The sequence below is a fragment of the Nitrospina gracilis Nb-211 genome (genome assembly GCF_021845525.1).
GTDB classification, from domain to species: Bacteria; Nitrospinota; Nitrospinia; order Nitrospinales; family Nitrospinaceae; genus Nitrospina; species Nitrospina gracilis_A.
The window spans coordinates 2,758,017-2,868,901 of record NZ_JAKJKD010000001.1 but is presented as its reverse complement, the minus strand read 5'-3'; the positions used below and the strand labels follow the sequence as shown (position 1 = coordinate 2,868,901).

Below are 110,885 nucleotides of genomic sequence, written 5' to 3'. Positions count from 1 at the left end.
TAAAAAAGAATATCTCACCGACGAGGCGTTGTCGCTCGCGCCGGTGGACAGCGGCGAGGCGTGGAAACACTGGTTCGATGCAGTGATGACCGGACGGTTTTTCCAATGGACCGCACCCGGATCGGCGGACGCGCCCGCCGGGGGATGACGCCGCTTCCACGCGGCCGCCTTTTGTAATAAACGAAAAAACCCGGCCCCCGTTAACCGGGGGCCGGGCCATCTCAGGCATTGTTCCGCCCATCACTCCATGCAGTACATCCTGAGCGATCCTTTTTCACCAGTGTGGAGCACCGTGGCCCAGTCGTCCGCCATCACTTCCTTGCCCTGTGCCATTGCTTCGGTAAGGTTGTGGTGCAGGCCGTAGGCCTTCGCATCGTTCGGTTCGATGCGGTCTTGCATGAAGGGCTCGTTGCCCAGCATGAGTTGCAGTTCCACGGTTTCCTTATCCGCGTTTTCCAGAATGAAATCATGCGGACAGCTCGCGGCGGTGCCCGGCGTCAGGATCCATTCCTCGGTCGTCATCTCCTCTGTGGGCGGGGCGGCGGCGGTACCAACGGCCCAGCCCAAAAGCAGACAGACCGCCATCAGTATGAAACCCACTCGTTTGGTTTTCATGGCGACATCTCACCTGTAGTAAAGACCTGTGGTCGAAAGCGGAGCGGGACCCCGGCGGAATCCCATCACTCCGCGAGGCCCGGCGACCTGCAATCGTTCATACCTTAAACATAGGTCCCGTGGGGCGCGGCCACCATGTTATTTAGAGGAAATGTGGGGGAGGCGCGGGCGCGGCGGGTATGCGAATGGTTTCAATGGGTTGGAAAAGAGGCGTTGACGCAGGATCGGCGGCGGGCGGGCGGGGTGGAGCCGACCGGAGCGGAAAAGATGGGCGGTGCGGCGGCAGGTCGCAGGTCCTTCAGGAAATGGAAATCATGGCGACCAGCCGGAGCGCCGTGCCCTGGAGCGCGATGGAGACGGCGGACAGCGCCACCGGCCAGAACGAGTTCGGCCGGTTGATGGAAATCCCCAGCACGAAAAAGTTCAACACCATCGACCCCACGAGAACCAAAAAGAGTTTATCTTCCATGATGTCAATCACCCCTCAAAAGGCGCACCAGAACGGGCGCTGGATAAAGGACCTCTCACTTCAGTCTACCATTCTGGATTTTCTTATGTCGGGAGTAATGGAGGGGATCAATAGTTTGTTGGGCAAAGGTAAAATGAAATAATAAATTTTAAAGTTCTTAAATAAACATTTTTATAGATTGAGATTAATAATTATTGAGGGGATTAAGAATGGTTGAGGATGCAAAGGTTTATTGCCAATTAATGGAGGAGATAAAAATAAGAATTGCATTAATCAAATCTTTTCTCAAAAGTGAAATTCCTTTTGGGAAGGACTTTTATGGTTATGAAAATGTTTGTGTCCATTTAAGGAAAATTTTAGAAATAATTGCTTTCTCGTCACTGGCGGCAAATAAAGAGGAGTACTCAAAGGTCCATGCTGATTTCAGGGAAAAATGGAATGCAAAAAAGTTATTAAGATCTATAGAAAAAATAAATCCTGATTTTTACCCCAAGCCTGTGGGGCAAGCAATTATTGGTGAGAACGGTGTGAAGCACTTCCCCTTGGTGGAAAGTGGATTTTTAGAAAAAGAAGAGTGGTTAAAACTTTACGATTTATGTAGTAAGGTTTTGCATTTTTGGAATCCTTTTGAGGAAAGAGAGCGCCAACTAAATTTTGAGAGAGGCATTCACGAGTGGGTGAATAGGATACAAAAGTTGCTTGATATGCATTATGTGCAGCTACTTAATAATAATGGGCTTTGGTTAGTAGTAATGGTAAATGCGGAGGATGGGAAGGTTCATGCGTATCCATCGATTCCAATGGATTGATACAAAATAAAATTAAGGGCATTTTATAATTTCCACTCTACCCCCGGATCCGTATCCGTCAGAATGTCGAGGCAGTCGTGGGGGGTGTAGATGGCGTAATGGGTGATGGGACGATCCGCAAACATGCCGAAACTCTGCTCGTGCAACCACGCCACAAACTGCGAGTCCTCGACGATCAACAGGCTGGAGTGACCCTCCCAGCTTTCGTTCTCCTCCCAGGTTTTCAGCAGGCACTTCTCGTTCGCGTTGCGAAACGCCAGCACCTCTTTGAAATGGATGTGCAGACGCCGTCCCTCCACCGATCCATCCAGCAGGACCAGCCTTAAACCGTCGCCGTCTTTCACCATCGACTCCAGGTACAACGGCGCCGGGATGCCTTCAAACGGTTTCCACGCTTTATAGACGTTCATGAATAATCAAAGGAAGGCATCGTTCACCCTCACCTCAACCCGTCACTCAAGGAGTGCTTACCGTTCGGCGGGTTCGGCTTCTTCTGTGGGGACCGTGTGCTCGCGGCACAACAGGGTGACGTCGGTGGCCGAAAGCGGCTCCTGCGTGAGTTCGCAGAAGAATTTGGTATCGCTGATCTGCGAATTGAAGCGGCAGGTGCGGCACACGCCGAAGGCGTTCATGCCGTTGGCCTTCTGCATTTTGGCCAGCAGTTGGCTGAGATGGGCGATGAGCCGGTCGCGGTCTTCTTCCGGCAACTCCTCCCATGCGCCCGCCACCACCCTGGCGGGCATGGTCTTGTCCAGCAGTTTCTTCCCCGTGCGGGTGACGGCGAGGTGAACCTTCCTGCCGTCCTTCGCGTCCGGCGTTTTCGAAAGCAGGCCCTTGCTCTCCAGCGCCTTGATGGTTTGCGACACCGTGCCCTTGGTCAGGCCGAAGTAGTCCGTCACACCCTGCGGTGTGTTGGAATACCGGTTGGATCGCGTGAGGTAATGCAGGACATCGAGCTGGATGGGTTGCAGGTCGAAGTCGGTGCCGGCGATACGGGTTTCCGAGCGGATGAGGTGCGAGATCCGTTCTATGTAATCGTGGAGTAAGGACGCGCTCATGGTTGCATTGTAGCCAAGGTAAAAGGAATTGACAAAGCAATTTGTTCCCGCTATCTTTTATATAGTATCGAATCGATACTACATAAAAGACATGATTTCACTCACCAGATACCAGGGAGACGAGACGATGAACCGGTTGTTTGCGGGCCTGCTTGCAGGCGCAATGCTGTTTGTGGCTTCGCCGATGCAGGCGGGCGGCGAAAAAGTGAATTACCCGGAGGGTTACCGCGACTGGACGCATGTGAAGTCGATGGTCATTCAGCCCGGCCACCCGCTGGAGAACCCTTTTCAGGGAATCCATCATGTGTATGCCAACCCGAAGGCGGCGAAAGGATTGGAAACCGGCACGTTTGCGGATGGGGCGGTGCTGGTGTTCGACCTGCTCAATTACAAGGAAACAGGCAAGACCTTGCAGGAAGACGGCCGCAAGCTGATCGGCGTCATGCAGAAAAACGGATCGGCGTTTGGCGACACCGGCGGCTGGGGATTCGAGGCCTTCGCCGGCGACAGCCAGACGAAGCGCATCGTCACCGACGGCGGCGCGGGTTGCTACGCCTGCCACACGGCGGAAGAAGGTCACGATTTTGTCTTCTCCCGCTACCGCGACTGATCCGTGCGGAAACGAAGCATTTTCAGCAGAGGGGTTCCGGCAGGGGGGCGGAACCTTTTTGTTTTGTTGGAGCCAAGTAACTAATCCCATTTTTTCCATTTGCATGTTTCGGAACGAGCATATATCTTTTGCCGAAACGGGCGGTTTCTTTCCGGCGGCGTATTGAAGTTTGGCGCACACCCCGGCTGCCAGGAAGGAGGCTGTTCTCATTTCGAACACAACAAGAGCGGTGCCAGGCATGCCTTCTACCAAATCGAAACAGACCATGAACAAACTGAAGCGGGAGCTGACCGCGGCGAACAAGCCCCGCGTGGTGGAACCGTATCAGTACTGGGCGCGGGTCAAGCGCGTGGTGGATGGGGATACGATTGAGCTGGATGTGGATGTGGGTTTCAAAGTGATGTTCCGCGAACGGTTCCGCCTGCTGGGCGTGGACACGCCGGAGGTGTATGGTGTCAAACGCACCAGCGAGGAATACAAACGCGGCAAGGCGGCGTCCGATTTTGTAAAAAAACGGATTCCGGTGGGAAGCTGGGTGGAGGTGAAGGTGTACTCCGACAAGCGGGAAAAATACGGCCGCTGGCTGTGCGAAATTTTTGTCGATGGCAAGTCATTGAACGAGGTGTTGCTGGAAAAAGGCTTCGCGCAGGAATACATGGTCTGATCGAACGCAGGCCGGTGAGGTGAATTCCCCGGCCTCTTCGCGGATCCGGAAGAAATGAAAAAGCCCGGCGGGAAGGCCGGGCTTTTTTTTATACCGGGACAGATGGAAGGCGCATCAGGGCCGTGCTTCCAGCACCATGTTGAACGGCGTTTCGGAGGCGCGGCGGAACCGGGTGAATCCCCCGGCAGTCACCACCTCGCGCAGGCGTTTCTCCCCCGCCTGTGCGCCGAGCGCCAGCCCCACCTCCTGGCTCAGCGATGACGGCGTGCACACCGTGGTGGAAAACGCGTAGTACACGCGTCCGACCGGGTTCAGGTTTTCCTTCAGCGTGTCCTTGGCGATGGGTTCGACGATCATCAGCGTGCCGTCCGGATCGAGCTTGCCGTGCACACTGCGGCACGCGCCTTGTGGATCGCCCATGTCGTGCAGGCAGTCGAAGAAAGTGATCAGATCGTAGCCTTCACCGGGAAAACTTTTCGCCTTGGCGACTTCAAAGGTCACGTTGCCGAGTCCTTTCTCTTTGGCCAGCTGGGTGGCGTGTTCGATCGACGGCGCGTGAAAGTCGTATCCGTAAAACCGGCTGTTGGGAAAAGCTTCCGCCATCATCAACGTGGAGTGACCGTAGCCGCATCCGACGTCCGCCACCTTCGCACCCTTCTCCAGCTTGGCTTGCACGCCGTCGAGTGCCGGAATCCACGATGCCAGCAGGTTGGCCTTGTAGGTGGGCTTGAAAAATTTTGCCGTGCCGCAGAACAGGCAGGAGTCGTGGTCGCCCCAGGAAAGTCCTTTGCCGGTGCGGAACAGTTCGACCAGTTTCGGCTGGTCTGAGAACAGGGAGGCGATGGAGTAGAATCCGCCGCCCATGAAAAACGGACTTTCCTCGTCGGCAAACACCGCCGCCTGTTCCGGCGTCTGGGAAAAGCGGTGCGTGTCCGCATCGTATTCGATGTACCCCGAAGCCGCTTGGTTGGCCGCCCATTCCTGCAGGTAACGCGGCGCCGCGCCGGTTTTTTGCGCCAGTTCGTCCGCCGTCAACGGACCGTGCTCCGCGATAGCGCGGTAGAGCCCCAGTTCCTGCCCGAGGATCACCAGCACGCTGGTGGCGGCGGCGCCGAGATCGCCCACCATTTTTCCCATGAATTCATGCAGTCTGTTTTCATCGATCGTTGCATTTTGTGTTGGCATGATGCCTCCTCCCCCGAAGAGCCTCATTGTTTTTGAATTAAATGGAATGTTTTCCTTATAGAAACCGATTTGCTGATAAAACTTGGAAAAAATATCACCCGCTCAGGTTTTCCAGATGACTGCGGAAGTGGGCGAATCCCCGATTCACCACGCGCCAGTTTCGATGCGCCCGCGCCAGCACGATGGACCCTTCCAGCATCACCAGAAACTGCTCGGCCAGGTGTTTCGCTGACGGGTTGCCGTTTTTGGCGGAGCCGTTGGCGGCGGGTTCGAAAATGACCTCCAGCCGCTGACTGAGCTTTTTGAAAACCTGCGCCACCTCGGCGCGGATCCTGGGGCTGGTGTCCGCCAGTTCCAGTCCCAGGCTGGCCAGAAGACAGCCGTTGCCCCAGAATTCTTTCGACAGTTGCTCCACGTGGTCGAGGAAAGCGAACATGCGTTCTTCGGGATCCTCCAGATCGTTGAACGGGCCGTGAAAAATGTTGTTCTCGCCGCCCTGGTGGTACCACTTGAGCAGGCACAGGCCCATTTCCTCCTTGGAGCCGAAGGCGTGGTAAAAACTGCCCTTGCTCACCTGCGCCTTGTCGCAGATGGAATCGACGGTGGTGGCCGGGTAGCCCCTGGACAGGATGAGGGGCAGGGCGGTGCGTAAGAGCTTTTCCTGAGTTTTTGTGAAGTCCATGGAAGGAATATTAGACCGACTAGTCGGTTTAGTCAAGGGCAAAGTGAAAAATTCAGGTGGAGATCGGGGATTTCAGGCCTGGGCGTTTCGGATCAGGATTGCGGCGGCGGCTTTCGCCTGGTCCGCGCAATGCGGTGTGGCATTGACCTGCGCCAGGGTGATGGCGCCTTCCACCAGCAGGGTGATCTGCTCCGCCAATTGATCGGGTTTTTGCAATTGAGCCTCGGCCGCAAGGCCCCGGATGTATTTCCTCAACGCCTTCTTGGACTCCACGCAGGCCCGGCGGATGGGGGATTTTGGATCCGGAAACTCACCCAGAGCGGCGACCAGGATGCATCCATGAAAATTTTTCTGGCCGAACCAGTCCTTCATCACGTCAAACACCGCGAGGAGGCGGGCCGCCGGTTGCTGAGCCCGGGATTCCACCGCACGCATGAACGTGTTGCGAAACCGTTCGTCGTAATGGCGCAGGGCCGCCAGGATCAACTCCTCCTTGGATTTGAAATGATGATAGAGGGTTTTTTTGGTGGTGCGAGCCTGGCGGGAAATGGCGTCGATGCCCACCGCGTGAAACCCGTCCCGGGAAAACATCGCCACCGCTTCCTGCACCAACTGCTCCCGCTTGGATGCCTGTGCCATGGAACACTCCTGAAACGACAGTAAACCAATTAGTTTCCTTATTTATATCAAGATAAACCTAAAGCAATCAAATATAAACGTATTTTAGATAAAAAACGCCAATTTCAGCTATTTTTATGCAAAAAAAACAGGAAGGCAGGCATGTAAGGATTGAAAGTAAAAATATACCAATCGGTGTACTTTTTAATAAACCATTGTTTGTTTTTAAAACGAAAGGAATCGGTCATGAATTTAAAAATCCAGAAAGGCATTCGGTTTTTCGCAATTGCGGCGTTTCTTTTGGTATGGAGTGCAGGCGCGGTTCTGGCCCATCCCGGTGCATCGTCCATGACGAAGCATGCTTCCGGAGTGGAGATCGCCACGCCGGCGCTGGGTGGGTACGATCCGGTGGCCTATTTTGAAGTGGGCCGTCCCGTGCAGGGCAATGGATTCCACACGGCCAATTATCAGGGCGCCACCTACCTGTTTGCCAATAAAGACCACAAGGCAAAATTCGAAGCCAATCCGGAAATGTATGCGCCCCAGTATGGCGGTTACTGTGCGTACGGCGTGGCGGTGGGCAAAAAGTTTTTCTCCGACCCCCATCGCTGGAAGATCGTCGGTGGCAAGCTGTACCTGAACCTGGATGAAAACATTCAGGAAAAGTGGAATCAGGACGTTCCCGGCTACATCGCCAAAGCGGATTCGAACTGGACGGAAATCGAACACAAGAATCCGGCCGATTTGTAAACCGTTTGAGTTGAGCTATGGGAGACCTGGATCCTGTGCAAGATCCGGGTCTCCCTTCGTTTTCTACCAATCCCGATAATTTTTTTAATTTTTATTCAAGGAGCTCAAATTGATGGCCATCAAAACGAAAGTCATTGCGCGCGCGTTCCTGTTCCTGCTGGCTCTTGTTGCCGTGGGGATGTTGCTGGGCGCGGGCAACAAACCCTTTGCCCCGAATGTCGATATGAAAACCGGTGACTTGCGAGTGCCACAGGGGTACGAAAGCTGGCCCGTGTTGGGTACCTGGTCTCACGCCAATACGGAAGGCGATCCCGGCGCCAAGGAATACCATGTGGTGTACACGCAACCGGAAACCCTCGCCTATTACCGCAAGCACAAAAAATTTCCGGACGGTGCTGTTCTGGTGAAGGAACTCCTGGGCACCAAAACGATGGAGATGACCACCGGCCCGGCGGTGAGCCACGCCACGGACCTGAAGGGCTGGTTCGTGCTGGTGCGGGATACGCAAGGCCGGTTTCCGGACTCCAAATTGTGGGGCGACGGCTGGGCGTGGTCTTTGTTCATGGCGGACAATCCGTTGAAGACCGTGTCCACCGATTACAAGGAAGACTGCATGGCCTGTCACCTGCCCGCGCGCGAACTGGCCCCGGCCCACGCCGCGGACGCCGACAAATGGGTGTACACCTTCGGCTACCCCGTGTTCCAGAAATAATCCGGAAGAGGTTCAATGCCTTGAAGCAGGTGCACGTCAACCGGGCCACGTTCCGGTTGGCGTGCGTCTTTCATTTCCAGCATTTTGGGAGCTTCCCTTCGCCCGCTCAATGGACGGGAAAGCTCACCATAATCCCTCCCATGATGTCATTCATTTTGAAATCACGCTTCGGGCTTTCGGGGTGTGTGTTGTGGCAGGCCACGCACGCCTTGGAAACCGCCAGGTCTGGATAGACGATCTCGAAGAAATTTTTATTGTGGACGGTATACGTTCCATAAAAAGTTTCTTTCGGATTCCTCATGAAAACTTCCATCCCCTTTTTTTCGAACTCGGTCACCGCTCCGTTATAGGGATTGATGGGCCACGGACTCAGCAGTTTGTACATGAGGCCCAAACGCTCATGGGCCACCCGATCGGATGCGTACAGTAAGAATTGCGCCGGGAGCATCAGGGTTTTGTCCTTCCACCAGGTTTCCGACGCATTCAAGACGTTGTTGTCCTGAAGTCGGTTCACCACGAATTCCGTATAGATCAGCCGGTCCGATTCCAGCACGGCATGAATGTAATCGGCCACCTTCCTTGCGGGGATCGTGTCCTCTTTTCCCAGCGGGAGGGTGATGCTGATTCCGCCCATCACATCCCCGACTTTGAAATCCTTCTTCGGGCTGTTGGGATGCGCATTGTGACAGGCCACGCAGGATTTGGTCACCGCTTTGTCGGGATACACAGCCTTGAAGAACAATTGCCGGTTGGAGGAGACCGTGGTCATGAACGGTCTTCCCGGATTTTCATTAATGGCTTCCAGCGCCACCTTTTCGAAATGGTCTTCCGGCCCGTTTTGAGAGTTGATGGGCCACAGGCTCATGAGCTTGTAGGACATCCCAAGGTTTTGGGCATTGACGTTTTGCGATGCCATCAACAAAAACTGGGCGGGGAGCGGCAGAGTGTTTTCCTCCAACCATTTTTCCGTTGCCTTGAGGGAGGCGGCTTCTTCCAGACGCTCCACAGTCATTTTGGAATAAATGGTGCGGTCCGCCTCAATCACGGCATGGATGTAGTCGGCGGCGATTTCGGGAGACACTCCCAGCGTGATGAACCGGGGCTCGCCCCAGCTTTGTTGGTTGATGACTAAAAGGGAAAAGATCGAAACTATTGCAATCAGTAGGGATAACAGATATTTGGGCATGGCTTCCTCCCATCGGACTGACCCGACAGCCCCTTTTCCGACCATCCAGCATGAAAAGTCGGGCCATCGGAGGAGGGAGGAAGAGTGGAGGATGACCCGGGCAACAGGTCAATCTGATTTCAAAGTTCCTTAATAATAGGAAAGTGAATGCTTTGTAATTAATCTAGGGACCGCCGCCAACCCTGTCAATTGTTTCGGCTGAGGCAAACCGGCGGGCAGTTTGGTGGCTCGAGTTCCGCGAGATGGTTTCTTTGAGGCGGATGGGAACCCGATCTTGAAAAAGTAACGGAAGGTGTCCAGGTTCTCCAGACGGACGTGCGTTGACAAAAAATCGATGCCAAGTGAAAAAGGCCGGATCGCAAGATCCAGCCTTTTTCGTTCAGTGCGCTACACTGGTGGAGCTGGGGGGATTCGAACCCCCGACCTCTTGAGTGCGATTTGGGTCAGCTACATCCTACCAAGGTAGCAACTCCATTTTAAATCGCTTTCTAAATCACTCTAAAGAAACGATTTGGCGTCTTTTGGCCCACTATCAGCCGTGGCCGATAAAATTTAACTTTCCCCGATTTTCTGGTATTTATTCCCAAATTCCGAGTTCGCTGGCTACAGTTTGGCTACAGTGGAGCAACAATTTCGATTGTGTTAACTAGAAATAACACCTAGCGTTAAAAAGGAATATTATCATCTCCATCAAACTCTTTAGGACTCTCTTGATCCATACGTCTCTTTTCTATGGCTTCTATAAACCGAATGGAACTAGTTACATGCCCAAAAATTAAAAGGCTTTCATTGTAATTTAAAACTGGGTTGTCGTGGGCAAAGCTTTGATCATTGCGAACCTTATTCAAGGATTCCATTATAGAAATTGTAGATTTCAATATTCGCTCAGTAATTTCTGACTCAATCAAACCTTTTCTTCGAAGAGCTTTTATATATTTTCCTACCAAACTATGTAGCGGCGTTTCCTGTACTTCATCTATCCCATGTTTTTTACAAAGAACTCGAAAATATTTTACCAAGAATGTATGGAAGCGATCTAAGCCTTCCTCTGGTTGATTATTGTCTATAGATAGACGCACAGATTTTGCCAATTCCTCAAACCCTGCCTCATTTGCATTGGGAACGACAAAACCAATGTCAGGTACAGGAGCACTTTCTTTTAATCTACGAGCAATTTTACGGCATTCTTCTGGCGGCTCCTGGGGGGACCCATAACCTGACAAAACTTCCCATGCCTCACAAATATCTGTCAGTAATTTACCAACAATATAGTTGCTTTCAATAGACCAAAAAGCTCTTAAGCGATTGGCTTTTGATCCACTAGCATAATCATACTTGGATTCGTAAATGTCCAATCCCGTACTATCAAGGACAAACTCATGGAATGTTCTATTTGAGAAATTTAATACATACCCACTTTTCATTCCAAAAGCCTGTTCTAGTTTTCTTTTTTCTATAGCAGTTAGGTCAGACATAATATTCATCTATATTATGTAGGAGTTTATTTTTTTATATGCTTTTTGCACTTTCTTGGACGGTATTTATTCAAAAAATCACCAATCCCTTTGAATTGTTCATAAAGTTTAAGTTCCTGACAACGGGGACAATTGTGAAATCGACTTGATTTTACCTTTGGGTCAATTAAGTATTTTTTCCAACCTATAAATAATTCTAACGGGGGAGTTCTTTTACTATTACAAAATTCGTAAATTGCTTGCCCTCCCGAATGATGCCCAGTTCCTCCACCATAAAAACCAAATATGTCAGCAAACAAATCACCTATTCTTGTTGCAAATCTTTTACTTTTACCTGCATTTCCACCCACATAAATAACTTCACTAGAACGTTTTGGCTGCCCTCTCCATTTTTTAAGAGAAACAACATAAACTCCATTTGTATCTGGCGGCCATTCCTGCTCACAGTTATGGCAATTTTCCAATAATTGCTTAATTGTAAATGGCCCCACCCATTGCGGGCTTGACATATCGTTTGCCTAAATGAGGTTGTCCTTAACAATTATTTGCTCTGGTACTCCAAGTATCTCATTGCAACCTTAGAGTATTTAATTGGTTTCCTTTAACAGGTTATGCAAAATTTCAATTACCTCATTATTTGTAGGCTGTGTTTTTGAAGCCTCTTGCCAAATATTTTCAAATTCAAACAAGTAGGGAACCACTGCCTGCTCCCCCTTGAGCTCAATATAACGAATTAATTTAATATGTAATGGATAAAATTCAGCAGTAACAATTACCCTATTAAAACCCTTCATTCCATACTCAAAAAGCGGCAAATGTTCAACTAATCTCACTTGAAAGTGTTCAGGGTGCTCTTCCATTAAGTCAATTAAGTGCTGAATGTGAGCACGCCTTTCTTCCTTAGTAAGAGAAGGATAAGCCTTTCGTCCTGAGAGGTAGTCCCTTATCTCTTCAATCACATGAATACACCGATCTCCATATGTTTTTAATTGCTCATAATAGTTTTGAATTCTCTTCTCTCGAATTTCACAAAAACGCTTGATTCCTTTTAGAGAGCTAATTTTTTTTGGTATCCCTCTCTCTGCTCGGTGGATGGTTGGCGGGTAGGTAAGACTTGAAGGAATCCTTTTCATCAAAATACGTAATCCTGGTTCCTGCTCAATTTTCAGGAATTTTTGGTAAATATCTAGCTCCTCCTCCTCAGTTTCACTCATGATGGAAAGACATTGGGCCTCTTTATCCTTGTAGTAGCTCGTCGCCTGGTTAAGCAATTCTAAAATCGTAGCTGATAATTTTGACTGCTCCTCCATGGGCACCGATCTTTTGAGTTCAAATTCCTTCCTTTCCTTGGAAGTTAACCCCTGGCCATCGAACAAGTACACCAGCGCATTGATGCTCATCCCAGGCTTTTTGAGATTCAAGGCCTTTACCGCCTTGATAAGGTCAGTTCGTGAAATCTTTCTGGCCTTTTCTGCGGGAGGCAGAGTTTCGATGGCACTGACAACGGCTTGGTAGAGCCCAGCCTTATTCGCCAGAGGCCCTTGGTTCATCCCCTGCTTCTTCCGCAAGGCCTTGAAAATTAAACTCACAAGACGCAATCTATCAAAAAAATGTGGGAACACTTTTACTAACTACCTGTTTTTAAAGGAATTATGTTTATAATCGAATGAATATTGTATATTTTTTTTAAATATACTTGTCATTGGGCTTCCGCGATCTTATCATATCTCAGCTCCTTTGTGGGCCACCAAACACCATCCTCCATCGCCTTCCCGCCAAGGCCCTGTGACTGGCTGGTTTTGTCTGGGCTGGGTTTTTCTGCCCTCTTCACATTCATTCCGGAAAGGAACCCCTATTATGGCTGAACTACAGAAGTACTTCGAGCAGTTCCATAAAAAGATCCGTTTTGACAACGAGGATATCCTTCGCAAAAAGCGGGACTGCATCCTCAACCGTATCCGCAAGCACCTCTCTGACAACGACCGACCTGGCTTCAAAGAACTGCTCCAAGGCAGTTACAAGTACAAGGTCGGGATCAATCCCATTGCCAAACTGGAATTCGATATCGATGTAGGGCTACGGTTTGATTTTGCCGAAGACGATTATACTGCGGACGAGGTCCGTTCTTGGGTTTTGGAAGCGGTGGACGGGCACACCGACAATATTGAAGGAAAGGGCCCCTGTATCCGCGTTTCCTATTCGGGTGATTTTCACGTTGATCTCATCCTATATGCCAATTGGGAAGATGGAGCTGGGCAGGAACAGTTCCGGCTTGCCCACAAAAAGGACGGATGGGTCAAGGCCAATCCGGTGAAATTGGAGGAAATCATCAAGGAAGGCCGAAAGCCATTTGAATTTACCGAAGACAGCCAAACCGGCACCGATCAACTCCGTCGTGTCGTTCGCTACCTGAAGCGATGGAATGACAACCATATACCCAACGAGAGTGACGACAAGCCTATTGGCCTTGGGTTCCTTCTCCTCTGCATCAGGGATTTGGAGCCTACTGCTACGTGGGATGAGGATGCTGATGATTTGGGGGCGCTCAAAAAATTGGCGCGATCTTGTTCAGAAACTTATGGACGTATCGTGATTCCCAAGCCCGTCGAATTGTTTGAGGACGTGTTTGGTCGTATCAGCGATAAGGGTATGGATACACTGAAAAAACGATTTAAGAAGCTGGCTGGACATCTGGAGGAGGCTGAAAACATGGCTGATCCAGTAAAAGCTTGCAAACTGTTACGGGATGAGGAATTCGGGCCGGATTTCCCAGTTCCGGACTCTGAAGACACCGGAAAGAAAACCTCCGGGCCAGCTATTGTCACCTCCAGTTCGTCTGCCTGATGAAAATTCCAGATCAACTTGCTAATATCCAGTCACGGGCCCTCCGTCTTGCTCAGGAAACGCTGAAAGCGCGAGGGTTTACATCCCTTTCTAATCAGGAATGGGAGGGCTCCCTGGATATCCAAAATTTCGGATCAATACAGGTCACGGTAACCCTTCCCCCTGAATTTCCCGACAGCCTTCCTGACGTCCGGGTGGTGGACAACTTTCCGACTCCCTTACCACATCTGGAACCGTTGAAGAACGGAAAGCGAAAGGTTTGCATTGGAGATGGGGAAGGGTTGTTTTGGAATCCGGAGCGGCCCGGAGATTTCATCCAAGAAGCGTTGGACCGAGTCCGCGAGACCATTGAAGATGGACTTGCCAAAAAGAATCACGACGATTTTCCCCAGGAATTCCTAGCCTACTGGAACGCGGAAATTACCGTGGCCAGTATTTTGGATGTGAACGGCCTCCCCAGAGATGTGTGGATCAGTAAACTCTCGTCAGAAAAATCGTGGTTTCCCCGCCAACTGCTTTCGAACAATAAAAGGGAAGCTAAAGCATGGGCCACAAACCTGGGTTTCCCCGTAACCGACTTCCAGAAAGCCCTCTATTTGCCTCTTGAAAAACCCATAGCTGTCTCCCTGGAAAAGGTGGAAACCGTTCAGGATTTCCTGTCCCTGATAAAGGATCATGGGTCCTTGGCCCTAATAAACAAGATATTGAAACGCCCCCTACAGTTGCCCACGGTATTTGCAATCTCTTTCCCCCTTTCGGAATCCCTTAACCATGTACTTTTCGGCTTTTCTATCCCTGCACCTTCAACAAGGGAACTGAGGAATAAGTCCACCGCAGGTTTTAGACCTAATCGAGCACCCCTGAGGCACCAACTTCGGGTGATGCAAAAGGAGCCAGTTTTCAAAGTAAAATTCGAACGATTTGATATACACTACCTTCTAGGGAGAAGCGGGGGAATAATGGACATACAAGAAAAAAAAGTGTTGGTTATAGGGTGCGGATCCGTAGGATCCCGAATTGCCGAAAAACTCGCTTCTTCTGGAATCACTCGATTTTGCCTCGTCGACCCTGATGAGTACAAGAACGATAACGTGTATCGTCACCTCCTTCCTTTACAGTTTGTGGGAATGAACAAGGCGAAAGCCCTCGCCGTTTACCTCCAAGGGAGATTCCCCGGTATCCAGTGCCAGTTTCACCCAACAGGGATTTTAGAGGGCTTAAATAATGAGGTGGTATGCATCGACGATTTTGACCTCGCCATTGTGGCGACCGGAATCGAAACCCTTGAGCTCCGTCTTAACCAGCTCTTTTATGGTCGTTTCCCCAGTATTTTTGCAAGCGTAGAGCCTTTGGGCTTGGGAGGGCATATTCTTCTGGCTGGCGTGCCTGGGCAATCGGGATGCCTCAACTGCTTATATCAGAACGGCCAAGACCTTGTTCCAAATCGTGCTTTTTTCACGGCCCCAGGACAAGATGTGCGGAGGAACCATGCGGGATGCGGAGGTACCTTTTTACCCTTCTCGCCCTTGGATGCGGACCGAACAGCTCTGGAATCAGCTCAGCTGGCTGTCCGGCTCTTTTTAGGTGAGGAAGTTCAGAGCATATTGTTGAGTTGGTTCGGTGAATCCACCGCTTTTGAAAAAGAAGGATTTAAGTTGTCTAGCCGAGGAAGCAAAATCCCACCGAGGACACTCATCCGGGAAGAGCGACACATAAATTCAAATTGCAAAGTTTGTGCAGACCAATGAAGTTTTGCCTTCCGGATGAGGGAATTTTGGAGCTGAGTGCACCTGCGCTTGCCACCCTGAACCAGTTCAGACAACTCAAGCCTGAAGACAGAGAGGCAGGGGGTATGCTGCTGGGAAGAATGATTGAGGGAACCCAAGACGTTATTATTGACGAAGTGACATGCCCACATCCCTCAGACTCCAGAAACAGATTCACATTTTTTCGGAAGAAGAAACCCGCTCAAAGGATCGTGGAAAAAGCTTGGGAGGAATCGCGGGGGACAAACAATTACTTAGGAGAGTGGCATTCACATCCTGAGCAAGTTCCCTCACCTTCCCTTCATGACCTATCCAACTGGAAAGCCATTGGTAAAAGCGCTCATTTTGAGCAGGGTTTCCTTATATTTATTATTGTTGGCCAAGCAGTGATTAAAGCTTGGATATTGTGTGAGGATGAAGTAAAGACGCTCGTTCCCGTATGATCTTCCCGCTTGGTAACCTATGAGCTCTAAAAAAGAAAGTTTTCGTATTCTGTCTTTGGATGGTGGAGGCACTAGAGGCCTTCTCAGTGCTCAGATACTTACAAATATCGAGGACTATTTAAATAATAAGGAAGGCGAAAGAGTTCCTCTTGGTCAAAGATTCGACTTTATCGTGGGAACTTCTACGGGTGGGCTTATTGCCTTAGGGCTTGCTGCCGGAAAAAGGGCATCCCAGATACGTGATTTGTACCTGGAAATTATTCCAAAAGTTTTTTCAACCACCAATAGAGATATTCGTTACTTTTTGGGAATTGGGCCAAAATATAAAACTGGGCCACTTAAGGAAGCTCTTACACAGTTTTTTGAAGAGAAAACCCTTGAAAATGTCTCGACGGATGTTTGCATTACTTCTATTGCATTAAGTAATGCCAAGCCTAGGCTCTATAAAAGTGATTATTTAGCAAGAAACCGGGAACGGTTTGATGAAAAGCTGGCAGATATAGCCTTAGCAACTTCGGCGGCCCCTACCTATTTTTTGGCACACTCCCTAAAGCATTCTTCTAATTTAATTGATGGGGGGATTTGCGCAAACAATCCCGCTTTAATTGGACTAGTTGACACCTTTAATTTTGAAAGGCCCAGTAAAAGAGGAACTGAACCAAAAAAGGAATTTTCAGACATAAGCCGAAAAAATACCGTTCTATTGTCCATCGGAACGGGAGATCAAGGAGAGATGCCATACAGATACTCATGGCTAAAATATGGAAGCATCCTCTATTGGGGCAAAAATTTTCATGAAGTATCCATTGCGAGCCAATCACAATTAATCCATTTTCAAGCCAAATTCCTTTTAGGTGATAACTATTTACGGATTAACCCCCCTCTCAAATTTTCCATGAAACTTGATGACGCCAAACAAGCAAAAGAACTATTAAACTATGCTGACATAACGCACGAAATTGAAGATTTTTTAAAATCCCGCTTCTAACTCTCCTCCCAACAACCTCTTTAAAATTATTTCCCAGCTAAGCACATGGAGCTTTGTTTATTATTTTATTTGTTTTTTAAGGCCACATCGCAAACCAAACTTATATATCAATGGATTTAACCATCCCTTTGAATCATGAATGATAATATTAATTCCTCAAAAAAGGAGCTGATCTTATTTTTTAATCAATTTCTAAAGATAATTGATTTATTCGATTTAATTAACAACCTCTCCTTCGATTTCAATTCTGAATTATTTAAAGACTTTGAAAAATACAAGTTCCCGAATTGGGAGAAATATTATCCAATTCTTGGAAATTATAAAAACTCTCCGTTATTTGATTTAAATATCCCAGAAAATGAATTCAATTTAGATTTCTCGGACTACGAGGAATTTATAAACCAAAGTTCTGTGATTAAGAGGCTAAAGGAATTAGGAACGAAAGATAAGCATACGGTTAAAAAAGGAGAGGATCGCTTAACCAAAAGCCAGGTTGATTTTATTCTTTCCACTTATGCGGTTATGAATTTCTCCCTCTGCGCGGCCATTTTTGGAGAAAACCCCTTAGAGTTATTTAAGAAGGCTAAAAGTGGAGACAGGAAATCGATATTAAAGGTGATTCAATTGGATAAATCTCTAATTGGTTCCAATTGGTCCATGAAAGAAATCAAAAAGGCTCAATTGTCTGGGGATCAGGAATATTTCGATCAATTATCGAAAGCTATCAAAACAAAACCTTTTACCCCTAAAAAGAAGAATATTAAATTGACTCTGTTTTTAGTGTTTGGTTGGGAAATGGGTTTAAAGGAATTGACCAATGAGGAAATATTCGACCTGGTAAAAGAATTGGGTATTTATGGGAGTGATGATCCTGGGTCTTTGCATCGGGAAATGAACAGGCTGGGTTTGAGGAAAAGAGGAAGGAAGCGCAAGGCCAACTAATACCTCAATTGGACACGAAAAGACAATTTTGTGTCCTAATAAACAAATTACCTATTAGCCATAATTGAGGCCACTGGAATAACCAGTGGCCTTTTTTTATTGGAATGAAAGGTCAATAACAATTTCCCGCCGGCCTGGAGTATCTACCGGCAAAGTCGTACAGAGGAAGCTATGGGTATTGGACAAATCACCTTAACTACGAATTTGAAGCCTAATCTATTTACTATTCGAAATGGGGTCAGGATCAAACCCGATAACCTTGGAAATAAATTCTACAAGAATTTTGCCCAATTGGAATTGGCCCAAGTGTTTTGGGAGCCTCATAAGTTCGGGTTCTTTGGAAACCTGACTATTCCCCATACCAAGATCAATTTCAATGCTCAGCGTTTTAAAAATTTTTATTCTCTCCGGGAATACCTGTTTCCTCTGATTAAAGGATTTGCCAAGCCCGAATTGCAGGAATTCCATATTTCCCGAATAGAGATTCACTCCGATATTGAGGCTTTGCCTTTGGACACCGTTTTGGCTCGCTTGTGGGTTATGGGATACCGGCGGGAAAGTGTGAGTTTTTATAAGGGTAATTCTATTTATATTGGCTCCAATCCCAAAATCCGCATTTTCAACAAAACCCAACAAATTAAAAGGAAAGCATTAAAGGGAAAACAAATTTCTGAATTAGAAAAAGAAATACTCAATTCCAATAAATCCATCACTCGCTTTTCCATAGAGATCAGGAATTACAAAGGGACTCTTTACGATATTACGAAAAGTCCAAAACAACTGACTTCCTATTTTGATCGTTTCAAATTCTACAACTTTGAGGAAATAGAACCGATTAACCGCATGGGTGGATTCCAAATCCTGATGTCCAAAATCAGAAGAGAACATCGGAAATCTTTAGCGCAATTCAAAGATAAGGATTTGGAAAAGCTGATTCGCAAAAACTTTTTAGATTCCCTGTTGCCCTGGTTCAAAGAACCCAAGAAGGAGGACATTTTTTCCCAGATTGATAAAGAATTTAAAAAAGCAGTTAAGGAAATTGAGAAGATTATTGAGGATTGATCCGACCATGTCCAAGGAATATATGACAGTCAAGGAGGTTGCGGTTTACCTGCGGGCCAGGCCCAAGACCATCTATTCCTGGGCCAGTGAGGGCAAAATCCCGGCCTACAAGGTCAATGGCCTTCTATTATTTTATAAATCCGAAATCGATGAATTCATAAGGGCCAATAAAATAAGGGTTCCAAGCCCTTCCCATGAGGCAAAAAAAATCCTTGGAGGCCTCTACACTTCCAGTCATAATTTCCCTGATAGTGGCCAAAAGACGCCTCGTTTAGGAAGGAAGGATTAGCATGTATAAACGAGGGAACGTCTATTGGTGCAAAATTTCGAGGCCCGGTCAAAAGCCTGTTTGCAGAAGTCTGGGAACAGACAAAAAACGGGCCAAGGCCATTGAAGGCCAGCTTCGTGCGCAAATTCACGAAGGCACGTTCTTTGACAACACGTTGGGGAAAAGCATCACCGTTGCCCAATTGCTGGAAATGTACGCCGAACGATACGCCAGGCACAACAAATCCCCGAAGAGTCAAAAGACCGACGGGTACATGGGAAAACGCCTGAATGAACAGCTTGGCGAAATCTTCATTGCCGACCTGACTCCCCATCACCTTGAGTGGTACATGGATGAACGGAGAAAAGCGGGCAGGTCGGAGGTGACGATTCATCATGAATTGAATCTGCTCCGACATGCTTTTGTGTTGGCTTTGAAGCAATGGGACCTTATCAACAAAAATCCGTTTGATAAGGTCAAATTGCCCAGTGGAGTAAATAAGCGGGTGCGCTACCTCAAGCCCGATGAAGAAAAACGGCTGTTTGAGGCATTGGAGAGCCGCGAATGGCTCCGTTCCGTGGTAATTGTTGCCAGGGAGACGGGGTTGCGGCTTTCCAATATCTGCAATCTCACTTGGAGCCAGGTTGATCTTAATAACCGCTTTATTGAGATTGAAAAAACCAAAAACGGCAAGCCTGTTTGGATACCTCTTTCGGATGCCGTGTTTGGCGAACTCAAGCAACACCACAAAACCTGTGACCTGAAATCAGACCGGGTCTTTATAGTGGACGGCAAGCCGATTCATCGGTGTTGGGTAGGATTAGCCTTTCGGCGTTTGTGCAAACGGGCCAAGGTGGAGAATTTCAGGTTTCATGACCTGCGCCATGACTTCTGTTCCCGATTGGTTCAGGCAGGTTTGCCTTTAAACGTAGTGGCAGACCTGGCAGGACATGAAGACATTTCCACCACGCAACGGTATGCACACCTAAGCCCGGAGACCAAACGCAACGCCATTGCGGTGTTGAACGGCTACAAATCCAAAGCTACCGGGTAATTGGCTACAATTTAGCTACACTTCAAAAAGAAAAGGGTCTGACCAGATTGGCCAAACCCTTTTAAATCAAAGTGGAGCTGGGGGGATTCGAACCCCCGACCTCTTGAGTGCGATTCAAGCGCGCTCCCAACTGCGCCACAGCCCCATATTCGTGCGTCGTGGTGATCCTGCCATTATAATCCAAAATGACCGGCGTGGGAGAGGGAACCCCTCACCGCCACACATAAAAGCCCACAACTTTGTATCCCGATTTCAAAAACTTCTTGGCTTCGTCTTCTGAAAAGCAGTCGTTCACATCCTCCCGGCCCCACCCGCACAACAGCTTGTCCCATTTGCGCACGTTGGCGTCCGGCTTGCCGTAACCTTCCCCCGACTTCAAAATCTCAGGTTGAAAGTTGATGTTCTTCACGTGACCGGAGCGGCTGAACATTTGGAGAGCGATTTTGACGTCCTTCGGCAGGCAGTCGGGCGCGCTTTCCTTGTTTGCCTGCCACTGGAAAGCGGCGGAAACGTGTGGTGCGCCGCTTTCTTCCTTGATGTGGTATTTGAGCTTCAGCGTGTCCACCCGGCAATTTGGAAACTCCTGCAATGTGTGGATGAAGGTGCCTTCCTTTTCGATGGATTCTTCTTCCGCCAAAGCAGGCGTTGCAAATAATGAAAGGGCCGCCGTAAGAACAAGAGCGGTGCGGAACAGTGCAGTCATGAAGAAAACTCCTTTGAGGGTTGGGCTTCCGCCGAAGCGGAAAACGATTTGCGCCAATTAATACGAAAGACTAATGAAACCACCGATGAACACGGATGAAAACAATTCTGAACGGGTTCCGCGAGTCTATTATTTAACATGGGGGACCGACCCCAGTTCGCCCACGACTATGGATGGATTTCCCATTCATGCGGTGTTTCATTTTCGCGGCGCGCGGACGATGTCCGTTAGCAACGTGATTGACTTTTGGTTTGCGCCCGCCGGCCATCGAAATCACCACCGGGAAATAGCCATCTGCTCCTCCACGCAGTGGAGTTAGATGTGGTTGCGGATCATCAGTTCCTTCGGGTGCGGGTTCAGGTACATCTGGTTCTGCAGGTACTCCACGTTGTGCGTACGAACATGATGACGCACCAGCGTTACGGGAACGACCAGGGGCACGAGACCCTGCCGGTAATCCTCAATGGTTTCCAGAATGTCCTGTTTTTCTTCCGCCGACAATTCCTTTTTGAAAAATCCCAGCATGTGTTGCAGAACATCCACGTTTTTTTTGATCGTCGATTTCACTGCCAGCGCGTCCATGAACGTATCGGCGTATTTTGATTTCAACTCCGCTGGCGAATGTTGTTTGGCCCCGGCCACCAGTTTCCCCAGCGCGTCGTAGTGCTTCCGGCTGTGTGCCAGCAAAAGAAACTTGTGCTCGGTGTGGAATCGCACCAGCGCGCCGCGCGACCAGTGCCCGCTCAACAAAGATTGCAGGCGGTGGTAGGCGAAGACGCGGACGATGAAGTTTTCGCGGATCTTCGGGTCGTGCAGTCGGCCTTCCTCTTCCACGGGAACGCGCGAACAGGCATTCACGAAAGCTTCGGCGAACAGGCCGCGTCCGTTGTGGTGCACGGTGGAGGTGTCGGTGTACACTTTGATGCGGTTCAGGCCGCAACTCGGCGATTTGGATTTGAAGATGTAACCGCACAGGTTCATCTTTGCCAACTCCCGCGAGCGTTGCCGGGCGGTGCGGCGCATGATGTCGGTCCAGTCGGTGCCGGATTTCGTTCCTGCCATGCGCGGCGATTCCGGTGTTCCGTGCAACTGCACCGTTTCGCGCGGCGTGCCCATGCCCGCGTCCACCTCCGGGCAGGTCGGCACCCACTCAAAAAACGACGCCAGCACTTCCGTCAGGTAGCGGTCGCGTTTGTGATCGCCGTTCCAGCGCACCGGTTCGCCCAGCAGGCAACTGCTGACCCCGATTCGGATTTTTTCGTTTTCCGGCGACGCGGACATCGTAAAACGCTCCGTCGATAAAATATCTATTCATTATATAGAAACAGAGGCGGGCCTCGCATGGGGAAATACCGGCCCTGCAGGCAGGAAATGGGGCGACCCGGTGGGTGAATGGGGATTTTCCCACTCGTTCCAAATACAACCCGTTGCCTTCGGATGCAGTCCGTCAGTAAAAGCGGATGCCGATGGAGAGGAAATGCGCGTTGTGGCCCGCTTCCACCGCGCCCAGTTGCCCGTCGGCGATGGACAGGAATTTATACTGGAACAGAAGCGAGCCGTTGATGCCTTGCCGCATGTGGGTGGGGGCGAGTTCCAGCCCCAGCACCGCCTGCCAGGCCATGGACTGGTCGCTTCCCTTTGTCACGTTGGCGAGGAACAGGTCCTGTTTGGCCTGCCCGGCACCGCCGCCGATATAATAATGGTAGGTGAACAGCCCCGTTTCGTGGGCCCAGCCGCGGCTCCGGTAATAGGCGTTGATGAGGAGATTGTCGATTTTCAACTGATCCCCCTCCTCCCCCTGCGCACCGGAAAGCGCCCCGATCTCCAGGGTGGTGGTGCCGACCTCGACCTCCAAAAGAAACGTTTGGTTGAACATCAGGCCCAGCGCGCCGAAGAACCCGAGGCTGACGTTGTAATCCGGTTTGGCCACGGTGGCGCCGGTGCTTGGGTTTTTCAGCTCGGACCCCATGACGAAAGCGGGGTTTACGGGGAACAGGTTGAGGTAGGGGGTCACTTCCAACGCCCACGCCCGCAAGGGAAGCAGGCAGAACAGGAAGGTCAAAAGAATACGTTTGCGCACAGGGAATCCTCAAGATGAGTCAGGACGGGCATTGTACCACCCCGTAGCGCGGGGAGAAAGCTAAGCGCAAACATTCCGAAAGGGAAGTCTGCTTTCCGGAAAACCGCCGGGCCAGTGCGCAAAATCCTGTTGCCTGCCCGCAGGCCACCGCGATATTTTAGTAAGCAACAGGCGTGCGCCTCTCCCGGAGTGATGAGATGCCCCTCCGGGAGAGGTTTTTTAACGGGCATCGACAATGAAAGAAAAACTGCGGCGGAAAGGCGGTGGATGATGCGGAAAGGTATTTGCACGACATGGACAAAGGGCGCGGTGGCGTTGCTGGCGACTCTGTTTCTGCCGGGCCTGGTGCTGGCGGACGGATTGCCCCAGGCGAAAGTTCTTCCTCTCGATCTCGCCATCCAGGCCGGGCAGGCCACCCTTGCCCAGTGTCAGCAGGACGGCTACCGGGTGAGCGTCGCCGTGGTGGACCGCGGCGGCAACGTGAAGGCGCTTCTGCGGCATGACGGGGCCGGACCCCACACCCCCGACAGCAGTTTCAAGAAAGCCTACACCGCCGCCAGCCTGGGCCGCCCGACGATGGAACTGGCCGAACTACTGGTCAAGGTGCCGCGCATCCACGGCCTGCGGGACATGAACGACAAGATATTGATTCTGGGCGGTGGACTGCCCATCAAGCTGGAGGGGGAGCTGGTCGGCGGCATCGGTGTCGGCGGTGCGCCGGGAGACCAGTTTGACGAAAACTGCGCGCGGGCGGGCTTGAAGGCCATCGGCGCGGAATGAGCGGATTCGGTCGATTTTCCCCTTCTCAAGCCGGGCCGGATGGGGTAAGATACTTTCTTTCATTTTCCCGAAAACCCGTTCCAGGTATTTGTTTTATCAAGGAGAGTTTCGTTGGCTAACCACAAATCCGCTCTCAAGCGGAACCGTCAGAACATCAAACGCAACGCGCGCAACACCGCCAACCGCACGCGCGTGAAGAATGAAACCAAGAGAGTGCTGGAAGCGGTCGCCAAGAAAGACAAAGAGGCCGCCGAGAAAGCCCTGCACAGCGCGACGAAAACCATTTCCAGCGTTGCCAGCAAAGGCGTCCTGCACAAGCGCGCCGCCTCGCGCAAGATCTCCGGCCTCGCCCGGCAGGTCAACAAACTGTCCGCTTCCGGCTGAGCCGCTCAGGCTCGCCCAAGCGGGTCGGTTGACCCACACCTTTCTTTTTTCTCAGATTTATAACAGCGCTTGCGGGATGAGGTGAGTATTAAAACCGCGAGTCAGCGGGTTTTGAATCCGGGCAGGCGTGTGATGAACAGGTTTCCGTTTTTGTCTCCGCCGGTCAAAGCCTGAAGTATGCGCAGGTCCAGCAGGGCAGGGTTGTTTTCCAGAATCTTTGTGGCGTTGGCGAGATTCCTCAAGGCGGCCGACTCCCCCCCGCGCCCGCTCCAACAAGGCCAGCCCTTCTTTTCTGGCTTTGATTTCCTCGGCAAACACTTTTTTCAGTTCACCGGGGAACATGATGTCCTTCACTTCCACCCAGTGAACTTTCAGCCCGATCTTTTCCGCTTCCGGGATGATGGATTTTGAAATCTCTGTTCCCATGCTGGAACGGTTTGTAAGCAAGTCCTCGATTTTTTGACTCCCCACCACAGCGCGCAGAGCCAGTTGCACACTTTGATACAGGTCGTTTTGAAAGGATTCTGTCAGGTGTGTTGCCTTTTCCGCATCCTCAATAACGTACTTGATGCCCAAACTCACCTTGAGGCTGATGTTGTCCTGGCTCATCACTTCCTGGCCCGGCACCGTCTCTGTTTTGATGCGCAGGTCAACCTTGGTGATTTCACTAGCCCAGCCGATGATCCAATAGCTCCCTGCTTTTAAACTTTTAATGAATTTCCCATTTCGATAGGGCAGTCCGCTTTCATATTCCTTCACAACGATTCGGTGAAACGTCTTTGAAGCGAAATACCAAACGATCACCAGGGCTGTAAGGATGCCCAAATATTCCACCAAGCTCATAGTCGCCTCGAAGTAAATATTAGAATCAACTCTGAGAGACCCCAGCAAATCGGCGGGGGCCTGAACCCGCAGAGCCGTTTTGATGGTGCGGAAACCGCCGGCCTCTCAGAATCGATCCTGTGGGGAATTGAACCCCGGTCTTTTTAAGACCGCCCTTGGAGGTGGCAACTCGGAACCAGACAGGAAGATTTCCCGCTGACCGATTCGCCTGAAAAAAACTGTGCCCATTTGGAAACGGTAAAACGACTTTAAATCAGGTTAACGGCTTGGTGTCCCAAAGCAACAAATTTTTAAAAAAGGGGGCTCGATTTATTAGTGGTAAGGGTTGCGAATGGACTTAACCAAAACAGGGAGGAAAATTTTTATTCGGTGAGGGGGTGGCTTTAAATTGGAAGTGGAACCGATAAGCTCACTCCGCCTTGGCGCACAGTTTCAGGATCAGCGATTCCAGAATGCCTTCCGGCGCCTTGCCGGTGGATTTCAGTTCGACGTCGGCTTCGGACAGGCTTTGAAATCCATTGCGCAGTTGCCGCTCCGTGAAGTTGCCGGTGAAGCGGAGCGCCTGATCGATCAGAAACGGTTTCTGTCCCATCACCTTCGCGATCTGCTGGCGCGGCACGCGTTTCTGCTGGTGATGTTTCACTTCCCATATTAAACGGAATTGCCACGCGATGGTGCCCAGCACCTTCACCGGTTCCTCGCCGTGCGCAAGCTGGTTGCGCAGAAGCCGTAGCGCACGGTCGGCGTTTTTTTCTTTCAGCGCATCGGTCAACTCAAACACCGACTCCAGCTTGATGGCGCCCACCACCTCCGCCACCGCCGCCTGCGAAAGCGTCTTGTTTCCCCCGGCGAAGGTGATCACTTTGTCCAGCTCCTGTGCCAGGATGCCCGGCTTCGGCCCGATGCGTGCGAGCAACGTCTGCGCCGCGTCGGTCTCCAGTGTGTACCCCAATCCCTTGGCGCGGTTCTTGATCCACATCACCAGTTCGCCTTCTTTCGGCGGGGCGCAGTCGCCCGCCCCCGGCAGGCCCGTGAGGTGTTTGTACAGCTTGCGTTTGCGATCGGCCTTGCGCGCGGTGAGCACGAGGCACGCGTCGGGCGCAGGGTTTTTCGTGTAGTCGATCAACGTCTGGATATCCGTGTCGGTGAAGGACGCTTCCTCGGCATTGCGCACGACGATCAGCTTGTCGCCGCCTAAAAAGGAAAACGTTTTTGCCGCCTCGATCCAGTCGTTGGGATGGCTCGTCTTGCCTTCAAAGGATTCGAAGTTGAAGTCGCGGTTTTCGGGGGTGATGAGCTTTTCGGTCAGCAGGCGCAGGAGTTCGCGCGAGAAGAAGTCTTCTTCACCGTAGAGGAAGTAAACGGGATGCCGCGTGCCGCCGTTTAAAGCGCGGATGAGCTCCAGTGCGGTCACGGCGCGGCCTCCATCAGAACTGGTCGATGATGAGGCTCACCAGCCGGTTGCCGAGCAGGCGGTAAGCCTGCAGAAACGCCTCCTGGCGCGACGCCTCGGCGTCGACGACGTTGATGCTGGGCCGGTAGTCCCAGCGCGTCTTGAGCGTTTGCTTGAGATGCGTGCGGTTTTTCACCTGGTCTTTCACCACCACGTCAAGATCGATGTACACCCAGTACTCGGTGACCACGTCGCGGTCATCGAAGGCCACGGCGCGGATGGAATAGCCCGTCAGCTTGCCGTTCAATACGAGGTCGGCATTTGCCGAGTCCGTCACCAGCTTCAAGCGGCCGTCGCGCAGAAACGACTGGCGCACGCGTTCGGTGAGGCTGCGGTTGATGGTCGGTTCCTGCGACACGTTGTCGAACACGGGGATGGCGATGGTCTTCAGGTGCGGCGGCAGTTGCGCCGCGCCCGTCCCGGCCAGTTGGTACCCGCAGGCGGTCAGCAGGGAAAACAAGAGTAAGCTGAAAACACTTCGTAATGTCATGATGGAAACCCTAGACAACAATATTCACCAGCTTTTTGGGCACGACGATCACCTTCCTCGGCTCCTTGCCGTTCAGCCATTCGCGGACGCGTTCGTCGGCGAGGCACTGCTGCTTGAGGTCGTCGTCGCCGATCTCCGATGGCACGGACAACTTCTGCCGCACCTTGCCGTTCACCTGCACGACGATGGTCATCTCGTCGGCCTGCATGTACTTCTCATCATAAAGCGGCCAGGCGCATTCGTGCGTGGCTTTTGAAAAATTCAACTGCGAGGCCATCTCCTCGGCGATGTGCGGTGCGAACGGGCTGAGAAGCAGGACGAGCGACTCCAGCGCCTGCCTGAGGACCGCCTTGTGCTCCTCTTGCGGTTTCTTCTGTGCATTCCACCAGTCCTTGAACGTGTAGAGGTGGTTGATGAATTCCATCGTCGCCGCAATGGCCGTGTTGAACTGCATGCGTTTTTCCACGTCATCGGAAACGCGCCTGATGGTCACGTGCGTCTGCCGCCTGAGCTCCTTGAGTTCGTCGGGAAGCGCATCGCCGCCGTTCGACGGTGTGACGCCCTGCACCGCATCCTGCAACTCCACGAACAGCCGCCACACACGTTTCAAAAACCGCGAGCAACCCTCAACGCCCTGGTCGCTCCATTCGAGATCTTTCACCGGCGGCGCGGCGAACAGGATGAACAACCGCGCCGTGTCCGCGCCGTAACGCTCGATGATGCGGTCGGGATCGACCACGTTGCCCTTCGACTTCGACATCTTGGCGCCGTCCTTGATGACCATGCCCTGCGTGAGCAGGTGCGAGAACGGTTCATTGGATTGCACCAGCCCCAGGTCGCGGAACACGTGATGGAAGAAGCGCGAGTACAACAGATGCAGAATGGCGTGCTCGATGCCACCGATGTACTGGTCGACCGGCATCCAGTAATCGACCGTCTTTTTCTCGAACGGCGCGTCGCTGGCGTGCGGCGAGGTGTAGCGGTCGAAGTACCACGATGAACAGATGAAGGTGTCGAGCGTGTCGGTCTCGCGCTTCGCCGCACCGTTGCACTTCGGACACGTCGTATTGATGAAACTGTCGAGCGTTTTGAGCGGCGACTGACCGCGCTCACCCAACTGCGCGTCGAGCGGCAGTTCGACGGGGAGCTGATCGTACGGCACCGGCACCGTGCCGCAGGCGTCGCAGAACACCATCGGCACCGGCGTGCCCCAGTAGCGTTGCCGCGACACGCCCCAGTCGCGCAGGCGGTAGTTGACGGTGCGCTCGCCGATGCCCTTCGCTTTCAGATGCTCGCACACCTGGAGCCGCGCCTCTTCACCGGCGAGGCCGTCGAATCCGCCGGACTGGATCATCGGTCCTTCCTCGGTGAACGCCGATTTCAGGTGCGCCGGGTCGCGGGTGCCGTCGGGCGGCTCGATGACGACGCGGATGTTGAGATCGTATTTCTTTGCGAACTCGAAGTCGCGCTGGTCGTGCGCCGGGACGGACATGATGGCGCCGGTGCCGTAATCCATGAGCACGAAGTTGGCCGACCACACGGGGATGGACTCGCCGGTGACCGGGTTCATGGCGTAGGCGCCGGTGAACACGCCCAGCTTGTCGCCGCCCTCGGCGGTGCGGGCGATGGTGTCCTGGCTCTGCACCTTTTTGATGAAGTCATCGACCGCCTGTTCCTGTTCCGTGCCGCGCGACAGTTTTTTAGTAAGAGGATGCTCCGGCGCGAGCACCATGAACGTCGCGCCCCACAGCGTGTCCGGCCGCGTGGTGAAAATGCGGATGGTCTCCTTTGCGCCCTTGACCGTAAAGTCCACCTCCGCGCCGAAACTCTTGCCGATCCAGTGGGTCTGCATGGCCAGCACCTGTTCCGGCCAGCCGCCTTCCAGTTCCTTGCATCCCTCCAGCAGGCGGTCGGCGTATTCGGTGATTTTGAAGAACCAGCCTTCCTGTTCCTTTTTGACCACCACGTTGTCGCAACGCCAGCACCGGTCGTCGATGACCTGTTCGTTGGCGAGCACCGTCTGGCACGACTCGCACCAGTTGACCGTCGAGTTCTTGCGGTACACCAGGCCGCGTTCGTGGAATTTCAGAAAGCACCACTGGTTCCATTTGTAGTAGTCCGGCTTGCAGGTGGCGACCTCGCGGCTCCAGTCGTAGCTGAGGCCGAGGCGCTTCAACTGCGTGCGCATGGTGTCGATGTTCTCGAGCGTCCACTTGGCGGGGTGCGACTTGTGCTGGATGGCGGCATTTTCCGCGGGCATGCCGAAGCTGTCCCAGCCGATGGGGTGCAGGACGTTGTAGCCCTTCATCATCTTGAAGCGGGCGAGGGCGTCGCCGATGGTGTAGTTGCGCACGTGGCCCATGTGGATGCGCCCGGAGGGGTAGGGGAACATCTCGAGGAGGTAGTACTTTTCCTTCGATGGGTCTTCGGTGACGGAGAACGACCGGTTGGTGTCCCAGTGCTCCTGCCAGTGCGCTTCAATAGCCTTGTGATCGTAGTCCTGCATGGTCGGGATGGGTCCTCGTGGAGAAAAAGGTGAATGGATCCGAAAGCCGTATAGTAACCAAAACCGCCCGCCGTTTCCACCCAGACTGAGTCTGGACACAACGGGTTGTATTTAGTAGGAGCCAGTAGATTTAAGTCCACCGACCAGGCATGATCCTGTCTCTCCTCCACGTGGTGGACCCGGTCAGGCCGGGAGCGAATGAGTAAACAACTTAATTAACCGCAGATGGACACCGATGAACACGGATAAAAATGCAAGTGGGAGATCGATCGGTCCCCCCTTGTAAAGGGGGAGTCCACCCACTTCCTGCTGTTAAAGTTCCCTATACATTATGTACGCGTTGGTGGGGTGGAGGTATTTCACGCGGAACGCGCCGCATGGAATTTCGGCTGAAGACGCTTTACAATGGTGGGTATGACGGAACTGTCCGGCGCCATCATCGTCGTCTTCTGCTTGTACGTCCTGCTGATGCTCGCCATCGGCTGGGTGACCTCGCGTTACCAGAAATCCGCATCGCACTATTTTCTCGGCGACCGCTCGCTGAAAGCGTGGGTGACGGCGGTGTCCTCCACCGCCTCATCGGAAAGCGCGTGGGCGGTGCTGGGCACGGTGGGGCTGGCGTACAAGGACGGCTTGGCCGCGTTGTGGTTCCTGCCCGGTTGCCTGCTCGGGTACGCCCTCAACTGGTTCTTGCTCGCTGAACGCCTGCGCAAGCACTCGCTCGACACCGGCGCCATCACCCTCCCCGATTATTTCGAAGCGCACTTTCACGACAAGACCCGCGTGCTGCGCGTGCTGTCGGTCGGCATCATTTTTTTCAGCATGATGGCGTACGTGGCGGCGCAGTTCACCGGCATCGGCAAAACCTTCGACGCCATTTTCGGCATCCCGCATTACATCAGCATTCCCGTCGGCGGCGCGATCATCATCGTCTACACCATGATGGGCGGCTTTCTCGCCGTGGCATGGACCGATTTCGTGCAGGGACTCATCATGGTCGCGGGCCTGGTGGTGCTGGCGGTGGTCGGGTTCGTGCACCTGGGCGGGTACAGCGGCATGGTGGAGCAGGTGGGGCAGGCCTCGCCGGAAACATTGCAGTGGATGGGCGGCAAACCGACCGCCGTGTTCTTCGGCTCGATGATCGGACTGCTCGGCATCGGCCTCGGCTACCCCGGCCAGCCGCAGGTGTTGAACCGTTACATGGCGGCGAAAGACAAGAAAGTCATCGAGACCGGCGTGTGGATCGCCCTCGGCTGGGGCTTCCTCGTGTACGGCTCGGCGATCCTGTTGGGCATCTGCGGCAACGCGCTGTACCCGGAGCTGGACGATCCCGAACACCTGTTCCCGCGCGCCGCCACGGACCTGTTGCCGACGGGCCTCACCGCCGTGGTGCTGACCGGGGTGATGGCGGCCATCATGTCCACCGTCTCGGCGCTCATCATCGTCGCCACTTCATCCGTGGCGCACGACGTGTACTCGAAGATGATCAACCCCAACCTCACGCACGCACAGATCGTGCGCATCAGCCGTTTTACCGTGCTGGTGCTCGGCCTCGGCGCAATGATCATCTCGTTGATGGAAACGCACGTGATTTTCTGGTTTGTTCTGCTGGCGTGGTCGGCGTTGGGATCGAGCTTCGGTCCGGTGATTTTGTTCTCGCTGTACTGGAAAGGCGTGACGCGCGAAGGCGCGATTGCCGGCATGGTGACGGGATTCGTCACCACCGTCGTCTGGTACCACACCGGTTTGAAAGATTTGCTTTATGAAATGATCCCCGCCTTCACCCTGGCGACGCTTGCCGTGTACGTGGTGAGCAAACTCACTGCGAAGCAAACTGTATCGACAAGCGTCCCCACACCTTCGCACGAAGAGTAGGGCACCCCCCGTTTTTCAGTTCGCCCCATCTAAGGCTCTCAAGATCAGTGCCGCCATTTCGCGCGAGGCGCCTTTTTTTTCCTTCACCAGCGTCACCGCTTTTTCCGTCAGCCGCGCGTGCAGGGTGTCTTCCTCAAACAGTTCGGTGATGCGTTTGGCCATGCTGTCGGCATCGGCGACCTCGATGGCGATGCCGAGTGCGCCCAGTTCGTCCGCCGAGTGCCGGACGTTCTCGACGTGGGGTCCGTGCAGAACCACCTTGCCCTGCGCCGCCGGTTCGATGAGGCTGTGCCCGCCGCCCGGCGCGATGAGACTGCGCCCGACAAACGTCACGTCGCCCACGGCATACAGCTTCGCCAGCTCGCCCATGGTGTCGAGCACGATCACATCGCGGCCGTGGGAGTCGTCCGGCTTCAACTCGCTTTTGCGGATGGCGTTCAGGCCGCGCGCCTCGATCAGTCCCATCACCTCGCCCACCCGTTCCAGGCGGCGTGGCGCGAGCAGAAGCGTCAGCTTGGGGAACCGCGCGCGCAGTTGTTCGTAGGCGTCGAGCACGATGGCTTCTTCGCCCGGATGTGTGCTCCCCGCCACCCACACCGGATGGCTGGCCGGGATGCGCAACGCCTCGCGCAGGCGGAAGCCTTCCGGCTCGCCGACGGTTTTGAGTCCGTCGTACTTGGTGTCGCCCACCACGCGCAGTTTTTCCGGTTCCGCGCCGAGGCTCACCATCGCCTGCCGGCCCGCCTCGCTTTGCATGCAGATGAGGTCGAAGCGGTTGAGCAGTCCCTGCACCCACGGTTTGACGAAGCGATAGCACTTGACCGACTTCTCCGAAAGCCGGCCGTTGAATAATATCTGCGGGATGCCGCGCGCTTTGAGCAGGTAGATCATGCCCGGCCAGAAACCGGTGTCGGTGAGCACGTAGAGATCCGGGCGCAGGCGCGCCAGTGCGAGATTGAGAAACGGCCAGCAGTCGAGCGGGTGAAAAAAGATCTGGCGCGCAAAGGGAATCTGGCGGAGCGCGCCGTCGTAACCGGAGTCGGTGGTGACGGACACCACGATGTCGAGATCGGGCCGGTCCTCGTGCAGGCGGCGCAGTACCGGCGCGGCGGCGTTGACCTCGCCGAACGACAGCGCCTGCACCCAGACGAGCGGCCGCCCTGCCTCCCGCTTCACTCTCGGCACGTAGCCGAAATGGTGGCCCAGCCCGCGCGTTTTTTTGCCGTTGATGATGGCGTAGAAAAAAAACAGCGGCAGAACGAGGATCGCGGCGAGGCTCGACAGAGTGTGATAAAGAAGGGGCATAAAAGTGTCCGGTCACTCGGTTGTGGGCATCAGCAGTTGTTCGAGGATGCGCAGGTTGGCGTCCAGGGCGCCGCGGTTTTTTTCGATGGTCTCGCGCGCCAGCCGTCCGCGCAGTTGCATGTCCTCCGGTTGCAGGAGCAGTTCGCGCAGGGTCGGATACAGATCGTCGGCGCTTTTCAACTGAATGCCGCCGCCGGACTCCACCAGCAGGCGCGCTTCTTCTTTGAAGTTGTCCATGTGCGGACCGAACACCACCGGCACGCCGTGCAGGGCGGGCTCGAGGATGTTTTGTCCGCCGAACTCCGGGCTGAACCCGCCGCCAACGAACGCGAGTTGACTTTGCCGGTAAAAATCGTTGAGGTGGCCGATGGCATCCACCAGTATGACGGTGGTGTCTTCGTCCGGTGGCCCATCGAGTTCGCTGAACCGTTTGTACGGCAGGCCGCGGTTGAGGAGCATCGCCTCCACTTCATCACAGCGTTGTGGGTGGCGCGGCGCGAGGACGAACCGCTTCGGCGCGTTCTCCATTTCCTGCGTGAGGCGGGTGATGGCGTCGAGGATGGGCGGTTCGTCGCCGGGGCGCGTCGAGCCGAACACGATGAGCGTGCGGTCTTCCTGTTTCTGTTCACCGGCGGCGGCTTCCGGCAGGGCGTCGAATTTCATGTTGCCCGTGGTGTCCACCCGCGCCTCCGGGATGCCCAGGCCGAGCAGGCGGTCCGTGTCTTCCTGGGAGCGCATGGCGAAGCGGTCCACGCCCGCCACCATCCAGCGGAACAAAGGTGCGATCTGCCGGTAGCGTCTTGCGGACTTGCGCGACATGCGGCCGTTGACCAGCAGAACCGGGATGTCGCGTCCGGCGCACTGGTGCAGGAGTCCCGGCCAGAACTCGGCCTCGATCAATACCAGCAAAGCCGGGTGCAGGCGGTTGAGCACGCCCGCGTTGAGCCAGAACAAATCCGGCGGCAGGCGGAACACCGGACAGAGATCGAACTCCACCGCCTGCTGGTATCCCGTTGGCGTGAACGTGGAGAGCACCACCTGGTGATGCGGAAAGCGTTGCAGAAGGCCACGGATCAACACCCGCGCCACCCGCACCTCGCCCACCGAAGACGCGTGCACCCACAGCGTGTCTTTACAGACAGGCAGGGATTTCCAGTTGCTCCAGCGTTCCCGCATCTTGCCGCGGAAGTCGGGGTCGTACGCCATCCGCGCCAGAACGAAAGGCGAAACCGCCATAAACACGAGGCCTGTGATAAGATGATAGATCACAATCATGGCTTTGATTATAAACCAGATACAGGCGTTTTGGGGATGCGCCGGGGATTCCGAAAACAAAAATGAGCATTGAGTCCTTGTTCTACCAGGTCATCTCGCCCGGCCGCCGTTTCTACCACGTGCCACTGTACCTGCTTTTGAGAAGCGTGTCGTTGTTCTACGGCCTGGCGCAGAGACTGCGCGTGGCCTGTTACCGCCTGAAAATTCTGCCGACGCGCAAGCTGGAGAAACGCGTCATCAGCGTCGGCAACCTGACCCTGGGCGGCACCGGCAAAACGCCGACGGTGGTGTGCATCGCCGAAACCCTGAAGCGGTACGGCTACCGTCCGGCGGTGTTGAGCCGCGGTTACGGTGGCGAGTCGCCGCTGGCGGTCAACGTGGTCAGCGACGGCAAAGAGGTTCTGCTGTCTCCGGCCGAGGCCGGGGACGAACCGGTGATGATGGCGCGCCGGCTGGAAGGCGTGCCCGTGCTCACCGCGAAAAGCCGTTTTGCCAGCGGACGCTTCGCCATCGACAACCTGGACGCGGACGTGCTGATTCTCGACGATGGCTACCAGCACCTGCCACTGCACCGCGACCTCAATATTCTTTTGTGCGACCACCAGGACCCGTTCGGCAACGGGTACATTTTCCCGGCGGGCGAACTGCGCGAGCCGTTGGAAGAGATCGAGCGCGCCGATGTCATCTGCCTCACCCGCTACCGTCCTTCCGTGAACAACGGCCTGATCGCGCACAACCCGAAGCAGGTTCCCGTCATCGCCACGCAACTCAGACCGCTCGACCTCATCCATCCGCCCACGGGCCAGGTCACGCCGCTTGCGGAATTGCAGGGACGGCGCGTCGGATTGTTCTGCGGCATCGGCAATCCCGCCGACTTCAAGGCATCGCTCGAGGCGCTGGGCGCGGAAGTGGTGGCGAAGTTCGCGTTTCCGGATCATTATGCCTACCGCGACGAGGATTTGAAAGAAATCGAGACGCGCGCCCGCGAAAATGGCGCCGAGTGGCTTGTGACCACGGAGAAGGATGCCGTTAAGTTTTTCGATCACGCGTTCGGCTTGCCGTGGCGCGTGCTCCGTGTTTCGCTGGAAGTGGTGGAAGGCGCAGAAGACTGGTTGCGCCTGATCGTGCCGGAGTCCGTCGATGAACGCGTGGGAGGTGCCGGTGCCGGAACCTGATGCGGGCCGCGAGGCGGAAGGTCCTGCCGCCGAAGCGATGTCCCCGATCAAAGGCCTGGTGCTCACCATTGCCATTCCGTCCGTGTATCTCGGTGCGTTGTTGGTGGCGTGGCTCGGCCCGAAGCATTTTGGATTCGGCGTGCGGCCCCTGGTGTATGCCGGGTTGACGATCGGTTTGTCGGGTCTTTTATTCTGGATTGTGGCGATGGCGCAGTTGGGAAAGTCCCTGGCGGTCCTTCCCGGCGGCGACCGGCTGGTGAGCCGTGGCGTGTACCGCTATGTGCGGCACCCGGTGTACCGGGGCATTGAGCTCACGTTTTTCGGATTATTTCTTGCGGTGGGATCGGTACAGGGAATGGTTTATCTTTTTGTTGTGGTGGTGCCGCTCAACATCGTGCGTGCCCGGCAGGAGGAACGCGCCCTGCAAAACAAATTCGGCGAGGCGTACTCCGCCTACCGCCGGCAGACGTGGTTTTGAAACTCGAGTGAACGTGAACGCGATGAACGAACAGGGTGGCCGGGTGGTGATGCGTCTTGCGTGTCATGTGATTTGCGCGGGGATGATTCTTTTGGGGCCGGCCGCGGGAGCGCGGGCGGAGGGCCCATTATCGCCGGTCGAGTCGCATGCGCCCGCGGAAGAGCTGTCCGCATCCGGCGGCGGATCGGACCTGTTTTCCCTGTATCCCCTGCTGGGGTTGCCGACCCTCAAGAAAGAGGTGCCGGTGGTGACCGGGCTTCAGGAAACCCAACAGGCGGGTTGGCTGGGCATAGCCCCGCGCGAGACCAAGCCGGTGTTTTTGCCGGATGCGGACGATTTCACCCCCGCGCTTCGGGTGCACCGTGTCTATCCCGGCTCGACGGCGGACAAGGCGGGTTTGCTGGTCACCGACCGCATCGTCGCCGTCAACAACGAACCGCTGGAACTCGGTGGTGAGAACTCGCTGGTCGTGCATTTCAAGAACCGCGTGGCGCAGGTCGGGGCGGGCGGCAACCTGCAACTCAAACTCCTGCGCGGCGAGGTGGTGATGGATATGGCGCTCACGCTCGATCCCATCCCGACCCATCCCGCCGTTTTGCCCGTGCATCCGGAGCTGGACCGGCTTCACGCCGAGGCGAGGGAAACTTTTTTTTCGCAGACATTGGAGCGCGAAGGCATGCAGGACGAATTTCAAAAAACCCTGCGCGCCATGAAAAAAACCTCCGAACGCGTGCTGACCACCGCCTTCGCCGGCGGTGAGTCCAACCCCTTCCGCGTGGGCGAGGTGAATTACACCCTCCACCGTCCGATGGACCTGCCCTGGTTAACGCACTTGCTCACGCGTTCCGTCAACCGGTCCTTTTCCGCTGAGGTGCACCGGTTAGGGTCCCTGATTCAGGCGGGACTCGATGCTCTGGACATGAAAGACGGTGAAGAAAAGATACCCGCACCGCCCGCGGACCTGGGCGAGTTCATCGACCGCCTGGCCGCGGCGATGAACCGGGCGGAAACGATGAGGCGCGAGGCGCTTTCGCAATTGACAGTGGAGGAAGTGAGCACCCTCGAAACCGGAATCCGCGACTGGCTGTTGCAGGACCTGGAAGACGACACCCTCCACCGCACGGAAATCGAAAAGCGCGAAATGGAAGACCGGTTCCTGGTGTGGTTCGAGACCGCGCTCAAAGTGGACCGTCACAAACTCCTCGCTGCGGGAAAACAGATCGCCGATGCCCTCGACGTCGAATGGCTGAAAGCTTGGAAACAGGACGGCGCGTCCTTTCAACCCTTCCGGCAGGGATGGGTGGTGCGTGAGGAACGCGACCGGGTGGTGATCCGCACGGCGGGCATCACCATCGTGATCGGCGATGGACAGTCCAACGTGTACAGCGATGACGCCGATGTGATCATTGATCTCGGAGGCAACGACCGTTACCTCAATACGGCGGGAGCGAGCCACGTCGGGCGGCGCAACATGGTGATGATCGATTTCGCCGGCGACGACCTGTACCTGTCGCGCGGATGGGGCCGGCAGGGAGCGGGCCTTCTGGGCGCGGGGTTCCTGCTCGACCTCGGCGGCAACGACCATTATGTGGCCGACCACTTTTCGCAGGGTGCGGGGTTCCTCGGAATCGGCGTGCTGGTGGACACCGGCGGGCAGGACCGTTATCAATGCCACGTGTTCTGCCAGGGTGCGGGCTTCCTGGGCATCGGCATTCTGGCGGATGCGGGTGGCGACGATGCCTTTTCCAATTCCATTTACGGCCAGGGGCTGGGCGCCACCGGCGGCTACGGTCTGCTGGTGGACGCCGATGGACAGGACCGCTACACCTCCGGCGGTTTGTTCGCCGATTATTCCGAGCCCATTCTGGCATTCCGTTCCATGTCGCAGGGCGTGGGGCTGGGCTACGACCGCTGGGACAGCCTGATCCAGGTGTCCGGCGGCGTCGGCATCCTCTCCGATCAGAACGGCAACGACACCTACGTCGCCGATTACTTCGCCCAGGGCACAGGGCAGACGTACGGACTGGGCATCCTGCATGATGGGAACGGGGACGACCGCTACCTGGCAGGACGTTACGCACAGGGCGCCGGTTTCCGTCAGGGCGCGGGGTTGCTCCTGGACAGTGGGGGGGATGATGATTACCTGTCGCACGCCGGAGTGTCGCAGGGTGTCGGTCACGAAACCGGGGTTGGCATGCTGATCGACCGAGCGGGCGACGATCGCTACACCAGCAGTCTTCTGTCGCAGGGCGCGGGCAACGGCGACGGCATCGGCATGCTGGTGGATACCGCAGGCGATGACGAATACGCCTGCCGCGACCTGGGTCAGGGATTCGGTCTGTTCGACCCGGTGGCGGGGCAGGGCAGTTTCGGGTTCCTGTTCGACACCGGCGGGGGTGCGGACCGCTATTCCCTCGGCCGCGACAACGACGCCATCTCCCGAAACGAAGGCTGGGGCATCTCCGCCGACCTGCATTGATTGAAGGAATCAGGGTTATGACCGAACCGGTCCGCACGCGCATTCTCTTTGAACGGCTGGTCACCATGACCGGCCGCGAGTATGAAGGCGGAGAGGTGTGGGTGAAAGACGGGCGGGTGGAGTCGATCCGCGACACCGTCACCCCGGACGATCCCGTCCCCACCATCGACCTCACGGGTCACCTGCTTCTGCCCGGCTTCGTCAACGCCCACAGCCATATGGGCCTGTGCGCGCTGGAGGGCCGGCTGACGCCGGGCACGCCGTTCGCCGACTGGATTCTGGATGTGGTCGCCGCCAACACCGCGCTCGGCTGGACCGACCGGGTGGGCGCGCTCCACCGGCACAGTCAATCCATGTTGCGCTCCGGCGTCACCCTGCTGGGGGATTACCTGGCGCACCCGGAACTGCTGGTGGAACTGGCGGGCCTGCCGTTCCGGCAGGTGTTGTTTCTGGAGACGCTCGGTTTCCCGGAGGAAGACGCGCAAGCCCGGGCGGCGCGGGTGGAGAGTTTGCTCGAGGAACACGAATCACAGGGAGGGCGCATCCGCTTGGGCATCGCCCCGCACGCTCCGTATTCCGTCTCGCCGCAGTTGTTCCGCAGATTGAAAGCCATCGCCCGCCGTTACCGTTGTCCCATGTCCTGCCACGTGGCGGAGGTGCCGGAAGAGAACGAATTCCTGCTCACCGGCAACGGGCCGATGCGCCATCTGCTGGAAAAGCGCGGCGCGTACGATGCCGCCTGGCAGCCGCCCGCGATAGGGCCGGTTGCCTACCTCGACCGGTTGGGCGCGCTGGAGGGCCTGGTTGGCGTGCATCTGAACGACGTGACGGCGGATGTCGATTTGCTGGCCCGGCGGAACGTCACCGCCGTGTTCTGTCCCGGAAGCACCTGCTGGTTCGGCCGGGAGCAGTATATGCCGGTGCGCCAACTGGTGGACCGGGGCGTGCCGGTGGGACTGGGCACGGATTCATTGGCCAGCAACGAGTCTCTGAACTTTCTGCGCGAATTGAAGCTCGCCGAGTCCATGTTGCCGAATATGAGCCGGGCCGAAATTTTGACAATGGCCACCCGTTGGGGGGCCGAAGCCTTGCACAGCGAGGCCGGAACCGTGGAGCCCGGCCGCCCCGCCGACCTCATAGCGTTCCGCATGGATGAAAAGTCAGGCGATTGGTTCGATATACCATTTGAAAGCGGGCGCGAGGAAGTGGATTGGGTGATGATTTACGGAACCCCGGTGCCCACTGAGGCTGGTCCGGAAGGTGAGCGCTAACTAATTGAAAGCGTAGAAGTTGTTGGGGATTCTGTGAAACGGTCGGAAAAACGGAAAAAATTGTCCTGCGGGTCCAAAAAAATTTGTTTCCCTTGTGAAATCCATGATAAATTGAAACGGGATTTTGGCGGAAAATCCCCCAGCCTCAAATTTGGCCCGGATCTAATTCTTTTTTGTTGACACTAATCGAAACAAACAAGTAGAATCCATATTTTCGCGCACATAACGTGGGTTGACAGGGCCCGGTTGTTGAAACCGCAGGCAGAAGGTTTGCGGGGGGAGGCCAAAGGGCGCCCGTGTCGCCTGTGTAACATATTGTAATCAAAGATCTTTTGGGTTCAGGAAGTTAGGAGCCCTTTTTTATTTTTTTTGTCAGGGGTTGTTTCAACCTCAGAAGCTGGGGAGATTCCCGAGCGGTCAAAGGGACCAGACTGTAAATCTGGCGGCTCAGCCTTCGGAGGTTCGAATCCTCCTCTCCCCACCATTTTCAAACTACGGTTCCAGCGGGAATAGCTCAGTTGGCTAGAGCGTCAGCCTTCCAAGCTGAGGGTCGCGGGTTCGAGTCCCGTTTCCCGCTCCAAAACAGTGGCATGAATTATCAGGCCCACGTAGCTCAGTGGTGGAGCACTTCCTTGGTAAGGAAGAGGTCATCGGTTCAATCCCGATCGTGGGCTTGCCGTTTTTTGATATAGAGAAGTAAAAAAAACGTTGCCGGAGCAACCTGAAACTTTAAGAGCCGGGGCCGGATCCGGTTCTTCTTTCTGATGGAAACAGTTGAGCGATGAGGGATATTGTACTTTTGGCGTGCGGTGAGTGTAAGCGACGGAATTATTCCACCACCAAGAACAAGAAGAAAACCACGGGCCGTTTGGAATTCAGCAAGTATTGCAAGTTCTGCAGGAAGCACACTCCTCACAAAGAAACTAAATAACAACTCATCAGTTGGGTCGGGTTGCGCCGGGAGACCGGCGGGGGTCTGTCGTATGCAGGCGCCTCCTTCGGTGGCCTTCAGGAAATGAGATAGGCCAGTAGCTCTAATTGGTTAGAGCACTAGACTCCAAATCTAGGGGTTGGGGGTTCGAATCCCTCCTGGCCTGCGTACTTACGTGTCGGATGGTCCATGCTCGCAAAAAGTAAAGAATTCTTGTCCGGAGTCAAAGCGGAAGTCAAGAAGGTCACGTGGCCTGCCCGCAAGGAAGCTGTCGGTGGAACCATGGTGGTGTTCGTCGTGGTGGCGTTCATTGGTCTGTTTCTCTGGATCGTGGATACGATCCTTTCCAAAATCGTGGAGGGCATGATTTCCGGATGAGCGAGGATATGGAGAACGCGGTGACCAAGGGTAAGGACTGGTATGTGATTCATACCTATTCCGGCTATGAGAACAAGGTTAAGCTGAGTCTGGAGGAGCGCTTTGCGCACCACGGCGTCCGCGACAAGCTGGGAGAGATCGTCATTCCCACGGAAGAAGTCGTGGAGGTACGCCAGGGCAAAAAGAAAATCAGTTCGCGCAAGTTCCTGCCCGGGTACGTGCTGATTTCGGTCGATATGGACCAGGACGTCTGGTACCTCATCAAGAACACGCCGAAGGTCACCGGTTTTCTGGGCGGCACGGAGCCGACGCCTTTGTCCGAGGCGGAGGTCAAGGAAATCATGGATCAGGTCAAGGGCGAGTCCCAGCGGCCGAAGCCGAAGTTCCAGTTCGAGAAGGGCGAGGGCGTGCGCGTGATCGACGGCCCGTTCATGAACTTCAATGGCACCGTGGAGGAAGTCAACCACGACAAGGGTAAGGTCAAGGTCATGGTTTCCATATTCGGACGGGCGACGCCGGTGGAGCTGGAATTTCCGCAGATTGAGAAAGTGTGAGCAGTACGAATTCGAAAGGTTGAGACAACATGGCCACTAAGAAAAAGAAAGTCGCGGCGCAGATCAAGCTGCAGATAGCCGCCGGGCAGGCGACGCCTTCGCCGCCCGTGGGTCCGGCGCTCGGTCAGAACGGCGTTAACATCATGGATTTCTGCAAGGCGTTCAACGCCGCCACGCAGGGCCAGGAAGGCATGATCATTCCGGTCGTCATTTCGGTGTATGAGGACCGTAGTTTCAGTTTCATCACCAAGTCTCCGCCCGCCTCGGTTCTGCTCAAGCAGGCGGCGGGCATCGCCAAGGGTTCGACGCATCCCAGCAAGGAAAACGTGGGCACCGTCACTCGGGCGCAGGTGAAGGAAATCGCCGAAATCAAGAAAGCGGACCTCAATGCGTACGATGTGGACGCAGCGATGAAGATCATCGAGGGATCCGCGAAAAGCATGGGCATCAAGGTTACGGATTAGGAGCGAGAAAGGATTCAGCATGGCCAGGCATGGAAAAAAATACCGGGCGGCGGCGGAGAAGATCGACCGCAACCAGCGCTACGCGCTGGAAGAGGCGTTGCAGCTCGCCAAGGGCGGCGTCGAGACCAAATTCGACCAGTCGCTGGACGTGGCGGTGAAGCTGGGCGTCGATCCCCGTAAGGCGGATCAGAACATCCGCGGCAGCGTGGTGCTTCCCAAGGGCACGGGCAAGAAATTCCGCGTGCTGGTGTTCGCCAAGGGGGAAAAGGAAACCGAAGCGAAGGAAGCGGGCGCGGAGTTTGTCGGCGGCGATGACCTGGTGAAGAAGATTCAGGACGGGTGGTTCGAGTTCGACCGCGTCGTGGCCACGCCGGACATGATGGGCACCGTGGGCAAGCTCGGCAAGGTGCTGGGTCCGCGCGGACTCATGCCCAACCCGAAGACCGGCACCGTCACCTTCGACGTGGCGGAGGCCATCCGGCAGATCCAGGCGGGTAAGGTGGATTTCCGCGTGGACAAGGCGGGCATCGTGCACGCGTCGGTGGGCAAGGCCAGCTTCTCGGTGGAAGACCTGGCGGAGAATTTCAAGGAGTTCATGGGGACGCTGGTCAAAATGAAGCCCTCCACCGCAAAGGGCGTGTACATCCGCGGCGTGTCGCTGTCCAGCACCATGGGCCCGGGCGTGAAGGTGGCTTACACCGGCAACTGACCGTGGAGATGGATCGCGAATGCGGAATCGCGGTTGGCGAATTGAAGTAGACGATTTGAGCAAAGGAAAGGGATCGCATCGTGCCGACACCAGTAAAAGCAAAAGAGATTGAACGGTTGAACGGAGTGTTCACCAAAGCCAAGTCGGCGGTGCTGGCGAATTACCAGGGGCTGTCGGCGGAGCAGATGACCCAGCTTCGGGCGCACATGAAGGGACGGGCGCTCGAGTTCAAGGTCATCAAGAACACCCTCGCCCGCATTGCGGCGAAGAATACGCCCTTCGAGGTGCTTGACACTTCGTGGGAAGGGCCGATGTCCATCATCATCAGCTTCGACGATGAGGTGGCCCCGGCCAAGGCGCTTTCCGATTTTGCCAAATCGGGCGTAGAAAAAAATCCGCAGGTGGTCTGCGGGATTGTGGACGGTCAGGCGGTGACGCCGGAGCAGGTCAAGGCGCTGGCCGACCTGCCGTCGAAGGAAGTGTTGATTTCGCAGATGCTTTCGGTCTTCCAGGGACCGACCCGCAATTTTGTGGGTGTTTTTGCCAGCCTGCAGCGCAAGCTGGTGGGTACTCTGGATGCCGTCCGCGAGAAGAAGGCTCAGCAGGGCTGACTTTCGGGCGGACCCAAAAAGGCGAACGAAATTTTTTCGAAAATTATTTGAATAAGCGTTTCATCCCAGAAAGGAGATTGCAATGGCAGTCACGAAAGAGGACGTCATTTCCTTCATTGACAACATGACGGTTTTGGAGATGTCGGAATTCGTCAAGGAATTGGAAGACAAGTACGGTGTTACGGCGGCGGCTCCGGCCATGATGGCGATGCCGGCGGGTGCTGGCGGCGATGCCGGTGCGGCGGCGGAAGAGAAGACGGAGTTTGACGTTATTCTCGCGGCCGCGGGTGACAAGAAAATCCAGGTGATCAAGGAAGTGCGCGGCATCACGGGCCTGGGTCTGAAAGACGCCAAGGACCTGGTTGAAGCGGCTCCCAAGCCGATTAAAGAAGGTGTGAAAAAGGAAGAAGCTGAAGAGATCAAGAAGAAGATCGAAGAAGCTGGTGGAACTGTTGAGATTAAGTAACGCCTTTCGCCTTCTTTTGAAGAGAGGAGGAGTATGGCCATTAATCTTTAACAGGGGACTGGATTAAATCTATGTCTATCAAAACCACCGATCGAACCCAAAGCACCGTTCGTGAAAGGTTGGACTTCTCCCGGATCCCTGCGGTCATCGAGATCCCCAACCTGATTGGAATTCAAAAGAAGTCCTTTGAGTACTTCCTGCAGACGGACACGGCCCCCGCGGAACGCAAGATCCAGGGCCTGGAGGAAGTGTTTCAGGATGTGTTCCCTATTTCCGACCTGAATATCAATGCCCGCATCGATTATGTGGGCTATGAGGTCGGCGTGTGGGAGTGTGCCTGCGGCGAGTACAAGGAACTCGGCGGCGTGGGAGTGGTGTGCGAAACCTGCGGCCAGGAAACCAACTACAAGGAAAAATTCAAGCTCGCGGAATGCCGGCAGAAAGGTCTCACGTACTCCGACCCGATCAAGATCATGGTGCGCATGGTCCTGTTTCAGCGTGAGAAGATCGAAGTCAATGCGCGCATCCTCAAGGAACTGCCCGGCAAATACATCGTCGAAGAAGTGAAGAACCCGGAAACGGGCAAACTGCTGATCCCCGCCCGCACGGAGATCGATGACGCCATCATCGAGGCTCTGCAGAAATTCAAGGTTCCCGAAGTCACCATCAACTCCGTCAAGGAGGTGAAGGAGCAGAAGATTTTCCTGGGTGAGATGCCGGTCATGGGTCCCACGGGAACGTTCATGATCAATGGTGTCGAGCGTGTCATCGTCAGCCAGATGCACCGCTCCCCCGGCGCGTTCTTCGCGCATGACAAGGGCCGCAGTCACGTCAGCGGAAAAATCCTGTACAGCGCGCGCGTCATCCCGGACCGCGGTTCGTGGCTCGACTTCGAATTCGATATCAAGGATATCCTGCACGTCAAGATCGACCGCCGCAGAAAGCTGCCGGCGACGGTTCTGCTCAGTGCGTTCGGCATGAATCAGGAAGAGATTCTCGCCGCGTTTTATACCGTCGAAAAAGTGTCGCGGCTGGTCAAGGACGACCGTTATTTCATGGGCAGCAAAGGCCTGATGTGCGGCATCAAGGTGCTCGAAGACGTCATTGACCCGAAAACCGAAGACGTGCTCGTCAAGTCGGGCAAAAAGATCGCGCCGCAACAGATCAAGAAACTGCGTCGCATGAGCAAGGCTCAGCGCGTGGAGATCGACAAGGAAACGCTGATCGGCGGCTATCTCGCGCAGGATATCGTGGACAAGGAAACCGGCGAGGTTCTGCTCGACTCGAACACGGAGATCACCCCCGAGACACTGGCGGTGTTGTCCAAACACAACGTAAGTGAGTTTTCGGTGCTGTCCATCGACGAGGAGCATCCGGACACCGCCATCCGCGACACGCTGGCGCAGGCAAAGATCGCCGACTCGGACGAAGCCATCCGCGAAATCTACAAACGCCTCCGCCCCGGCGACCCGCCGACGACGGAGATTGCGAAGACGCTGTTCTACAACCTGTTCTTCAACCCGAAGCGGTACAACCTGTCGGTGGTCGGCAGAATCAAGATGAACCAGAAGTTCGGCCTCGACGTGCCGCTGGAAAACCGCCTGCTCACGCGTGACGATCTCATTGCCGTCATCCGCTATATGGTGGACCTGAGGAACGGCATCGGCGTGGTGGACGACATCGATCATCTGGGCAACCGCCGCGTGCGCGCGGTGGGTGAGTCTTTGGAGAACCAGTTCCGCGTTGGGCTGGTGCGCATGGAGCGCGCCATCATCGAGCGCATGTCCATTCAGGATCTGGACGTCTCCATGCCGCACGACCTGATCAACTCGAAGCCGGTCACCGCGGCGATCAAGGAATTTTACGGGAGCAGTCAGCTGTCGCAGTTCATGGACCAGACCAACCCGCTTTCCGAGGTCACGCACAAGCGGCGTTTGAGCGCATTGGGACCCGGCGGTCTCACGCGCGAACGCGCCGGATTTGAGGTGCGCGACGTGCATCCCACGCACTACGGACGTATTTGTCCCATTGAAACGCCGGAAGGACCGAACATCGGTCTCATCGCGTCGCTCAGCACGTATGCCAGGGTGAACGACTACGGGTTTGTCGAGACGCCGTACCGGCGCGTGACCGATGCCAAGGTGAGCGACAACGTCGAGTTTCACAATGCGATGGTGGAAGACGATTTCGTCATCGCGCAGGCCAACGCCGAGCTCGACGACAAGAACCGCTTCGTCAATGAAATCGTCGATGCGCGTCAGGGCGGTGACTTCATCCTGTCGCCGCGCGAGAAGATCAACCTGATGGACGTATCGCCCAAGCAGTTGATCAGCGTCGCCGCGTCTCTGATTCCGTTTCTGGAAAACGACGACGCCAACCGCGCACTCATGGGTTCCAACATGCAGCGCCAGGCGGTGCCGCTTTTGCAGACGGAAGCGCCCCTGGTCGGCACCGGCATGGAAGAGGTGGTGGCCCGCGACTCCGGCGCCGTGGTGGTGGCGGAGAACGACGGCGAGGTCATCAGTTCCGATGCGTCCCGCATCGTGGTGCGCACTTCCGGCCGGCAGAAGAAGAAGGGCATGCTGGATTCCAGTGTGGACATCTACACGCTGGCCAAGTACCAGCGTTCGAACCAGAACACCTGCATCAACCAGCGCCCCCTGGTCCGCACCGGGGAGAAGGTGAAGAAGGGGCAGGTCATTGCCGACGGTCCGTCCACGGACCTGGGCGAGCTGGCTCTGGGTCGCAACGTGCTGGTCGCGTTCATGCCTTGGGAAGGTTACAACTTCGAGGACGCCATCGTCATCAGCGAGAAGGTGGTGAAGGAGGACGTCTTCACGTCCGTTCACATCGAGGAGTTCGAGGTGGAAGCCCGCGACACCAAGCAGGGCAAGGAAGACATCACCCGCGACATCTCGAATGTGGGCGAGGAAGCGCTCCGAAACCTGGACGACAGCGGCATCATCCGCATCGGTGCTTCGGTTGCGCCCAACGACATTCTCGTGGGCAAGATCACGCCGAAGGGCGAGACGCAGTTGAGCCCGGAAGAAAAGCTGTTGAAAGCGATCTTCGGCGAAAAGGCGGGCGACGTGCGCGACACGTCCCTGCGCGTGCCGCCGGGCATTCAGGGCATCGTCATCGACGTCAAGGTGTTCTCGCGTAAAGGAGTCGACAAGGATTCCCGTACGCTGTCCATCGAGGAGGAGGAAGTCTCCAAGATCGAGAAGGACTTCAGCGACGAAATCGAGATCGTTAAGAACGAAAGCGAAAAGAAACTTCTGTCCATGCTGGTAGGCAAGCAGGTGACCAAGGCCACCACCATCGGCAAAAAAGTTTTCAAAAAGGGGCAGGACCTGACCGAGGAAGACCTCGCCAAAATGCCTTCGAAGGACCTGGCGAAGATTCCGGTTAAGGACGTGGACCCGAATGAGCTTCAGCAGATTGAGGATGCCAGTAAGGATCAGATCCACATCCTCAAAACCATGATGAATGACAAGATCGCCAAGCTGAAGAAAGGCGACGACCTGGCCCCCGGTGTTATCAAGCTGGTGAAGGTGTTCGTCGCCATGAAACGCAAGCTTCAGGTGGGCGACAAAATGGCCGGCCGTCACGGCAACAAGGGTGTCGTCTCCAAGATCGTTCCGGAAGAGGACATGCCGTATATGGATGATGGAACGCCGATCGAGCTCATCCTCAATCCGCTCGGCGTACCGTCGCGTATGAACGTCGGCCAGATATTCGAAACCAACCTCGGCATGGCGGCCAAGGCCAGCGGCAAGCACGTCGCAACGCCCGTCTTCGACGGCGCGCAGGAAGAAGACGTGCGCAAGCTGCTCGTCGATTCCGGTTGCTCGCCCACCGGCGAAGTCAGACTGTTCGACGGGCGTACCGGTCAGCCGTTTCACCAGAAGGTCATGGTGGGGTACATCTACATGCTCAAACTGCATCACCTCGTGGACGACAAGATCCACGCCCGGTCGACGGGACCCTACTCCCTCGTCACCCAGCAGCCGCTGGGCGGCAAGGCGCAGTTCGGCGGTCAGCGTCTGGGTGAGATGGAGGTCTGGGCGCTGGAAGCCTACGGCGGCGCCTACACCCTGCAGGAGATGCTCACGGTCAAATCCGACGACGTCGAGGGCCGCAAGCGGATGTACGAAGCCATCGTTAAGGGCGATACCAATCTGACGCCCAGCCTTCCGGAATCGTTCAACGTACTGGTCAAGGAGTTGCAGAGCCTGGCCATCGACGTGGAACTGATGGAGACCGCCAGCAAATAGCGGCCGCCGGGGCGACAGGGACGGCTTCCTGTCCGGAACGAATTTTTAAATAAACTTTCATTTAGGAGACCACGCTTGTGGATACCCTGAACATTTTTGAAAAACCCAAGAATCCGATCATGTTCGACGCCATCCGGGTCAGGCTGGCTTCTCCGGAGAAAATCCGGTCCTGGTCGTACGGGGAAGTCAAAAAGCCTGAAACCATCAATTACCGGACCTTCAAGCCGGAGCGGGACGGCCTGTTCTGCGCCAAGATCTTCGGTCCGGTGAAGGATTGGGAGTGCAACTGCGGCAAGTACAAGCGCATGAAGCACAAGGGGGTGGTGTGCGAGAAGTGTGGTGTGGAAGTCATCCTGTCCAAGGTCCGCCGCGAGCGGCTGGGGCATATCGAGCTGGCCAGCCCCGTCGCGCATATCTGGTTCTTCAAGGGACTGCCGAGCCGCATCGGCCACGTGCTGGATCTCACGCTCAAGGAACTCGAGCGCATCATATATTTTGAAAACTACGTAGTGGTCGATCCGGGCGAATCGGATTTCAAACCCGGTCAACTGCTGGATGAGAAGGAATACCGTGAAGCGGAAATCGAGTACCCGCATGGCCTGAAGGTGATGGTCGGCTCCGAAGCGGTGTACGAGATGCTGAAGAACATCGACCTCGACGCCACCGCCGAGCAGTTGAAGGAAAACCTGGCGAAGACGACCTCGGTGCTCAACAAGCGCAAGATCGCCAAGCGCCTCAAGATCATCGAGGCCTTCCGCAAATCCGGCAACCGGCCGGAGTGGATGATCCTGAGCGTGGTGCCCGTCATTCCGCCGGAGTTGCGCCCGCTGGTGCCTCTGGACGGCGGCCGCTTCGCCACGTCCGATCTCAACGATCTGTACCGCCGCGTCATCAACCGCAACAACCGGCTGAAACGGTTGATGGAGTTGAAAGCGCCGCAGATCATCATCCGCAACGAAAAACGCATGCTGCAGGAAGCGGTGTCGGCGCTGTTCGACAACGGCCGCCGCGGCCGCACGCTTCGCGGCACCAACAAGCGCCCGCTCAAATCCCTGAGCGACATGCTGAAAGGCAAGCAGGGCCGCTTCCGGCAGAACCTGCTCGGCAAGCGCGTCGATTACTCCGGCCGCTCGGTTATTGTTGTCGGCCCCGAACTCAAACTGCATCAGTGCGGTCTGCCGAAGAAGATGGCGCTCGAGTTGTTCAAGCCGTTCATCTTCAACCGGCTCGAACAGAAAGGTTACGCCGCCACCATCAAGACCGCAAAGAAGATGGTCGAGCAGGAGCGCGCCGAAGTTTGGGAAGTATTGGAAGAAGTCATTCAGAAGCATCCGGTTCTGCTCAACCGCGCGCCCACTCTGCATCGTCTCGGCATTCAGGCGTTCGAGCCGGTGTTGATCGAAGGCAAGGCGATCCGCATTCATCCGCTCGTCTGCACCGCGTTCAACGCGGATTTCGACGGCGACCAGATGGCGGTGCACGTGCCTTTGTCGATGGAAGCGCAGGTCGAAGCGAAACTGCTGATGATGGCGCCCAACAACGTATTGTCTCCGGCCAACGGCAAACCCATCGCCGTGCCCAGTCAGGACATCGTTCTCGGCTGTTACTACATGACCAAGATCCGCGGCAACGTGCCGGGTGAGGGCCGCGTGTTCTCCAACCTGCGCGAAGTGCGCGCGGCGTACGACCACGGAGAACTGCACCTGCAGGCGAAGATGATGGTCGAGGTCGACGGCAACCTGGAGGTCACCACCACCGGCCGCGTTCTTTTGTATGAAGTGTTGCCGGAAGAATTGCCGTTCAAGCTGGTCAACCAGGAGATGAACAAGAAAACCCTGTCCAACCTGATCTCCACGTCGTTCCAGATTGTGGGACGGGAAAAAACGGTGGCGTTGTTGGATGCGGTCAAGACGCTCGGGTTTCATTACGCCACCGAGGCAGGCCTGTCCATCTCCACCGAGTACATGCGGATTCCGAAAGCCAAGGAAACGCTGGTGAACAAGGCGGGTGAGGAAGTGCTCCGCGTGTACAACCAGTACCGCGACGGTCTCATCACCAACGGCGAGCGTTACAACAAGGTCATCGACATCTGGGCGCACGTCACCGAGCGGGTGTCCGAGGAGATGTTCCGCGAACTGGAAGTGGAAGACGAAAACATTGTAAAGGGTGTCGAGTCCAAGGACTTCAACTCGATCTTCATCATGGCCGACTCCGGTGCGCGCGGCAGTTCCCAGCAGTTGCGCCAGTTGGCCGGCATGCGCGGCCTCATGGCCAAGCCGTCGGGTGAGATCATCGAAACGCCCATCACCGCGAACTTCCGCGAAGGGCTGTCGGTGATCCAGTACTTCATCTCCACCCACGGCGCGCGTAAAGGTCTGGCCGACACCGCGCTCAAGACCGCGAACTCCGGTTACCTGACGCGGCGGCTGGTGGACGTGGCGCAGGATATCATCATTCTGGAAGAAGACTGCGGTACCCTGCGCGGCATCGAGTTGTCGTCGCTGGTGGAAGCGGGCGAGATCATCCAGCCGCTGGGTGAGCGCATCCTCGGCAGGACCAGTCTGGAAGACGTGGTCGATCCGTTCACCAACCAGGTGCTGGTGAAAGCCAACGAGATGATCGACGAGCGCGTGGTCGAGACCATTGAGAACTCGGGCATCGAAAGCATCCGCATCCGTTCCAACCTGACCTGCGAATCCAAACAGGGCCTGTGCGTGAAGTGTTACGGACGCAACCTGGCCACCAACGGCTGGGTGGAGATCGGTGAGCCCATCGGCGTCATCGCCGCGCAGTCCATCGGCGAGCCGGGCACCCAGCTCACCATGCGGACCTTCCACATCGGTGGTACCGCGAGCCGCGTGGTCGAGCAGACGACGCTCAGCACGAAGAAGGGCGGTATCATCAAGTACCAGGGCCTGCGCACGATCAAGAACCAGCGCGGCGAGATCATCGTCATGAACCGCAACGGCAGTCTGGTGGTGCAGGACGAAAACGGCCGTGAAAAAGAAAAATATTCCGTTGTCTATGCGGCGAAGTTGAAGGTGCATGACGGCCAGGAGGTTCACGAGAACCAGACGCTGGTCGAGTGGGACCCGTACACGAACTCGATCCTCACCGAAGTCGAAGGCACCATCGCTTTCGGCGACGTGGTGGAAGGCATCACCATGAAAGAGGACTTCGACGAAATCACGGGTCTGTCCACCAAGGTCATCATCAGCCATCGCGACGAGAAGCGTCAGCCGCGCATTTCGATCAAGGACGACAAGGGCGAAACCGTCCGGCGCTACATCCTGCCGGCGGGCGCGCACATCAACGTCAGCGAAGGCGACCGCATCAACGCGGGTGACGTCATCGTCAAGATTCCGCGCGAGACGGCGAAAACGAAAGACATCACCGGCGGTCTGCCGCGGGTTGCAGAACTGTTCGAGGCGCGCAAACCGCACGAGCAGGCGACCATTTCCGAAATCAACGGTACCGTCAAGTTTGGCGGATTCGTCAAGGGTATGCGGAAAGTGGTCATCGTCAACGAGAGCGGCGAGGAGCGCGAGTACCTGATCCCGCGCGGCAAGCACATCAACGTGCACGAAGGCGACGAAGTGCAGGCTGGTGAGGCGCTGATGGACGGTGCCGCCAATCCGCACGATATTCTGCGCATCCTCGGTGAAAACGAATTGCAGAAATACCTCGTCAACGAGGTTCAGGAGGTGTACCGCCTGCAGGGCGTCGCCATCAACGACAAGCATATCGAGGTCATCGTCCGCCAGATGCTCCGCCACCTGCAGGTGGAGGAGCCCGGAGACACCGACCTGCTGGTCGGCGAGCAGGTGACCCGCAAGGTCTTCAACGAGAAGAACCAGGAGACCATCAAGGAAAAAGGCAAGCCCGCGCAGGGCCAGCCGGTCCTTTTGGGTATCACCAAATCGTCACTCAGCACGGAAAGTTTCATCTCCGCCGCCTCCTTCCAGGAGACCACGCGGGTGCTGACGGAAGTGGCGGTCAGTGGTAAGGAAGACCACCTGTTTGGATTGAAAGAAAATGTGATCATGGGTAGGTTGATTCCGGCCGGAACCGGCTGCCGCGCCTACAGCGGCATCCGCATTGAGGAGCCGGAATTCGAGGAAGTCGAGGAAGTGAAGCCGGCGGAGGAAGAAGAAACCCCGGCCGTGGTAGAGTAAGAAAAAAATACCAGAGAATTCCCTTGACTCCCGGCGGGGGAGTGATAAAATCCAAGCTTTTCGGCCTACTACATACATACTCTGAACATTCCAACAAATTCAATTAGTTGAGGATGGGTCAACTGGGTTTTGTTTAGGTGTTGGTCCTTCTATCAGGAGAACTTTATTGTGCCGACCATCAATCAATTGGTCAAAAAAGGCCGGCGTCAGCCGGTAGAGAAAACGGCGTCGCCGGCATTGAAATCGTGCCCGCAGAAACGCGGGGTGTGTGTTCGTGTGTATACGTCCACTCCGAAAAAGCCGAATTCGGCATTGCGTAAAGTAGCGCGTGTCCGGTTGACCAATGGTATGGAAGTGACGAGCTACATTCCGGGCGTCGGGCACAATCTTCAGGAGCACTCGATTGTGCTGATTCGCGGCGGCCGCGTGAAGGACCTGCCGGGTGTGCGGTACCATGTGGTCCGCGGCAGTCTCGATACTTTGGGCGTGGCCAACCGTATGCAGAGCCGTTCCAAGTACGGCGCCAAGAAACCGAAGAAAACCTAATTAAGAATTATACGCAATCATGGCAAGAAGACGAGAAGCGGAAAAACGGGAGATCCTGCCGGATCCCAAGTACAACGACATCCTGGTCGCCCGGTTTGTCAATAGCCTCCTCAAGCGGGGCAAGAAGAGTGTCGCGGAACGCATGTTCTATTCGGCGCTCGACAACATCGGCAAACGGGTGAAGGACGAGGAGCCCCTTCGGGTGTTCAAGAAGGCGGTGGACAATGCTGCGCCGCTTCTGGAAGTGCGGTCCCGCCGGGTTGGTGGCGCCACGTACCAGGTTCCGGTGGAGGTCAGTAGCAATCGGCGCACGGCGCTCAGTATCCGCTGGATCATCAGCAACGCGCGCAGCCGCGCAGGCCGCTCCATGGCGGACAGGTTGACGGACGAGCTGGTCGATGCTTACAACAGCACCGGCGGCGCGGTCCGGAAGAAGGAAGATGTTCATCGAATGGCCGAAGCCAACAAGGCGTTCGCCCACTACCGCTGGTAACGCGGTTACCGAGCAGCATATCAAGGTGTTATGAGTAAGAAGCCCAAAATCAGTCAAATCCGGAATATCGGCATCATCGCCCACATCGACGCGGGTAAGACCACGACGACCGAGCGTATCCTTTATTACACCGGCAAGAGTCACAAGATCGGTGAGGTCCATGAGGGCAGTGCGACTATGGACTGGATGCAGCAGGAGCAGGAGCGCGGTATCACCATCACCTCCGCTGCCACCACGTGTTTCTGGCTGGGTCATCAGATCAATATCATCGACACGCCGGGTCACGTCGATTTCACCGCTGAAGTTGAGCGGTCGCTCCGTGTGCTGGATGGAGCCGTGGGTGTGTTCTGTGCTGTCGGCGGCGTCGAGCCGCAGTCTGAGACGGTTTGGCGTCAGGCTACCAAATACAAGGTGCCGCGCATCGGGTTCGTCAATAAGATGGATCGCGCGGGCGCGAATTTTCTGGGTTGTGTGAAGCAGATGAAGGAGCGCCTGAACGCGCATCCGGTGCCGGTGCAGTTGCCCATCGGGTCGGAAGCGGAGTTTGTCGGTCTCATTGATCTGGTCACCATGAAGGCTAACGTTTACTCGGACAAGTATCAGAAGGGCGAGGCTTACGACACTCAGGAAATTCCCGAAGAGTATCTCGATCAGGCTCAGGAGTATCGCGACTACATGCTGGAAGCGCTGGCCGATGTCGATGAGACGCTCATGGAGAAGTATCTGGGCGGTGAGGATGTGAGCGAGGAGGAAATCCGCGCGGCCCTCCGTAAGGGTGTGCTGGCTCTCGCGTTCACGCCGATTTTCTGCGGCGCCTCGTTCAAGAATAAGGGTGTGCAGCAGCTTCTCGATGCCGTCGTGCATTACCTGCCGTCGCCGGACCAGGTGGCGGAAGTGGTGGGCGTCAACCCGAACAATCAGGAAGAAGTGACCTGCCCGGTGGATGAAAGTCAGTCGCTCGCCGCGCTTGCCTTCAAGATCATGACCGATCCGTTTGTCGGTCAGCTGGCCTACTTCCGCGTGTATTCGGGGAGCATCAAGAGCGGCACGTACGTCTATAACTCGACGAAGAATCAGAAGGAGCGAGTGGGTCGCCTGCTCCGCATGCACGCCAACAAGCGTGAAGAGGTGGATGAGGTTGGTGCCGGGGATATCGCCGCGGCGATCGGTTTCAAGAAGACGTTTACCGGTGATACCCTGTGCCGCGAAGAAAGCCCCGTCATTCTGGAGTCCATTTCCTTTCCGCAGCCTGTCATCTCCGTGGCCATCGAGCCCAAGACCAAGCAGGAGCAGGAAAAGCTGTCCGACTGTCTCATCAAGCTCCAGCAGGAAGATCCGACGTTCGAGGTGAAGGTCGATCCGGAAACCTCGCAGACCATCATCTCCGGCATGGGTGAGTTGCACCTGGAGATCCTGGTGGATCGCATGAAGCGCGAGTTCAACCTCGACGTTAGTGTATCCAAGCCGCAGGTGGCGTACCGCGAGACCGTCACTAAGCAGACGGACCACAGTTACAAGTACGTCAAGCAGACCGGTGGCCGCGGCCAGTATGGTCATGTTGAGATCACCCTCGAGCCGCGCAAGGCGGGTGAAGGGTTTGAGTTTGTCAATAAGATCGTCGGCGGTGCGATTCCGAAGGAATATATTCCTGCGGTTCAAAAGGGGGTTCAGGAATCCATGGACCGCGGTGTGCTGTGCGGGTTCCCGATGGTGGACGTTCGCGTCATCCTGACCGACGGTTCGTACCACGATGTGGACTCTTCGGAGATGGCTTTTAAGATTTGTGCGTCCATCGCTTTCCGCGACGCGGCGAGGAAGGCCAAACCGGTTCTTCTGGAGCCGATCATGGACGTGGAGGTGGTCACGCCCGAGGAGTTCATGGGCGACGTCATCGGCCATCTCAATTCGAAGCGCGGCAAGGTTAAAGAGCTGGGCGACCGCGCTGGCGCGAAGGTGGTGCGGTGCGAAGTGCCGCTGGCCGGCATGTTCGGGTATTCCACCGATCTTCGGTCGAACACCCAGGGTCGCGCCAATTATTCCATGGAATTTTTGAAATATGATGTGGTTCCGAATGCGATTGCGGAGGAATTGATCGCCAAGTCCACCGGAACCTCAAGTGAAGTGACCGTATAAACAAAACGAATATAAAAACCGGAACAATGATTTCATCATTAATGGAGTGAATCGGTATGGCAAAAGAAAAATTTGTGAGAGATAAACCCCACGTGAACATCGGAACCATCGGGCATGTTGACCATGGTAAAACCACGCTCACAGCGGCCATCACCGAAGTTCTTTCTAAAAAGGGGATGGCGCAGAGCATCGCGTTCGACCAGATCGACAAAGCGCCTGAGGAAAAAGAGCGCGGTATCACCATCGCCATCGCGCACGTGGAATACCAGACGGAAACCCGTCACTATGCCCACGTGGACTGCCCGGGCCATGCCGACTACGTCAAGAACATGATCACCGGTGCGGCGCAGATGGACGGCGCGATCCTGGTGTTGAGCGCCACCGACGGCCCCATGCCGCAGACCCGCGAGCACATCCTGCTTGCCCGCCAGGTCGGCGTGCCCAAGATTGTCGTGTTCATGAATAAATGCGATATGGTAGACGATCCGGAACTGCTGGACCTGGTCGAGCTGGAAGTGCGCGAACTGCTCAATAAGTATGAGTTCCCCGGCGACGACATCACCGTCGTCCGCGGCAGTGCGCTTCAGGCTCTGGAAAACGCCGAGGACCCCGAGAAAACCCAGTGCATCTGGGATCTGATGGCCGCCTGCGACGCGGACATCCCGGTTCCGGAACGCCCGATCGATAAGCCGTTCCTGATGCCGATCGAGGATATCTTCAGCATCTCCGGACGCGGCACCGTGGCCACCGGCCGTATTGAGACGGGTGTCATCAAGGTGGGTGAAGAGGTGGAAATCGTTGGTTTCCGTCCGACCACCAAGACCACCGTCACCGGCGTCGAAATGTTCCGCAAGCTGCTGGACGATGGTCAGGCTGGCGACAACGTCGGCTGTCTGCTCCGCGGCACCAAGCGCGATGACATCGAGCGCGGGCAGGTTTTGGCGAAGCCCGGTTCCATCACCCCGCACGCGAAGTTCAAGGCAGAGGTGTATATCCTGACCAAGGAAGAGGGCGGACGTCACACTCCGTTCTTCAATGGCTATCGGCCGCAGTTCTATTTCCGCACCACGGACGTGACCGGCGTGGTCACCCTGCCGCAGGGCGTGGAGATGGTTATGCCGGGCGACAACGTCACCTTCGAGGTGGAATTGATCACCCCCGTGGCAATGGCCAAGGAATTGCGGTTCGCAATTCGTGAAGGCGGCCGGACTGTGGGCGCGGGCATCGTCAGCGAGATTCTGGACTAATGAGCGATCAGAAAATAAAAATCAAGCTGAAGGCTTACGACCACAAACTGCTCGACTGGTCGGTCGGGGAAATCGTGGAGACCACCAAGCGCACCGGCGCCCGGGTGGTTGGCCCCATCCCGCTTCCGACCAAGAAGAACCGGTGGACCGTGTTGCGGTCGCCGCATGTGGATAAGAAATCGCGGGAGCAGTTCGAGATCCGGACGCACAAGCGTATCCTGGAAATTCTCGAGCCCACCCCGCAAACCGTCGACGCCCTCATGAAGCTGGACCTCAGCGGTGGCGTGGACATTGAAATCAAACTGTAAGAACGGTCGGGATCGATGAAAGGTTTGCTCGGTAAAAAATTGGGAATGACCCAGGTCTATCTGGAAAACGGCGACTGTGTCCCTGTCACCGTCATCCAGGTCGAGCGGTGTGTGCCCGTGGATAAACGCACCCAGGATAAAAACGGGTACGACGCCGTGGTGGTGGCCTACGGTCAACGCAAGCCGAAGCACACCAATAAGCCGCTGGCGGGGTATTACAGCAAGATCAAGGCGGAGCCCGCCCGGGTCCTGCAGGAATTCCGCGACCTGGAAGTGGCCGATGACGCCATGGGCCAGCAACTCAAGGTGGATGCGTTCGCCGAGGGCGAGCTGGTGGATGTGGTCGGCGTCTCCAAGGGCCGCGGTTTCTCCGGTGTGGTTCGCCGGTACAACTTCCGCGGTCAGCCGGCATCGCGCGGCACGCATGAGTCGTTCCGCGGCGGCGGCGCCATCGGTATGCACACCTATCCCGGGCGCACGCTGAAAGGCCAGAAGATGGCCGGGCGCATGGGTGGTAAAAAGGTGCATGCGAAGAATCTCAAGGTTGTCCGGGTGGATGCGGGGAATAATCTGATCCTGGTGCGTGGCTCGGTGCCGGGCGCCAACGGTCGGTTGGTACGCATCGTTGAAGCGAAGGCCGGCGGCAAGAAATAATCTAGAGCGAAAGAAGCGAAAGAACGGACATGGCGGAACTCGAAATCGTCGATACAGAAAACAAAAAGGTCGGTACGGCCACGCTGTCGCCCGAGGTGTTTGAAGGACCCGTCCGCGAACACCTGGTGCAGCAGTATGTCGTCATGCAGTTGGCGACCCGGCGGCGCGGCACGGCGGCGACCATAGAAAACCGCGGCGACATCAGCGGCGGCGGTAAAAAGCCCTGGCGGCAGAAAGGAACTGGGCGTGCCCGTCACGGCAGCACCCGCTCCACTATTTGGCGTGGGGGTATGACGGTTTTCGGTCCCCGCCCGCGCGCATACACGCACAAGCTTTCGAAGAAGTCCCGCAAGCTCGCCATCCGCTCTGTTCTCGCCGAACGATTGCAAGGTAATAATATTCAAGTGGTCGAATCACTGAACCTCGAAGCACCCAAAACCAAGCAGGCCGTGGCTCTGCTCGGCAAGCTGGGGTTGCCGGAGAAAACGCTGTTCCTGGTGGCCGAGAAAAGCCCGAACCTGGAACTCGCCGTGCGCAACCTGCCGCAGACCAATGTGCTGTCGGTGGATGGGGTCAACGTGTTCGACCTGCTGGTGCATCAGAAAATCGTGTGCACCCCCGACTCTCTCAAGAAATTAGAGGAGCGACTCAGCTGATGTCCACCGACCTTTACCGAGTATTAGAGAAGCCGCTCATTACTGAAAAGAGCACCATGATGCTGGAAGACGGCAATCGTGTGATGTTTCAGGTGAAGCGCGATGCCAACAAGCTTCAGATCAAGCAGGCCGTGGAGAAAATCTTCAACGTCACCGTGCTGGATGTGAACACCCTCAACGTGAAGCCCAAGCATAAGCGCTTCGGCAGGAACCTCGGGTTCACGAAGGCGACGAAAAAGGCCATCGTCACGTTGAAGGACGGCGACAAGATCGACTTTTTTGAAGGAGCGTAAGCGGCCATGCCTGTAAGAAAACTCAATCCGACTTCCGCCGGCGTCCGGTTCCAGACGATCTCGGACTTCGGCGAGGTGACCAAGAAGACGCCGGAGAAGAGCCTGCTGGTGTCGATCTCCCGCAAGGGGGGCCGCAACAGCAACGGGCGCATCACCGCCCGGCGGCGCGGCGGCGGGCACCGCAAGCTGTACCGCAAAATCGATTTCCGGCGGAATAAAGACGGCGTCGAAGCGAAGGTGGTGGGCATCGAATACGATCCCAACCGCTCGGCAAACATCGCGCTCCTTATTTACAAGGATGGCGAGAAGCGGTACATCCTGGCGCCTTCGGAACTCAAGGACGGCGCTACGGTGATGTCCGGCCGGGACGCCGAGGTGCGTGTTGGCAACTGCCTGCACCTGGAAGACATTCCTGTCGGCACCACGATTCACAATATCGAGCTCAAGCCCGGCAAGGGCGGGCAGATCGCGCGCAGTGCCGGAACCTACGCGCAGTTGATGGCGAAGGAAGGCGATTACGCCAACATCAAGCTCAAGTCCGGCGAGGTGCGGCTGGTTTCGGTCAAGTGCCGCGCCACGGTGGGAGCTGTCGGTAATGCGGAGCACGAGAACGTGTCGCTCGGTAAGGCCGGGCGCACACGCTGGATGGGACGCCGACCGCGTCCGCGCGCCGTGGCCATGAACCCGGTGGATCATCCGATGGGTGGTGGTGAAGGCCGTTCCTCAGGTGGGCGTCACCCGTGCAGTCCGTACGGCATGCCGGCCAAGGGTTACAAGACGCGCAAGAAAAAGAAACTGTCGGATCGGTACATCCTGAGTCGGCGCAAGAAATAATCAACTTTAGAAGGCAGGAGCGCAATGGCGCGATCACTGAAAAAAGGGCCCTTTGTCGATCAGCATCTGGCGGACAAGGTGGAGCAGATGAACCGCAAGAACGAGAAGAAGGTCGTCAAGACCTGGTCCCGGCGGTCCACCATCCTCCCGGATTTTGTGGGGCACACCCTGGCGGTGCACAACGGCAAGAAGTTCATTCCCGTGTTCGTCACGGAAAATATGGTGGGGCACAAGCTGGGGGAGTTTTCCCCGACCCGCACCTTCAAGGCCCATAGCGGCAAAACCAAAAAAGCGGCACCAGCCAAGTAATTTAATCGAGAGCAACGGAAATGAGTGTCAGAGCCCAATTGAAGCATGCCCGCACGGCCCCGCGTAAAGCGCGTTTGATTGCCGATATGATCCGCGGTAAGAACGTGAACGACGCGATGAACATCCTTGTCTTCACGCGGAAGAAGGCGGCAGGTCTGTTTCAGAAACTGCTGAAGTCGGCGTTGGCCAATGCCGAGGAAAATCACAAGGTGCTGGACGTGGACGATCTGTATGTCCACAAGGTCACGGTGGATGAAGGTGTGACCATGAAACGCCAATTGCCGCGAGCGCGGGGGATGACGACCCTCATTCGCAAACGCACCAGCCACATCACGCTTGTGCTGGACGAAAAGGAGTAACCGACACATGGGTCAGAAGGTACATCCCTACGGGTTCCGCCTGGGCATCAACAAGCCCTGGAAATCCAACTGGTACGCAAAGAAAGATTACGCCGATCTCCTGCAGGAGGACATCAAGATCCGCACGCACCTGCGCAAAAACCTGTCGCATGCGGGGATTTCGAACCTGGAGATCGAGCGCTCGGCGAGCCGCATCCGCATCAACATCCACACCGCCCGCCCCGGCATCATCATCGGCAAGAAGGGGCTGGAAGTGGATCGGGTGAAGGAAGAGTTGCAGAGGATCATCGGCACGGCCAAGCAAATCAACCTGAACATCAAGGAAATCCGCCGGGCGGAGCTCGACTCCTCGCTCATCGCGCAGAATGTGGCCATGCAGTTGGAGAAACGGATTTCCTTCCGCCGCGCCATGAAGAAGGCGGTGGTCAGCGCCCTGCGCTTCGGCGGCAAGGGCATCAAGATCCGCGTGTCGGGTCGCCTGGGCGGCGCGGAAATCGCGCGCAGTGAGTGGTACCGCGAAGGCCGCGTGCCTCTGCACACGCTTCGCGCCGACATCGATTACGGCACCGCCGAAGCCCGCACCACCTACGGCATCATCGGCATCAAGGTGTGGGTGTACAAGGGCGAGATTTTTGAAGGAGCGACGGACAGCGCCGAAGAAGGCGAAGCCGCCGCATCCTGACGAACACGAATAGCAAGCTGGGAGAGTTACAGTCATGTTGATGCCCAAGCGCGTCAAATATCGCAAAAAACACAAGGGCCGAATGCGCGGCACCGCGTTCCGCGGCGGGAAGGTCAATTTCGGCGAGTACGCCTTGCAGACTCTGGAGTGCGGCTGGATCACCAACCGCCAGATCGAGGCGGCACGTATCGCCATGACCCGTCACGTCAAGCGTGGCGGAAAGATCTGGCTCCGGATTTTTCCGGACAAGCCGATTTCCAAGAAGCCGGCCGAGACCCGCATGGGTAAGGGTAAGGGCAACCCGGAATTCTGGGTCGCTGTCGTCAAGCCCGGAAGGATCCTTTACGAAATGTCCGGCGTGGCGGAGGACGTGGCCAAGGAGGCCCTGCGTCTGGCGTCGCACAAACTTCCGGTGGCCACCCGGATCATCGTGAACAAGTAACAGGCGGGAAACGACTACCATGAAGATGAAGGAAATCCGGGAGCTGTCCGAAAAGGAGCGCGAGGAGAAACTCGCCGACCTGGAAGAAGAGTATTTCAACCTGAAGTTTCAGCTCGCCACGGGCAAGATTGAAAACCCGGGGCGGATGAAGCACATGCGCCGGGACATTGCCCGCATCAAAACCCTTCGCGGGGAACTGAAACAGTCGGCGGACCAGACCGGCCAGCCGAAAGCCGAAACCTCCTCGTCGGAAAAGACGGGTGAAAAGAAATAACCTCAGGAGCATACGTTGAGCGAAGGCAAGCGCAAACAAACGCTGTTGGGCACCGTCATCAGCGACAAGATGGACAAGACGGTGGTGGTGCGGGTGGACCGGAAGTACATTCACCCCAAATTCAAGAAAGTGGTCAAGCAGACCCGGAAATACAAGTGCCACGACGAGACGAACCAGTGCAACGTGGGCGACTTTATTTCCATGAAGCAGGTGCGGCCCTTGAGTAAAGACAAGCGGTGGTCCCTGGTTGAAATTTTAAAGAAACGGGAAATTTAACGGCGATGATTCAACTGCGAACAGTTTTGGATGTGGCGGACAACTCGGGCGCGCGGAAAGTTCAGTGCATCAAGGTGCTGGGCGGAACCGGTCGGCGCTACGCCTCGGTGGGCGACATCATCGTCGTGGCCGTGAAGGAGTGCGAGCCGAACAGCAACATCAAAAAAGGTGACGTCAAGAAGGCCGTGGTGGTGCGCACCCGCAAGGAGATGCGCCGCTCGGAAGGCAGCTACATCAAATTCGACACCAACGCCGCCGTGCTGGTGAACGAAGCGAAGGAGCCGGTCGGCACCCGCATCTTCGGCCCCGTCGCCCGCGAACTCCGCGCCAAGAAGTTTCTCAAGATCATTTCCCTCGCCCCGGAGGTGCTCTGATGGCCGGTAGCTGGTTGCTGAAAAAAGACGACATCGTCATGGTGATGACTGGACGCGAACGCGGTAAAAAAGGGAAGATCCTGGCGTTCTATCCGGATCAGGACAGCGTCACTGTGGAGAAACTCAATCTCTACAAGCGTCACATGAAGCCGAGCGGGCAGAACAAGGGCGGCATTGTGGAGAAGGAAGGCAAGATCAATTATTCCAACGTTCTGTTGGTCTGCGACAAGTGCGGCACGGGTGTGCGCGTGAAAAGCAAAAAACTGGAAGACGGAAGCCGCGTCCGCGTTTGCAGGAAATGCGGCGACGCCATCGACAAGATTTAAGTGCCAGAAAGGTTGACGGAATAGAACATGGCAGTACCCAATGTCAAACAGGCATACAACGAGAAGTACCGGAGTCAGATCCAGAAGGAACTCGGGCTGAAGAACATCATGCAGGTTCCGCGTCTGGAGAAGATCGTGCTCAACATGGGGCTGGGCGAAGGCACCCAGAACGCCAAGCTGATCGAGGCGGGCGTGGAGCAGATGCGTACCATTACCGGCCAGGCGCCGGTGGTGACGAAAGCCAAGAAAGCGATCTCCAACTTCAAACTGCGTGAAGGCATGCCGGTGGGCGTGCGCGTGACCCTGCGCGGCTCCCGCATGTACGAATTTTTCGAGCGGCTTGTCGGGTTCGCGCTACCGCGTGTGCGCGACTTCAAGGGTCTGTCGCCCAAGTCCTTCGACGGACGCGGCAACTACACCATTGGCCTGCGCGAGCAATTGATATTTCCGGAGATCAATTTCGACAAGATCGAAAAGATCAAAGGCATGAACATCACCATCTGCACCACCGCTGAAAATGACGAGCAGGGGCGGGTGTTGTTGAAGACCATGGGATTTCCGTTCCGCAACTGAGTCCCGATTTTTAGAGGCAAGACATGGCGAAGAAATCGCTGATAGCCAAGGCCAACCGCAAGCAGAAATTCAGTGTGCGGGAGTACAACCGGTGCAAAGTGTGTGGACGCCCGCGGGCGTACCTGCGCAAGTTCGGTCTGTGCCGCATCTGTTTCCGGCAACGGGCGCTGCTGGGGGAAGTCCCCGGCGTCACCAAGGCCAGTTGGTAAGGCAACGAGTTACGTAAGTTTAGGAGAACTTTAATCTCATGATGACCGATCCCATCGCGGATTTTTTCACCCGGCTCCGGAACGGAATGCAGGTGCGCCACCCCACGGTGGACATGCCCAATTCCAAAATGAAGACCCGGATTGCCGAGATTTTGCAGGGTGAAGGATTCATTCGCAACTTCAAGACAAAGGAAGATGACAAGCAGGGACTGTTGCGGGTGTATCTGAAATACCACAACGGCTCCCCCTGCGTGCGCGGCATCCGGCGCATCAGCAAGCCGGGACGTCGTGTGTATGTGGACAAAGACCATATCCCGAAGGTGCTGAACGGTCTGGGGATCGCCATCATCTCCACCTCGCAGGGATTGGTCACCGATCAGATTTGCCGCGAAAAAGGTATCGGCGGCGAAGTGGTCGGGTACATCTGGTAAGTCAGGAATCGATTATGTCGCGTATTGGAAAATTGCCGATTGAACTGCCTTCCGGCGTTGAGTGCACCATTCAGGGCAGTCACGTGAAGGTGAAGGGTCCCAAGGGGGAGCTGGTGCGTGACCTGCACCCGGAGATGCTGATCGAGAAGGAAGAGAGCCAGGTGGTGGTGAAGCGGCCGTCGGACAACCGCACCCACCGGGCCCTGCACGGGCTCACCCGGGCGCTTCTCAATAACATGGTGGTGGGCGTCTCTCAGGGATATGAAAAACAGCTGAATATCGTAGGCGTCGGTTACAAGGTGGAGCTGAGGGGTAAGGCCCTGGTGCTGAACCTGGGTTATTCGCATCCCATCGAGTACCCGAGCCCGGAAGGTATTGAGTTTGAGGTGGACTCGAAGGCCAACACCATCAAGGTGAAGGGCATCGACAAGGAAAAGGTGGGACAAACTTCTGCGGAAATCCGCAAAATGCGGCCTCCGGAGCCTTATAAGGGCAAAGGGGTCATGTACTCCGACGAGCGCATCCGCAGAAAAGCGGGCAAAGCCGCCTCGGGTAAATAATTTAAGCAAGACGGACCATGTCAAAAACGAATGTCAAAGCACGGCTGAGGCTGAAACGCAAATTCCGGGTGAAAAACCGGACCCAGAAAGACCCGCAGAAATTGCGCCTGTCGGTGTTCCGCAGTACCAACCACATCTACGCCCAGATCATCGACGATGCCAACCGCAAAACCCTGGCATCCGCGTCTTCGTTGACCAAGGATTTTCAGGCGAAGATGAAGACCGGCGGCAACGTCGAGGCGGCGAAGCTGGTGGGTTCCATGCTGGGCGAGCAGGCCGCCGCCAAGGGCATCACCGAAGTGTATTACGACCGCAACGGATTCATCTATGCCGGCCGTGTCAAGGCGCTGGCCGAGGCGGTGCGGGAAAAAGGAATCAAGTTTTAAAAAACCAACCCGGCGGGGTAGAAACCCGGCCAGGCAGGAGGAACGCTTTTGCAGGAACGAGCCGCCAAACAAACCGAATTCGTCGATAAAGTCGTCAAGATCAAGCGCGTCGCCAAGGTGGTGAAAGGCGGACGCCGGTTCAGCTTCAGCGCCCTGGTCGTGGTGGGAAACCGCGAAGGCAAGGTGGGCTGGGGACTGGGCAAGGCCAACGAAGTGCCGGAAGCCATCCGCAAAGGCGTCGAGCGCGCCAAGAAAAACCAGATCCGCGTGGCTCTGGACGGCACCACCATTCCGCACGAGATCATCGGCCGCTTTGGCTCCGGTGAGGTTCTGCTGAAGCCGGCGAGCCGCGGTACCGGCCTGATCGCCGGCGGCGCCGTGCGCGCCGTGCTGGAAGCGGCGGGGGTGAAGGACATCCTCACCAAGTGCATCCGCACCAACAACCCGCACAACGTGGTGAAGGCCACCATCGACGGACTCCAGTCCCTGCGCGATGTCCAGCAGTGCCAGGAAGTGCGCGGTAAAGAATTGCATCATAAATCGTCCCGTTGAGTGATCCAGATATGATCGAATTATCCAATTTGAAAGGCTTCCCCGGCGGCCGCAAGAAACGCAACCGGGTTGGACGCGGACCCGGTTCCGGCAACGGCAAGACCTCCGGGCGCGGCCAGAAAGGGCAGAAGAGCCGCTCCGGCGGAAGTCCGCATCTGTGGTTCGAGGGCGGACAAATGCCTCTGCAGCGCCGCCTGCCCAAGCGCGGTTTCACCAACATCTTCAAGAAAACCTACGAGCTGGTGAACCTGGGGGACCTGAAAGACATTTCGGTGGACGGCCCGCTGACTCCCGATGTGATGAAAGAAAAGGGCCTCATCCACAAAACCGAGGCGGTCAAGGTATTGGCTGACGGCGACCTCTCCGGGGCGATCACCATCCACGCCCACAAGTTCAGCAAGGCGGCGGTGGAGAAAATCGAGAAGTCGGGAGGAAAGGCCGTAGTCCTTTAAATGAGTGGCGCCGAGAGTTTTGCGAACATATTCCGGATCCCGGAGCTCAAGCGCCGGGTGCTGTTCACCCTTGGCGTCCTGATCGTTTACCGCATCGGGGCGCACATCCCGACGCCGGGTATCGACGGCGCGGCGCTGGCGGAAATTTTTGAGCAGGCCAAGGGCACGATCCTTGGGTTCTTCGACATGTTTTCGGGGGGTGCGCTGAGCCGCCTCACCATCTTCGCGCTGGGCATCATGCCTTACATCAGCGCGTCGATCATCCTGCAACTGCTGACCATCGTGTCGCCGCATCTGGCGCAGTTGAAGAAGGAAGGCGAGCAGGGCCAGAAGAAAATAACCCAGTACACGCGGTACGGAACGGTCCTGCTGTGCGCCGTGCAGAGCGCCGGCATGGCGGTGGGACTGGAAGCCATGAAAAGCCCCGGCGGCGCGCCGATCGTGCCGGATCCGGGTTGGTACTTCCGCCTGATGACGATGCTGACCCTGACTGCGGGCACGGTATTCATCATGTGGCTGGGCGAACAGATTTCCGAGCGCGGCATCGGCAACGGCATCTCGCTCATCATTTTCACCGGCATCGTCGCGGGCCTGCCCTCGGCGGTCGGCATGTCGCTGGACCTGATGGGCACCGGCGAACTGTCGGTTCTGATCGGCCTGTTGCTGGTTGTGGTCATGATGGCCGTGACCGGATTCATTGTGTTTACAGAGGGGGGACAGAGACGGATCCCCATCCAGTACGCCAAGCGCGTGGTGGGACGGAAGATGTATGGCGGGCAGACTTCGCACCTGCCGCTCAAGGTCAATACCTCCGGTGTCATTCCGCCGATTTTTGCGTCCTCGATCATCATGTTCCCGGCGACCATCGCCCAGTTCATCGATCATCCGTGGATGCAGGCGGTTTCGGCGGCCCTGGCTCCGGGTAATTTGGGTTACAGCCTGATTTTCATCGGTGCGATCTTTTTCTTCTGTTATTTCTACACGGCGGTCATTTTCAACCCGACCGAAGTGGCGGACAACATGAAGAAGCACGGCGGTTTCATTCCCGGGATTCGACCGGGCCCGAAGACCGCCGAGTACATCGACCAGATTCTGTCTAAGTTGACGTTTTACGGGGCGATATATCTGTCTTTTATCTGTATTTTGCCCGATTATTTGATAAAATACCTGAACATTCCGTTTTATTTTGGCGGGACGAGCCTGCTCATCGTCGTTGGTGTCTCCCTCGATACCATGCAACAAATTGAATCCCATTTGGTGATGCGGAATTATGACGGTTTCATCAAAAAGGGGAGGTTACGGAGTCGCCGAGGCTGATCCATGAGGGTGATATTGCTAGGTCCTCCTGGGTCCGGAAAAGGCACCCAGGCGAATTTGCTCCAGGAGCGGTTTTGCATCCCCAAGATTTCCACCGGGGACATCCTGCGGGCCGCCGTCAGTGACGGCAACGAGTTGGGAAAGCAGGCCAAAGCCTACATGGATCAGGGTCAATTGGTTCCCGATGAGATCGTCGTCGGCCTCATCAAGGAACGCATCAAAGAGCCCGACTGTGAAAACGGGTTCATTCTCGACGGTTTTCCGCGCACCATCGTGCAGGCGGAAAAGCTGGGCGAGATGTTGAAGTCCATGGGCCAGGACATCGACGTGGTCGTGGACCTGGAAGTGGATAAGGGTGAATTGCTGGTACGCCTGACCGGCCGAAGCACCTGCAAGGAATGCGGTGCCATGTACCACAAGACGACGCATCCGCCCAAGGTGGCGGGCAAGTGCGATGCTTGCGGTGGCGAGTTGTATCAGCGCGACGACGACAACGAGGAGACGATCCTCAAACGCCTCGCGGTGTACACGCAGCAGACGGCGCCGCTTAAAGATTATTATGAGAAACAGGGAAAACTGAAGACCGCGCCCGGCCGGGGCACAGTCGATGAAATTTTTTCCCGGGTTTGCGAAATGGTCAACTGAATATGTCCAAAGAAGATTCCATCGAAGTCGAAGGCACCGTGCTGGAACCCTTGCCGAATGCCATGTTCCGCGTGGAATTGGAAAACGGACACAAGATTCTCGCTCACATCTCCGGAAAAATGCGACTGCATTTCATCCGCATCCTGTCGGGCGACAAGGTGAAGGTTCAGCTTTCGCCGTACGATTTGACTCGCGGCCGCATCACGTACCGGTACAAGTAATCACGTCAGTCACAGAGGTCATCATGAAAGTTCAGGCATCCGTCAAAAAGATTTGTAAGAATTGCAAGGTGATCCGCCGTCGCGGCGTGGTGCGCGTGATTTGTGAGAACCCCAAGCACAAACAGAAACAGGGTTGAAGCCCCGTTGCGGACAACCGCGTCGTAATTAGAAGAAAGGAAATCGCGTGGCACGTATAGCCGGTGTGGACATTCCCATGAACAAGCAGGCCCAGGTGGCGTTGACCTATGTGTACGGCATCGGACCCACCACTTCAGGCAAAATCCTCCAGCAGGCCAACGTAGCTCCGGAAACCCGGATCAAGGACCTGACGGACGACGAGCTGACGCGTATCCGCTCGATCATCGAAAAGGATCACCAGGTGGAGGGCGACCTGCGCCGCACCAACAACATGAACATGAAGCGGCTCATGGATATTGGCTGTTACCGCGGGCTCCGGCACCGCCGTGGCCTGCCCGTTCGCGGTCAGCGCACGCACACCAACGCCCGCACGCGTAAGGGACCGCGCAAGACGGTCGGCGCCAAAGGCAAGAAATAACAAACTGAGGTAAGGATCGATGGCAGAAAAGAAACCTAAGGCTGGAAAGAAGAAGGGCAAAACCGCACCGGAGATGGGCGTCGCCCACATTCGTGCCACGTTCAACAACACGATCGTGACTATCAGCGATCTGTCGGGGAACGTCGTGTCCTGGTCCAGCGCCGGTGCGCAGGGCTTCAAAGGCTCGCGCAAGAGCACCCCGTTTGCCGCGCAGGTGGCCGCCGAGAAAGCCGCCACCAAGGCCCGTGAAATGGGCATGCGCAAACTGGAAGTGCACGTCAAAGGCCCGGGCGCCGGACGCGAGTCCGCCATCCGGTCTCTGCAGGGTGTGGGCATGGAAATCACCGTCATCCGCGACCGCACGCCGATTCCGCACAACGGATGCCGGCCGCGCAAGCGCCGCCGGGTGTAACCGCAATATTGTTTTGATTCATTTATAGGAGAGTGTAGCTTTGGCACGTTATATTGGATCCGTTTGTCGTCTCTGTCGCCGCGAAGGGGAAAAGCTGTATCTGAAGGCTGAGCGGTGTGATACCCCGAAGTGCGCGATCGACCGCCGAAGCTACGCCCCCGGCCAGCATGGCCAGGGCCGCACCAAGTTCTCGGAGTACGGAGTGCAGTTGCGGGAGAAACAGAAAGTCCGCCGCCTCTACGGCGTGCTGGAAAACCAGTTCCGCACCTACTTCAAAAAAGCCGATCAGAAAAAAGGCGTTACCGGTGAAAACCTTTTGCAGAACCTGGAGTTGCGGTTCGACAACGTCATCTACCGGCTGGGCCTCGCGGGTTCCCGCAACGCCGCGCGGCAGTTGGTGCGTCACCGCTTTTTCACCGTCAACGGCAAAAAAGTGAACGTGCCTTCGTACAACATTAAGAAAGGCGATGTGATCGGACTGGTTGCCTCCAAAAAGGACAAGCTCCCGATCAAGACCGCTCTCGAAGCCATGAAAGGCAAAACGCCGCCGTCGTGGCTGACGTTCGATTTTGACAAAAACGAAGCAACCGTTCTGGAACTCTCCTCGCGTGAGGATATCACGCTCCCGATCAACGAGCAGTTGATCGTTGAATTGTATTCGCGTTGATGAGACCCGGATGGGGGCGCGCCCCCGCATTGCGCCGCCCCGTCGGCCGTCACCCAATACAAAACTTGATACAGAAAACAATCGGAGGATTGACTTGATGATGCAGGGAATCGTTAAACCCAAGCGTCTCGATTTTGATAAGAAGACCCGGTCCGACAACTACGCCAAGTTCCAGGCAGGACCGTTTGAGCGCGGCTACGGCATCACCGTAGGCAACTCGCTTCGCCGCATGCTCCTGTCTTCCATCGAAGGCACCGCCGTCATCGGCGTGAAATTTGAAGGCGTGTTCCACGAATTCTCGTCCATCCCGGGCGTCATGGAAGACGTCACCGAGATCATCCTCAACCTGAAAAAACTGCAACTGAAACTGCAGGGCGGTGAGGACACCAAGCGCCTGTACCTGAAACGCAACACCGCGGGCGAAGTGCTGGCGAAGGATTTTCAGGAAGACCCGGACGTCACCATCCTGAGCCCGGATCACAAGATCGCCACGCTCGACAGCAACGGCTCGCTCGACATGGAAGTGCTCATTCAGCGCGGACGCGGCTACGTTCCGGCAGACCGCCACGACATGAGCACCGAGTCCGTGCAGATGATCCCCGTTGATGCGCTGTTCTCGCCGGTGGAAAAGGTGAATTACATCGTGGAGAAAACCCGCGTCGGCCAGTCCACGGACTACGACTCGCTGGTCATGGAACTGTGGACCGATGGCAGCATCACTCCGGAAGACGCCGTGGCGCACGCCGCCAAGATCGTCAAGGACCACATGCAGATCTTCATCAACTTCGATGAAGAGCCGGAGCCGGTTCAGCCGCAGATCGACGAGAAGAAACAGAAACTGCTCACCAACCTGGCGAAAAGCGTCGAGGAGCTGGAGTTGTCCGTGCGCTCTTACAACTGCCTCAAGAACGCGAACATCACCACCATCGCCGAGCTGGTGCAGAAGGGCGACAGCGAAATGCTGAAAACCCGTAACTTTGGCAGAAAGTCGCTCAACGAGATCAAGGAAATTCTCGAGGAAATGGGCCTGTCGCTGGGTCTGAAGCTGGAAGAGGAAGACCTCCGCCAGATCCAGGCCATGCGCAAGAAAAAAGAAGTGGAACTCGAGGGAGAACGCGCCTGACGAGAAACCATTCGTTTCCCACGGGCCCCCGAAACTGAACGGAGAGATCACATCCCATGCGTCACCTGAAAGCGGGAAGAAAACTGGGCCGCACCTCGGCTCACCGGAAAGCGCTGTTCCGTAACCTGGTCACCGCGCTTATCGTGAAAGAGCGAATTCGCACCACGCTGGCCAAGGCGAAGGAACTGCGCAGTCACGTGGAGAAGACCATCACGCTGGGCAAGAAAGGGACCCTGCACGCCCGCCGCCGCGCTCTGCGCGTGGTGCACGGCAAGGAAGCCTTCCTGAAGCTGTTCGACACGCTCTCCGACCGTTACGCCAACCGCAACGGCGGTTACACCCGCATCCTGCATGTCGGCAACCGCCGCGGCGACGATGCGCCGATGGCCATCATCGAGCTCGTGGATCGCGAGGGAGAACAGGCCCAGGCCGCTCCCGCCAAGGAGAAGAAAGGCAAGAAGGAGTCCGGCGGGAAAAAAGAGACCGGGGAGAAGAAAGCCCCGGCCGCTAAAAAGGAAGACAAGGACAAGGCGCCCGCCAAAAAGAAAGCCGCTCCCAAAGAGGACAAGGCAAAAGAAGGCGAGAAAAAAACCGCCGCCAAGAAGTCCACTTCTTCAAAGAAAAAATCCGACGACAAGTAACTCCCTCCGTCGCCGGATTTCAACTCAGCCCAATCGAATGTATGATTTCCCCCTTGCGGGGAAGGGTCAACTGCCGCAACCGACCATGGCTTTCAGCTTGCGCCCCTTGGCGTTGGGCTTGCCGTAGTCCGGCTCCTTGTACTTGAACCGGAAATTGGTGTTGTCGTTGATCCAGTCCAAAAGTTCCTTGTAACTTTTGAAGTGCTCCGTCCAGCCGTAATCGTCGCCGGTGTATTCGCAGTTTTCAATGCTGTGTTCGCGGCAGATGTAAGGCCGCGTTTCATATATGGCGCACTTGTTGTCGTCGCGCAGAAAGTTGCACACCGTCTCCACCATCATGTACCAGCCCTTGCGGTAGATGTAAAACGAAACGCCTTTGTGCGCGATCTGCCACAACATTGCTTCGTAATCCTTGCGCGTCTCCGGTTCATCCACCTGCAACGCGAAGTAGGTACAGCACTTCGCCGGCAGGCATTTTTTACACTGATCCCACGGATCCTTGATCTTCGCTTTAGCCATAATCTCCTGTCCTTAGGAAAAACAAATAGACGCCTCGCCCCTGCACGCCCCTATGCTATGGGCAACGTTGAATAAGCGCAACCCCCGCACTCAAAAAAAACGGATTTCTACAAATAAAAATAGAAGAGGTCAAACGGCAGGAAAGAAGGAGCGGGTCAGGGTTTCTGTTTGTAGCCGTACAACCAGCAGGCGGATGTGCCGCCGATGTTGCGCACCGAGTGCACTGCGCGCGCGGGGATGAATACCTCCTCGCCGGGGTCGGGGTGGCTCACCGCGCCTTCAATCTCGATCTCCATACGCCCTTCCGCCACCATGAACAACTCGTCCACCTCGTGCACGAAGTCCTCCCAGCGCTGGCCGGGCGGATCGCGGAATTCGCCGAACGAGTAGCCGCGGCGCTTCCAGTCATTGGCAATGCGGTCGGTGTTCACCATAAGGCGAAGCAGTATCAACAGGGTTCAGGGCAGGGCGTAGGCCAGAAACGCCTCCGGATCGCGCGTGTCGAATCGGCGCAGGCCTTCTTCCCTGGCGATGCGTACGGCTTCCGCGTGTTCCTCGGATGTGGTTCTGCGGCAGATTTCGCGGAAGCGGTTTTGGGTCACTTTCCCCGCCGGGCGGTACTGGGCCATGATGTTGACGTAGGTGTCGGGCGAAAGTTCACGGGCCAGCCAGCGCATGATGGGCCGCACGTTCGCCGCGCTGTTGGGCATCACTAGGTGCCGCACCAGCACGCCGCGTTTGGCAAGACCCTTTTCGTCGAACACCAAATCGCCCACCTGCTCGTGCATGGCCTTGATGGCCGCGCGCGCCGCGTCGGGATAGCTTTTGGCCTTGAGGTAGGTGGACGAGTCCGTCTCCTCCCAGTATTTGAAGTCGGGCATGAAGATGTCCACAATGTCGCGCAGGCTCTCGATGCTCTCCAGCGAGTCGTAGGCGCCGGTGTTGTACACAATGGGCAGGCGCAGGCCCATCTCCACCGCCATTGGCAGGGCTTCCAGAATCTGCGGCACCACATGCTCCGGCGTGACGAAGTTGATGTTGTGACAGCCCATGGCCTGCAGGCGGAGCATCATCTGTGCCAGCGCTTCCGGGCCGACCTCATCGCCGTCGTGCTTTTGGCTGATATCGTAGTTCTGGCAGAACACGCACTTGAGGTTGCACATGGAAAAGAAGATGGTGCCGCTCCCGTTCCAGCCGCGCAGGCAGTCCTCCTCGCCGAAGTGCGGGAAGAAGCTGGAGACGTAGGCGTGGCGGCCCGTCTTGCACAGCGCAAACTCGTTGTTCAGCCGATCCACCTCGCAGTCGCGCGGGCACACCTTGCAGTTTTTGAGCGCACGCAGAGCCTCGCGCGAGCGGCGGAACAGTTCGCCCGTGCGGTGCAGTTTCAGGTACGCGGGCTCAAACTCCCCGGAGTTTATGGTGAACGGAGCGGACATGACCTCCCTTTCCGATTTGCAATCGCCTCATGATATCGGTTTTGGAATGGGACTTCCAGAGGCCACTCCTCCGGAGAGGAGCTAAATGGAAACGGCAACCCTGTTCTGAAATACGACGTCTGTTCGGCGGAACCGGCCGACCTGCGGGGCGGCTTTGAACCCCATGTCTGAACCCTTTTTTTGGTGAATCGGACACCGGATTCCGCCCGCCGCAACCCGACCCAAAAGGTGTGGAAACCGTTTGAAAATTGGCAGGAAACCGTAATAAGAAAATGATTGACAACGGTGGAGGAAGCGTATAACTTGGTAATCGACCCCAAGAAGCAATGCTTCCTGCAAAAAACCTCTGAACAACCGACGCCCGAAATCCTCAACCAAGTTCATTGAAGCGAAAACCCCATAATAATCAGGACGGGTTCCAGCACATCCTCAATCGAGGAAACATCGCAAGGTCTTAAACCGAATCATCCACTCAAACCCAAATCCAACCACATACCATGCAAGCACAAACACAAGCACCATCCATGAACATCGAGGAACTCAAAACCAAGACCATCTCTGAGTTGACCAACATGGCCAAGTCGCTGAAAATTCCAGGCCACAGCGGTTTGCGCAAGCAGGACCTCATCTTCAAAATACTCCAGGCCCAGATCGAAAAAGACGGTTTGATGTTTGGACAGGGCGTGCTGGAAATCCTGCCCGACGGATTCGGCTTCTTGCGTGCGCCGACGTACAACTACCTTCCGGGCCCCGACGACATTTACGTGTCGCCTTCGCAGATCCGGAAGTTCGACATGCACACCGGCGACACCATCTCCGGCCAGATTCGCCCGCCCAAGGAAAACGAGCGTTACTTCGCGCTGCTCAAGGTCGAGGCGATCAACTACGAGAACCCGGACAAGACCAAAGACAAGATTCTGTTCGACAACCTGACGCCGCTCTACCCGTTGGAGCGCATCCGTCTGGAGACGCCGAACTGCACCGACTACAGCGCGCGCATCATGGACCTGATGACGCCGATCGGCAAGGGCCAGCGCGGTCTCATCGTCGCTCCGCCCCGTACCGGTAAGACCATGCTGTTGCAGTCCATCGCCAACAGCATCGCCACCAATCATCCGGAAATGGTGCTGATCGTTCTGCTCATCGACGAACGCCCGGAAGAGGTGACGGACATGGAACGCTCCGTGCGCGGCGAAGTCATCAGCTCCACCTTCGACGAACCGGCGCAGCGCCACGTGCAGGTCGCCGAGATGGTCATCGAAAAAGCCAAACGGCTGGTCGAGCACAACAAGGACGTGGTGATCCTGCTCGACAGCATCACGCGCCTCGCGCGCGCCTACAACGCCATCGTGCCGCCCAGCGGCAAGGTGCTCTCCGGCGGTGTGGACTCCAACGCCCTCCAGCGTCCGAAGCGTTTCTTCGGTGCGGCCCGCAACCTGGAGGAAGGCGGCAGTCTCACCATCATCGCCACCTCGCTGGTCGATACCGGAAGCCGGATGGACGACGTCATCTTCGAGGAATTCAAGGGTACCGGCAACATGGAGATCGTGCTCGACCGGAAACTCGCGGAAAAACGCATTTTCCCGTCGATCGACATCAACCGCTCCGGTACGCGTAAGGAAGAACTGCTCATCGAGGAGCAGGAGCTCCAGAAAATCTGGCTGTTGAGAAAAGTTTTACTGCCGATGGGTATCCATGATACGATGGAACTCCTCCTGCAGAAAATGCGAGAAACCAAGACCAATGCGGAATTCATCCAGACGATGAATTCCTGATCGTTCGGAGAACGTAGAATGAAAGCGGATATCCATCCGGAATATTACGAGACCACCATCAAATGCGCCTGTGGCAACGAGGTCAAGACCCGTTCCACCGTGAAAGACGTGCATCAGGAAATCTGCTCCGCCTGCCATCCTTTCTTCACCGGCAAGCAGAAGCTGATCGACAGCGCCGGCCGCATCGAGAAGTTCACGCGCAAATACCAGAAAGCCCAGGAAGCGAAAGCCGCCAAGCAGGCCTCCCCCAACTAGCTTTCCCCATCCTCCGGAAAGCCCGACGGCGAAGAACCCTCCTTTCCACCCCAAGCCCGGCCTGAACGCCGAAGCCCATGTTTGAACAACTCGATGACATCGAAAAGCGCTACGAACAACTCAATGAAAAAATGAGTGACCCCGCAGTGTACGGCAACCCCGCCGAATACCAGAAGTACGCGCGCGAGCATGCCGAGCTGAGTGATATCGTCTCCGAGTACCGGGAATGGAAGCGGGCCGACCGTCAACTGCAGGAAAACCGCAAGGTACTGGAAGAGGAAAGCGACCGCGAATTGATCGAGATGGCGCGCGAGGAAGTCGAGTCGCTCAGCCACCGCAAAGAAGTACACGAAGAACAATTGAAACTGATGTTGTTGCCCAAGGATCCGCGCGACGAGAAAAGTGTCATCATAGAAATCCGCGCCGGAACGGGGGGAGATGAGGCCGGCTTGTTTGCCGCTGATCTTTTTCGCATGTATTCGCGTTATGCGGAGGACCGGCGGTGGAAAATGGAGGTATTGAGCAGCAACGCCACGGGCGTCGGCGGTTACAAGGAAATCGTGTGCAACATTCAAGGCAAGGGCGCGTACAGCCGCCTCAAGTACGAAGCGGGAACGCACCGCGTGCAACGCGTGCCTGCCACGGAAACGCAGGGACGCATCCACACCTCGGCCGTCACCGTAGCCATCCTGCCGGAAGCGGAGGAGGTGGACGTGCAGATCAATCCCAACGACCTCAAGATCGACGTGTACCGCTCGTCGGGTCCCGGCGGGCAGAGCGTCAACACCACGGATTCCGCGGTGCGCATCACCCACGTGCCGAGCGGCATCGTCGTCACCTGCCAGGACGAAAAGTCCCAGCACAAAAACAAGGAAAAGGCGCTTAAGGTCCTGCGTGCGCGTTTGTTTGAAGAAGAGCAGAGACGACAACAGGAAGCCTACGCGCAGAACCGTAAAACGCAGATCGGTTCGGGTGACCGCAGTGAGCGCATCCGCACTTACAATTATCCGCAGGAACGCGTCACCGATCACCGCATCGGGCTCACCCTGCATAAGCTGACGCAGATCCTGGAAGGCGACCTCGACGAGTTGATTGACAAGCTCGTTTACCATTATCAAACCGAAGCCCTGCAGAAAAGCGGCGCTTCCTGAGCCGGAGCGATTCCCATGTCCACGCTGAAATCCGACGCTCTCATCACCGTCGGCGAAATCCTCCAGGATGCCGAAAACCGTCTGCGTGAAGCGGGCATCAACACGCCGCGCCTCGATGCGGAGGTCCTGCTGGCGGAGGCGATGAACACCACGCGCACCAGGTTGATGGCGGACGTGGATCGTGAGGTGACTGCGGTGCAGTCCATGGCGTTTGAAGCCATGATGGCCCGCCGCGAACAACGCGAGCCGGTGGCCTACCTGCTGGACCGCAAGGAATTCTGGTCGCTGGATTTCACAGTGACGCCGGATGTGCTCATTCCGCGTCCGGATACGGAATGTTTGATCGAACATTTCCTCACGCTGGTCAAACGCGACGGCGTGGAAGCGCCGCGCATTTTGGACGTAGGCACGGGATCGGGCATTCTGGCAATCGTCGCCGCGCGCGAGTGCCCTACGGCCACCATCACGGCGATGGAGCTGTCCGGCCGCGCGCTGGACGTGGCGCGGCACAACGCATCGGCGCACAATGTGTCGGCGCAGATTCAGTTTGTGCAGGCGGATTTCCACCGCGAGTTCTGGGAAGGCGCGCCGTTCGATTACATTCTCAGCAACCCGCCTTACATCGATTACGAAACGTACGAAACCCTCGCGCCGGAAATCCGCGAGTACGAGCCGAAACAGGCCCTGCTCGCCGGGCATGACGGCATGGACGCCTACCGCAAAATCATTCCGCTGTCGGCGATGTTGCTCCGGCCCGGCGGCTCGCTGGTGCTGGAGTTCGGCGACGACCAGGGTCCGGAGGTCAACCGCCTCGTCGCGGAGAACGGCGGCTTCGAAGGCATCGAGCGGGCAAGCGACTACACCGGCGCGGAGCGGGTGCTATCGGCCAGAAGGAGAGCGGTTCGTGGATAGGATCTGCATCGAAGGCGGGCGTCCCCTCAAGGGCACGGTGCGCGTGAGCGGCGCCAAGAACGCGGTGCTTCCGGTCCTCGCCGCCACCCTCCTCACCAGCGGCAAAAACGAAATCACCAACATCCCGCGCGTGCGTGACGTGCTCACGCTGGTCAAGCTGCTGGAAGACCTCGGTTGCAAAACCGGGTCGTTCGAAGGCGACCGCATCGTGCTCGACTCGACTCCCATCCACAATCACATAGCGCCGTACGAACTGGTCAAAACCATGCGTGCGTCGTGCCTGGTGCTGGGCCCTTTGCTGGCGCGCCTCGGCAAGGCGGAGGTGTCGCTCCCCGGCGGTTGCGCCATCGGGGCGCGTCCCATCGACCTGCACATCAAGGGACTGCGCGCGCTGGGGGCTCAACTCAGCATCGAAGGCGGCTACATCAAAGGCCGGGCCGACAAGCTGAAAGGCACGCGCTTCTGTTTCGATTCGACCACCGTCACCGGCACCATGAACGTCATGATGGCGGCGGTGCTGGCGGAGGGGGAAACCATTCTGGAGAACGTGGCGCGCGAACCGGAGGTGACCTTCCTCGCGGACGTGTTGAACCGGTGTGGTGCGAAGATCGAGGGCGGCGGCACCGACACCCTGGTCATCCAAGGCGTGTCGTCGTTGAAACCGATCCAGTGCGCCATTTTTCCCGACCGCATCGAGGCAGCGACCTACATGATCGCCGGCGCCATCACCGGCGGCGATGTGGAGGTGACGCATTGCCTGCCGCAGCACCTGGAACCGGTCCTGCTCAAAATGAAGGAAGCCGGAATCGAATTGACGGAAGGCGACCGCTCGGTGCGTGTGCGCCGTTCGGGTCCGTTGCATCCGGCGAACATCATCACACAACCGTATCCCGGTTTCGCCACCGACATCCAGGCGCAGTTCATGGCGTTGATGACCCTGGCGGAGGGACAGAGCGTCATCACCGAAACCGTATTTGAGAACCGTTTTTTACATGCGGCGGAATTGAAGCGCATGGGCGCGAACATCCTTCTCGATGGTCACACCGCCATCGTCACCGGAGTGAAGAAACTGAGCGGTGCGCCGGTCATGGCCACCGACCTCCGGGCGAGTGCGTCTCTTGTTTTGGCGGGACTGGCGGCAGAAGGCGAAACGATGATTTCCCGCGTCTATCACATTGACCGCGGTTATGAGACCATGGAAGAGAAGCTGTCGCAACTGGGCGCGTCCATTCGCCGAATCCACGGTGATAGCATAAGGTGAAAAAGGCGGGCGTGAACGCGGACTGCCGGGAATGACCGAACCATGCGATCCACCAACTGGTCCAAAGAGAATATCCATCACGTCGCGTTGTGGATGCCGAACTGGCTGGGCGACGTGGTGTTTGCTGTCCCGGCGGTGCAGGGCATCCGCAAGGTGTTTCCCGAGGCCCGCTTCACCGCTCTTGTGCGCCGCCCCGCCGACGATTTTTTAAAACACCATCCCGCATTCGACAGCGTCATCTGCATCCCTCATAGTGCATCCAGCGGCGCGCTGGCGTCTTTGCGTTTCGGCTGGAGCCTGCGCAAGTACCGGTTCGATCTCTCCATCCTGTTTCCCAACGCCCTGCGTGCGGCATTGTTGTCACGCCTTTCCGGGTCGCGCCTGCGTCTCGGTTACGGCACCGAGTGGCGCGGCGGTCTGTTGACGCACTCGATTCCCGCCATCGATTCGCGGAGCCTGCATGCGGTCGATTATTATTACGGCCTGGCGCAGGCGTTGAACGCGCCCCCATTGGAGCGCACGTTCGATGCGGTGTTGACCGATGAGGATATTGCGCGGCAGAAGGTGATGCTGGCCGGCAAGGGTCTCGGCGACACGCCGTGCCTGGTGGCGGTGCAGCCGGGTGCGTCCAAACCAGAAAAACGCTGGCATGCGGAACGTTTCGGCGAATTGTGCCGCAGGTTGATCGCGGATCAGGACGCGCAGGTCGTGTTTCTGGGAAGCCAGGCGGAGGCGGGGTTGATCGATGAAGTCCGCGCCCATTGCCCGCCGGATAAATGCGCGGCGCTCACCGGACTCCCCATGCACGATGTGCTGGGTGTGATCAAAAACTGCCGTTTGCTGATCGCCAATGACAGCGGCATCATGAACCTTGCCGCCATGGTCGGCACGCCGGTGGTGGCGATCTTCGGTCCCGGCAACGTGTTGACCACCGACCCGGTCATTGCGCCGGAGAAAAAGGAAATCGTCACCAAAAACTTTCCATGCTCGCCCTGCCGTCACCGGTTCTTTGAAGAGTGCGAACCTTCCCCCAACAGCAAGCCGTACTGCATTGAAGACATTCAGGTGGAGGAAGTGATGCAGGCGGTGCAACGTCTTTTACAGCGAGTTTGAGGGAGGGGGGGATTTAGCCTTCCGGGTTGGACTCTTCTTTCTCCTGCGCCTCGTCCCAGTAAGGCTCCAGGTCGAAGTAGCTCAGGATCACCTGCTCTTCTTCGCGCGTCAGTGCGTCAATGTCTTCCGGGGTCGGTGCCTGCTGGATGGCTTCGCGCGTGTACTGCGCCTGCACTTTGGCGGAATCGATCGCCGCCAGATGGGCGATGGGGAAGATCACGGTTTTGCCGCTGGTGGACAGGAACCCGCCTTCGACGAACACGATGTAACGCACGCGGTGCGTGTCCGGTTCGGCGAGCACGCCGCGGATACGCGCCATCTCGCGCATGTCCTTGTCGTACACGTACGAACCGACCAGCCGCTCTTCACTGCGGAGGTCGTAGATGTTGTCGTCGTGGTAGCGCAGAGGACTGAAAGTCATGACGGGCCCTGGATGAGTTGCTCGTTCGATTTGCCGCAAATTATATCAAATTTATCAATGGGTTGTTGTATAATTCTAAGACGGTCGAGTCGTCCCGTTGCGTCTGGCGGGCGGCTTGCCTGAACTCCCAACCGGAGCCCATCATGCGACACCTCCATCCCCGAGCGCTGATCCTGCTGGCGGCGGTTTTATTGGCGACCTCGTTTGCCTCGCCCGCTGCAGCCCGTTACATCTACATGTACACCGACGACCAGGGGGTGGTGCACTATTCCGATTTTCTGAGCGGCATTCCCCCTGAATACCGCGGCAAGGCGCGGGCCAAATTCGTTCCCGATAAAAAACTCCAATCCAAAAACGGCGGGGACCAGGCCTCGGAAGACAGCGGCGGCTCCGGCAAGTCCAGTACAACCGGCTCCTCCGACAAGGAGCAGGTCGGACTCTCCCAAGAGCAGGAACGGTTGATGAACGAGGCCAAGTCGGTGTTGAACCGCATGGTGCCTCTGGGTGCAAAGTATAGGGACGTGCAAAAAAATTTCACCAACGGCCGCCGGATGTACAGCGACATCCAGAGCAACCTGTCCGTGAAAAAAGATATGGTGGCCAAGCTCGGCAACGCAAAAAATCCTTTGCTGGTGCAGGCGCGGGGATTTGTGCAAAGCAGCATCTCCCAGGATGAAGACACGGTGGTCAACACCGGCACCCCCAAGCGGAAAATTTACGATATTTACGCGCGCTTCGAATCCGAATCCAAGCAGGCGGCGAGCCTGATTCAGAAAATCGACCAGGCGATTCAACAGTCCATAAAGGATAAGGCCGAAGCCGAGGCGAAGGCCAAGGCTGAAGCGGCGAAGAAAAGCGAAACCAAGTAAGCCAATTCATTTTTCCACCACGATGCGGGGCCATGCTGCCGGCAACCGATCCTCCACATCTGTTTTAATTGGATGCATTCCTTCCTTTTGAACGATCTCAAACGCATTCCAACTCGACGGTAGAATGACCGCGATCAATCAATTTTTTTCCGACCTGAGCGGCTTTTTGTGGGGCCCGTGGCTGCTGGTTCTTCTGGTAGGCACCGGCATCTGGCTCACCATCTGCCTGCGCGGCATCCAGTTCCGCATGCTGGGATACGCATTGCGCCTCACGTTTTCCCGCGAGCGCGACGGCGACGGCGACATCTCGCATTTCGGCGCGCTCATGATCGCGCTTTCCGCCACCATCGGCGTCGGCAACATCGCCGGCGTGGCGACGGCGGTGGCGCTGGGCGGGCCGGGAGCGGTGGTGTGGATGTGGATCACGGCGCTGTTCGGCATGGCCACCAAGTACGCCGAAGGCTTCCTCGCCGTGCGCTTCCGCACCGTCAATGCGCGCGGGGAAATCTCCGGCGGTCCCATGTATTACCTGGAAGAAGGACTGGGGTGGCGCTGGCTGGGTGTGGTGTTCGCGTTTGCCGGGGCGGTCGCCGCGTTCGGCATCGGCAACATGGTGCAAGCCAACACCACGGCGGAGGCCATCGTCGATGTGGCGGGCGTGTCGAAAGAGGTGGTGGGCGGCGTATTGATGATGTTGACGGGACTCGTCATCTTCGGCGGCGTCAAATGGATCGCCGAGGTGGTTTCGTTTTTCGTGCCGGTGATGGTCCTCCTGTATTTCGGCGGCTCGGTTTTCATTTTACTCGGCAACTGGGAGCAGGTGCCGTCGGGCCTCGCCATGCTGTTCGAGGACGCCCTGTCCGGCACCGCCGCCTCCGGCGGGTTCGCCGGGGCAACGCTGGCGCAGGCGATCCGCTTCGGTGTGGCGCGCGGGTTGTTTTCCAACGAATCGGGATTGGGCAGCGGACCCATCGCCGCCGCCGCGGCCAAGACCAATCAGCCCGCCAAGCAGGCGCTGGTGTCGATGACGGGGACGTTTATCGACACCATCATCGTGTGTTCGCTCACCGGACTGGTGCTGGCGACCACCCAGGTATGGACGTCCGGCGAGACCGGTGTGGCGCTCACCCTGCGGGCGTTCTCCGCGGGCCTTCCCGGGCAATGGGGGCAGTGGATTGTGACGCTGGGTGTGGTCACTTTTGCCTTCTCGACAATTTTGGGCTGGAGTTACTATGGCGAGAAATGTTTCGAATACCTCGCCGGAGTGAAGTGGGTGTGGTATTACCGCGGGGTGTGGTGCGTGGTGGTGTTCGTCGGGGCGGTGGTGAAACTGGACCTGGTGTGGAATTTCGCCGACGCCATGAATGCGCTCATGGCCATTCCCAACCTGATTGCCCTTCTGGCGTTGAGCCGTCTGCTGAGCCGCGAAACGAAGCAGTTCGAAGACGGACTGCGCAACGGCTCCATCCACCGCTACGACTGATTCCGCTTTTTTATTCTCAATCCGTCAGCCGGAACTTGATGATGAACCAGATCGCGGCGACCCCGTCCTTCCAGTTGATCTTTTTGCCTTCCGAGTAGTCGCGTCCGCTGTAGGAGATGGGCACTTCGTAGATGCGGAAATTCTTGCGCGCGATCTTGCTGGTGAACTCCGGCTCGAAACCGAAGCGGTCGCACTTGAGGGTGATGGAGTCCAGCACCCTTTTCGTGAACACCTTGTAGCAGGTTTCCATGTCGGTCAGGTTCAGGTTGGTGAACATGTTGGACAGGGTGGTGAGCACCTTGTTGCCGACATAATGCCAGAAGAACAGCACGCGGTGGGGTCCGCTTAAAAACCGCGACCCGTACACCACATCGGCGCGGCCGTCGAGGATGGGTTCCAGAAGCACACCATACTCGGCGGGATTGTACTCGAGGTCGGCGTCCTGCACGATGATGACGTCGCCCGTCAGGTTTCTGAATCCCGTGCGCAGTGCCGCGCCCTTGCCCCGGTTTTTCTCGTGGTAAATGACCTGGAAGCCGTCCTTCGATTCGTATTCTTTTAAAATCTCGCGCGTGCCGTCGGTAGAGTAGTCGTCCACCAGCACGATTTCTTTATCGTAGGGCGTCGCTTCCACACGTTCGATCAGCGTGCGGACGGTGTCTTTTTCATTGTAAACGGGAATGACGACGGAGATTTTCACGGAGCCTCAGCCTGGTTAACTCATGGATTTTATTGGAGTCATTTGTTCCAGTGTAAGGCATTGGGCCCGGGATGTCTAAATTAAATTGAGGCCGGAAACTCAAGGGACGGTGACGTTTTCCTCGCGCATGCGTTCCAGCACATGGTTGGCGAGGACGCCGGTCAGGATGCCGGTGAGAAGCGAGAAGGTGAGGAACACGGGAAGCAGTTGCAGAAACGTTTTCTGCTGAATGAAGAAATAGAATACGCAGAGAAAGATGGCGGTGGTGTGTGCGTAGGCGGCGGACACGCTGACCCCGATCAGGCTGAACCAGCGCTGGCCGAGGTGATGCACGAGTCCCATGACCGCCATCGCCGCAAGCCCGCCGGTGAGGCTCAGGAAAAACGTGGGGCCGAGAAACGTGCCGCCGAAGATGCCACCCAGAAAGATGCGAAGCACGGTGACGGTGAGCGCTTCGTAAAACCCGTAGCGCACCAGCGTGACCAGGGTGATGACGTTGGCGAGGCCGAGCTTCACCCACGGTGAGGGCAGAGGGAGCATCGCCTCCACGCGGTGCAGAACCACGCCGAGGCCGACCAGAATGGCCAGCACCACCAGCTTGCGGTTGTCGGGAGTGGCGTTTTGCATGGGCGAGGAGGTCATGACGCGGGCACGGCCTCCGGTTCCACTTCCTTCGCGGAGAACACGAATTCATCGTCCACGTAATCGACGAGGATGGCGTGGCCCTGCTTGAGTTCGCCGTTGATGATCTTCATGGAAATGGCGTTTTCGATTTTATCCTCGATCAGGCGGCGGAGCGGCCGCGCGCCGTAGGTGTCGCTGAATCCTTCCCTGGCCAACTGCTTCTTGACGGCTTCGGTGACCTCCACGCTCATTTCGTTTTCCTGCAAACGCTTGTTGAGGTTGTTCAGCATGAGGTCGGCGATGGCGCGCACGTGTTCCGGTTCCAGCTTGTGGAACACGATCAGGTCGTCGAGCCGGTTGATGAACTCCGGCTTGAACAGCTTTTGCACTTCGTTCAGGACGAGTGAGCGGATCTGGTTGTAGTCGCGGTCGGGATCATCCAGGGTGGCGAAGCCGATGCCCTTGGTCTTGCCTTCGGTGATGAACTGCGTGCCGATGTTGGAGGTGCCGATGATGATGGCGTTCTTGAAACTGGTGACGCGGCCGTGGGCGTCGGTGAGCCGCCCGTCGTCCAACAGTTGCAGAAGAATATTGAACACGTCCGGGTGCGCCTTTTCCAGCTCGTCGAGCAGGATGACGGAGTAGGGTTGCCGCCGCACCTTCTCAGTCAATTGACCGCCTTCGTCGTAACCGACGTAACCCGGCGGCGAGCCGATGATCTTCGACACCGCGTGCTTTTCCATGTACTCGGACATGTCGAGACGGATGAGGCGGTTTTCGTCGTCGAGCAGAAACTCCGCCAGCGCTTTCGCCAGCTCCGTCTTGCCCACGCCGGTGGGGCCGAGAAACAGGAACGACCCGATGGGGCGGTTTTTGTCTTTCAGTCCGGCGCGGTTCCGGCGAATGGCGTTGCTGAGCGCGACGATGGCCTGGTGCTGGCCGATGACGCGCTTGTGCAGGTTGTCCTCCATGTTCTTGAGCTTCTCGGTTTCCGTCTCGCGGATCTTGTTGACCGGAATGCCGGTCCACGTTGCCACCACGTTGGCGATGTCTTCCTCCGTCACCGAGTGATCGACCTCCTTGAGCTTTTCGTTCCATTCTTTTTTTTCTTCGGCGAGTTTGTGGTCGATCTCGATGACTTCCTGCCTCAGTTCCGCCACCTTGCGGAAATCCTGCTCGTCGAACGCCGCCTTCTGTGCTTTCAACAGGTCGTTCTTTTCTTTTTCCAACTGCTGGATGACCGGCGGCACGTAAATGAGAGCGAGGTGTTTTTTCGCCCCGGCTTCATCAAGCAGGTCCACCGCCTTGTCCGGCAGGGCGCGGTCGGAGATGTGTTTTTCCGACAGCTTGGCGGCGGCGCGGATGGCGCTGTCGCTGTAAATGATCGAGTGGTGCCTCTCATAGCGCGCCTTGATGCCTTTCAGCATCTCGATGGTCATCTCCACCGATGGCTCCGATACCATGACCGGTTGGAAGCGGCGTTCCAGCGCCTTGTCCTGCTCGATGGATTTTTTATAATCGTCCAGTGTGGCCGCGCCGATGCATTGCAACTGGCCGCGGGAGAGGGCGGACTTGAGGATGTTGGACGCGTCGACGCCGCCTGCGCCCGCACCGGCGCTGACCAGCGTGTGCAATTCGTCGATGAACAGGATGACGTTGCCGTGGGCGCTGACGATCTCGTCCTTCACCGCCTTCATGCGTTCCTCGAACTCGCCGCGCATCTTCGCGCCGGCGATGATCTCCGACATCTCGAGCATTTTGACGCGTTTGTTGAGCAGGCTATTGGGCACCTCGGCTTTCACGATCTTCTGGGCGAGGCCTTCCACGATGACGGTCTTGCCGACGCCGGGCTCGCCGATGAGCACCGGGTTGTTCTTGTTACGCCGTGACAGGATCTGGATGAGCCGGTCGATTTCCTTTTCGCGGCCGATGACGGGATCGAGATCGCCGCGCCGGGCGAGGTCGGTGAGGTCCGTCGTGTACTGGCTGAGCACGTCCATCTTGCCTTCGGCGTTCTGCTCGTCGATGGTGGCGCCGCCGCGCATGATCTCCAGGTCTTCGTGTACCTTGGCGTACTTGAAGCCGAACTCCTGCAGGGTTTTGGCCACGCGGCCCACGCGCGAATCCAGCATGCCGAGGAACATGGTGCCGACACCGATGTAGCGGTCGCCAAACTTCTTGGCCTCTTCCTGCGCCACCTCGAACAGGATATTGGTTTCCTTGGACAGGTGGATCTGCTGGATCTGTTGCATCTCCTCCGGGCTTTCAGCCGAAACGATTTCGAACAGGCGGTCGAGGAGCTGACGGGACAGGTCCTTGTTTTCCGGGTAATACGTTTCGAAGAAACGTTTCAGGCGGGAGTCCTGCGCCTCGATCAGGCCGATCAGCACGAACTCCGGCGTGAGCAGGGTCTGGCGCAGGTTCACCATTTCCATGGCGCCGACGTTCAAGGCGTCGATGACTTTATCGGTGAATTGCCTCAAATATTGTTGAAGCATGATTCAGATCGAATGAATGTGGGTAAGTGAAAAGACCTTTTTATGATAACAAATTTTCCAGATGAATGTACACCGAGTCCGCCAGCGCCTCGTAATTGTAACCGCCTTCCAGCATGGAAATCAGGCGTCCCTGGCAGATTTCGTCCGCCGCGCCGCGAATCAGCCGGGTCATCTCGCCGAAACACTCCGTGGTGAGCGACACGTTGGCCAGCGGGTCGTCTTCGTGCGCGTCGAATCCGGAAGAAATGATGATGAGGTCCGGTTTGAAGCGGAACATCTCCGGGATCAGCTTGTCCTTGACCACCGAAATGTAATCCGCATCGTTGGAAAACGCGCGCATGGGAAAATTGAGCGTGGTGCCGAGCCCGTCCCCCGTCCCCGTTTCGTCCTTGTCGCCGGTTCCCGGATAAAAAGGAAATTGGTGAGTGCTGGAATAATAAATGTTAGGATCGGCGTAAAACGAATGCTGGGTGCCGTTGCCGTGGTGCACGTCCCAGTCAAAAATGAACACCCGGTTGAGGCCCTTTTTCGTCATCGCGTACCGGGCGGCGATGGCGACGTTGTTGAACAGGCAGAACCCCATCGACCGCGTCTCTTCCGCATGGTGGCCCGGCGGGCGCACGGCGCAGAACACGTTGTCACAGGTGCCGTCCAGCACCGCATCCACCGCAGTCAGCCCCGCCCCCGCCGCCAGCAGGGCCGAGTCGTACGACTTCGTGCTGATGGCGGTGTCCATGTCCAGGCGGCTCATCCCGGATTCGCAGGCGCGGGCGACGGAATCCATGTACCGTTCCGGATGGTTGAGCGCGATCTCCTCCGCTGTGGCGGCGCGCGGCTCCAGCGGGGACAGGCGCGAAATCAGGCCGGTCTCCTCCAGCTTGTGCGTGATGGCGCGCAGACGGCCGGGGTTCTCCGGGTGGCTTCCGGTTTCGTGCTCCAGGTACAGCGGATGGTAGATGTATCCGGTTTTTTTCATGGGTGTCCGGGAGAAAAGGGGAACGGCAAGCGTGAGCCACGAGAATAGCAAAATCGCCTACCCTCCCGCAAATGGTTTGAACGGCATGCACACGGCAACGCTCTCAGAAAAAATGAACGCCCTGCATGACCGCGCACGCGAGCTGGGATTCGACGCGCTGGGCGTGGCCCCGCCCGACGCCGGCGACGGCGGCAGGCGGTTTCTCGAATGGCTCGAGCGCGGTCACGACGGCGAGATGGCCTACATGAAGCGCGGCGAGGCCAAACGGCTCGATCCCGCGCTTATCCTGCCCGGTGTGAAAAGCATCTTGTGCCTGCGCACCAATTATCACACGCGGGCCAAATCCCTCGATTTTTTAAATCAACCCCAAACGGGCGATATTTCCAACTACGCGTGGAACGTCGATTACCACGACCTCATCAAACCGCGCCTGCACAAGCTGGAGCATTTTTTGTGGGAGCTGTTTCCCGGATGCGCCAGCAAGGCGTACGTGGACACCGGTCCCGTGCTCGAAAAAGCACTGGCCGAGAAGGCGGGACTGGGGTGGATCGGCAAGCATTCGAACCTGCTCACCGAAGGGCTGGGGTCGTATTACTTCCTCTCCGAGATTCTGATCGATGTGGCCCTGCCGTTTTCCGAGCCCGCCACCGACCACTGCGGCACCTGCACCAGTTGCATCGACATCTGCCCCACCCGCGCCATCGTCGCCCCTTACGTGGTCGACGCGCGGCGGTGCATCTCGTATCTGACGATCGAGCTCAAGGGCGTCATCCCGCTCGAGTTCCGCAAGGCCATCGGCAACCGCATCTACGGATGCGACGACTGCCAGATCGTGTGCCCGTGGAATTCGTACGCCGTCACCACCGGCGAACCCACCTTTCAGGAACGCGCCGGCACGCGCCGGCTCATCGACCTCATGCGCCTCGATGAAGACGGTTTCCGGGAACGCTTCCGCAAAAGCCCCGTCAAACGCATCAAACGCCGCGGCCTCCTGCGCAATGTCGCCGTCGCCCTCGGTAACAGCGGCGACCCGGAAGCCGTTCCCGTGCTGGTGGCGGTGCTGGGTGACCCGGAACCGCTGATCCGCGCGCACGCCGTATGGGCGCTGGGGGAACTGCTGGGCGACAAAGTCTGGCAGGAGGTACAGGGTCCTCTGGCGGATGAGGCCGATGCCTGCGTGCAGGCGGAAATCGAGCGCCTAAAATCCATTGATCCACAAGGCGGAAACGGCCTATAATCGGCATTTCCCCAAAATCAGGAGCACCATGGACAAAAACGGAGAATACCGCTTTCTGAAGGCCTGCCGGGGCGAGCCGGTGGACTGCACCCCGGTCTGGTTCATGCGCCAGGCGGGCCGCTACATGAAGGAGTACCGCGACCTCAAGGCCAAATACTCGTTCCTCGAGATGTGCCGCACGCCGGAGCTGGCGACCGAGGTCACGCTCCAGCCTCTGGACGTGCTGGGCGTCGATGCGGCCATCATTTTTGCCGATATCCTCTTGCCGCTGGAGCCGATGGGCACCGGGCTGGAGTTCACCGCAGGCGACGGTCCTTCCATTCCACGCCCCGTGCGCACGCGCCAGGACGTGGAGAACCTCCGGCCGGTCAACAGCGAGGAGCAGTTGGGGTATGTTGGGGATGCGATCAAACTGGTGCGCAAGGAGATTGCGGGGAAACTGCCGCTCATCGGGTTCAGCGGCGCGCCGTTCACCTTGAGCAGTTACATGGTGGAAGGCGGCAAATCGAAAGAGTTCACCACCACCAAGCTCATGATGTATCAGGAGCCCGAGACGTGGAACCTGCTCATGGACAAGGTGGTGGACGTGCTGGTTGATTACCTGAAGATGCAGGTGAAAGCGGGCGCACAGGCCCTCCAGATTTTCGACAGCTGGGTGGGATGCCTCAACCCCGGCGACTACGAACGCTACATCCTGCCGCATACGAAACGGGTGTTCGAGGGCCTCAAGGAATGCGGCGTGCCGGTGATCAATTTCAGCACGGGCACCTCAAGCATGCTGCCCTTGGTGCATCAGTCCGGCGGCGACGTCATGGGCTTCGACTGGCGCATCCATCTGGATGACGCGCGCCGGCAGATCGGCCTGGACACACCGGTGCAGGGCAACCTCGATCCCAACATCCTGTTCGCGCCGATCCCGGTGATCCGCGAGAAGGTCCTCGACATTTTGAAACGCGCCGAAGGACGGCCGGGCCACATCTTCAACCTCGGCCACGGCATCCTGCAACACACGCCGGTCGATCACGTCAAGGCCGTGGTGGACATGGTGCACGAGTACCGGCATGGCTAGTCCCACCGCACAGGACGTGAGGACGGGGGTCATCCTGCTCGCCCACGGCGCACCCAACCGCGTCACCGATATTCCCGAGTACCTGAAACGCATCCGTGGCGGCACGGCGTCGAGTACGGAAGTCATCCGCGAGATCACCGAACGCTACGAGGCCATCGGCGGCAGTTCGCCCCTGCTCCAGATCACCGAGGCGCAGGCGGAGGCGCTGGAAACGTTTCTCAACCAGGAAGGCGACCGTTTCCGCGTGTACATCGGCATGCGCAACTGGTACCCGCTCATCGAAGACGCGGTGCGGAAGGCGAAGGCCGACGGTGTGGACCGCCTCGTCGCGCTCTGTCTCGCGCCACAGTTCAGCAAGTGGAGCACGGAGCGGTATCTCAACTCGTTCAACGAAGCCCTGGGAGCGTGCGATGCGGGCGGCATCCCGGTGCAGTTCATCAAAAGCTGGCCGAACCAGCCGTCGCTGATCGACGCGTTTGCGGAACGGTTCCGCGCCGCGGAGTCGGACCTCAAGGCCAAGGGCTACGAAACCTTCCATACGGTGTTCACCGTGCACAGCATTCCGTCAGCGTACGTCGAGGAGGGTCTCGACCCCTACGTGCAGGAATATGAAAAAACGCTGAATGCCATCCGCCGGCAGGTGCCAATGGAGCCCTGGCACCAAGCGTATCAAAGCCAGGGCATGATCCCCTGCCCGTGGCTGGAACCGAGCGTTGAGGAAACCCTCGATAAGATTGCCGGGGAGGGCGGCAAGGCGGTGCTCATTTTCCCCGTCGGATTCGTCTGCGATCACATTGAAATCCTTTACGATATCGATATCGGATTCAAAAAATACGCGGAAGAAAAGGGCCTCGTGCTGTTCCGCACCGAATCCCTCAACACCTCTCCTTTGTTCATCGAAGCCCTCGCCGGAGCGGTCTGGGAACACCTCGTCTGATTCTCTTTCCTTCTGTGGATTTCCCTCTTTCAACAGTGATATCCTGTTTGTATTGAGGTGATCCGACATGAAGTATTTTTCCCGATTTTTGATCTGGGCGCTGGCGTTGAGTGTGCTGGGCGCTTTTTTGTCTCCGCGTCCGGCGGTGGCCGAGGGTAAGGAAACCCGTGTCGTTCTGGGTGCGGTCCTGCCTTTGAGCGGCGAGAACGCGTCGCAGGGCACGGACGCCGAACGTGGTATCCAACTGGCGTTGAAGACCTACTCTTCCGCCCTGGCTCAAAAAGGCCTCAAGGTCAAGATGGTGCTGGTGGACGACCGCTCCGACCCCGAACAGGGCGAAAAGGTGGCGCGGGCGTTGATCGAGGAAGAACAGGTGCAGGCCATCGTCGGTCCGTTCACCTCACCGGTGTTCCTCGCCATGTCGCCGCTTGTGCAGAAGAACAAGGTGGTGTTGATGTCGGGAAGCGCCACCACGCCCAAGATCCGGAAGGCGGGCGATTACGCCTTCACGCTGGTCACGCCGGACGACCGCCAGGGCCGGGCACTGGCCAGGTTCGCTTATGAAATCCTGCGCGCCCGGCAGGGCGTCATCCTCTACCTCGACAACGATTACGGGCGCGAGTTCCAGAAGGTGGTGCACCGCGAGTTCATCAATCTGGGCGGGAGCATCGACTGGGTGCACGGCATCGCCAAGGGCACGACGGATTTTTCCGCAGCGCTGGAAAAGGTGAAGGGCCTGGACCCGCACGCGGTGTTCTTCCTCACGTATCCGGCGGAAGGCGGACTGCTTCTCAAACAGGCGCGTGATATCGGGCTGGAAACGCCCTTCCTCGGCGGTGACGGAGTGTACAGTCAGGATCTGATCGACATTGCGGGCGAGGCGGCGCGCAACACCTTCGCCTCGGCCATGAACTGGCGGCTCAAATCGCCGAAGCCGCCTGTGCGGGAATTCGTCAAACGCTTCACCACGCAGTACGGCGTGCAACCGAACCTGTACTCCGCCAGTTATTACGACGCCACCACCATCATTCTGCAGTCCCTGCTGGCGGGCAAACTTGATTCCGAATCCATGCGCCACCACATAGAACAATCGCAGTTTCAGGGCGCAACGGGGGAGATCCGTTTCGAATCCGGCCACGCGGTGAAAAAACCCATCGACATTTTCAAGGTCGAGGATTACACTTTCGATTACTTTCAAACCATCATGACGTACTGAACGTGCGCATGATGCGTGGAGCGTGACGGGCGCCCCGCCCTTCGAGTTTCTCCCGCCCTTTTTTTTTCATGAATTCCAACGAACTCAATCCGCAACAACTGCAAGCCGTCCGGCACACGGAAGGCCCGCTCATGCTGGTCGCGGGTGCGGGATCGGGCAAGACCCGCGCCATCACATTCCGCATCCTGCACATGATCCGCGACAAAGGCATCGCGCCGGAGAACATCCTCGCCATCACCTTCACCAACAAGGCGGCGGGGGAGATGCGCGAGCGCGTGCTGGGGCAGATGGGCGACGGTGGCCGTGCGCCGTGGATCAGCACCTTCCATTCGCTGTGCCTGCGCCTCCTGCGCCAGCACATGGAGTTTCCAGGCTATACGAAGGATTTTGTCATCTACGACGCGCAGGACCAGTTGTCGCTCGTCAAAAAATGCATGAAGGCGGCGCAGGTGAACGAAGAAGCGTTCCCGCCGAAAGCCATCCTGCACCACATCAGCGGATTCAAAAACGATTACCAACTGCCGGAACACATCAAGCTCGACGCCCTGCCGTATGGCCACAAGTTGAAAGCGGCGCATGTGTACCCGCACTACCAGAACGCGCTCAAGGAAAACAACGCCCTCGATTTCGACGACCTGCTGATGATGACGGTGAAACTGTTCAAGACCAACAAGGAACTGTGCGATCACTATAACGACCGCTTCCGCTACATATTGGTCGATGAGTTTCAGGATACGAACCTCACGCAGTACCATCTCATCCAACTGCTGTCGCGGGCGCATCACAACGTGTGCGTGGTGGGCGACGACGACCAGAGCATCTACCGCTGGCGGGGCGCCAACCTGGAAAACCTCCTGCACTTCGAAAAGGACTTTCCCGGCACCACCGTCATCAAGTTGGAGGAGAATTATCGCTCGACGCAGACCATCCTGAACGCCGCCGGAGCGGTGGTGCGGCAGAATGCGGCACGCCGCGAGAAAAATCTGTGGACGCGCAACGAGTCGGGCGAGCCTATTTTGTATTACCGCGCAGAGGATGAAATCGACGAGGCCCGCGCGGTGTGCGAACGCATCCACCAGTGGGTGCAGGACGGCGCGTCGCTCAACGACATCGCCATCCTCTACCGCACCAACGCGCAGTCGCGTGTGCTGGAGGATCAACTGCGTCATCTGGGCGTGGCCTACCAGGTGATCGGCGGCCTCAAGTTTTACGAGCGCAAAGAGATCAAGGACATCCTCAGTTACCTGCGCGTGATTCTGAACCCCAACGATTCGGTTTCGCTCAAGCGCATCGTCAACACGCCGGTGCGCGGTATCGGCAAGACCTCCGTGGACAAGGTCGAGGCCTACTGCGGGGAACACCACCTGACGTTGCTGGAAGGCCTGCGCCGGGCGGTGGAGATTGTGGGAGCGGGGCCGGCGAAAAAGATCGCGCAGTTTGTCGCCATGATGGACCGCTTTCAGCGGGTGGCGGAGGACAGCCCGGCGGTCGATCTGTTGCAGGAGGTGTTCGAGAAAACCGGTTACGTCACGGTATTGCAGAGGGAAAACACGCAGGAAGCGAAAAGCCGTATCGAAAACCTGAACGAGTTGCGTTCCGCCGTCGAGCAGTTCGTGGACATCGACCGCAAAGGTTCGCTGAGAGAATTTCTCGACACCACAACCCTTGTTGCCGATCTCGATAATCTGGACGACAGCCGGGGTGTGCTGGCGCTGATGACGCTCCACACCTGTAAGGGGCTGGAATTCGATTCGGTGTGCATCATCGGCTTCGAGAACGGACTCCTGCCGCACGCCAGTTCGCTGTCGAGCAATGAGGAGTATGAAGAAGAGCGGCGGTTGTGTTATGTCGGCTTCACCCGTGCGCGCAAGCGGCTGATGGTCAGCAACGCGCGCCGACGGCGCATTTACGGAAGCACCTTCACCTACCAGCCTTCCGATTTCATAAACGCCATTCCGCGTGAGGTGATGACGATGGAGTCGAGCGCGCCTGCGATGACAGCCTCGTCCTCCTATTCTTCATCCTACGCGTCGAAAAACGGCGGTGACGAATGGTCGTTGCCTGCGGGTGCACCGCCGCCCGCCACCGACACCGGCTACGCCGTGGGCACGAAAGTCCTGCATCCCAAGTTCGGCTCCGGCGTGGTGGTCAACCGCGAAGGCAGTGACGACGACATGAAAGTGGTCGTGTTTTTCAAAGGCGCGGGCAAGAAAAAACTCGCCGTGGCTCACGCCAACCTCATCGTAGTTTGAATTTTAAAAGCGGTTTGCTTCAGGCGTAGCCGTTCAGCAGTTCCATCAGGCGGGCCTTGTGGTGCGGCCAGATGCGCAGGTCGAGCGTCATGGTCTGGTCGTGGTATCGCTCGTCCACCACCAGCGCGTGTTTGCGGATTTCGGGAATGAGGTCCGAGCGTGTGTAATCCAACTCCACCTGGTAGGGCACCAGCCGCGCTTCGTAATGGCGCACGATGGCTTGGCGCAGGTCGTCCAGCCCCAACTCCTTCCGGCAGGAAACGAACACCGCGTCCGGGTACAACCGACGCATCTCCTCCACGTCCTGCTGGTTTTCGATGCGGTCGATCTTGTTGAACACGTTCACGGTCGGCGTGTCGTGCATGCCGAGTTCGTTGAGCACGCTTTCCGCAGTCGCCATCTGGCGGCGGTAATGCGGGTGGCTGATGTCGATCACGTGCACCAGCAGATCGGCGTTGCGCACTTCGTCCAGCGTGCTTTTGAAGGATGCAACCAGGTCGTGCGGCAGTTTGTCGATGAGCCCGACGGTGTCGGCCAACAGGATCGGGTACGGAAAATTCTTTTTCACCTTGCGCACGGTGGCGTCCAGCGTGGCGAACAGTTTGTTCTCGACCAGCGTGTCCGCACCCGTCAGGCAGTTCATCAAGGTCGATTTGCCGACGTTGGTATAACCCACCAAGGCGACCTGGTACGCCGTCTGCCGGCTTTTTCGTTGCGTCTGTTTTTCCTTATGGATGCGGTTCAGTTTTTTCGTGAGCTTGGAGATCTGGTCGCGGATCATGCGCCGGTCGAGCTGGATCTGCGTCTCACCCACGTCGCGCATGCCGATACCACCGCGCTGGCGCGACAAGTGACCCCACATCCGCGTCAGGCGCGGTAACGAGTATTTCAGCCGCGCCAGTTCCACCTGCGTTTTGGCTTCGCTGGTGCGTGCGTGGTCACTGAAGATTTCGAGAATGATCCACGACCGGTCCACCACGTTGCACTTGAGCAGGTTTTCCAGGTTGCGCGTTTGCGCGGGCGACAGGTTTTCGTCGAAGATCACGATCTCCGCGTCGTGGTGTTTCACCGCCTGGGCCAGTTCCTCCACTTTGCCGCTACCGAGATAGGTTTTGGGATGGATCGTGGCCAGACGTTGCGTGAGGTGGGCGACGGGGTCGTAATGCGCCGTGGTGGCGAGGCCGGACAACTCGTCCAGCGAGTCGCCGACCGGCGGACCCGTGCCCTGGTTCGTCTCCACGCCGACAAGGATAGCGCGAGGGTGGTGGTTGTTCACTTTCTGTGTATCAAAATAGACGGGCTTCATTCACTCTCATTATATCGCGGCGCTCGAGGCCGTGCCAAACAATTGCAAAACCCCTGGCATTGAAATTTTGCTGGAAAGGTGTCAGCGCAGACCGCCCCTCGGATAGTGTTTCTTTTCAATCGGTTGCCCGTCGCGTCCGTAATGCTCGCTTTCCACCAGGCGGTCGTTTTTGTGGCGGTACACGAACTCGACCTGCCCGTCTTCGTAATACGTGCGGCTTTCGCCGTGGCGTCTGCCGTCTTTGAATTCCAACTGCGCCTTCACCGTGCCGTCGGGGTAGTACAACGTCACCGGACCGTGCAGGCGGTCGTGCTTGTAAAATCCCCGGTCTTTCACCGCGCCGTCCTTGAAGTAGCCGATGCTCTGGCCGTGCCGCTGGCCGTCCTCGTACACCCACACGGTCATCAGTTCGCCCGTGTCGTAATAGAAACGGGCAAGCCCCTGCTTCACGCCGTGTTCGTGCATGTACTCGCTCATCAGCGAGCCGTCCTCGCGGAACTCGCGCGTCCAGCCGTGGCGGAATCGGTTTTCGTCGATTTGGATCTCGAAATGAACCGACCCGTTGGGATAGGATTGGATGACGGTTTTCTGCCCGGCCGCCGCCGGTGCGGGACACGCCACGGCCAGCCACAGCAAGGTGGCGGCCAGGGAGGCGGATATGAAGGCGAAGCGTCTCAAAATCATCTTGCTGGTTGTGGTGGGCGGGCTCTACGCCGTGTGGGCCTACCGCGGCCCCATCCATACGCTTGAACTCAAGTATGGCGAAAGCGGCCTCACCTGGGGACTGCTCGTGTTCGGGGTGCTGATTCCCTACCTCGTCCATTTTATCACCGGCCTGTTCAAGTCCGACAGTCCGCATGAGTGAGGGGTCAGTCGTCGGCGAACAGGTGACCGATCCACAACAGAACGACCATCACCACCGACAGCGTGTGCTGGGTGTGGAGGAGGCGCGTCACCTTCGCTCCGGGCTGATCGGCTCCCTGCAATTTCATGGCGAGGCCGGACAGGCACAGCACGCCGATCAGGCCCCATCCCGCCCACAGCACCCAGTTGCTGTCCTCCGCCCACCAGCCGTGCAGGTAGGAGAGGCCGAGCATGACGGGATTGCCCCAATAGTGGTAGTTGCGCCAGCGCACTTTCCACTGCACGGGTTTTTTGACGACGAAATCCGGAAGAGCCTCGCGCACGGGTCGCGGCAGTTTGCGCACGCCCATGTGGTAATACCAGAGCGCGTTCAGCACGACCAGTCCCCACAACGACGCCACGCCCAGCGCGTCACTCACCGCTTCCAGAAACGAATCGCCGGAGTCGTGATCGTGGTCGTCACCGTTGGCCAGGGCAGGAACGGAGACTCCGATGAGAAGTGAAGCCGCCAGCCACATCGCAAACATCCAGGGACGCAGACGGGAATAACGAAGCATCATTTACTTGTGTGGCGCGGGTTGCTGGGAAGGGGGCGTGCGCGGCAAAGTGATCGATTGGCCGCGCCACTGTCGCCAGAACAGGCGCAGGAACACCTTCAGGTAATTGGGACCGGTCTTGTGCAGGTTGAAGGTGGAGAAGCCCATGTCCACCGAGCGGTTGATCCACGAGATGGGCACTTCCTCCACCTTGTAACCGAGCAGGAGCGGTTGCAGTCCGGTCTCGGCGTTGGCGGCGAAGTCGTGCGCCTCCAGTTGGAGGTTTTGCGCCACTTCGCGTTTCATCAGTTTGAGGTTGTTGGTGAGGTCGCGCAGATATTTGCGGAACAGGATGCGCGCCAACAGATGAAACGCGCGGTTGGCGAGGATCTTGGTGAACGCGTAGTTCAGAAGAACGCTGTCGCGCGAGAAGCGACTGCCGATGGCTACGTCCGCACCGCCGGCCACCGCGTCGAACAGTCCGGTGAGTTCCGGCAGAATGTGCTGGAAATCGCAGTCCATGAGCAGGATGTAGTCGCCCTGGGCGGCGGCGAGTCCGTCGCGAAGCGCCCGTCCCACCCCGTTTGGCGGCGTGCGCCGGATCACCTGCACGCGCGGGTCTTCGGCGTGCAACGCCTCGCCCACTTCCGCCGTGCGGTCGGTGCTGTTGTCATCGACCAGCACGATTTCCTTGATGTAGTCGTCGAAGTACCCCGTCAGGTTGGCGACCAGCGGTTTCAGATTGGTTTCCTCATTGTGGCAGGGCACGACCACCGACACCCGGCCCTTGAGTGATGCGTGTTCGGTGAGCGGGACACACGGCCGCGTCCACCCTTCCGGCGCGGGGTTCTGTCCGTTCAGGTAGAGCTCGCCCGCGAAGTTGCGCACGTACGGCATGTTCTCCAGGATGAGGCTCAAATTCTGCACCGGCCACAGCAGGACTTTCGGCAGAGGCGGGAACAGAAAGTCGTATGGCAGAATGCGGATGCCGGTGAAGCCGATCTCCGAGAGGATCGACATCATCTCGATGCGGTTGAAGCGCGGTCCTTCCTCGCGCAGTTTGACGAACGGGATCAGCCGCGTGAAAAAACGGCGCAGTTGCGAATACGGGTTCCACGGATTGGGTTCGAACAGCAGGAAGCGTCCGCCGGGTTTCAACAGTTTGCGCGCCTCGTTGAGAAACGTGCCGTAGTTCTCTGCGGGAAGCATGTGCCACGCGATCAGCGTGTCGAATTTGCGTCCGGCAAGCGGACCGGGAAAGTCGTTCAGCAGGACCGGCTCGACGTTTTCCGGTTTGTCCGCATTGAGTTTGTCGAAGTGATCGGGATCGAACGTTGCGGCGGTGACGGGGTGTTTGTGATTGTGCAGGTCGGCAATCTCGCGGGTCCAGCGGCCGTCGCCGCAACCGAGATCGAGGATCGATTCGCCGGGGAGAAGATGAAACAGGTGGCGCGCCATGTGCGCCCGCCATGGCAGGCGGTGCGGGATGAAGTAATCCTTGCGGTCCCAGTAATCCATGCGTGCGCGTTCGCGCTCACGCAGGGCGTCCACCACATCCATCGAGCAGGGTCCTCATGCGGTTTTGAACAGGCGGCCGAGCCGTGTCTTGAGCAGGCCGATCGCGTCCTTGAACATCGATTTCACCATCTTGTTGCTCTTGTTGGCGGCGCGGTCGGAGAAGAAATCGCGAAACAGGTAATAGATGCGCACCGGCTTGCGCAGAAAATAGAATACGTAAAACAGGCCCTGCCCGAAGATCACCAGAAATGACAGCTCGCGGTGGCCGAAACGCGGGTTGTACGATGTCTTGCGTGCGCCAAAATCCTGAAACGTGAACAGGCTCATCAGATAGTCGTCATCGAGTTCGCGGATCACGCCGTTCTCACGAAGCTGGTTGAACGATTCCGTATTCGGTTGCGGCGAGTAGGCGTTCAGGTTCACGTTGGTGAACCCCAGCCACGCGCACTTGATCATGGCGGCGTAGGTTTTGAACACGCTTTTGTACGTGTCCTCGGGGAAGCCGATGATGAAGAAGCATCCGACGTTGATGCCCGCCTGCAATGCCTGGTTGGCGGAATGGAACATCTTGTCGAGATCGACCTTCTTCTTGATCGCCTTCAATACGGCCGGATCGCCGGACTCCGGCGCGAAGGCGAACTCGTGGCACCCTGCGGCCTTCAGTTTTTTGGCCAGCTCGAAATCAATGGCCTCACTGCGCGTGCCCGACGGCATCTGGAAGGTGATCTTCATGCCGCGCGCGAGCACCTCGTCGCAGAAGGCGTGCATCCAGTCGCGGCGCACGATGGCCGTGAGGTCCTCGAACTGGAAATCGGTGACGCCGTAGCGTTGCATGTAGGTCTGCATTTCATCGACCACGTTTTTGTGATCGCGCGCCGTCCATTCGGTCGTCCACATGTGCGGGCTGGTGCAGAACGTGCACTGAAACGGGCATCCGCGTGTCGCCAGCATGGGCATGAAGCGGCCCTGCGACGCGCCGTGCGGCTGGTTGACGGCATTGTACTGCTCGATATCAAACAGGTCCCATGCCGGCCAGGGGATGGAGTCGAGGTCGCGAATGCGGTTGTGGCGCGGGTTGGTTTGCACCGTGCCGTCTTCGCGGCGAAACGCGATGCCTGCGAGATCGTCAATCGGCTCGCCTTTCCGCCAGCGGTCGAGCAGGCGGATGATGATCTCCTCGCCTTCGCCCAGCACCACCGCATCGAGCGGCGCCTGTTCCAGAGAAAATTCGGGGAAGCCGGTGACGTGCTCGCCGCCCATGACGAGCCGCGTTTTCGGGAACCGGTCGCGGATGCCCTTCACCAGTTCGCGCACGTACACCCAGTTGGAGCTGAACATGCAACCGAGGCCGATGACTTCGGCGTCTTCTGGAATGCGCTCGATGATCTTGTCGTTTTCCAGGCCGCGGATGTTTATGCCGCGAAACTCAAAAAAATGGCGCGGCGCGGAACCGGGTCCGTCCACCACCGTCACCTCGTGCCCCGCCTCGCGCAGGGCGGCGGCGATGTAGGCCAGGCCGATGGGCGGCATGCTGATGGTCGAGACGAAGTTGGTCAGCGACACGAATTTGGATGGCTCGATCAGGCAGATTTTCATAATGAGCGCGGTTCCCGGTTGCGGGCGGAGTGATAAAGGACTGTCTTTTCAGTGTAACAGGATAAATCCCCATCTCAAGCGAATCGTGCAAAAGAGGGGAGCTTCGGAGCCAAAGGGGCGTGCGGGTGGGGACCGGGGTACGCTAACGAAGGGTTTTACAGCGGCTTCAGTTTCGGCCGTTGCCGGAAGTGAACTCGCCGGGGTCGAGTTTGAACCGGTGATACAACTCCTGTGTCTTGGTGCGCGCGGTTTCTTTTTGCACGGGAGCGTTTCTCTGCGCGAACAGGTTGCCTGCCTTGATCATGTGCACGATGGCATTCCGGCCATCGCCCACTTTTTCGTACAGGCAACCTAAATTGAAGTGCGCCTCCGCCGAGCCTTCATCGAGGCGCACCGTTTCCTGGAACGCCGCCAGCGCCTCCCGGTTTTTTCCCAGCCGTTCATATTCCACGCCCAGTTCGAAATGCAGGCGCGGGTTATCCGGATGATGCCGCAGGCGCTCCTGGCATTCCTTGATCTTGTCTGTTTTGAACCAGTCGAGAAGTCCCATAACTCTCTCCTTCGCACAGTCGGTGTGGGAATATGCAGTCGTGCGTTCCGGTTTATATAATGTTAGGATGCATCGGTCATCAATTCGTTTTACTGAAAATATTTTAAGGTTGAAGGAATGAGCATGCGATACGGACTGTGGAAGCGGGCCCTTGTGGCCGTGTGCTGTGTGGCGGCGGCGTGGACCGCCTTTGGTCCGGGGCTGGCCCGGGCGAACGAACAACCCCAACCTCCGGAAGGCATGGTGTTCATCCCGCCGGGAACGTACACCATGGGCCTGGAAGGCGCCAGCAATAAGTATCCGCACAAGGTATTCGTCGATGGATTTTTTCTCGATAAATTTGAGGTGACGCAAAAAGACTATGTGGCCATCCGCGGCGCGAATCCGTCGAAGTTCGAGGGTGAGAACCGGCCCGCCGATCAGGTCACCTGGCTGGAAGCCAGTGCCTACTGCAAGCAGGTGGGCAAACGCCTGCCGACGGAGGCGGAGTGGGAAAAGGCCGCCCGCGCCGGCACGCAGACAGCCTACTTCTGGGGCGACGAGCACAGCGGCGAGTATGCCTGGTACGAGGGCAACTCGGATGAGACCACGCACCCGGTGGGACAGAAAAAGCCCAACGCATACGGGCTGCACGACATGTCCGGCAACGTCTGGGAATGGGTTTCCGATTGGTACGATAAAACGTATTACGAACGCAGTCCGCCCGCCAACCCGCAGGGTCCCGAAACCGGCACGGAAAAAACCCTGCGCGGCGGATCGTGGTACTCCGGAGCACGCCACCAGATGAGCGCCACGCGGTTCTGGTCGGAGCCGCACATACGGAATTCCAACTTCGGTTTCCGTTGCGCCATGGATGCGCCCAAAACGCCGTGAGGCCGGAACCGGCGGCGTTCCGCACGCGAACCGGATTCCCAATCTGGTACAATCGAAATGAACTCGATCAAACGTGACAGGTGAAAATGGGAACCCAGTCGGAACCACCTTCCATCAAATTGCGCGGAGGAGCGACGGTGACGCCGGAAGACGTCGAAACCCTGTTGGCGCTCCTGCGTGTGTTTGTGGAAGGCACGGCGCGCGGCCTGCCGCCGGATCACGACCTGCATGAAAAGCTGGACCTGCTCAAAAACCGCCTGCCCCCCGCCGCGCCGGATTCCCAAGCGCCCCTTCAACAAGAACTTCAGCAGGGTTTCGAATTTTTGAAAATGAACGCCGACCTGCGCCTGCTGGAGCGCGCGGGTCTGGTGGAGATCATCCGCGCCCTGTCGCGTTCCCTCACTTCCATGTTCGGCAAGGGCAGCAACCTGGAGGCCGGCCTTGAAAAACTGATCGACGAGCTGGAAGAAGCGCGCGAACTGCGCCACACCCTCGCCATTCGCGACAAAGTATTGAACATCACCGGACAAATCCAGAAACGGTTGGGCATCGTGCGGGAGGAGTTCGAACGCCTGCACCAGCATTGCCTCACCCTGCAGGAACGGGTCGATACGCGGGGGCAGGTGGTGCTGGACGGGCTGACGCGGGTTTTGAACCGTTCGGCCTATGACATCAAGATCGAGGAAAATCTGAAGATGTTCCACAAGACACGCGAACCGTTTTTCATCGCCCTGTTTGACATCGATGATTTTCTGTCGATACAGGATAAATACGGCGCGGAAGCGGCGAACAACACGTTGTGCAGTGTGGCGGCGGTGATCCGCGACGGGGTGCGGCAATCGGATTTCGTATATCGTTACACGCAGGACCGGTTCGCCGTCTTGTTCCACAACTCCTCATACAAAAATGTGCGCGGCGCCGCCGACCGTCTGCGGGACCGGGTCGAGACCGTGCGCACGCACCTGATGAACGACATCCACGACCAGCGCGGAAACCACGTGCGCGTGACGGTCAGTGCGGGACTCGCACAGGCGAAGGAAGGCGACACGAAAACGACCCTGTTCAAGCGGGCAGAGGGTGCTTTGGAACGGGCCAAGCTCCAGGGCAAGAACCGCGTTGCCATCAGTTGATCCGTCTTGAACCTGATTCGCAAAAAACCAGTGCCGGGTGAATGAGATGAACCCCCTACGCCCTCACGTCTATTTGATTCCGATTCTGGTGCTGGCGTTGGCCGCCTGTTCCGGCGAGCACACCGTCGAGGGCACGGTCGTCGATTACGACACGCGCGAGCCGGTTCCCAATGTGCGCGTGCAGACGCGCCAGTACGGCTGGAAGATCACCCGCGACAGCGTGGTGTGGGATCACCCCACGGTGTTCGATACCCTGACGGATGCCCAGGGACGGTTCCGTCTGGATTACGAAGGCGCCGACAGCGCCAAGCTTCAGGCCACGCGCAAAGGATACGTTCCATTCACGCACTGGTATGAAGCCGATTCCACCGCCGTCATCAAAATCAAGCGCAAGGATCCCCAACGCCAGCCGGTGAAGTTCGGCCTCATGCGGATCGGGGTGGAAAACCATCAGCCATTCGGCTGGTCGTTCAAGGAAGGACGCCGTGCGTTGGACCCGGAAGAGGCGGATGTATTCCCGATGTTTGGATCGAGGACCGACTGGAACCACATCCGGCTGACGGTGTCCGGCGGGGGCGGACTTCAATTCATCTCCGGGCCGGAACTGGAAGTGGAGGGCGACTACCTGGTGTACACCGACCGTGCGCCGTCGGAAGGGTATGCGGAGAACCTGTCGATGAACTTCGACGAGCCCGGCGGTGTTTACTTTGTGCGCACCCGTGACGGGCGGCACTACGCGAAGTTTGAATTCGATCCCACCCGGCTGGCCACCGAAGGCGGTTCTTCCGGTTACACGCAGGGCAACTGGGCCCTGCTTCTGGTGTACGTGTACAATCCCGAAGGAAGCCGCTACCTGAAATACGAAAAGTAACGCCTCAGCCCGCCGCCAGCAGTTGTTCCAGTTCCTTATGGCCGCCGAGCCTTGCGCTTTGCGCGGCGGTCCATCCATCCTGCGTGCGCGCCTTGGGGTCGGCTCCGCGGTCAAGGAGCCATTGCACGACCTCGCGATTGCCCTCGAACGCCGCGCTCATGAGAGCGGTCCAGCCGTTGTCCGTCTGCCGGTTCACGTCGGCGCCTTTCTCCAGCAGCAGGCGCACGGTGTCCATGTGGTTGCCGAAGGCGGCGCTGATCAACGGTGTCAGGCCGCGGCTGTCCGCCTGGTTCACGTCCGCGCCTTTGCTGAGAAACAGTTTGACGATATCGAGGTTGCCGCCGAAGGCGGCGCTGTTGAGCGGCGTGAACGGTTCATCCTTCTGGTGCTGGAGTGTTGCGCCGTGATCGATCAGCCAGCGCACCAGCCCCAGGTGACCGCGCGAGGCGGCGATTTTAAGGGGCGTCATGCCCTGTTCGTCACGCGTGTTCACATCGGCGCCGTGTTCGACCAGCAGGCGCACCACCGTCTCGTGTCCGCCGCGCACCGCCCCCGCCAAAGCGGTTCTACCGAAGTGGTCGCGCGCTTGCACGTCCGCCTGCTTGTTCAACAACGTCTGCACCGTCTCCCCGTCACCGCGAAACGACGCCGCCATCAATGCCGTCAGCCCATTGTGATCCTGCAAATGGACATTCGCACCGTGTTCGACCAGCAGGCGCACCATGTCCTGCCGTCCCCGGTAAGCGGTGTCGATGAGCGCGGTGCGACCGAAGGAGTCGGTGGCGTCGATATTGGCGCCGTGTTTGAGAAGAACGGGAATGATGTCCATTTTGCCGCCGACGGCCGCGTCCATCAGCAAAGTGAAGCCGTCGTTGTTGCGCAGGCTGGCTTTGGCGCCGTGGTCGAGAAGCAGGTGTACGATCTCCAACTGATCGCGCATGGCGGCGAGCCACAAAGCCGAATAACCGTTGCGGTCACGCAGATCGACTTCCACCTTGGCCTCGATCAGCAACCGCACCATGGCCGGATCGCCCATGGTGGCGGCCCACATGAGGGGGGCGAAGCCCAACTGGTCGCGGTGGTTGGGATCGGCTTTTTTAGCGAGAAGGATTTTAACAAGGTCGAGGTTGCCGCCGGCGACGGCACTCATCAAAACCGTGCGTCCGTCATGATCGCGCGCCAGCGGATCGGCCCCGATCCGGATCAGGGCGTTTGCCAGTTCCAGGTTGCCGTTGAGGGCGGCGTGCATGAGAGGCGTGAAGCCGTTGGAGGCGTTGGCGGAAACCGGAGCCCCGCGGTCGATCAGCCACAGGGCCGCCTTCTGCGCGTCGGCCTCCGCCGCCGCCAGCAGGGCCTGCGCCAGTGCCTCCGGATTTTTGCCGTGGTCCCTCACCCAGATGTCCATTTGGGCGACATCCCCCAGCCGTGCGTAGCGCACCAATTCCTCAATCGTTTCCGGAGGAACGGCGTCCTGGGTGCGCTCCGATGAAGGGCCGCAGGAAAGCAGGGTCAAACACAGGGCCAACAGCAGCAGGTGGGCAGGATGTTTAGTGAAGAGGCGGGGCATCATGTGAGTGTCTCAACGGGTGAATCGACCGCGATCACTACTGCCTCGAGTTATACTCCTTCGATCCGGTTGATTCAACCGTTGTTTTGCAGGATGGAATCCGATGCGGAAGGTGAAAAAGGGGAAGACGGCGCCGGGCCGAAGCCCGGCACCGCACCGGGGAGGTTCAAGGGAGGCGACTCACTTCAAGGTCAGCTCGAAGTCCAGGTTCGCGGTTCCGCCAGCGCCGACGGTCACCTCCTTGGTTATCTCACCGACGTAGGGATGCCACGCGGTGATTTTGTACGTGCCTGCGGGAACCTGATCCAGCTTGAACGCACCGTCCTTTCCGGTGACTACGTAGTACGGATTCCACACCACGCGCGCATCAGCTTCCATGAAGTTGTGTTGATCGCATTGCAGGAAAAAATGCTGGTCGCGTCCCGGCCGCATGCGCATCAGGTTCTTGGTGACATCGGCCACGTCTCCCTTGCTGGGGAGCGGTTTGTTGAACAGCGTTTTTCTCTGCGCGCCTTTCACCGCATAACCGTGCGGGTTGTGCAGGATGTCCGGGTCCTGATTGACGATCTGCACAATGCCTTCACGCACGCCGCGTGGCGGGCGGCGGACAACAGACACCTTCGGGAAGATGTCGCAGTCCCTGAAATCGAACTGGATGGTTTCGTTTTTCCAGTCCTTGCCCTTGTCGATGTTTTCGATGAACACGACGGTGCCGCTCAGTTTGCCGTCGGTCACCTGCACCTTTTGCCGTGGGCGTATGCCGTCCTTCGTGGTGCCGGGATGCTTTACGCAGAACTCGGCGTTTTTGCCTTTGGTCAGGTCTTCCATGATCGGCGCCGGCGGCGTGCCTTTGAACAGCACGGTCCCGGTCACGATGCCGCCGTTCTTCACATCGACGGCCTCATACCCTTTTGCCTGGGCGAAGCCGGTGCCGGCAGCGAGCCAGAGCGCCATCGCTCCAGCGAGGGTTGGAAGCATTTGAGTCTTCATGATGACACCTCCTCTGTGGAAGCGGGTTGGCATTCGGTTTATTTTGCAAGGGACGTCTGGATGTATTTCACCAGATCCCAGATCTCCTTGTCACTCATCTGTTTGCCGTGGGCCACCATGCCGGTGCCGGAGGAACCGTTTTTGATGATCCAGAACATCTGCCCCGGCGAGATATCGCTCATCGTTTCGGCGCAGGTGAAATTGCGCGGCGCGGGTTTCAGCGCCTTGCCCAGCGGCCCCTTGCCATCGCCTTTATCGCCGTGACACATTTTGCAGGCCATGGGTTTGGCCGATTTCTGAAACAGGGTTTCCCCATTCTGGGCACTGGCGTTTTTGGGGATGTCCAACTTCAAAAACTTGGCCGGAGCAGTTTTGGTTTTGCGCGGTTGCGGGCAGTCTTTGGCCGCAAGCGCCGGCGCGGCGGCCAGCACCAGGCCCAGCGCTAACAGAGTCAGTACGATTTTTGCCCGGGGTCCATCGGTCCGTTTCAAATGGGATCGGTGAGAAAGCATGATCGATTCCTTTCCTGTGATTGAATGATCGTGTGACTTTTTGCGAACTCCCTTTGCTGGAGCGGATGACTCCTCTCACGTTTCAATATAAGCAACGGGCATTAAGGGATTCTTAATGGAGACTTAAAAATTTTTAATTAGGAGCCGTTAATGTGGCGCGCGGGAATGCGCGGGGAATGACTTGAAAGAATCGGAAAAAAGCGGAGTTAGAAAAGTGAGGGCAATGGGGAGTCAGTAGCCCAGCTGGCGGAGGGCTTCGTACACGGCGATGGAGACGACGTTCGACAGGTTGAGCGACCGCACGCGATCGTCGTACTGCGGCACGCGCACAGTGGCCTCCGGGTGCGCGTCGATCAGGTTTTCCGGCAGGCCCAGCGTTTCCTTACCAAAAATCAGGTAACTGCCCGGCCGGTAGTAGTGCTCGGAATATAGCTTCTTCGCTTTCTTTGAGAAGAAGACGCAGGGTGCGTCCGCAGGAAGGGTTTTTAAAAACGCATCCCAGTTTGAGTGGCGCACCACATCGAGGTGCTGCCAGTAATCGAGTCCGGCGCGTTTCAGCCGGCTGTCGGTGATCTCGAAGCCGAGCGGCTCGACCAGGTGCAGGGTGGATTGCGTCGCCAGGCACAACCGGCCGATGGACCCCGTGTTGGACGGGATCTCCGGTTCCAGCAAAACGACGTTCAGATTGTGCGGCATGTCTGTGGATGCGGATCAACTGCGGGGACGGATTCGGTAGAAGTATCCATCGAGAGCGGCGAAACTGCCGTTGCGGACCACGCCCAGAAAGGTTCTGGCCTTGTCCTCCGACACTGAGTCGAGAATGGTCTCCATCTCTTCGTGGGAAACGTCCTCCCATTCCTGGCAATCTGCGGAGCGTTCTATGGGATAGGGTGAAATGTCTTCCATTTTGATTTTGTACTTATCCATTCGCATTTCGGGTTCACATCCTTCTTCTTACAGAGGGGCTCTCATCGTGGAAACCACGATATATATACCACAACCCGAAGGGAATGGAATGGATAACTGACGGGGCCGGAGCCGCCTGCCGGGAAAACCGTCGCGTGCCCTCAACCCCCTGAGCCGGAAGGCTTGTGTTTCAGCGCCGCGGAATTGATGCAGTAGCGCAGGCCCGTGGGAGCGGGGCCGTCGTTGAACACATGACCCAGGTGCGCGTCGCACCGCGAACACAACACCTCGGTACGCCGCATCCACAATGTGCGGTCTACTTTTTCCGCCACGGCGTCTTCCGTCTGCGGCGAATGAAAGCTCGGCCAGCCGGTGCCGGAATCGAACTTGGTATTCGCGTCAAACAACGGCTGATCGCAACACGCGCAATGGTACATGCCGGGGGCTTTGGTGTTCCAGTACTCCCCGGTGAAGGCCGGTTCGGTGCCGTGCTGGCGGCAGATTCGGTACTGCTCCGGGCTCAGTTGCTCCTGCCATTCCTTGTCGCTTTTCTGAATTTTATCCATAACGCCACTTGTCGGAAAGGGTGAAGAAGTTATTGGATCTCCCGCGCCAGGATGTTGGCGTAGTCCCGTATGCGTTGCACGTAGCGGACCGGTTCCCGCCCGCGGGCATATCCGTATTTCAGCTTTTTATAATATTTTTTTTGGCTGAGCAAGGGAAGCACTTCCCGCAACTCCGCCCAGGAGTACGGGTCCTTTCCCAGCTCGCGCGCCAGCTTCTGCGCGTCGTGCATGTGGCCGCGGCCCACATTGTAGGCGGCGAGGGCCAGGTAGGTGCGGTCGGGTTCCGGAATTTTCTTGTGAAACCGTTGTTTGAGCTCATGCAGATACTGCGCCCCAGCCATGATGCTGGCCTTTGCATCCATGCGGTTTTTCACTCCCAGCGATTTGGCGGTGACCAGCGTGAGCATCATGATGCCGCGCACGCCTGTCGGGCTTTTGGCGCGCGGGTTCCAATGGGATTCCTGGTACGCTTGTGCCGCGAGCAGGTTGTGCGGCAGGCCGAATCTTTCCGAAGCTTTCTCGAACAGGTCCTTGTAGTTCGGGTAGCGCTTGCGGATATGCCGTTTGAAGGTGGCGATGTTGACGTAATCGAATTTTGGAATGTACTTGTAGTACTTTGCCATGACCGAGTCGAAGTCGCCACTGCGGCTGAATTCCGTGAGCCAGTTGTCAATTTCTTCACGCAAATCGTCGGCTGACTGCGGCAGAACCCATGCCAGCGGTTCGGGCTGGGTGAGGTCGAACTGCACGGTGAGCTCGGGAAAATAACGGCGGTTGATTTTCACGATGGTGGAATCGGCGACGGTGCAATCGATTTCCTTTTCCCAGACCTGTTCAAAGATTTCCTCCGTATCCGCATCGGTGGTGACTTCCCAGTTGAGGCCCGGATGTTTGGATTTCAAGCGCTCCAGATTTTCCTCATAGCTGGTCCCCGCCACCACCACCAGGTTCACTTTCTGCTCAATCAACTCCTTCAGCGAGTCCGGTTGCACGTTGTGGCGGCGGCACACGACCTGTTGCGTCACTTCCTGGTAGGTGGGGCCAAACAGGAACTGTTTGCCCCGCACTTTGGTTTTGGTGATGCCCGCGGCGGCAAGATCTCCTTCGCCATTATTTATGGCGTCGAGGATTTCGGTCATCGAATCCTTGATAATGAATTGCGGCTCGACACCCAGCCTTTTGGCGAATCCGGCGACAAGATCGTATTCCGGCCCGGTGGGGTTGCCCTGCGCGTCGAAATGATAGGTGGTGGGGGCATTGCGGGTGAGGACCACCAGCTTGCCGGATTCCTGGATGTCCTCCAGGCTTCTATGGTTTCCCCCCAGGGGATTGCTGCATCCCGAGGCGATGAGGAGAATCAGAGCGGCAAGACATGTTTGTTTGCAGAGCGGCATGATCGAGAGATGGATGGTTTTCGATATCTTTCATTCCCAGTTCGCACTTATACAGGGTAAAAAAAGAAAGTTCCGAAAACAAGAGCCGTGACGAAAAAGATAACGGGAAGGAAAAACGATTGTACTTCAGAAATTAAAAAACAGTTGAATGAGGCTCAAGATCAGCAACGCACCCAGGCCGCGCAGGGTTTTCGGATGACGTTGCAACAGGGGTTGCGGTTTTGCGGGGTCATTGGGTTCGACGCCAGAAGGTCGAGAGGCTCCGGCGCTCTGCTTTTTTTCTTCCACTCGAATGCGAAGCGCCGCCAGTGCAAACACAAGGAGCCCGACACCGGCCAGCTTGATCCCTGCACCGAAAGGGGGCGGTGCGAAACGGAACACTACCTCGGCCGGACCCGCCGGCACCGCCACCGCCATGAAGTTGTGATGCGCGCGCAGGATCGGCGCCGCGGTGCCGTTAACAGCGGCCTGCCACCCAGGATGATAGCTGTCGTTGAAAAACACCAGCCCGGGTTGGGCAGAGGAAACGGAAACGCGCAGTTCATCGGAAGTGACGGTTTCGTAATCCAGGCGGCGACCTTCACCGGCCTGCATGTCCGGCAGGCCGGGATCGGTATTCAGGATGAGGATTTGCCTGGGGTCGAACTCCGGTGCCTTGAGTCGTTTCAATGCATCGTCCTCGAGTTCCAGCACTTCATAACGGGAGAACCACATGAAGCGCGACAGCGGTTCCGGCCGCACGTGCAGGACGCCGGTATCCGGACGATATGCGTACTTCACACCGAACAGATCGAGGAAGCGTGGATCCGTCTGGTCGGTGTAAGCGCCTTTCCACAATTTCAGTTTATTGAAGTTGTTATAGAGCCTTGTGTAATAGTGGGAAGTCAGGTTGACGTAACCACCGTACGAGCGCACGCCGTACAACTGCCAGTAGGCGCTCAACGGTTCGTCACGGCCGAACATGGCCTCGAATAAGGGTGGACGCAGCAGGCCCGCCGGACGGTTGACGCGATAGTGTTGCAACTCGAGATCGCTGAGAGATACGGCGCGCCCGTCTTCCAGGTGCAGAGGACGGGCTTGCGGGTACAGGGTGGAACCGGCGTAAAACGGATTCATGACATAAAAGCTGTGGAGCTTGAACGCCGGGACCAGGTCGAGGATCAACAGGGCCGCCAGCAGACAGAAGGCGGTGTTGGCGGTGATGCGTTGCTGACGGCGGTAAATCAAAATCAAAAGAAACGCACCGAACACGATGAACAGCTTGCCCAGACCCATCAGCCCGATCAGTCCGACTGCCGGCTTCGATAAAAATTTCAGGGGCGTCTCCACCCAGGCGCCCAGCGTCACCCCCAGCAGTAAGGCGAGTACGCCGCCGCTCACCATTTGAAAAAACGGGCGCCGTCCGAGACCGTTCTTCATGATCGCCATGCAGAACAGAAAGATCAACGCGAGCGACGTGTAGAGCGTCACCGCAAAATAAAGGGTGGTGCCGTCATGCAACAAGTCCGGCGACCCGTCCGCCAGAACCGGCCAGCACAAGGCGGGTGCGAGCAGTGCGGCGACAGCGATGGCTGTGGTCACGCGGTGTGCTTTCTCTGGATGGTGCGCCGTCATCCAGCACCACCCCGACATCACCGCCAGGAACAGGATCAATACCGGCCGGGCTGCGCTGAATGGCCACGAGTAGAAAAGCGTCCAGATCATCCCCGCCACTCCCGCAAGCGCGATGACTGTAAAGAAAAGGACAAACTGCTGGCGACCGGTCATGAGGGTTTGGGAAGGGGTGCCCTCCAATTGACAGCCCACGTGGCCGACGAACATGCAGAACCCGATGGGCGGCAACAGCAGAAACAGGCTCATGTGAAAATACGGCCAGAACAGGATTTTCATCAGCGTTTCGAACGGTTCGTTCCAGCCGACGAAAGCCAGAAACACCACGACCACGTACCCCGCCCAGAAATTGGCGCGGCCTTTGAGCGGCAGGCACAATCCCAGCACCGCCAGCAGTCCCGCCACGATGCCGAAGTAATGCGGCGCCCAGGGCTGATCTTTGGTAATGCCCAAAGAGGCGATGACCCCCGCCTCGGTGACGTCGTTGATGCCGAACACCTCTGGGACGAGCAGGCGGAGCCAGAAGTTCGGCGCTTCAATGAAAAACAGGGGATAGCGGTTGGGCGGCGTGGCCAGTT

General features: G+C 57.2%; 123 protein-coding genes and 5 tRNA genes (2 of these 128 cut by a window edge). 84 read left to right on the top strand and 44 right to left on the bottom strand.

The genetic code is table 11. From position 1 onward, the window contains the following. On the top strand, positions 1 to 148 hold the final stretch of the coding sequence (locus tag J2S31_RS13605) for a hypothetical protein (RefSeq protein WP_237099701.1). 1,112 nt of this gene lie to the left of the window's left edge; the window shows 148 of its 1,260 coding nt (coding positions 1,113-1,260); its start codon lies beyond the left edge, outside the window; the stop codon is at positions 146 to 148. A 92-nt stretch (positions 149 to 240) separates the two neighbouring features. On the opposite strand, the gene J2S31_RS13600 is transcribed toward J2S31_RS13605, so the two are convergent. Both J2S31_RS13600 and J2S31_RS13595 read right to left on the bottom strand, forming a co-directional pair. Beyond that, positions 241 to 615 (bottom strand): hypothetical protein, encoded by a 375-nt coding sequence (locus tag J2S31_RS13600; protein ID WP_237099700.1) that lies wholly within the window; start codon positions 613 to 615, stop codon positions 241 to 243. Between the two features lie 298 nt (positions 616 to 913). Then, positions 914 to 1,084: a hypothetical protein gene (locus tag J2S31_RS13595; RefSeq protein WP_237099699.1), complete on the bottom strand. Its 171-nt coding sequence runs from the start codon at positions 1,082 to 1,084 to the stop codon at positions 914 to 916. A gap of 209 nt (positions 1,085 to 1,293) precedes the next feature. Here J2S31_RS13595 and J2S31_RS13590 point away from each other — a divergent pair, with 209 nt between their 5' ends. Further along, positions 1,294 to 1,893 carry a hypothetical protein gene (locus J2S31_RS13590; protein ID WP_237099698.1) on the top strand — a complete coding sequence of 200 codons (600 nt, stop codon included), beginning with the start codon at positions 1,294 to 1,296 and terminating at the stop codon, positions 1,891 to 1,893. Between the two features lie 23 nt (positions 1,894 to 1,916). On the opposite strand, the gene J2S31_RS13585 is transcribed toward J2S31_RS13590, so the two are convergent. Further along, positions 1,917 to 2,303 carry a hypothetical protein gene (locus J2S31_RS13585; protein WP_237099697.1) on the bottom strand — a complete coding sequence of 129 codons (387 nt, stop codon included), beginning with the start codon at positions 2,301 to 2,303 and terminating at the stop codon, positions 1,917 to 1,919. 57 nt (positions 2,304 to 2,360) lie between these two features. Then, positions 2,361 to 2,951, bottom strand: coding sequence for a MarR family winged helix-turn-helix transcriptional regulator (locus tag J2S31_RS13580; protein WP_237099696.1), 591 nt, complete (start codon positions 2,949 to 2,951; stop codon positions 2,361 to 2,363). A gap of 127 nt (positions 2,952 to 3,078) precedes the next feature. Between J2S31_RS13580 and J2S31_RS13575 the strand changes: the two genes are divergently transcribed. Both J2S31_RS13575 and J2S31_RS13570 read left to right on the top strand, forming a co-directional pair. Continuing rightward, entirely contained in the window at positions 3,079 to 3,561 is a 483-nt protein-coding gene (locus tag J2S31_RS13575) for a cytochrome P460 family protein (RefSeq protein ID WP_237099695.1), read from the top strand. A gap of 238 nt (positions 3,562 to 3,799) precedes the next feature. Further along, positions 3,800 to 4,225, top strand: coding sequence for a thermonuclease family protein (locus J2S31_RS13570; protein ID WP_237099694.1), 426 nt, complete (start codon positions 3,800 to 3,802; stop codon positions 4,223 to 4,225). Between the two features lie 114 nt (positions 4,226 to 4,339). Here J2S31_RS13570 and J2S31_RS13565 read toward each other — a convergent pair whose 3' ends face one another. The 4 genes from J2S31_RS13565 to J2S31_RS13550 all read right to left on the bottom strand — a co-directional run bounded on the left by J2S31_RS13565 (position 4,340) and on the right by J2S31_RS13550 (position 7,060). After that, positions 4,340 to 5,410, bottom strand: coding sequence for a class I SAM-dependent methyltransferase (locus tag J2S31_RS13565; protein WP_237099693.1), 1,071 nt, complete (start codon positions 5,408 to 5,410; stop codon positions 4,340 to 4,342). 94 nt (positions 5,411 to 5,504) lie between these two features. Then, on the bottom strand, positions 5,505 to 6,092 hold the full coding sequence (locus J2S31_RS13560; protein ID WP_237099692.1) for a TetR/AcrR family transcriptional regulator: 588 nt from the start codon (positions 6,090 to 6,092) through the stop codon (positions 5,505 to 5,507). A gap of 72 nt (positions 6,093 to 6,164) precedes the next feature. Beyond that, positions 6,165 to 6,731: a TetR/AcrR family transcriptional regulator gene (locus J2S31_RS13555; RefSeq protein WP_237099691.1), complete on the bottom strand. Its 567-nt coding sequence runs from the start codon at positions 6,729 to 6,731 to the stop codon at positions 6,165 to 6,167. Between the two features lie 104 nt (positions 6,732 to 6,835). Further along, a complete protein-coding gene (locus J2S31_RS13550; RefSeq protein WP_237099690.1) occupies positions 6,836 to 7,060 on the bottom strand; it encodes a hypothetical protein in 225 nt (74 codons plus the stop codon). Here J2S31_RS13550 and J2S31_RS13545 point away from each other — a divergent pair. Together J2S31_RS13545 and J2S31_RS13540 are read left to right on the top strand one after the other, a co-directional pair. After that, positions 7,059 to 7,460 carry a YHS domain-containing (seleno)protein gene (locus J2S31_RS13545; RefSeq protein WP_237099689.1) on the top strand — a complete coding sequence of 134 codons (402 nt, stop codon included), beginning with the start codon at positions 7,059 to 7,061 and terminating at the stop codon, positions 7,458 to 7,460. The genes J2S31_RS13550 and J2S31_RS13545 overlap by 2 nt on opposite strands. 112 nt (positions 7,461 to 7,572) lie before the next feature. Then, a complete protein-coding gene (locus J2S31_RS13540) occupies positions 7,573 to 8,172 on the top strand; it encodes a cytochrome P460 family protein (protein WP_237099688.1) in 600 nt (199 codons plus the stop codon). Between the two features lie 106 nt (positions 8,173 to 8,278). Here the strand turns inward: J2S31_RS13540 and J2S31_RS13535 are convergent, their stop codons facing one another. The 4 genes from J2S31_RS13535 to J2S31_RS13520 form a co-directional block, all read right to left on the bottom strand. Continuing rightward, positions 8,279 to 9,358, bottom strand: a complete 1,080-nt coding sequence (locus J2S31_RS13535; protein WP_237099687.1) for a Tll0287-like domain-containing protein — start codon at positions 9,356 to 9,358, stop codon at positions 8,279 to 8,281. Between the two features lie 665 nt (positions 9,359 to 10,023). Next, on the bottom strand, positions 10,024 to 10,833 hold the full coding sequence (locus J2S31_RS13530; RefSeq protein WP_237099686.1) for an abortive infection family protein: 810 nt from the start codon (positions 10,831 to 10,833) through the stop codon (positions 10,024 to 10,026). A 26-nt stretch (positions 10,834 to 10,859) separates the two neighbouring features. Further along, positions 10,860 to 11,342: a hypothetical protein gene (locus J2S31_RS13525; protein WP_237099685.1), complete on the bottom strand. Its 483-nt coding sequence runs from the start codon at positions 11,340 to 11,342 to the stop codon at positions 10,860 to 10,862. Positions 11,343 to 11,420: 78 nt separating this feature from the next. Next, a complete protein-coding gene (locus J2S31_RS13520) occupies positions 11,421 to 12,455 on the bottom strand; it encodes a helix-turn-helix domain-containing protein (RefSeq protein ID WP_237099684.1) in 1,035 nt (344 codons plus the stop codon). A gap of 235 nt (positions 12,456 to 12,690) precedes the next feature. Between J2S31_RS13520 and J2S31_RS13515 the strand changes: the two genes are divergently transcribed. From J2S31_RS13515 to J2S31_RS13480, 8 genes are all read left to right on the top strand, one after another. Then, positions 12,691 to 13,677 carry a nucleotidyltransferase domain-containing protein gene (locus J2S31_RS13515; protein ID WP_237099683.1) on the top strand — a complete coding sequence of 329 codons (987 nt, stop codon included), beginning with the start codon at positions 12,691 to 12,693 and terminating at the stop codon, positions 13,675 to 13,677. Then, positions 13,677 to 15,425, top strand: a complete 1,749-nt coding sequence (locus J2S31_RS13510; RefSeq protein WP_237099682.1) for a ThiF family adenylyltransferase — start codon at positions 13,677 to 13,679, stop codon at positions 15,423 to 15,425. Before J2S31_RS13515 ends, J2S31_RS13510 begins: the two co-directional genes overlap by 1 nt. A 26-nt stretch (positions 15,426 to 15,451) precedes the next feature. Further along, a complete protein-coding gene (locus J2S31_RS13505) occupies positions 15,452 to 15,886 on the top strand; it encodes a Mov34/MPN/PAD-1 family protein (RefSeq protein WP_237099681.1) in 435 nt (144 codons plus the stop codon). 19 nt (positions 15,887 to 15,905) lie between these two features. Beyond that, on the top strand, positions 15,906 to 16,874 hold the full coding sequence (locus tag J2S31_RS13500; protein WP_237099680.1) for a CBASS cGAMP-activated phospholipase: 969 nt from the start codon (positions 15,906 to 15,908) through the stop codon (positions 16,872 to 16,874). 135 nt (positions 16,875 to 17,009) lie between these two features. After that, complete coding sequence (locus J2S31_RS13495; RefSeq protein WP_237099679.1) at positions 17,010 to 17,816, top strand: hypothetical protein; 807 nt, start codon at positions 17,010 to 17,012, stop codon at positions 17,814 to 17,816. Between the two features lie 171 nt (positions 17,817 to 17,987). Further along, a complete protein-coding gene (locus J2S31_RS13490; protein ID WP_237099678.1) occupies positions 17,988 to 18,878 on the top strand; it encodes a hypothetical protein in 891 nt (296 codons plus the stop codon). Between the two features lie 7 nt (positions 18,879 to 18,885). Next, entirely contained in the window at positions 18,886 to 19,167 is a 282-nt protein-coding gene (locus tag J2S31_RS13485; RefSeq protein ID WP_237099677.1) for a helix-turn-helix domain-containing protein, read from the top strand. 1 nt (position 19,168) lies between these two features. After that, entirely contained in the window at positions 19,169 to 20,200 is a 1,032-nt protein-coding gene (locus J2S31_RS13480) for a tyrosine-type recombinase/integrase (RefSeq protein WP_237099676.1), read from the top strand. A gap of 72 nt (positions 20,201 to 20,272) precedes the next feature. On the opposite strand, the gene J2S31_RS13475 is transcribed toward J2S31_RS13480, so the two are convergent. From J2S31_RS13475 to J2S31_RS13460, 4 genes are all read right to left on the bottom strand, one after another. Further along, positions 20,273 to 20,345 (bottom strand) — tRNA-Ala (locus J2S31_RS13475). Positions 20,346 to 20,411: 66 nt separating this feature from the next. After that, entirely contained in the window at positions 20,412 to 20,903 is a 492-nt protein-coding gene (locus J2S31_RS13470) for a hypothetical protein (RefSeq protein WP_237099675.1), read from the bottom strand. 315 nt (positions 20,904 to 21,218) lie between these two features. After that, positions 21,219 to 22,184, bottom strand: a complete 966-nt coding sequence (locus J2S31_RS13465) for a YbgA family protein (protein WP_237099674.1) — start codon at positions 22,182 to 22,184, stop codon at positions 21,219 to 21,221. A 166-nt stretch (positions 22,185 to 22,350) separates the two neighbouring features. After that, positions 22,351 to 22,983: a hypothetical protein gene (locus tag J2S31_RS13460; RefSeq protein ID WP_237099673.1), complete on the bottom strand. Its 633-nt coding sequence runs from the start codon at positions 22,981 to 22,983 to the stop codon at positions 22,351 to 22,353. Positions 22,984 to 23,250: 267 nt separating this feature from the next. Between J2S31_RS13460 and J2S31_RS13455 the strand changes: the two genes are divergently transcribed. Both J2S31_RS13455 and rpsT read left to right on the top strand, forming a co-directional pair. Further along, positions 23,251 to 23,763 carry a GlcG/HbpS family heme-binding protein gene (locus tag J2S31_RS13455; protein WP_237099672.1) on the top strand — a complete coding sequence of 171 codons (513 nt, stop codon included), beginning with the start codon at positions 23,251 to 23,253 and terminating at the stop codon, positions 23,761 to 23,763. A 111-nt stretch (positions 23,764 to 23,874) separates the two neighbouring features. Beyond that, positions 23,875 to 24,147, top strand: a complete 273-nt coding sequence (gene rpsT, locus J2S31_RS13450) for a 30S ribosomal protein S20 (RefSeq protein WP_237099671.1) — start codon at positions 23,875 to 23,877, stop codon at positions 24,145 to 24,147. A 57-nt stretch (positions 24,148 to 24,204) separates the two neighbouring features. Here the strand turns inward: rpsT and J2S31_RS13445 are convergent, their stop codons facing one another. The 4 genes from J2S31_RS13445 to leuS all read right to left on the bottom strand — a co-directional run bounded on the left by J2S31_RS13445 (position 24,205) and on the right by leuS (position 29,439). Then, positions 24,205 to 24,990 (bottom strand): SPFH domain-containing protein, encoded by a 786-nt coding sequence (locus J2S31_RS13445; protein WP_237099670.1) that lies wholly within the window; start codon positions 24,988 to 24,990, stop codon positions 24,205 to 24,207. Positions 24,991 to 25,399: 409 nt separating this feature from the next. Beyond that, complete coding sequence (gene holA / locus J2S31_RS13440) at positions 25,400 to 26,404, bottom strand: DNA polymerase III subunit delta (protein ID WP_237099669.1); 1,005 nt, start codon at positions 26,402 to 26,404, stop codon at positions 25,400 to 25,402. A 13-nt stretch (positions 26,405 to 26,417) separates the two neighbouring features. Then, positions 26,418 to 26,933, bottom strand: a complete 516-nt coding sequence (gene lptE / locus J2S31_RS13435) for an LPS assembly lipoprotein LptE (RefSeq protein ID WP_237099668.1) — start codon at positions 26,931 to 26,933, stop codon at positions 26,418 to 26,420. 10 nt (positions 26,934 to 26,943) lie between these two features. Continuing rightward, a complete protein-coding gene (leuS, locus tag J2S31_RS13430) occupies positions 26,944 to 29,439 on the bottom strand; it encodes a leucine--tRNA ligase (protein WP_237099667.1) in 2,496 nt (831 codons plus the stop codon). 414 nt (positions 29,440 to 29,853) lie between these two features. Here leuS and J2S31_RS13425 point away from each other — a divergent pair, with 414 nt between their 5' ends. Beyond that, positions 29,854 to 31,314, top strand: a complete 1,461-nt coding sequence (locus J2S31_RS13425; protein WP_237099666.1) for a sodium/proline symporter — start codon at positions 29,854 to 29,856, stop codon at positions 31,312 to 31,314. A 15-nt stretch (positions 31,315 to 31,329) separates the two neighbouring features. Here J2S31_RS13425 and J2S31_RS13420 read toward each other — a convergent pair whose 3' ends face one another. Together J2S31_RS13420 and J2S31_RS13415 are read right to left on the bottom strand one after the other, a co-directional pair. Beyond that, positions 31,330 to 32,619: a 3-deoxy-D-manno-octulosonic acid transferase gene (locus tag J2S31_RS13420; protein ID WP_237099665.1), complete on the bottom strand. Its 1,290-nt coding sequence runs from the start codon at positions 32,617 to 32,619 to the stop codon at positions 31,330 to 31,332. Between the two features lie 12 nt (positions 32,620 to 32,631). Then, positions 32,632 to 33,855, bottom strand: coding sequence for a 3-deoxy-D-manno-octulosonic acid transferase (locus tag J2S31_RS13415; RefSeq protein ID WP_237099664.1), 1,224 nt, complete (start codon positions 33,853 to 33,855; stop codon positions 32,632 to 32,634). A gap of 101 nt (positions 33,856 to 33,956) precedes the next feature. On the opposite strand from J2S31_RS13415, the gene lpxK reads away from it, so the two are divergent. The 50 genes from lpxK to rplQ all read left to right on the top strand — a co-directional run bounded on the left by lpxK (position 33,957) and on the right by rplQ (position 70,813). After that, positions 33,957 to 35,069, top strand: coding sequence for a tetraacyldisaccharide 4'-kinase (gene lpxK, locus J2S31_RS13410; RefSeq protein WP_237099663.1), 1,113 nt, complete (start codon positions 33,957 to 33,959; stop codon positions 35,067 to 35,069). Continuing rightward, positions 35,035 to 35,547 (top strand): methyltransferase family protein, encoded by a 513-nt coding sequence (locus J2S31_RS13405; protein ID WP_237099662.1) that lies wholly within the window; start codon positions 35,035 to 35,037, stop codon positions 35,545 to 35,547. Before lpxK ends, J2S31_RS13405 begins: the two co-directional genes overlap by 35 nt. A gap of 13 nt (positions 35,548 to 35,560) precedes the next feature. After that, positions 35,561 to 38,026: a hypothetical protein gene (locus J2S31_RS13400; RefSeq protein WP_237099661.1), complete on the top strand. Its 2,466-nt coding sequence runs from the start codon at positions 35,561 to 35,563 to the stop codon at positions 38,024 to 38,026. A 17-nt stretch (positions 38,027 to 38,043) separates the two neighbouring features. After that, complete coding sequence (locus J2S31_RS13395) at positions 38,044 to 39,297, top strand: amidohydrolase family protein (RefSeq protein ID WP_237099660.1); 1,254 nt, start codon at positions 38,044 to 38,046, stop codon at positions 39,295 to 39,297. A 399-nt stretch (positions 39,298 to 39,696) separates the two neighbouring features. Further along, positions 39,697 to 39,781 (top strand) — tRNA-Tyr (locus J2S31_RS13390). 19 nt (positions 39,782 to 39,800) lie between these two features. Next, positions 39,801 to 39,877: transfer RNA gene (locus tag J2S31_RS13385), tRNA-Gly, on the top strand. Between the two features lie 22 nt (positions 39,878 to 39,899). After that, a tRNA-Thr gene (locus J2S31_RS13380) sits at positions 39,900 to 39,971 on the top strand. A gap of 107 nt (positions 39,972 to 40,078) precedes the next feature. Beyond that, positions 40,079 to 40,228 carry a 50S ribosomal protein L33 gene (gene rpmG / locus J2S31_RS13375; protein ID WP_237099659.1) on the top strand — a complete coding sequence of 50 codons (150 nt, stop codon included), beginning with the start codon at positions 40,079 to 40,081 and terminating at the stop codon, positions 40,226 to 40,228. Between the two features lie 91 nt (positions 40,229 to 40,319). After that, positions 40,320 to 40,394: transfer RNA gene (locus tag J2S31_RS13370), tRNA-Trp, on the top strand. 23 nt (positions 40,395 to 40,417) lie between these two features. After that, positions 40,418 to 40,606 (top strand): preprotein translocase subunit SecE, encoded by a 189-nt coding sequence (secE, locus tag J2S31_RS13365; RefSeq protein WP_237099658.1) that lies wholly within the window; start codon positions 40,418 to 40,420, stop codon positions 40,604 to 40,606. Continuing rightward, positions 40,603 to 41,160, top strand: coding sequence for a transcription termination/antitermination protein NusG (gene nusG, locus J2S31_RS13360; protein WP_237099657.1), 558 nt, complete (start codon positions 40,603 to 40,605; stop codon positions 41,158 to 41,160). Before secE ends, nusG begins: the two co-directional genes overlap by 4 nt. Positions 41,161 to 41,189: 29 nt before the next feature. After that, complete coding sequence (gene rplK, locus J2S31_RS13355; protein WP_237099656.1) at positions 41,190 to 41,624, top strand: 50S ribosomal protein L11; 435 nt, start codon at positions 41,190 to 41,192, stop codon at positions 41,622 to 41,624. A gap of 19 nt (positions 41,625 to 41,643) precedes the next feature. Beyond that, positions 41,644 to 42,333, top strand: coding sequence for a 50S ribosomal protein L1 (rplA, locus tag J2S31_RS13350; protein WP_237099655.1), 690 nt, complete (start codon positions 41,644 to 41,646; stop codon positions 42,331 to 42,333). An 80-nt stretch (positions 42,334 to 42,413) separates the two neighbouring features. After that, positions 42,414 to 42,944, top strand: coding sequence for a 50S ribosomal protein L10 (gene rplJ / locus J2S31_RS13345; protein ID WP_237099654.1), 531 nt, complete (start codon positions 42,414 to 42,416; stop codon positions 42,942 to 42,944). 82 nt (positions 42,945 to 43,026) lie between these two features. After that, the gene (rplL, locus tag J2S31_RS13340; protein ID WP_237099653.1) at positions 43,027 to 43,410 is read left to right on the top strand and encodes a 50S ribosomal protein L7/L12; all 384 of its coding nucleotides are present in this window, start codon (positions 43,027 to 43,029) and stop codon (positions 43,408 to 43,410) included. 71 nt (positions 43,411 to 43,481) lie between these two features. Then, positions 43,482 to 47,687 (top strand): DNA-directed RNA polymerase subunit beta, encoded by a 4,206-nt coding sequence (gene rpoB / locus J2S31_RS13335; RefSeq protein ID WP_237099652.1) that lies wholly within the window; start codon positions 43,482 to 43,484, stop codon positions 47,685 to 47,687. A gap of 119 nt (positions 47,688 to 47,806) precedes the next feature. Next, the gene (gene rpoC / locus J2S31_RS13330; RefSeq protein ID WP_272909019.1) at positions 47,807 to 51,862 is read left to right on the top strand and encodes a DNA-directed RNA polymerase subunit beta'; all 4,056 of its coding nucleotides are present in this window, start codon (positions 47,807 to 47,809) and stop codon (positions 51,860 to 51,862) included. Positions 51,863 to 52,030: 168 nt separating this feature from the next. Continuing rightward, complete coding sequence (gene rpsL / locus J2S31_RS13325; RefSeq protein ID WP_237099650.1) at positions 52,031 to 52,408, top strand: 30S ribosomal protein S12; 378 nt, start codon at positions 52,031 to 52,033, stop codon at positions 52,406 to 52,408. A 19-nt stretch (positions 52,409 to 52,427) separates the two neighbouring features. Then, positions 52,428 to 52,901 carry a 30S ribosomal protein S7 gene (gene rpsG / locus J2S31_RS13320; RefSeq protein ID WP_237099649.1) on the top strand — a complete coding sequence of 158 codons (474 nt, stop codon included), beginning with the start codon at positions 52,428 to 52,430 and terminating at the stop codon, positions 52,899 to 52,901. A 30-nt stretch (positions 52,902 to 52,931) separates the two neighbouring features. Beyond that, positions 52,932 to 55,034, top strand: a complete 2,103-nt coding sequence (gene fusA, locus J2S31_RS13315) for an elongation factor G (protein WP_237099648.1) — start codon at positions 52,932 to 52,934, stop codon at positions 55,032 to 55,034. Between the two features lie 56 nt (positions 55,035 to 55,090). Then, a complete protein-coding gene (gene tuf / locus J2S31_RS13310) occupies positions 55,091 to 56,281 on the top strand; it encodes an elongation factor Tu (protein ID WP_237099647.1) in 1,191 nt (396 codons plus the stop codon). Further along, complete coding sequence (gene rpsJ, locus J2S31_RS13305; protein ID WP_005007668.1) at positions 56,281 to 56,589, top strand: 30S ribosomal protein S10; 309 nt, start codon at positions 56,281 to 56,283, stop codon at positions 56,587 to 56,589. Before tuf ends, rpsJ begins: the two co-directional genes overlap by 1 nt. A gap of 15 nt (positions 56,590 to 56,604) precedes the next feature. Continuing rightward, entirely contained in the window at positions 56,605 to 57,243 is a 639-nt protein-coding gene (gene rplC / locus J2S31_RS13300) for a 50S ribosomal protein L3 (protein ID WP_272908844.1), read from the top strand. Positions 57,244 to 57,272: 29 nt separating this feature from the next. Further along, positions 57,273 to 57,899 carry a 50S ribosomal protein L4 gene (rplD, locus tag J2S31_RS13295; RefSeq protein WP_237099645.1) on the top strand — a complete coding sequence of 209 codons (627 nt, stop codon included), beginning with the start codon at positions 57,273 to 57,275 and terminating at the stop codon, positions 57,897 to 57,899. Beyond that, positions 57,899 to 58,192, top strand: a complete 294-nt coding sequence (rplW, locus tag J2S31_RS13290; protein WP_237099644.1) for a 50S ribosomal protein L23 — start codon at positions 57,899 to 57,901, stop codon at positions 58,190 to 58,192. Before rplD ends, rplW begins: the two co-directional genes overlap by 1 nt. 6 nt (positions 58,193 to 58,198) lie before the next feature. Then, positions 58,199 to 59,026 carry a 50S ribosomal protein L2 gene (gene rplB / locus J2S31_RS13285; RefSeq protein WP_237099643.1) on the top strand — a complete coding sequence of 276 codons (828 nt, stop codon included), beginning with the start codon at positions 58,199 to 58,201 and terminating at the stop codon, positions 59,024 to 59,026. 24 nt (positions 59,027 to 59,050) lie between these two features. Beyond that, entirely contained in the window at positions 59,051 to 59,335 is a 285-nt protein-coding gene (gene rpsS, locus J2S31_RS13280) for a 30S ribosomal protein S19 (RefSeq protein ID WP_237099642.1), read from the top strand. Positions 59,336 to 59,355: 20 nt separating this feature from the next. Next, a complete protein-coding gene (gene rplV / locus J2S31_RS13275; RefSeq protein WP_237099641.1) occupies positions 59,356 to 59,694 on the top strand; it encodes a 50S ribosomal protein L22 in 339 nt (112 codons plus the stop codon). A 7-nt stretch (positions 59,695 to 59,701) separates the two neighbouring features. Next, positions 59,702 to 60,376, top strand: coding sequence for a 30S ribosomal protein S3 (gene rpsC / locus J2S31_RS13270; protein ID WP_237099640.1), 675 nt, complete (start codon positions 59,702 to 59,704; stop codon positions 60,374 to 60,376). A 34-nt stretch (positions 60,377 to 60,410) separates the two neighbouring features. Beyond that, a complete protein-coding gene (rplP, locus tag J2S31_RS13265; RefSeq protein ID WP_005007677.1) occupies positions 60,411 to 60,818 on the top strand; it encodes a 50S ribosomal protein L16 in 408 nt (135 codons plus the stop codon). 19 nt (positions 60,819 to 60,837) lie between these two features. Next, on the top strand, positions 60,838 to 61,092 hold the full coding sequence (gene rpmC, locus J2S31_RS13260) for a 50S ribosomal protein L29 (protein ID WP_237099639.1): 255 nt from the start codon (positions 60,838 to 60,840) through the stop codon (positions 61,090 to 61,092). Positions 61,093 to 61,107: 15 nt separating this feature from the next. Then, positions 61,108 to 61,368 carry a 30S ribosomal protein S17 gene (rpsQ, locus tag J2S31_RS13255; RefSeq protein ID WP_005007679.1) on the top strand — a complete coding sequence of 87 codons (261 nt, stop codon included), beginning with the start codon at positions 61,108 to 61,110 and terminating at the stop codon, positions 61,366 to 61,368. 5 nt (positions 61,369 to 61,373) lie between these two features. Further along, positions 61,374 to 61,742 (top strand): 50S ribosomal protein L14, encoded by a 369-nt coding sequence (gene rplN, locus J2S31_RS13250; protein WP_237099638.1) that lies wholly within the window; start codon positions 61,374 to 61,376, stop codon positions 61,740 to 61,742. Next, entirely contained in the window at positions 61,742 to 62,068 is a 327-nt protein-coding gene (gene rplX, locus J2S31_RS13245; protein WP_237099637.1) for a 50S ribosomal protein L24, read from the top strand. The genes rplN and rplX overlap by 1 nt, the downstream gene beginning before the upstream one ends. A 27-nt stretch (positions 62,069 to 62,095) precedes the next feature. Continuing rightward, entirely contained in the window at positions 62,096 to 62,641 is a 546-nt protein-coding gene (gene rplE, locus J2S31_RS13240) for a 50S ribosomal protein L5 (RefSeq protein ID WP_237099636.1), read from the top strand. Between the two features lie 23 nt (positions 62,642 to 62,664). Continuing rightward, positions 62,665 to 62,850, top strand: a complete 186-nt coding sequence (locus tag J2S31_RS13235) for a type Z 30S ribosomal protein S14 (protein ID WP_237099635.1) — start codon at positions 62,665 to 62,667, stop codon at positions 62,848 to 62,850. 38 nt (positions 62,851 to 62,888) lie between these two features. After that, on the top strand, positions 62,889 to 63,281 hold the full coding sequence (gene rpsH, locus J2S31_RS13230; RefSeq protein ID WP_237099634.1) for a 30S ribosomal protein S8: 393 nt from the start codon (positions 62,889 to 62,891) through the stop codon (positions 63,279 to 63,281). A gap of 14 nt (positions 63,282 to 63,295) precedes the next feature. Beyond that, complete coding sequence (gene rplF, locus J2S31_RS13225; RefSeq protein ID WP_237099633.1) at positions 63,296 to 63,841, top strand: 50S ribosomal protein L6; 546 nt, start codon at positions 63,296 to 63,298, stop codon at positions 63,839 to 63,841. A gap of 17 nt (positions 63,842 to 63,858) precedes the next feature. Next, the gene (gene rplR, locus J2S31_RS13220) at positions 63,859 to 64,227 is read left to right on the top strand and encodes a 50S ribosomal protein L18 (RefSeq protein WP_237099632.1); all 369 of its coding nucleotides are present in this window, start codon (positions 63,859 to 63,861) and stop codon (positions 64,225 to 64,227) included. Positions 64,228 to 64,275: 48 nt separating this feature from the next. Next, positions 64,276 to 64,779, top strand: a complete 504-nt coding sequence (gene rpsE, locus J2S31_RS13215; RefSeq protein ID WP_237099631.1) for a 30S ribosomal protein S5 — start codon at positions 64,276 to 64,278, stop codon at positions 64,777 to 64,779. Positions 64,780 to 64,793: 14 nt separating this feature from the next. Then, on the top strand, positions 64,794 to 65,231 hold the full coding sequence (gene rplO / locus J2S31_RS13210) for a 50S ribosomal protein L15 (protein WP_237099917.1): 438 nt from the start codon (positions 64,794 to 64,796) through the stop codon (positions 65,229 to 65,231). After that, a complete protein-coding gene (secY, locus tag J2S31_RS13205) occupies positions 65,232 to 66,548 on the top strand; it encodes a preprotein translocase subunit SecY (RefSeq protein WP_237099630.1) in 1,317 nt (438 codons plus the stop codon). 3 nt (positions 66,549 to 66,551) lie between these two features. Then, a complete protein-coding gene (locus J2S31_RS13200) occupies positions 66,552 to 67,193 on the top strand; it encodes an adenylate kinase (protein WP_272908838.1) in 642 nt (213 codons plus the stop codon). A gap of 2 nt (positions 67,194 to 67,195) precedes the next feature. After that, positions 67,196 to 67,414, top strand: coding sequence for a translation initiation factor IF-1 (infA, locus tag J2S31_RS13195; RefSeq protein WP_237099628.1), 219 nt, complete (start codon positions 67,196 to 67,198; stop codon positions 67,412 to 67,414). A gap of 23 nt (positions 67,415 to 67,437) precedes the next feature. Continuing rightward, a complete protein-coding gene (gene rpmJ, locus J2S31_RS13190; protein ID WP_042250588.1) occupies positions 67,438 to 67,551 on the top strand; it encodes a 50S ribosomal protein L36 in 114 nt (37 codons plus the stop codon). Positions 67,552 to 67,598: 47 nt separating this feature from the next. Beyond that, entirely contained in the window at positions 67,599 to 67,970 is a 372-nt protein-coding gene (gene rpsM, locus J2S31_RS13185; protein WP_237099627.1) for a 30S ribosomal protein S13, read from the top strand. Positions 67,971 to 67,989: 19 nt separating this feature from the next. Beyond that, complete coding sequence (gene rpsK / locus J2S31_RS13180) at positions 67,990 to 68,382, top strand: 30S ribosomal protein S11 (RefSeq protein WP_237099626.1); 393 nt, start codon at positions 67,990 to 67,992, stop codon at positions 68,380 to 68,382. A gap of 40 nt (positions 68,383 to 68,422) precedes the next feature. Then, positions 68,423 to 69,049, top strand: a complete 627-nt coding sequence (rpsD, locus tag J2S31_RS13175; protein WP_237099625.1) for a 30S ribosomal protein S4 — start codon at positions 68,423 to 68,425, stop codon at positions 69,047 to 69,049. 97 nt (positions 69,050 to 69,146) lie between these two features. Then, positions 69,147 to 70,172: a DNA-directed RNA polymerase subunit alpha gene (locus J2S31_RS13170; protein WP_237099624.1), complete on the top strand. Its 1,026-nt coding sequence runs from the start codon at positions 69,147 to 69,149 to the stop codon at positions 70,170 to 70,172. 56 nt (positions 70,173 to 70,228) lie between these two features. Continuing rightward, positions 70,229 to 70,813: a 50S ribosomal protein L17 gene (gene rplQ / locus J2S31_RS14760; RefSeq protein ID WP_371831636.1), complete on the top strand. Its 585-nt coding sequence runs from the start codon at positions 70,229 to 70,231 to the stop codon at positions 70,811 to 70,813. A gap of 66 nt (positions 70,814 to 70,879) precedes the next feature. On the opposite strand, the gene J2S31_RS13160 is transcribed toward rplQ, so the two are convergent. The 3 genes from J2S31_RS13160 to J2S31_RS13150 all read right to left on the bottom strand — a co-directional run bounded on the left by J2S31_RS13160 (position 70,880) and on the right by J2S31_RS13150 (position 72,768). Further along, on the bottom strand, positions 70,880 to 71,332 hold the full coding sequence (locus J2S31_RS13160) for a YkgJ family cysteine cluster protein (protein ID WP_237099623.1): 453 nt from the start codon (positions 71,330 to 71,332) through the stop codon (positions 70,880 to 70,882). A gap of 155 nt (positions 71,333 to 71,487) precedes the next feature. After that, positions 71,488 to 71,766, bottom strand: coding sequence for a cupin domain-containing protein (locus J2S31_RS13155; RefSeq protein ID WP_237099622.1), 279 nt, complete (start codon positions 71,764 to 71,766; stop codon positions 71,488 to 71,490). A gap of 24 nt (positions 71,767 to 71,790) precedes the next feature. Next, positions 71,791 to 72,768, bottom strand: coding sequence for a radical SAM protein (locus J2S31_RS13150; protein ID WP_237099621.1), 978 nt, complete (start codon positions 72,766 to 72,768; stop codon positions 71,791 to 71,793). Positions 72,769 to 73,292: 524 nt separating this feature from the next. Here J2S31_RS13150 and rho point away from each other — a divergent pair. From rho to waaF, 6 genes are all read left to right on the top strand, one after another. After that, a complete protein-coding gene (gene rho, locus J2S31_RS13145) occupies positions 73,293 to 74,543 on the top strand; it encodes a transcription termination factor Rho (protein ID WP_237099620.1) in 1,251 nt (416 codons plus the stop codon). 18 nt (positions 74,544 to 74,561) lie between these two features. After that, positions 74,562 to 74,798, top strand: a complete 237-nt coding sequence (gene rpmE, locus J2S31_RS13140) for a 50S ribosomal protein L31 (protein WP_237099619.1) — start codon at positions 74,562 to 74,564, stop codon at positions 74,796 to 74,798. Positions 74,799 to 74,875: 77 nt separating this feature from the next. Beyond that, positions 74,876 to 75,949 carry a peptide chain release factor 1 gene (gene prfA, locus J2S31_RS13135; protein ID WP_237099618.1) on the top strand — a complete coding sequence of 358 codons (1,074 nt, stop codon included), beginning with the start codon at positions 74,876 to 74,878 and terminating at the stop codon, positions 75,947 to 75,949. A gap of 15 nt (positions 75,950 to 75,964) precedes the next feature. Continuing rightward, the gene (prmC, locus tag J2S31_RS13130) at positions 75,965 to 76,861 is read left to right on the top strand and encodes a peptide chain release factor N(5)-glutamine methyltransferase (RefSeq protein ID WP_237099617.1); all 897 of its coding nucleotides are present in this window, start codon (positions 75,965 to 75,967) and stop codon (positions 76,859 to 76,861) included. Then, positions 76,854 to 78,122 carry a UDP-N-acetylglucosamine 1-carboxyvinyltransferase gene (gene murA / locus J2S31_RS13125; protein WP_237099616.1) on the top strand — a complete coding sequence of 423 codons (1,269 nt, stop codon included), beginning with the start codon at positions 76,854 to 76,856 and terminating at the stop codon, positions 78,120 to 78,122. The genes prmC and murA overlap by 8 nt, the downstream gene beginning before the upstream one ends. Positions 78,123 to 78,164: 42 nt before the next feature. Then, complete coding sequence (gene waaF, locus J2S31_RS13120) at positions 78,165 to 79,235, top strand: lipopolysaccharide heptosyltransferase II (RefSeq protein ID WP_237099615.1); 1,071 nt, start codon at positions 78,165 to 78,167, stop codon at positions 79,233 to 79,235. A gap of 13 nt (positions 79,236 to 79,248) precedes the next feature. On the opposite strand, the gene J2S31_RS13115 is transcribed toward waaF, so the two are convergent. Then, the gene (locus J2S31_RS13115; protein ID WP_237099614.1) at positions 79,249 to 79,656 is read right to left on the bottom strand and encodes a PRC-barrel domain-containing protein; all 408 of its coding nucleotides are present in this window, start codon (positions 79,654 to 79,656) and stop codon (positions 79,249 to 79,251) included. A gap of 143 nt (positions 79,657 to 79,799) precedes the next feature. Here J2S31_RS13115 and J2S31_RS13110 point away from each other — a divergent pair, with 143 nt between their 5' ends. Together J2S31_RS13110 and J2S31_RS13105 are read left to right on the top strand one after the other, a co-directional pair. Then, positions 79,800 to 80,525: a DUF4124 domain-containing protein gene (locus J2S31_RS13110; protein WP_237099613.1), complete on the top strand. Its 726-nt coding sequence runs from the start codon at positions 79,800 to 79,802 to the stop codon at positions 80,523 to 80,525. Between the two features lie 124 nt (positions 80,526 to 80,649). Further along, entirely contained in the window at positions 80,650 to 82,008 is a 1,359-nt protein-coding gene (locus tag J2S31_RS13105) for an alanine/glycine:cation symporter family protein (RefSeq protein ID WP_237099612.1), read from the top strand. Positions 82,009 to 82,024: 16 nt separating this feature from the next. On the opposite strand, the gene J2S31_RS13100 is transcribed toward J2S31_RS13105, so the two are convergent. The 4 genes from J2S31_RS13100 to J2S31_RS13085 form a co-directional block, all read right to left on the bottom strand. Next, a complete protein-coding gene (locus J2S31_RS13100; protein WP_237099611.1) occupies positions 82,025 to 82,708 on the bottom strand; it encodes a glycosyltransferase family 2 protein in 684 nt (227 codons plus the stop codon). A 99-nt stretch (positions 82,709 to 82,807) separates the two neighbouring features. Continuing rightward, positions 82,808 to 83,350, bottom strand: a complete 543-nt coding sequence (locus J2S31_RS13095; protein ID WP_237099610.1) for a Gx transporter family protein — start codon at positions 83,348 to 83,350, stop codon at positions 82,808 to 82,810. Then, the gene (locus J2S31_RS13090; RefSeq protein WP_237099609.1) at positions 83,347 to 85,830 is read right to left on the bottom strand and encodes an ATP-dependent Clp protease ATP-binding subunit; all 2,484 of its coding nucleotides are present in this window, start codon (positions 85,828 to 85,830) and stop codon (positions 83,347 to 83,349) included. The genes J2S31_RS13095 and J2S31_RS13090 overlap by 4 nt, the downstream gene beginning before the upstream one ends. 40 nt (positions 85,831 to 85,870) lie before the next feature. Continuing rightward, a complete protein-coding gene (locus tag J2S31_RS13085; protein ID WP_237099608.1) occupies positions 85,871 to 86,806 on the bottom strand; it encodes a histone deacetylase family protein in 936 nt (311 codons plus the stop codon). 31 nt (positions 86,807 to 86,837) lie between these two features. Here J2S31_RS13085 and queG point away from each other — a divergent pair, with 31 nt between their 5' ends. The 5 genes from queG (at position 86,838) to J2S31_RS13060 (ending at position 93,517) form a co-directional block, all read left to right on the top strand. Continuing rightward, positions 86,838 to 88,043, top strand: a complete 1,206-nt coding sequence (gene queG / locus J2S31_RS13080; protein WP_237099607.1) for a tRNA epoxyqueuosine(34) reductase QueG — start codon at positions 86,838 to 86,840, stop codon at positions 88,041 to 88,043. 28 nt (positions 88,044 to 88,071) lie between these two features. Further along, positions 88,072 to 89,112, top strand: coding sequence for a uroporphyrinogen decarboxylase (gene hemE, locus J2S31_RS13075; protein ID WP_237099606.1), 1,041 nt, complete (start codon positions 88,072 to 88,074; stop codon positions 89,110 to 89,112). Next, the gene (gene hemH / locus J2S31_RS13070; protein ID WP_237099605.1) at positions 89,105 to 90,049 is read left to right on the top strand and encodes a ferrochelatase; all 945 of its coding nucleotides are present in this window, start codon (positions 89,105 to 89,107) and stop codon (positions 90,047 to 90,049) included. The genes hemE and hemH overlap by 8 nt, the downstream gene beginning before the upstream one ends. 67 nt (positions 90,050 to 90,116) lie before the next feature. After that, positions 90,117 to 91,265 (top strand): ABC transporter substrate-binding protein, encoded by a 1,149-nt coding sequence (locus tag J2S31_RS13065; RefSeq protein ID WP_237099604.1) that lies wholly within the window; start codon positions 90,117 to 90,119, stop codon positions 91,263 to 91,265. A gap of 68 nt (positions 91,266 to 91,333) precedes the next feature. Further along, complete coding sequence (locus J2S31_RS13060; RefSeq protein ID WP_237099603.1) at positions 91,334 to 93,517, top strand: ATP-dependent helicase; 2,184 nt, start codon at positions 91,334 to 91,336, stop codon at positions 93,515 to 93,517. Between the two features lie 19 nt (positions 93,518 to 93,536). On the opposite strand, the gene hflX is transcribed toward J2S31_RS13060, so the two are convergent. Then, entirely contained in the window at positions 93,537 to 94,823 is a 1,287-nt protein-coding gene (hflX, locus tag J2S31_RS13055; RefSeq protein WP_237099602.1) for a GTPase HflX, read from the bottom strand. A gap of 81 nt (positions 94,824 to 94,904) precedes the next feature. After that, complete coding sequence (locus tag J2S31_RS13050; RefSeq protein WP_237099601.1) at positions 94,905 to 95,501, bottom strand: toxin-antitoxin system YwqK family antitoxin; 597 nt, start codon at positions 95,499 to 95,501, stop codon at positions 94,905 to 94,907. Between J2S31_RS13050 and J2S31_RS13045 the strand changes: the two genes are divergently transcribed. Continuing rightward, complete coding sequence (locus tag J2S31_RS13045) at positions 95,482 to 95,688, top strand: hypothetical protein (RefSeq protein ID WP_237099600.1); 207 nt, start codon at positions 95,482 to 95,484, stop codon at positions 95,686 to 95,688. The two genes, J2S31_RS13050 and J2S31_RS13045, sit on opposite strands and share 20 nt — an antisense overlap. Positions 95,689 to 95,692: 4 nt before the next feature. On the opposite strand, the gene J2S31_RS13040 is transcribed toward J2S31_RS13045, so the two are convergent. The 4 genes from J2S31_RS13040 to J2S31_RS13025 form a co-directional block, all read right to left on the bottom strand. Next, positions 95,693 to 96,247 carry a hypothetical protein gene (locus J2S31_RS13040; protein WP_237099599.1) on the bottom strand — a complete coding sequence of 185 codons (555 nt, stop codon included), beginning with the start codon at positions 96,245 to 96,247 and terminating at the stop codon, positions 95,693 to 95,695. After that, the gene (locus J2S31_RS13035) at positions 96,248 to 97,783 is read right to left on the bottom strand and encodes a glycosyltransferase (RefSeq protein WP_237099598.1); all 1,536 of its coding nucleotides are present in this window, start codon (positions 97,781 to 97,783) and stop codon (positions 96,248 to 96,250) included. 12 nt (positions 97,784 to 97,795) lie between these two features. Then, complete coding sequence (locus J2S31_RS13030; RefSeq protein ID WP_237099597.1) at positions 97,796 to 99,337, bottom strand: B12-binding domain-containing radical SAM protein; 1,542 nt, start codon at positions 99,335 to 99,337, stop codon at positions 97,796 to 97,798. A 166-nt stretch (positions 99,338 to 99,503) separates the two neighbouring features. Then, positions 99,504 to 99,887 carry a tetratricopeptide repeat protein gene (locus J2S31_RS13025; protein ID WP_237099596.1) on the bottom strand — a complete coding sequence of 128 codons (384 nt, stop codon included), beginning with the start codon at positions 99,885 to 99,887 and terminating at the stop codon, positions 99,504 to 99,506. A 123-nt stretch (positions 99,888 to 100,010) separates the two neighbouring features. Here J2S31_RS13025 and J2S31_RS13020 point away from each other — a divergent pair, with 123 nt between their 5' ends. From J2S31_RS13020 to J2S31_RS13010, 3 genes are all read left to right on the top strand, one after another. Then, positions 100,011 to 100,760: a formylglycine-generating enzyme family protein gene (locus tag J2S31_RS13020; protein WP_237099595.1), complete on the top strand. Its 750-nt coding sequence runs from the start codon at positions 100,011 to 100,013 to the stop codon at positions 100,758 to 100,760. A gap of 86 nt (positions 100,761 to 100,846) precedes the next feature. Beyond that, a complete protein-coding gene (locus J2S31_RS13015; protein ID WP_237099594.1) occupies positions 100,847 to 101,890 on the top strand; it encodes a GGDEF domain-containing protein in 1,044 nt (347 codons plus the stop codon). Between the two features lie 46 nt (positions 101,891 to 101,936). Beyond that, the gene (locus J2S31_RS13010; RefSeq protein ID WP_237099593.1) at positions 101,937 to 102,761 is read left to right on the top strand and encodes a carboxypeptidase-like regulatory domain-containing protein; all 825 of its coding nucleotides are present in this window, start codon (positions 101,937 to 101,939) and stop codon (positions 102,759 to 102,761) included. 4 nt (positions 102,762 to 102,765) lie between these two features. Here J2S31_RS13010 and J2S31_RS13005 read toward each other — a convergent pair whose 3' ends face one another. The 8 genes from J2S31_RS13005 to J2S31_RS12970 all read right to left on the bottom strand — a co-directional run. After that, on the bottom strand, positions 102,766 to 104,331 hold the full coding sequence (locus J2S31_RS13005; protein ID WP_237099592.1) for an ankyrin repeat domain-containing protein: 1,566 nt from the start codon (positions 104,329 to 104,331) through the stop codon (positions 102,766 to 102,768). Positions 104,332 to 104,508: 177 nt separating this feature from the next. Beyond that, positions 104,509 to 105,318: a carboxypeptidase-like regulatory domain-containing protein gene (locus J2S31_RS13000; protein WP_237099591.1), complete on the bottom strand. Its 810-nt coding sequence runs from the start codon at positions 105,316 to 105,318 to the stop codon at positions 104,509 to 104,511. Positions 105,319 to 105,356: 38 nt separating this feature from the next. Then, the gene (locus J2S31_RS12995; protein ID WP_237099590.1) at positions 105,357 to 105,830 is read right to left on the bottom strand and encodes a c-type cytochrome; all 474 of its coding nucleotides are present in this window, start codon (positions 105,828 to 105,830) and stop codon (positions 105,357 to 105,359) included. Between the two features lie 231 nt (positions 105,831 to 106,061). Beyond that, on the bottom strand, positions 106,062 to 106,526 hold the full coding sequence (locus J2S31_RS12990) for a tRNA (cytidine(34)-2'-O)-methyltransferase (protein WP_237099589.1): 465 nt from the start codon (positions 106,524 to 106,526) through the stop codon (positions 106,062 to 106,064). Positions 106,527 to 106,541: 15 nt separating this feature from the next. Further along, positions 106,542 to 106,757, bottom strand: coding sequence for a hypothetical protein (locus tag J2S31_RS12985; RefSeq protein ID WP_237099588.1), 216 nt, complete (start codon positions 106,755 to 106,757; stop codon positions 106,542 to 106,544). Positions 106,758 to 106,897: 140 nt separating this feature from the next. Next, positions 106,898 to 107,302: a peptide-methionine (R)-S-oxide reductase MsrB gene (msrB, locus tag J2S31_RS12980; protein WP_237099587.1), complete on the bottom strand. Its 405-nt coding sequence runs from the start codon at positions 107,300 to 107,302 to the stop codon at positions 106,898 to 106,900. 29 nt (positions 107,303 to 107,331) lie between these two features. Beyond that, positions 107,332 to 108,696 carry a membrane-bound lytic murein transglycosylase MltF gene (mltF, locus tag J2S31_RS12975; protein ID WP_237099586.1) on the bottom strand — a complete coding sequence of 455 codons (1,365 nt, stop codon included), beginning with the start codon at positions 108,694 to 108,696 and terminating at the stop codon, positions 107,332 to 107,334. Positions 108,697 to 108,822: 126 nt separating this feature from the next. Further along, positions 108,823 to 110,885 carry the 3' portion of a YfhO family protein gene (locus tag J2S31_RS12970; protein WP_237099585.1) on the bottom strand. The gene runs 799 nt beyond the window's last position, so only the last 2,063 of its 2,862 coding nucleotides appear in the window; its start codon lies beyond the right edge, outside the window; it ends in the stop codon at positions 108,823 to 108,825.

Coding starts and splice junctions, on each gene's coding strand:
- J2S31_RS13530 (WP_237099686.1), bottom strand. CDS start 10,833: ATGTCTGACCTAACTGCTATAGAAAAAAGAAAACTAGAACAGGCTTTT.
- J2S31_RS13480 (WP_237099676.1), top strand. CDS start 19,169: ATGTATAAACGAGGGAACGTCTATTGGTGCAAAATTTCGAGGCCCGGT.
- secY (WP_237099630.1), top strand. CDS start 65,232: ATGAGTGGCGCCGAGAGTTTTGCGAACATATTCCGGATCCCGGAGCTC.
- J2S31_RS13065 (WP_237099604.1), top strand. CDS start 90,117: ATGAAGTATTTTTCCCGATTTTTGATCTGGGCGCTGGCGTTGAGTGTG.
- J2S31_RS13585 (WP_237099697.1), bottom strand. CDS start 2,303: ATGAACGTCTATAAAGCGTGGAAACCGTTTGAAGGCATCCCGGCGCCG.
- rplL (WP_237099653.1), top strand. CDS start 43,027: ATGGCAGTCACGAAAGAGGACGTCATTTCCTTCATTGACAACATGACG.
- J2S31_RS13015 (WP_237099594.1), top strand. CDS start 100,847: ATGGGAACCCAGTCGGAACCACCTTCCATCAAATTGCGCGGAGGAGCG.
- J2S31_RS13490 (WP_237099678.1), top strand. CDS start 17,988: ATGGGTATTGGACAAATCACCTTAACTACGAATTTGAAGCCTAATCTA.
- J2S31_RS13455 (WP_237099672.1), top strand. CDS start 23,251: ATGATGCGGAAAGGTATTTGCACGACATGGACAAAGGGCGCGGTGGCG.
- J2S31_RS13420 (WP_237099665.1), bottom strand. CDS start 32,619: ATGCCCCTTCTTTATCACACTCTGTCGAGCCTCGCCGCGATCCTCGTT.
- rplP (WP_005007677.1), top strand. CDS start 60,411: ATGTTGATGCCCAAGCGCGTCAAATATCGCAAAAAACACAAGGGCCGA.
- lptE (WP_237099668.1), bottom strand. CDS start 26,933: ATGACATTACGAAGTGTTTTCAGCTTACTCTTGTTTTCCCTGCTGACC.
- rpsC (WP_237099640.1), top strand. CDS start 59,702: ATGGGTCAGAAGGTACATCCCTACGGGTTCCGCCTGGGCATCAACAAG.
- J2S31_RS13415 (WP_237099664.1), bottom strand. CDS start 33,855: ATGGCGGTTTCGCCTTTCGTTCTGGCGCGGATGGCGTACGACCCCGAC.
- J2S31_RS13035 (WP_237099598.1), bottom strand. CDS start 97,783: ATGGATGTGGTGGACGCCCTGCGTGAGCGCGAACGCGCACGCATGGAT.
- rpsS (WP_237099642.1), top strand. CDS start 59,051: ATGGCGCGATCACTGAAAAAAGGGCCCTTTGTCGATCAGCATCTGGCG.
- msrB (WP_237099587.1), bottom strand. CDS start 107,302: ATGGATAAAATTCAGAAAAGCGACAAGGAATGGCAGGAGCAACTGAGC.
- J2S31_RS13040 (WP_237099599.1), bottom strand. CDS start 96,247: ATGATGCTTCGTTATTCCCGTCTGCGTCCCTGGATGTTTGCGATGTGG.
- J2S31_RS12990 (WP_237099589.1), bottom strand. CDS start 106,526: ATGCCGCACAATCTGAACGTCGTTTTGCTGGAACCGGAGATCCCGTCC.
- J2S31_RS13025 (WP_237099596.1), bottom strand. CDS start 99,887: ATGGGACTTCTCGACTGGTTCAAAACAGACAAGATCAAGGAATGCCAG.
- J2S31_RS13200 (WP_272908838.1), top strand. CDS start 66,552: ATGAGGGTGATATTGCTAGGTCCTCCTGGGTCCGGAAAAGGCACCCAG.
- waaF (WP_237099615.1), top strand. CDS start 78,165: ATGCGATCCACCAACTGGTCCAAAGAGAATATCCATCACGTCGCGTTG.
- J2S31_RS13085 (WP_237099608.1), bottom strand. CDS start 86,806: ATGAAAAAAACCGGATACATCTACCATCCGCTGTACCTGGAGCACGAA.
- rpmE (WP_237099619.1), top strand. CDS start 74,562: ATGAAAGCGGATATCCATCCGGAATATTACGAGACCACCATCAAATGC.
- J2S31_RS13150 (WP_237099621.1), bottom strand. CDS start 72,768: ATGTCCGCTCCGTTCACCATAAACTCCGGGGAGTTTGAGCCCGCGTAC.
- J2S31_RS13000 (WP_237099591.1), bottom strand. CDS start 105,318: ATGAAGACTCAAATGCTTCCAACCCTCGCTGGAGCGATGGCGCTCTGG.
- J2S31_RS13445 (WP_237099670.1), bottom strand. CDS start 24,990: ATGAGCTTGGTGGAATATTTGGGCATCCTTACAGCCCTGGTGATCGTT.
- J2S31_RS13495 (WP_237099679.1), top strand. CDS start 17,010: ATGAATGATAATATTAATTCCTCAAAAAAGGAGCTGATCTTATTTTTT.
- J2S31_RS13170 (WP_237099624.1), top strand. CDS start 69,147: ATGATGCAGGGAATCGTTAAACCCAAGCGTCTCGATTTTGATAAGAAG.
- hemH (WP_237099605.1), top strand. CDS start 89,105: ATGGCTAGTCCCACCGCACAGGACGTGAGGACGGGGGTCATCCTGCTC.
- J2S31_RS13555 (WP_237099691.1), bottom strand. CDS start 6,731: ATGGCACAGGCATCCAAGCGGGAGCAGTTGGTGCAGGAAGCGGTGGCG.
- rplW (WP_237099644.1), top strand. CDS start 57,899: ATGTCCACCGACCTTTACCGAGTATTAGAGAAGCCGCTCATTACTGAA.
- infA (WP_237099628.1), top strand. CDS start 67,196: ATGTCCAAAGAAGATTCCATCGAAGTCGAAGGCACCGTGCTGGAACCC.
- leuS (WP_237099667.1), bottom strand. CDS start 29,439: ATGCAGGACTACGATCACAAGGCTATTGAAGCGCACTGGCAGGAGCAC.
- rplB (WP_237099643.1), top strand. CDS start 58,199: ATGCCTGTAAGAAAACTCAATCCGACTTCCGCCGGCGTCCGGTTCCAG.
- rpsJ (WP_005007668.1), top strand. CDS start 56,281: ATGAGCGATCAGAAAATAAAAATCAAGCTGAAGGCTTACGACCACAAA.
- rpoB (WP_237099652.1), top strand. CDS start 43,482: ATGTCTATCAAAACCACCGATCGAACCCAAAGCACCGTTCGTGAAAGG.
- rpsH (WP_237099634.1), top strand. CDS start 62,889: ATGATGACCGATCCCATCGCGGATTTTTTCACCCGGCTCCGGAACGGA.
- J2S31_RS13395 (WP_237099660.1), top strand. CDS start 38,044: ATGACCGAACCGGTCCGCACGCGCATTCTCTTTGAACGGCTGGTCACC.
- J2S31_RS13525 (WP_237099685.1), bottom strand. CDS start 11,342: ATGTCAAGCCCGCAATGGGTGGGGCCATTTACAATTAAGCAATTATTG.
- rpmG (WP_237099659.1), top strand. CDS start 40,079: ATGAGGGATATTGTACTTTTGGCGTGCGGTGAGTGTAAGCGACGGAAT.
- rplQ (WP_371831636.1), top strand. CDS start 70,229: ATGCGTCACCTGAAAGCGGGAAGAAAACTGGGCCGCACCTCGGCTCAC.
- J2S31_RS13020 (WP_237099595.1), top strand. CDS start 100,011: ATGCGATACGGACTGTGGAAGCGGGCCCTTGTGGCCGTGTGCTGTGTG.
- J2S31_RS13595 (WP_237099699.1), bottom strand. CDS start 1,084: ATGGAAGATAAACTCTTTTTGGTTCTCGTGGGGTCGATGGTGTTGAAC.
- rplN (WP_237099638.1), top strand. CDS start 61,374: ATGATTCAACTGCGAACAGTTTTGGATGTGGCGGACAACTCGGGCGCG.
- J2S31_RS13600 (WP_237099700.1), bottom strand. CDS start 615: ATGAAAACCAAACGAGTGGGTTTCATACTGATGGCGGTCTGTCTGCTT.
- rplK (WP_237099656.1), top strand. CDS start 41,190: ATGGCCACTAAGAAAAAGAAAGTCGCGGCGCAGATCAAGCTGCAGATA.
- J2S31_RS13540 (WP_237099688.1), top strand. CDS start 7,573: ATGGCCATCAAAACGAAAGTCATTGCGCGCGCGTTCCTGTTCCTGCTG.
- J2S31_RS13560 (WP_237099692.1), bottom strand. CDS start 6,092: ATGGACTTCACAAAAACTCAGGAAAAGCTCTTACGCACCGCCCTGCCC.
- J2S31_RS13010 (WP_237099593.1), top strand. CDS start 101,937: ATGAACCCCCTACGCCCTCACGTCTATTTGATTCCGATTCTGGTGCTG.
- J2S31_RS13545 (WP_237099689.1), top strand. CDS start 7,059: ATGACGAAGCATGCTTCCGGAGTGGAGATCGCCACGCCGGCGCTGGGT.
- hemE (WP_237099606.1), top strand. CDS start 88,072: ATGGACAAAAACGGAGAATACCGCTTTCTGAAGGCCTGCCGGGGCGAG.
- J2S31_RS13470 (WP_237099675.1), bottom strand. CDS start 20,903: ATGACTGCACTGTTCCGCACCGCTCTTGTTCTTACGGCGGCCCTTTCA.
- fusA (WP_237099648.1), top strand. CDS start 52,932: ATGAGTAAGAAGCCCAAAATCAGTCAAATCCGGAATATCGGCATCATC.
- J2S31_RS13235 (WP_237099635.1), top strand. CDS start 62,665: ATGGCGAAGAAATCGCTGATAGCCAAGGCCAACCGCAAGCAGAAATTC.
- tuf (WP_237099647.1), top strand. CDS start 55,091: ATGGCAAAAGAAAAATTTGTGAGAGATAAACCCCACGTGAACATCGGA.
- rpmC (WP_237099639.1), top strand. CDS start 60,838: ATGAAGATGAAGGAAATCCGGGAGCTGTCCGAAAAGGAGCGCGAGGAG.
- J2S31_RS12985 (WP_237099588.1), bottom strand. CDS start 106,757: ATGGATAAGTACAAAATCAAAATGGAAGACATTTCACCCTATCCCATA.
- J2S31_RS13090 (WP_237099609.1), bottom strand. CDS start 85,830: ATGCTTCAACAATATTTGAGGCAATTCACCGATAAAGTCATCGACGCC.
- J2S31_RS13115 (WP_237099614.1), bottom strand. CDS start 79,656: ATGACTTTCAGTCCTCTGCGCTACCACGACGACAACATCTACGACCTC.
- nusG (WP_237099657.1), top strand. CDS start 40,603: ATGAGCGAGGATATGGAGAACGCGGTGACCAAGGGTAAGGACTGGTAT.
- prfA (WP_237099618.1), top strand. CDS start 74,876: ATGTTTGAACAACTCGATGACATCGAAAAGCGCTACGAACAACTCAAT.
- rplD (WP_237099645.1), top strand. CDS start 57,273: ATGGCGGAACTCGAAATCGTCGATACAGAAAACAAAAAGGTCGGTACG.
- J2S31_RS13110 (WP_237099613.1), top strand. CDS start 79,800: ATGCGACACCTCCATCCCCGAGCGCTGATCCTGCTGGCGGCGGTTTTA.
- J2S31_RS13575 (WP_237099695.1), top strand. CDS start 3,079: ATGAACCGGTTGTTTGCGGGCCTGCTTGCAGGCGCAATGCTGTTTGTG.
- rpoC (WP_272909019.1), top strand. CDS start 47,807: ATGTTCGACGCCATCCGGGTCAGGCTGGCTTCTCCGGAGAAAATCCGG.
- secE (WP_237099658.1), top strand. CDS start 40,418: ATGCTCGCAAAAAGTAAAGAATTCTTGTCCGGAGTCAAAGCGGAAGTC.
- J2S31_RS13485 (WP_237099677.1), top strand. CDS start 18,886: ATGTCCAAGGAATATATGACAGTCAAGGAGGTTGCGGTTTACCTGCGG.
- rplA (WP_237099655.1), top strand. CDS start 41,644: ATGGCCAGGCATGGAAAAAAATACCGGGCGGCGGCGGAGAAGATCGAC.
- J2S31_RS12995 (WP_237099590.1), bottom strand. CDS start 105,830: ATGCTTTCTCACCGATCCCATTTGAAACGGACCGATGGACCCCGGGCA.
- J2S31_RS13160 (WP_237099623.1), bottom strand. CDS start 71,332: ATGGCTAAAGCGAAGATCAAGGATCCGTGGGATCAGTGTAAAAAATGC.
- rplE (WP_237099636.1), top strand. CDS start 62,096: ATGGCAGTACCCAATGTCAAACAGGCATACAACGAGAAGTACCGGAGT.
- J2S31_RS13105 (WP_237099612.1), top strand. CDS start 80,650: ATGACCGCGATCAATCAATTTTTTTCCGACCTGAGCGGCTTTTTGTGG.
- J2S31_RS13550 (WP_237099690.1), bottom strand. CDS start 7,060: ATGGACGATGCACCGGGATGGGCCAGAACCGCGCCTGCACTCCATACC.
- J2S31_RS13095 (WP_237099610.1), bottom strand. CDS start 83,350: ATGACCTCCTCGCCCATGCAAAACGCCACTCCCGACAACCGCAAGCTG.
- J2S31_RS13030 (WP_237099597.1), bottom strand. CDS start 99,337: ATGAAAATCTGCCTGATCGAGCCATCCAAATTCGTGTCGCTGACCAAC.
- rpsG (WP_237099649.1), top strand. CDS start 52,428: ATGGCAAGAAGACGAGAAGCGGAAAAACGGGAGATCCTGCCGGATCCC.
- J2S31_RS13565 (WP_237099693.1), bottom strand. CDS start 5,410: ATGCCAACACAAAATGCAACGATCGATGAAAACAGACTGCATGAATTC.
- lpxK (WP_237099663.1), top strand. CDS start 33,957: ATGAGCATTGAGTCCTTGTTCTACCAGGTCATCTCGCCCGGCCGCCGT.
- J2S31_RS13405 (WP_237099662.1), top strand. CDS start 35,035: ATGAACGCGTGGGAGGTGCCGGTGCCGGAACCTGATGCGGGCCGCGAG.
- hflX (WP_237099602.1), bottom strand. CDS start 94,823: ATGAAGCCCGTCTATTTTGATACACAGAAAGTGAACAACCACCACCCT.
- J2S31_RS13500 (WP_237099680.1), top strand. CDS start 15,906: ATGAGCTCTAAAAAAGAAAGTTTTCGTATTCTGTCTTTGGATGGTGGA.
- rpmJ (WP_042250588.1), top strand. CDS start 67,438: ATGAAAGTTCAGGCATCCGTCAAAAAGATTTGTAAGAATTGCAAGGTG.
- rplR (WP_237099632.1), top strand. CDS start 63,859: ATGTCAAAAACGAATGTCAAAGCACGGCTGAGGCTGAAACGCAAATTC.
- J2S31_RS13005 (WP_237099592.1), bottom strand. CDS start 104,331: ATGATGCCCCGCCTCTTCACTAAACATCCTGCCCACCTGCTGCTGTTG.
- rplF (WP_237099633.1), top strand. CDS start 63,296: ATGTCGCGTATTGGAAAATTGCCGATTGAACTGCCTTCCGGCGTTGAG.
- J2S31_RS13060 (WP_237099603.1), top strand. CDS start 91,334: ATGAATTCCAACGAACTCAATCCGCAACAACTGCAAGCCGTCCGGCAC.
- J2S31_RS13580 (WP_237099696.1), bottom strand. CDS start 2,951: ATGAGCGCGTCCTTACTCCACGATTACATAGAACGGATCTCGCACCTC.
- J2S31_RS13590 (WP_237099698.1), top strand. CDS start 1,294: ATGGTTGAGGATGCAAAGGTTTATTGCCAATTAATGGAGGAGATAAAA.
- J2S31_RS13515 (WP_237099683.1), top strand. CDS start 12,691: ATGGCTGAACTACAGAAGTACTTCGAGCAGTTCCATAAAAAGATCCGT.
- rplC (WP_272908844.1), top strand. CDS start 56,605: ATGAAAGGTTTGCTCGGTAAAAAATTGGGAATGACCCAGGTCTATCTG.
- J2S31_RS13045 (WP_237099600.1), top strand. CDS start 95,482: ATGAAGGCGAAGCGTCTCAAAATCATCTTGCTGGTTGTGGTGGGCGGG.
- J2S31_RS13465 (WP_237099674.1), bottom strand. CDS start 22,184: ATGTCCGCGTCGCCGGAAAACGAAAAAATCCGAATCGGGGTCAGCAGT.
- rplV (WP_237099641.1), top strand. CDS start 59,356: ATGAGTGTCAGAGCCCAATTGAAGCATGCCCGCACGGCCCCGCGTAAA.
- rho (WP_237099620.1), top strand. CDS start 73,293: ATGAACATCGAGGAACTCAAAACCAAGACCATCTCTGAGTTGACCAAC.
- rpsK (WP_237099626.1), top strand. CDS start 67,990: ATGGCAGAAAAGAAACCTAAGGCTGGAAAGAAGAAGGGCAAAACCGCA.
- rplX (WP_237099637.1), top strand. CDS start 61,742: ATGGCCGGTAGCTGGTTGCTGAAAAAAGACGACATCGTCATGGTGATG.
- J2S31_RS13425 (WP_237099666.1), top strand. CDS start 29,854: ATGACGGAACTGTCCGGCGCCATCATCGTCGTCTTCTGCTTGTACGTC.
- J2S31_RS13155 (WP_237099622.1), bottom strand. CDS start 71,766: ATGGTGAACACCGACCGCATTGCCAATGACTGGAAGCGCCGCGGCTAC.
- J2S31_RS13570 (WP_237099694.1), top strand. CDS start 3,800: ATGCCTTCTACCAAATCGAAACAGACCATGAACAAACTGAAGCGGGAG.
- prmC (WP_237099617.1), top strand. CDS start 75,965: ATGTCCACGCTGAAATCCGACGCTCTCATCACCGTCGGCGAAATCCTC.
- J2S31_RS13535 (WP_237099687.1), bottom strand. CDS start 9,358: ATGCCCAAATATCTGTTATCCCTACTGATTGCAATAGTTTCGATCTTT.
- J2S31_RS13510 (WP_237099682.1), top strand. CDS start 13,677: ATGAAAATTCCAGATCAACTTGCTAATATCCAGTCACGGGCCCTCCGT.
- mltF (WP_237099586.1), bottom strand. CDS start 108,696: ATGCCGCTCTGCAAACAAACATGTCTTGCCGCTCTGATTCTCCTCATC.